Below are 113669 nucleotides of genomic sequence, written 5' to 3'. Positions count from 1 at the left end.
CTCGTCGCAAGACTGCCCTGATCCTTGCCACGAGTTCTCGCGGATTGAATGGCTTGCCAAGATAATCGTCCGCTCCGAATTCCAGGCCGATGATACGATCCACCTCCTCCTTCAATGCGGTCAGCAGAATAACAGGAATTCGAGACCCCCTAGCGCGCAGGTTCCTGCAGATATCAAGGCCTGAACCATCCGGAAGCTGGACGTCGAGCACGATCAGGTCAGGCCTGCTGGAATCGATCCACCTCTCACATTCCTGCCGACTCGCAACAACCGTTACACGAAAACCTTGCTCGACAAGGTAACGCGCCAGCTGCCGGCGAATCTCCGGATCGCCATCAACTATTAGTATGTGGTCCATTGGCCAACCTCGGTGATTAATTTCTTCTTCCATTCCGGCTTCCGATTCTCGTTTTCGTCTGTGGGAAATCTCCAGAAACATCCCGACATCGCCGAGAAATTTAAGCTGCTAGAGCCATTGCATTGAAAACTCCTCCCCAGCACTGCGAGAGTGCGAGATCGCCAACGATCGACGCAGGGTTTGGGGATGGGGTTGTTGCAGATGGCGAGCGAACACCGTCGGGAGGTTTGAGTTTGCGGCTGAGACTGGCGAGCGTGTTCGCGTTGTTCTTGTCGGGTTTGACTGCGACAGAAGCGGCCGAACCAAAAACACCCGATGAGCCCTCATGGAAATCGGAGCCTGGATACAACCACGCCGGATGGTTGGCCCCGAGCACTGCTGCGCCGATCGAACATCTCCTCGTCGGTGCCGATGGGATAAAGGAGAAATATGATGACTGGGGCGTTGCATGCACGAACGGCGATGTCGGAAAGCAATGTGCCGCAGGTCAGTTTTATGCAGATCCAAAGAGCGGCTTGATTGTGTTCGCAATACAGGTCTACCCTTCTGAACAACTGGGTACGAGAGTCCTCATCAGGATGCCACTCGGACTGAGGTTGTCGGAAGGCGTGCGCCTGGAACTCGATACGCAACCCTCAGAACAACATGCAGATGTTGCGACGTGCCTGCCCGAAGGTTGCGTCGTTCTTCTCATCATGTCCGAGGGAACCATAGACATCATGAAAGCTGCGCAGGTGCTAACCGTCAGCGCCATTTCGTTTGCTTCAGGTGGAAAGTTGACCTTTCGGATCTCTCTGAAGGGGTTTCCTCGTTCCCTCGAACGGCTGGAAGAACTGCAATGATCGCGACGCTCCCATCGCGGTTGTCGTTCATTTCTCCAAACGATCGACGGACTTCCGGCCGACACCGTTGAGCCGCAGCGCTCGGAGCGCTCAGAATCGAGCGTGGCTGGGTTGCGGGGCGAGCGGATCATTGGTTGCAGGAGATCGAGGGCTTATCTGCGCAATAGCATTTGTATCTCAAGAAAGGACAAGATCCGATCGCCAATGCGCCGTTCGAACAAGAGCATTCAATCCAATAGTCTTTGGAGCTATGCTCGGGTCCGCGAAACAACGAGTATCCGGTTCCTGTGTCAGCTATGCTGGACCCGACAGTAAACAGCGACGTGTGGGAGGTCGAGCTGTCGTCGGCAAAGGTGGACGACGACGAACTGGAGGCGACCAGGCCGGCGATCAGACAAAGCAACGGCGTCCTGAGTGGATGCTCCACGCTGCGACACGGTGGGAGGGACTTACGCGATATACCGTCGTTCAGTTCGATGTTCATGACGGGTTCCCCACTACATCGCCAAAGGTAGCGGGTCTAATGTTAAGCAGCGTAAAGGCTGGGTAAAATTGTGTAAAAACAGACGAGTGGGGCCGCTCCGGACAACGGTCGACAGGTCGTTCCTGCTGGTGCCGCCTCTGACGTGCGGTGCGGGAGCGAGATCAACGGCTTGGAAAAGCGGCGAGCGTCCCGCTTGTCCAGCATACCAACGGGGCTCCTCCCACCGGCATGCTAACGGACGGGCCGAAGCAAGCGGGTTGATGAATAACAGGTCGGGAGTTCCGGAAGGCAAAAATCAGCAAGGGTCACTTGCCTATGAAGCCCGCGGTCCGGTGATATTGCGTCGGCGGTTCCAAGGTCTTGCCGTTGCCGTAGAGCTTGTTGATCCGGTTAGGAGTCTCTGAGGCGCATCCTGTGCTGCGACAGGGCGAACTATTCCGAGATAACCAATATATTCGGCCGGGAAGCAGGAGAACCGTATGCATAATCCGCACGGACCGAGGACCTCTCTAAAGCCGTCGTGCGCGGTATCTAATGTTCAATGCCGAATCCTTCGCGCTGCATGCTATGGCGCGGATCGAGCAGCAGCTCCCAACCGAGCGTGGCGACTGCGAGTGCAATGTGCTGTGGGTCCCAGCCGGCGGAGCGTGCCTTTTCGAAAAGCCTGGTAAGTGAAGGCTCGAGTGCGAATTTGCATTCGATTTGATAGGCGCTGTCATTTGTTCGGATCGGAGAAGACGGTATATTGATGTCAGCCACGAGTTAGCGCCTTTGCTTCGTTTAATCGGCGGTGAATCTTCGAAGGACGTCCTGATAGTAATTCACCGGTTCATGGCACGATCATGCTCAGAAAGTTTCCGCGTTTTACGAATTGTTTCCAAACCAAGTGCATCGGCTACGCCGCTCGATTGTGCGAGATGCGCAGCATTTCTGCGGGAGTGGCTGGTCAAGCGGCTGAAGCCGCTGATCTGAGAGATGTGGCTCGAAGGCAGTCGGTCTAGCCGGACACATGAGCAAATGTGTCCAGAGCTAGGGATCAGGCTAGAAGGACCATAAGGGATCGCCGGAAGGTCCGGCGGGAGAGAATTGTTGGAATGTCAAACGATCACGTCTCTTGATGTTACAATGCCGGAGGCCTGATCGTCGGGGCTTCGCGAGGCCGCAAGGATCGCCGAGCGATTTCTGTGCCCGATCGCCGCCTTGTCCCGCGCACTTGTCCTACGTGGCTGGCATGTTCATTAGCTCCGACAACCGATTGGCATTCTTGATCGAATGTCCGTCGCGATCGTTGTTGAAGTAGACCCATACCGTCTTCGCCCGGCTTTGCCTAATGCGCTCGACCCACTCGAGCAATTCCGCGTCGCTGTAATCGTGGCGATACCATTGCTTGGTTCCGTGGAACCGAACATAGATGTCATCGGCGGTCCGCACCAGCTCATCCGGTAACCGGGGCCCGCTGCAAGAGCAGAAAATCGCCCCGGCGGCTTTGAAAGCCTCGAAAACCTCCTCATTCCACCAGCTCTTGTGGCGAAACTCGACAACGTTCCTGCGGCGGCAATCGAGCTGCGATAAAATAGATTGCAGCATTTGCGGAGTGTAGCGAACGCTCGGCGGCAGCTGGAAGAGAAAGCAGCCCATCTGCGGGCCGAGAAGGTCGGCGATATAGCCGAAATCCTGGATCAGACTTTCCGCGTGCTCGAACCGCTTGATATGGGTAATCAGCTCGCAGACCTTGATGGTGTAGACGAAACCCGGCGCGGCCTGGCGGATCCAGGCCTTCACGGCTCCGATTGTCGGCCACGAATAGAACGGGGCGTTCAGCTCGACCGTCTTGAAGCTGCTCTGATAGATCGAGAAATATTGACTCGACGGAACATCCGCAGGATAGAACTTTCCCTTCCAATGCCAATAGTACCACCCCGAACATCCGATGTGGATACGACCAGCCGTTCGATCCTCGGTCGATTTGTTGGCCTGCGGATCGGCTAGCCGTACCTGACGCATTTTGGCGGCCCGATTGACATTGGCGTCGCGCTGCGTCTGCCGGCGCTCAGCGCGGCGTGCTCGGCGGGCCGCGTTATCTTCAGCAGTGCGGTCCACCAATCGATCCTCCCCGTCCCGGTCTCGACTTAACCCGCAACGTAAGCACACGGTGCAGGGTTTACTGGTTGACGATCAGCATCTTGACATCGCCAGGATGAGTCCCGATGCGCGGACGCGATCCTGCAAAGCCGACCAAAGACTGATCTTCGCCGAGCCCGCGTAGGTCTGCGATACCCTCGGGCTTGATGCGCCCGCTCTTGAGACAAAGGGTCAGTGAACAGTCCTGAGTTCCGATGCCTCTCAGCAGCCGATACCTTCGGCGTTTCCTGCGTCGACCGCTTCGAAATCAGCCGGCCACAACGTCTTCCTCATCCGACTATACGAGCGCGCCGAGCGCCAGGAACGACTGCAACTGTTGTTCCGACTGCTCGCCCTTAGCAATCACCCGAAACGCTTTGCCATCAGCTTTGAATTGCCGCGCAGTCTTTAGCGCATCGGGGTAAAGGAGCATCGGCTCATTACAGGTGTCGCTACCCTCCGGGTCGAGCGAGCTGATGGCGATGACCTGGAATGTCGCGGCCATAAAATGTTTCCTTTTTCACGCCGGGATAACAGACCGCTAGCCTTCGTTCCCGTCTGATAGAAAACCCTTTGGAACCGCTTCGCGTGCGTCTTGAAGCGCCGTGATCCGATCAAGCCACTTGCTTTTGAGGACATCGTTGATCGCAAAAGCGACGTCCTCGGCGCTCCAATCCGCATCTTCCATTTCCCGAATGAGTGCGGTCAGTTTGTGATCGACAATGCCGCGAAGCTCATGATCATGGTTGGCACGCTCATTTGGCATTTCACACAGCCCTTCAAACTGATCTGTGCAACGGTCAGGCCGCGCATATGTTCCACGGCGAGTTCGACATCCCTGGAACCGGCCAAGACAAGCATGTGTGATTCCGGCCGTCCTCCTTTCGTGCCACCAATGGTCCTGATGAAAATGATATTGTAGGGGTCCCCAATTGTTCAAGGTCAGACAAATCGCCTTGGCGATCACCGGACCGTTTCCACCTTGCGCCGCCAAGGTGCCTTTAGACGGAGGTAGAAGCGCCAGATGGAACCTCAATGTCGATAAGCAGTCCTTCCTCCGACCAGGTTTTCTCGAGACGCCCTTTAAGCTGCTTTTCGACCATGGCGCCGACGATCACAGTGCCAAAACCTCGTTTGGCTGATTTAGGAGGAGCGTCGACGCCCACCTCTTGCCATCGGATGTTAAAGCCCGCCCCGGACGGTCCAGGTTTCCAACTGATTGACAGCTTGCCTTGCGCGGTGGCAAGCGCACCGTGATGAGCTGCATTGACAGCGAGCTCATGGAGCACGAGCGCAAGGGGCTGGACGACCGGTGCAGGCATTCTTATATCCGGCCCGCTAAAGAAGGTGCGAGTGGCCGCGAACGGCGCTACCTGTTGGCGAATGAGTTCCTCAAGAGAAATGCTTGTCCAGCTTCGTGCAGCCAGCAAGGTATGGGCACGGGCTAGCGCCTGCACGCGATGTTGAATAGCAGCGGCATAAAGGGCGGGATCATCGGCATTGCTCAGGCGGACGATGCTGTCGACGATCGCCATGACGTTCTTGGATCGGTGGTCGACTTCCATCAGCAGGCGGTGCTCGGACGCCTCCAGTGCCTCAATGCGCCGGTATTCCGTCATGTCGATTTGAGATCCAAAGAAATACAGGATCCTTCCGTCATCCCCATGGATAGGACTTAGATGCAAGCGGTTCCAGAACTGCTCACCGCTCTTCTTATAATTGAGAATCTCGACCCTACACTCGCGCTCGCCGGCGATAGCCGCACGGATTTCGGCGACGGCGATCGGAGACGTCGCGGGACCCTGCAGGAAACGACAGTTGCGGCCTAGCACTTCTTGGGGTTCGTAACCTGTCAGTTCAAGGAATGCCTTGTTTGCAAGAACGATCGGCACGTCGGGCTTACGGGCGTCAGTGACAACCATCGGCATCCGGGTGCGTTCAAATGCGATCGCTGCCAACTCCTTGCGATCGGCTAAAGCTGCTTTTGAAGATGCGGAAGGCAAATCCCCGTGGAGTTTTTCTCTTGGATGGCCTGTCATGCTTCCACGCTCACTGTAAGACGTCGGCTGATAACGTGGCTCGCGTATCTTTGTTTCCGAGAAGGTTATGATCGCTCCTCCAGGGCTCTCGGCTGCAGCCTTTGCCAACGCGACGGCGTCCGGTATATATCAGGATGGCCTTTCAGCCTTGTGGGCCGTGCAAGGATCAGACACACCCAATGATGATGAAATTCTTTTCCAGTTCCAGCCGCTCGCGAGAGCGCTTTCTCGAAGCGATCCTGCAGAGCGCGATCGAGTATGCGATCATCTCGACAGATCTGGATGGCTTGGTGACCACGTGGAATGAGGGCGCGCGACGGATCCTTGGATGGGACGAGGCTGAGATTATCGGCAAACCCGCCGCCGTAATTTTCACGCAGGAAGACCTGCAGGCGGGGATTGTCCAACGGGAGATGACCGCCGCTTTAGCGGAAGGCCATGGCAATGATGAGCGCTGGCACGTTCGCAAGGACGGATCGTTGTTCTGGGCCTCTGGCCAGATGATGGCGTTGACGTCGGACGACGGCGAAGTCGAGGGCTTTGTAAAGATTCTGAGAGATCGCACCGAGCAGCGAGAGAATGAGGAGCGACAGCGTGTTCTCATGCATGAACTCTCGCACCGCATGAAGAATACGCTCGCCGTCGTTCAGGCTATCACCAGCCAATCCTTCCGAAACGCTACTTCTATGGAAGATGCGGAGCAGTCGATCTCGGCCCGCATCAGTGCTTACTCGAAAGCGCACGACATTTTACTTCAGCAGAACTGGCTGGGCACGAGCATGGCGACCATCGTCGAGGCTACCGCGATCAATCTCGGACTTGAGACGTCAGGACGTTTCAAAGCGAGCGGTCCTGCAGTTGAATTGGGTCCACAGGCGGCCCTTTGCTTCTGCCTCGTGCTGCACGAGCTCGTCACCAACGCCAGCAAGTATGGTGCTCTTTCGGCAGATACAGGGACGGTCGAAATCGAATGGTCCGTGCGAAACGAGGTGGGCGCCCCGAGCCTGAACTTCACTTGGCAGGAGGTTGGAGGTCCGCCGGTGGAAGCTCCCAGCAAGAAGGGGTTCGGCACACGACTCGTCAGCTCCAGCCTGTCTGCTTTCGGAGAGGTTTCTCTTGATTACGCCCCGACCGGGCTCATCCTGAGGCTGGATGCCCCGCTTCAAAAGCTACAATATAAGAACTATTCCGACGCCGAGGAATAATTTGATGCAAAGCTAGGAAGGCTGGCGCTCGAGAAATCAAAGACATCGATGATGTCATCGCGAGACGGAAATCCGCAGCCGTTCCGGCGCGATGAACTTTCTCCTCGATTGGTGAGGCTTGCCGGACAGAATTGGCGACAGGGCACCTGGCGACCGGACGATCGGATGTCGCGGAACTCTGTGTATGGCACGCGCTAACTTCCTTTTGGATGGATAAATTGAACGCGCAGCCTTCTTCGCTTAGAGCAAGGCTGGCTGTGACCCCGGCTCCCCTGAGGTGGCCACGATGGTCGAACCGTAGGGCTCCCGTGACGTCACTACGATCTGGTGGTTCGGCAGCGGCCGGGCGAGCGTCTTCGCGGGTGTCCGTGTCGTCACCGCGGGTATTATCCTTGGGGAAGAATTGACCTTCATGCGCCCAATCGGCCTCGGCCTCTTCAAACTCTTCCGGTAAAAGGTGGTAGATGACGAGCTTGTCGAGCACATCGTCCACGTCCTGGGCCATTTTGAGCAGGTCCATCGACTTGCCCATATGGACGCGCTCGTCGAACCTATCAAAGCACATGCCAGAGACCATGGTGTGAAGACCGAGAACCTTCTTCGTCCTCTCCGGGTGGAAACAAGGTTCGTTGACTTGGCTCGACCGCAACCTTCATGACATCGTCGGGTGAAATATTATGATCGTTTTTGTACAAAATGGTGGGCATGCCAAATGCTCCAAGCCGGAATGATTGCTGCTGGCATGTTCCCATTTTTTTCTTCTTATCGAATGAGTCAATCTCAAATCGCGTCGGTCGTCGCGGACAGAACCTCAGCGCCGCTTACCGTTCTTAGGGGGCGGCTCCTCCCACTCAAGAGAGCTTGGAAAAGCAGTATCTCACTGACGGGCAGGCCTCGCGCAGCGTCTTAATGGAAGCTTCGGCTCTTCACCTTGAGCTGATCAATATGAAGATCCGGAACGAAGATGTCCCTCGGCTTTGCGGCCGCCACGCTGTCGCGCGAATCCGGAGCTCCCGGCGGGCCGTGCGCGAACTCGTCACCGCGTCCAGTTGGCAGCCGGAACTCTGCGTCGCGGTCGGCCAGCCCGGAGAGATCGCCAGACAGGTCGAAGGCTTGCTGGGCCACGAGATGAACGACGTCGCCTTCACGCTGAATTCTCCCATTGATCGCGATCATCGATGCGCCGAGGACGACGCGACGGCGTTGCTCGAAAAGCTTGGGCCAGACGACGACGTTGGCCGGCCCGGTCTCATCCTCGATCGTCATGAAGATGACGCCCTTGGCGCTACCGGGTCTCTGCCGGACGAGGATTAGGCCAGCGGTCATCAACCAGCGACCATCCCGCGCGTTCATGGCTTCCGCGCAGGTGACGATCCGGCGCTCCGTAAAGGCCGTCCGAAGGAAGGTGACAGGGTGTTCGCGCAGCGTCAGCCCGATATGACTGTAATCCTGGACAACGTTGTGCCCTTCCGTCATCTGACGGAGGGCGACCTCGGGTTCCTGCTGTTCGGCGACCGCCCTCGCCTCGCGTTCGGAAGCGGCTGCGAAGAGCGGAAGGGGTTCGTCACGCAGGGCCTTGATCGCCCACAAGGCGTCTCGGCGCTGAAGTCCCAGCGACGGCAGGAAGGCGTCGGCCTCGGCGAGCTCGACCAGAGAAGCCGCTGGGACTCCGGACCGTCGCCACATATCGTCAACGCTTTCGAACGGTTGGTCCATACGGGCAGCCACGATACGAGCGGTGTCGGCAGCGGCGAGGCCGCGCACCATACGCATCCCGAGGCGGACGGCGTGGTGATCGGTATCGCCGATACGCTCGAGCGTGCAGTCCCACCGGGAATTGTTGACGCAGACGGGCCGAATCTCGACGTCGTGGTTCCTGGCGCAGCCGACGATTTGGGCCGGCGCGTAAAATCCCATCGGCTGCGAATTCAGCAGCGCCGCGCAGAAGACGTCCGGGTGGTGGCATTTCACATAGTTGGAGGCATAGGCGATCAAGGCGAACGACGCCGCATGGGATTCCGGGAAGCCATAGCTGCCGAATCCTTCGAGCTGGCTGAAGGTCTTCTCGGCAAACTCGGCCGTGTACCCGTTCTTGATCATGCCGGACACGAGCTTGTCCTTGAAGCGCGAAACGCCGCCCGTGAACTTGAAGGTCGCCATCGATTTTCGAAGCTGGTCGGCCTCGCCGCCGGTGAAGCCCGCACAGACCATCGCGACCTTCATCGCTGACTCCTGGAAGAGTGGCACGCCGAGGGTCTTGCCGAGAACGGCCTCCAGTTCCGGCGTCGGATAGACGACCGCCTCCTTGCCCTCCCGGCGACGGAGATAGGGATGCACCATATCGCCCTGGATCGGACCAGGCCGCACGATCGCGACCTGTATGACCAAATCGTAAAATGTCCGTGGCTTGAGCCGGGGCAACATCGCCATTTGTGCTCGGGACTCGATCTGGAACGTCCCCAAAGTGTCGGCTTTCCGGATCATCGCATACGTCCTCGGGTCCTCCTGAGGGATCTTAGCCAGATCAAGATCTTCGCCCTTGTGTTCTCGAATGAGAACGAAGGCCTTCGCCATGCAGGTCAGCATTCCGAGCGCCAGCACGTCGACCTTCATGAATTTGAGCGCCTCGACGTCGTCCTTGTCCCATTCGATCACTTGCCGGTCGACCATTGCGGCGGGTTCGATCGGGACGAGATCGTCGAGGCGATCGTGCGTCAGGACGAAGCCGCCTGGATGCTGTCCTAGATGCCGAGGAGCGCCCATGAGCTGCTGTGCAAGCTTGAGGGTCAACGCCAGACGGCGGTCTTCCGGGTTCAAGCCCTGATCGCGAAGACTGCGGTCGCTGACCAGCTCTTCCGACCACGCCCACATGCCCGAGGACAAGGCTTTGATGAGGTCCTCGGGCAAGCCGAGCGCCTTGCCGACGTCTCGGATGGCGCCCTTCGCCCTATAGCGTGTGACGGTGGAGCAGAGTGCGGCCTTGTCCTTCCCGTAGGTCTTGTAGATCCATTGAATGACCTCTTCGCGCCTCTCATGTTCGAAATCGACGTCGATGTCCGGCGGCTCGTCGCGCTCCTGGGAGACGAAGCGCTCGAACAGGAGATCGTTGGTCGAGGGGTCGATGCTGGTGATGCCGAGGATGTAGCAGACGGACGAGTTCGCCGCCGAGCCCCGCCCCTGGCAGAGGATGCCTTGCGTTCGCGCGAAACGGACGATCGAGAACACGGTCAGGAAGTATGGGGCGTATTTCATCGTCCGGATGAGATCGAGCTCGTGACGGACGATCTTGAGAACCTCCGGCGGCAGGCCTTCCGGATAGCGGTTGGGCACGCATTCCCAGACATAGTGCTCGAGGGATTCCTGCGGGGTCTTGTCTGGGAGGATCGCCTCCTCGGGATACTGGTAGGTCAGCTCCTCCAGCGAGAACCTGCAGCGGTCGGCGATCTCGATCGTCCGAGCCAGCGCTTCCGGGTAGCGTGCAAACAGTCTCTCCATTTCTTCCGGAGGCTTTAGGTATCGATCGGCGTGGCGCTCACGCTCGAAGCCGACGTCGTCGATGGTGGTTTTGTTTCGAATGCAGGTGACGACGTCCTGGAGTTGCCGGCGGTCCGGCTCGTGGAAGAGGACGTCGTTCGTGACGACTGTTCGCAGACGGTGCCTCATCGCCATGTTCGACAATTCGTGCAGCCTCAACTGGTCGCTCGGACGACGCCGGAGGCAAAGCGAGACATACGCTCGGTCCCCGAATATCTCGGCCATCTTGCGAAGTTGGACGGCGCAGGTCTCGTCAGGAAGGTCGGGCACCAGGATACCAAGCAGCCCCTCGGAGTAGATAGCGACGTCGTCGAGGTTCAACATGCAGTTCGCCTTGCCGCCCCTTCCCTTGCCAAGCGTGAGGAGCCGGGTGAGCCGCGCATAGGCGCTGCGGTCGGTAGGATAGACCAGCACTGACATTCCCTCCTGCAGGTCCAGCCGACAACCAACAATGAGACGGACGCCGGTCGCGCGCGACGCCTCGAGCGCCCGGACAATCCCGGCCAGGCTGTTGCGATCGACAATGCCGAGAGCCTCGATGCCGTGTTCCCTGGCGGTAACGAAGAGCTCGTCGGCGGAGGACGCGCCACGAAGGAAGCTGAAATGCGTCGTGACCTGGAGCTCGGCGTAACTCATCCGAATATTCCGTGCATGAACCATTTATGCGACCCCGTTTCGGGATCGATGCCGTCGCCGGAGCGAAAGATCCAGTATCGTTCGCCGCTCTCGTTTTCGATGACGAAGTAGTCGCGCACCGCCTCGAATTCGCTGTCGCGCTTCCACCATTCGCCGAAGACGCGTTCCGGGCCGTCGGCACGTCTGACGCGATGACGCTTGCCACGCCAGGTGATGCTGGCCGGCGGATGATCCGGCAATAGGGCTATCGCTTCGATCCGATCGGGACGCGCGAACAGCCGCACCGGCCGCCGCCAATGGTGAACCCAATCTTTCGTCACGTCTTCGCCGATAGCGGCGATACGTTGGACGCTGCGCTCCGGAACGTCGGACGCGACCGGCGCCACCCGGTAGACGCGTTGGCCTCGATTACCGAGGACGTCGATCAGCGGTGTGATGTCGGCATCCTGTTCGTCGACAAGCGAGGACGCCTTCTGCTTCTCTTCGAGAGGTTCCGACATCACGGCGACGAGGGCCAGCTTTTCGATCCCGAACCCCGGCTCGATCGTCTGCGTTCGATCGCGGAACAGTTTCGTCAGCCAGGCAACGTCTCGCACGGGTTTGGCGGTTCCCGCTCTGATCGCCTGCCTGGTTCCGTCGACCTTCTCGACGATGAGATCGGTCCGGCGGACGCCGAGACCTTTCCGCTGGAGTTCGGCGACGAGCTGAACAATCAGCCGGCCGACGTATTTGTCGATCGTTTCCGCTGCACCGATCGGCTCGGCGAACGATCGAGTGACCTCGACGAGCTCTGGGCTACGGATCGGATCTATCGGTTCGGAGACGCGACCGAACAACTGGTCGAGACGCCGTCCGATTTCCGGGCCGAAGCGAAGCGCCAAGGGAGCGCGCGCTGTCGTCGACAGATCGCCGATCGTCCGGAAGCCGAGAATACGCAGATCGCCCACGGTCTTCTCGGGTAGCCGCAGCAGGGAGATCGGAAGACGTTCGACGGCACGAATGGTATCGCCACTGGGGACGATGACGGTTTCGCGGTTGACGGCACGGGCGCATGCATGAGCCGCGCCCCATGTATCCGCAATGGCGACCCGTGCCGCCAGGCCCTTGGCGCGGAACCGATTGGCGATGCTCGTCAACATGCGCTCCTCGCCGCCCTGCAGATGGTCGGCGCCCTCCGTGTCCATGACTATTCCGTCCAGCGCGTCGACGGCGACGATCGGCGAATACTGCGTCAGCGCCCACATGGAGACGCGTTCGAGCGCCGCCGCATCTGCGGCCGGATCGGCGTCGATCATACGCAGGCCCTGGAGGAGCGCCTGCGCCTTGGCGGCAGGCATGCCGACGTGGATTCCGGCCTTTCTGGCCGCGGCGTCGGCGGCGGAGACCCAGCGCTTGGAGCCGCTCTTCGAAATGACGGCGATCGCCTCCTCAACGGGAATGGCGGGATCGCCCCGTCTGATCCTGTCCGTCGGCAGATCGGGAAAATATATCGATACGACCCTTGGCATCGCAGGCTCCTACTTCGAACTCGGCGCACTCACCCGCTTTCACCCTCATCAGTTCCAGAAACCACCTCGCCCGCCCGACACCTGGAACCGGCAGCTCCTCGCTTGGGATGACGCTCACCCTCCAGCGCGTGGTCGATGCCGTCGGCTGCCCGAAGTCGTTGGCCTCGGTCTGCCGTCGCCAACGCCGCACCGCGAGCGCCATCGTGCCGGTCTTCTCGGCTGCGAGTTGCAGCCGCCGCGACGCCGCCATCGGCAGGCGGACGATCTCGCCCACCACCGCGCCGAGCCCGCCGTATGAGAGTCCCTCCTCCATGTTCGCAAGAACGTCCTCCTCCTTGTCGGACTCGACGAAGACGACCCGGTTGGGATGCAAACCCGCCTGCGCCAGGGCCGGGAAGAACAGATCGGGACGTGTCAGGCACCAGACGATCTTGCCTTTCGTCCGCGCGGCAATGCCGGCCGCGAACAGGGCGGCCGCCGCGCCATCGACGGTACCGGCCCCGCCGCCGGCGCATTCATGCAGCGCCCCATGGGCCAATCCGCCGCCCGGAAGCCGCTCGTCGATCTGGGCCACGCCGAAAGGCAAAACGCCTCGCTTGAGCTGGCTTGCGCTTTCCAGGTGAGCGATCTGCCCGCGCAGACAGTCGAGGATAGCGTTTGGGACGACAGCGGGGTTCATGATCTCCTTTAACGGCAACCCGTTTTCAGCTTGAGAAACAGTAATGTGTTCTGTATTTGTTCTTATAGTGTAAATGAGTCAATGCGCATGTGACCCGCTGAAGTTGAGCACGGGTGCAAGCGAGAAAAATCGCCAGCGGTTTCAATCGGATGGAGAGGGAGGAATATTTTCGGATGCGCCGAACGCGGGTTGTGGACGATGCGACCCCTAGACTGAAAGATCATAAGGTCCCGGTGGTCGAACTCATCTGCCGGGTCTGCGATCGCCATTGTGCACATGAACGCAAACTGTTGGTGAAAGCGTTTGGCGCAAGCGTCACCTTCGCGGAAATCCGCCGGCGCATTGCCATGGGCTGCGAGCGGATGCAGACGCCCCAAGGTGACAAGTGTGGGGCACACTTCCCATGTTTGAGTCATGGTCTCGCTGATGGAGGCTAGATTATGACAGGCGAAGACAACCGCGAAGGGCCGCGCAAGATCGTGCATGTCGACATGGACGCCTTCTACGCATCGGTCGAGCAGCGCGACAATCCGGAGCTGCGTGGCCTGCCGGTTGCCGTCGGCAGTCCTGCTGCCCGCGGTGTCGTAGCGGCCGCCAGCTATGAAGCCAGAAAGTTCGGTGTGCATTCCGCCATGCCTTCGGTCACTGCGCAGCGGAAATGTCCGGACCTTATCTTCGTCAAGCCACGCTTCGACGTCTACAAGGCCGTCTCGCTGCAGATAAGGGCGATCTTTGCTGAGTACACACCGATGATCGAGCCACTGTCGCTCGACGAGGCGTATCTCGATGTCACCACCAATCTCAAAGGCATGGAGATCGCTACTGAAATCGCCGAAGAGATCCGCGCCAGGATCAAGGCGACCACCGGGCTGACGGCATCCGCCGGTATTTCCTACAACAAGTTCCTCGCAAAGATGGCATCCGACCAGAACAAGCCGGATGGCCAGTTCGTCATCACGCCGAAGAATGGTCCGGCCTTCGTCGAGCAACTCCCCGTCAAGAAGTTCCACGGCGTCGGGCCGGCGACTGCCGAAAAGATGCATCGGCTCGGGATCGAGACGGGAGCGGACCTCAAGGCGAGAACATTCGACTTCCTCGTCGAACACTTCGGGAAGTCAGGACCGTATTTTTATGGCATCGCCCGCGGCATCGACAATCGTCTGGTCAAACCTGACCGCGTGCGGAAATCAGTCGGCGCAGAAGACACGTTTTCGGACATCCATACCTTTGAGCCCGCCCGCGAAGGGCTTCAACCACTCATCGAGAAAGTCTGGGACTACTGCGGGGCCAATGAAATTGGCGCCAAGACGGTGACTCTCAAGGTCAAATATGCCGACTTCAGCCAGATCACCCGCAGCAAAACCGTTCCGGCACCTCTGCTGGCGATCACCGATCTTGAGGAGTTGGTCGACCTGCTTCTTGCGCCACTCTTCCCGCCGCGACAAGGCATACGCCGGCTTGGCGTGTCGCTGTCTTCCCTGGGGCGGCGGTGCTTCGAAACGGCGCCGCAGTTGCGGCTGGCGCTTTAGACGCCAAGCATTGGCTTGACAGGAGAGGCTGAATGGCGCGCGACCCAGAATGTTCCTGCAGGAAGCGGGCGCAGGATTTCGTCCTCGGGTACAAGTCCGTTGAGCCAGGCCATGCGCTGATCGCGGGTCAGGACGGCCATTTGGCGATTGCGAAACGGTGCGATATCGGCATTCGCTTCGATCGTCAGGTGGCAAATGCCTCCGGCCAATGCACGGGCTCGTAAATCAGGTATTGGAGAAACCGCCGGTTTTCTGCCGACGCGCCGCCGAGGGCGGCCATGCGGATAGCGCGCTTGGCGTCCAAGCATCGAAACGACTGGTGCGACCGAAAATCCTACCGGTGCGGGAACATCCCGCCGGCAACGGCTTTGCCGTCCTCCACTTCGTTGCGGCCCCGCGGGTGCAGGCAGCGCTTGCAGCCCGGCTTTCGGACCGCCGTAGCAGGTCGCGATGGCCGCGACCTCGAAACGGAGGTTCCAACATGAGCAGCCAGCAATCCAATCAACGATCCGATATCTACAGCCGCATCACCAACACGATCATCGCCGATCTCAAACAGGGCGTGCGGCCATGGACCAGACCCTGGACGACGGGACATGCGACAGCCGAGGTCAGCCGCGCGCCGATTTTTCCATCGCCGGCATGTGGCGCGAGGCGCCTGAGGTCGGCGAGGCCTAAGAGGCCAGACAATGCGCCTTATCACGACCTGCGTGGAAACCGGCTGCGAAGAGGTACTTTCTTCTTTCACTCCCCGCTGGGGCCGACCATGCTCTTTCCGGCGGGCAGCTGGCGCCGCAACGCCCCCTAACGGAACCATATGCTCTCGCCGCGGGTTGGATAGGCATCTCCCAGCTCTTAGGCCCTTACGGAGCATCCATGGTTATATCGTCCCCAAGCGATCGAGACGCGGCCGCGTATCCAATACAGTCGCTCTTTGTCCCGTTTCCCTTCGTCTGTTTCACGCTCGCGCTAGCGACCGATATAGCGTTCTGGCAGACCGGCAATCTGATGTGGCAGAATTTCTCCGCGTGGTTGCTGTTCGCCGGGCTTATGATGGGCTCGCTTGCGATTCCGGCAGGATTGATGGATTTGATGCGTCCCCGCACCCGCCCTTTGCGGCCGCCGCTCCTGTCCGCGCTTCTCTATTTGGTCATACTGGGCCTCGCCTTTGCCAACAACCTTCTCCATGCCGGCGATGGATGGACGGCCGTGGTCCCGTACGGACTGATGCTTTCGGCCGTCACCTTTGTCCTGTGCCTGGTGGCCGGAGCCGTTTCCGCCCGGAAATATGCCAGACTTGCCTGGAGGATATGATGATGAAGTCTCAGCTTCTCGGTGCTTCAGTTCTGTCGATATCTGTCGGCGTCGGTCTTGCGGCTTACGCTCAGAGCGGAGGCTTTGACATTTCTCAGCAGATTGGGCCCAACCCGGTCCTGCCGGATCCAGCCCCCTCCCTGCTGCCTGATCTGAAGGTAGCGGAGGTCGTTGGCTGGAAGGACGGTGAGACGCCGGCCGCTCCGAACGGTTTGACGGTAACGGCTTATGCCAGGGGCCTCGCCAATCCGAGGACAGTCCATACCTTGCCGAACGGCGACGTACTGGTGATTCAGTCGCGCGGCCCCTCAGGCGAACAGACCTCACGGCCGAAGGATTTGATTCGGGACTGGATCATGTCCATCGCCCATGGTGGTGGCGGCGAGCAGAAGGAAAGCAACCTCATCACATTGCTGCGTGACGCTAACCGCGACGGCACGGTGGACGAGAAGCACGATCTTTTGAAGAAGCTCGATTCGCCCTTCGGTGTCGCCTGGATCGACAACACGCTCTATGTTGCCTCGACGTCCGCCATTCTCGCCTACCCCTATGAACTCGGGCAGAATGAAATCACGGCCCAACCGAAAATTTTGGCGCCCCTGCCCGGTGGTCCGATCAATCATCATTGGACCAAGGATCTGGCGCTCAGCCCCGATGGGCAGATGCTCTACGTCTCGGTCGGCTCGAATTCCAATATCGTCGAGAATGGGCTTGAAGCGGAAAAGGGCCGTGCAGCTATCTGGCAGGTCGACCGGCATACCGGCGCGGCGCGCGTCTTCGCCTCAGGTCTGCGCAATCCGAACGGCCTCACCTTCAACCCGGAGACAGGGACGCTTTGGACGGTCGTCAACGAGCGCGACGAACTCGGTCCAAACCTCGTTCCCGATTACATGACGTCGGTCAAGGAAGGTGGTTTCTATGGCTGGCCATGGAGCTATTATGGCAACCATGTCGATGAGCGCGTACATCCGCCGCGTCCCGACATGGTCGAAAGGGCAACCCCGCCGGATTATGCCCTGTCGAGCCATGTCGCGGCGCTCGGATTGGCGTTCTCGATGAATTCAGCGCTGCCGGCCGCTTACGCCAACGGCGCCTTCATCGGCGAGCACGGCAGCTGGAACCGGGACAGCTTCAACGGCTACCAAGTGGTGTACGTGCCTTTCGAGGCCGGCAAGCCATCCGGCAAGGCGCAGGACGTCGTCACGGGCTTTATCCAGGGCGACCGGGCGAAGGGACGACCAGTCGGCGTCGGGATCGACGGGACGGGAGCTCTGCTCGTCGCAGATGACGCCGGCAATACCGTCTGGCGCGTTGCTTCGTCCGACGGCAAGATCACGCCGCAGCCCATCGGCACGGACCAGATTTCGGCGAATCCGCAAGTCTCGACTGATGCGAAAGCGGGCGGGACTGCCGATATGAATCCCAACGTCGGAACCGAACGGACGGGTTCGACCCCTCAATCACAGACGCCGGCGGCCCCGGCAGATGAACGCCCGATCGACCAAAAACCCCTTCCCGGACAACCCGACAAATCCCAGCCTGCGCAAATGCAGATCGCTCCTGCAGGTGGCCTATGAAGAGATTTCGTCGGGTCTAAATCATTTCTCGTCATGTTTTCGTGGCGAGACTGGCCAGCATCAAGAGAAGCTAATTTCCCGAGGTCACCGTCGGGCGCCGGCCGTGTCGCGCGCTCTTCTGTCGCCGATCATTAGCCGCCGCATATTCAACCTGGCGCGAAGGCGCACAAGGCAGGGGTTCCCGGCAATGAGATGCAAACTTAGATCGGCTTCAAACGCGGGACTTCAATGCAAATGGTTGCGCTGCAAGCACCAAACACACCACGCCGAATAGTCGTCATCAGCGACTTCCAGGACGGCGATTGGCGTGACGCCCAATTCGAGACGATAGCCTGGTTTCGGCAGCAATGGTTGTCGGGCAATCGCGGACCTCTCCCAGAGAGGACCGTCAACCCGAAACAGAACGTCGAGGTCGCGGGGGGCTACATCGAGCGACTCCCTCTTGCAGTCCTCAAAGGGGGCCTTGCCGACCACGCCGAGATTTGGACCCACAGCCGTGGTGCGTTGCCACAGACGCATCGGCCTGACGGCAGCCCATTCTTGACGCGCCGGTCGTTCCAGATAAATGGGCCTGAAGTGCCATTCGCATCAAATGATATGCTGGGCCATATTGAGGCTTTCGGACCACCGTCGATCTTGTGCGTATGGGGCCTTGGCGTCAGCGAAGACATATTGCTGGCGTGCCCCGACAGTTTCAAAATTTATAATTCGATCGACGCACCGGCGTTGCGCGTGCCATCTGAGGTGAGCCGCCACTTCGACCTTATTCTCACCGGCGCCGCGTGGCAGTCGGAAGCAGTGCACGTTCGACATCCCGCTATGCGCACCGCGATTATGCCAATCGGACCGGAGTTTGCTTCCGAGGCGACATTCCGGCCTTTAGGTCTGGAAAAGATCTATGACGTGATCTACGTCGCTGCTGCCCAGGCGTACAAGCGGCATGACATTCTTTTCAACGCGCTAGGCCAACTGCCCCGTTCGCTGCGCGCATTGTGCGTCTGCGGCTATGGCGAGATGATGGAAGCGCTGCGCCGGCACGCAGGGGCACTCGGCATCGACGTCGATTTCGTCGATCCGCCTGGCGTACCATTTGCCGAGGTGAACAGGCTTATGAACCAGGCCCGGATCGGCGTCGTTTGCGGCGTCGATGACGGCGCGCCGGCTATTTTGACGGAGTATATGCTGGCGGGGATACCGGTGCTTGCAAACAGTGAGCTGAGCTGCGGACTGCAATACATCACGCCGAAGACGGGGTGCGCTGCCTCGGCCGGTGAGTTTCACGAGGGTATCCGCGACATGCTTGGACGGTTGCACAGCTTCGACCCACGTCAGATCGTCTTGGAAAACTGGACATGGCCGCATAGCCTCCGGACGCTCAAAAGCCTTATGGAGATAACTTAGCCAAACTGATTGGAACATTCGCCGCAATCGCAAGTTCGTGGGGGCCATGATTGCGAGGTGCCTGATGAATCTGCTGAATTCTGTGCCGTTGTCCGGCTGCGGTTTGCTGGAAGACGCTCCGCTCATTTGCTTCTCGCATCTTCGCTGGGACTTTGTGCTCCAAAGACCCCAGCACCTGATGCAGCGTTTCTCGCGGGAGCGCCCAGTTTTCTTCTTCGAAGAATTCATCCCGACCGACCATTCCCTTGCCTATCTGGAGATCCACCCGTTCGAGGGGACCAGCGTCAAGGCGGTTCGTCCGCGCATTCCAAATGGGTGGAGCGAGGCCGACCGTGAAGCCGCTCTTGGCAAGCTGCTTGACGAACTCATCACGCTTTACGGCGGAAAACGCCCGATTCTTTGGTTTTACACCCCGTTGATGTTTGCTTTCGCCCGGCATGTCGATGCGGTTGCGGTGGTCTACGACTGCATGGACGAGCTGGCAAACTTCAAGTTCGCGCCGGCCAACCTCAAGGCCTCCGAAGAGATGTTGATTGCCGCCGCCGATGTCGTCTTCACCGGTGGCATAAGCCTTTATGAAGCCAAACGGGACCAACACGACAACATCCACCCATTTCCATCCGGTGTCGATAGCCATCACTTCCGCAGGGCGCGCGAGCCTTTGCCGGAACCCCGGGACCAAGTCGATATTCCTCATCCTCGCCTTGGCTACTACGGTGTGATCGATGAGCGGCTCGATCTGGATTTGATCGAACGCTCTGCCGCAGCGCGGCCCGGCTATTCCTTCATCTTTCTTGGACCGATCGTGAAGATTTCACCCGATGATTTGCCGCGAGCAGCCAACATCCATTATCTCGGTCAGAAAGCCTATGGTGATCTGCCGGCCTACCTTTCGGGCTGGGAGGCGACGCTTATGCCGTTTGCGCTGAACGATGCCACCCGATTCATTAGTCCGACTAAAACTCCTGAATACCTCGCCGCGGGCCGGCCAATCGTCGGAACGAAAATAGTCGATGTGGTCCGCGGGTATGGCGATGTGCCAGGCGTCTTCCTGGCCAATGACCCACAAGCCTTTGCGGAGGCCTGCGATGCTGCCCTTCATATTTCCCGTAATGATCAGACATGGCTGCAAGCCGTCGATGAAATTTTGGCCCGGTCATCCTGGGAGACCACCTTCCGTAAGATGTCGGCGCTTGTCGAAAAGGCCGCAGCGCAAAAAGTCCTATCTCCTGGCCTGCCCCAAAGATTTTCCGTTCGCACCGAACGGTCCGCGCCGGGAAGCTATGACTATCTCATCGTCGGTGCAGGATTTGCCGGATCGGTGCTGGCGGAACGACTTGCCTCAGATGGGAGGAAGGTGCTTGTTTGCGACAAGCGGCCTCATATTGGCGGAAACGCCTACGATCACTACGATGACGCCGGGATCCTTGTCCATAAATATGGCCCGCACATTTTCCACACCAACAGCGAGGATGTGGTTGCCTACCTCTCGCGTTTCACAGCATGGCGTCCCTACGAGCATCGCGTGCTTGCACAGGTCGGCGCCCTGCGGCTTCCCATCCCTATCAACCGCACGACGCTGAACGCGCTCTATGGCCTCGACCTTGCGGACGAATTAGCGGCTGCACGCTTCCTGGCCAATCGGGCGGAACCCTGCGATCCCGTGATAACGTCGCGAGACGTCGTCATATCTCAAATCGGCTCCGGACTTTATCGCACTTTCTTCGAAGGCTACACGCGCAAGCAATGGGGCCTTGATGCCTCGAAGCTCGACAAATCAGTCACCGCACGAGTGCCTACCCGCACCGATACCGACGATCGATATTTCCTCGACCGCTTCCAGGCCATGCCACTTCACGGATACACGCGCATGTTCGAACGCATGCTCAACCATGACAACATAAAGGTCATGGTTGGCACGGATTTCGCCGATTTGAAGCAGGATGGGCTGGCGAGCCACACAATCTTTACCGGGCCAATAGACGAGTATTTCGGCCATTGTTTGGGCCAGCTGCCTTATCGCAGTCTGGAATTCCACCATGAAACGCACGACGCACGACGGCTACAGCCGGTAGCCGTCATCAACTATCCATCCGAGGACGTGCATTACACGCGCGTGACTGAATACAAGCATCTGACCGGCCAGGTTCACCCAAAGACGAGCATCAGCTATGAATATGCCCGCGCCGACGGCGATCCCTATTATCCGATCCCCCGCCCTGAGAACCACGCACTTTATAAACGATATGAGCTTCTCGCCCGCGCGCTGACCGACGTGACATTCGTCGGGCGGCTGGGAACCTACAAATATTACAATATGGATCAAGTGGTCGGCCAGGCACTGGCGACCTACCGGCGCCTGAAGCTCCGGCATGAGGCCGGCAAAGCGTTTGCCGGCGCGCGACATGAGTAGGAGTCCTCATATCCTGCTGGCGACCGACAGTTCTGAACCGTCCGGGATGGGCGAGCACATGCTTGCTCTTGGGCGGGCTTTGAGCGAACGGTGGGATGTCACAATAGCCCTGTTGAGCGAGGACAGGACCGGTTTGTTGCCGCGTGCTGCGCGCCACGGAATTGGCATCAAGCTAAGCCAAGATGCAGGCGCATTCCAGGAGTGGTTGGCGCGATCAAGTATTGATCTTCTGCACGTTCACGCGGGAATCGGATGGGAGGGACACGGCCTAGCCGCCGCCGCAGATGCCCTGGCAATCCCGATCATCCGCACCGACCATCTGCCTTATCTGCTCACAGATGCTGATCAGATCGAGCTTTACCGGCGTGAGACCGGGAGGCTGTCGCATCACATCGTGGTTTCCGAGGCCTCGCGTCAAAGCTTCTGCGAGGCAAACGTCGCGCCGAAGCGTTTGACAGTCGTGCGCAACGGCATCTTTCCGCTTTCGCCGGCGCGAGCAACGACTGAACTAAGGCAAGCGCTCGACCTGGTGGGTAAAACTGTGCTGCTGATGGTCGCCCGCTTCACCGAGCAGAAGGATCACGCGTCGCTTGTCCGCGCCTTCCCGACCATCCTTGAAGCTCACCCTCAAGCGGTTTTGCTTTTTGTTGGATCGGGTCCAGAAGAAGATCGTGTCAGCACCTTGGCAGGAGATTTGAAAGCCTTCGGTCACATTCGCTTTCTGGGGCACCGCGCAGATATTGCGGAGATCATGGCGATCGCCGATCTCTTCGTGCTTCCTTCGCGCTTTGAAGGCCTTCCACTCGCGGTTCTCGAGGCAATGTCGCTTGCCGTTCCCGTGGTTGCGACGAGGATCGGCGGAACCGTCGAGGCGCTGGGCGCTGATCATCCCTATTTCGCAGAGCCCGGTAACCCGGCGTCGATCACCGCTGTCGTCAATCAGGCATTGAACGACCCCCATCTAAAGGCCACCGGCAGAGCCGGCCACGCGCGTTTCGCGCGCAACTTTTCCGTCCATCGTATGGCGGATGAGACTGGCGCCGTCTACGAGCGGTTCCTCACCCAACTTGCAGATCAAAAACAAAAGGATACCGAAATGCGAAAAACGCGGCTGGGCTTCATCGGCGTGGGCGGCATCGCCCATCGGCATCTGGATATCCTAACCGGTTTCGACGATGTCGAACTTGTCGCCTTTGCCGATCCGGACCTTCCCCGTGCGGATGCAGCCGCAATGCGTCTTGGCGCCCGCTCTTTCAGCCATCACCGCGAAATGCTCGAGACGCAACAGCTCGACGCGGTCTATATCTGCATTCCGCCTTTTGCCCATGGCGAGCCGGAACGGGACCTCATCGACCGCAACATTCCGTTCTTTGTCGAAAAGCCGGTGACGCTGGATCTGGCGCTGGCGGAAGAGATCGCAGCCGGCGTGTCGAAAGCCAGCTTGGTCACTGGCGTTGGCTACCACTGGCGTTATCTCGATATCGTCGATGAGGCTCGAAGCCTGCTGGCGGATAATCCAGCGCAACTGCTGTCGGGATATTGGCTGGATTCCACACCGCCTCCGCAGTGGTGGTGGAAGAAGGATCAATCGGGGGGCCAGATGGTTGAGCAGGCGACGCATCTCCTTGATCTGGCGCGCTTCCTCGTCGGCGAGGTCACCGACGTCTATGGCCGGGCGGGATACGCGGAAAGGGTGGAGTTTCCCGGCCTCGATGTGCCGACGGTCACGACCGCTAGCCTGACCTTTGAAACGGGCGTAGTCGCCAATATCGCCGCGAGCTGCCTTCTCGGCTGGAACCATCGCGTCGGCCTGCACATTTTCGCCGACCGACTGGCGATCGAATTGACTGATCGCGACATCATGGTGGATGTTGGAAGAGGACGCCCAGTGCGTCGTGCCGATGGCGATCCGGTATGGCGCGAAGACCGCGATTTCATCGACGCCGTCCGTGGTGGTGAAAACCGCATCCGCTGCCCGTATGGTGATGCTCTAGCCACCCACCGGCTTGCCGTCGCCGTCGTATCTTCGGCTTGCAGCGGGGAGCCGATACACCTCGACGCCCCGGTTCTGAAGCGGCGCGAGCTATCGCCCTTGCTGGCACAACCACGTGCCGAGAAGTCTCAAGAACTGCGGCCTGGGCACCGCAAAATTCGCTCGCTTGGCATCGAGGCGCCGGGCCGAGCCTATTTCTTCGAATACGAGGAAGGCCCGCCTTCCGATGGGCATGTGCGGCTCGACACGCTCTATACCGGTCTTTCCGCCGGGACGGAGCTGACGTTCTTAAAGAACACCAACCCCTATTTCCGCGCGCGCTTTGATGGCGAACGCGGCGTCTTCATCGAAAACGAGCCGGATCTTAGCTATCCAGTGCCTTTCCTCGGTTACATGGAGGTTGCACGCGTTTCGCAATCCTGCGCGCCCGGCTTTGCCGATGGCGAGGTGCTCGCAGCAAGCTACGGGCACAAAACTGGGCACACTGCCGACCCCTTTCACGATCTTCTTGTCAGCATCTCGCCCGATCTCGATCCGCTGCTCGGCGTCTTTGTCGCGCAGATGGGACCGATCGCTGCCAACGGCATCCTCCATGCCGACGCAGAAGCATTTGGCGCAACCGTACCCGCACTCGGTTCCGGCGTTTGCGGGCGAACGGTCATCGTCCTCGGTGCAGGTACCGTTGGCTTGATGACGGCGCTTTTTGCCCGTTCGCTCGGCGCATCAGACATTTTGATCACAGATCCCTCCGAATTTCGCCGCGGCAAGGCGGAGGCGATGGGATTGATGGCGATGGACGAGGAACAAGCCTGGCAGCATGCCAAGGCGCGCTGGCACGACGGCGCCACGGGACGCGGCGCGGATCTAGCGTTTCAGACGCGAGCTCATGCAGCTAGCCTGCACACGGCGCTCAAAGCCTTGCGCCCACAGGGCACGGTGATCGATCTTGCCTTTTACCAGGACGGCGCCAGCTCGTTGCGGCTGGGGGAAGAATTCCATCACAACGGCCTGAACATTCGCTGTGCGCAAATCAACCGCGTTCCCCGCGGGCTGGCGCCACGGTGGGACCGTCGACGGCTGGCACGTGTGACGCTCGACCTCTTGAAAACGGAGGGTGCGACGATCCGCGAGCACATGATCACTCATATCGTGCCTATGGACGAAGCGCCTGCTTTCCTCGTCGATCTGATCGAGAACCGGCCGGAATTCCTCCAGGTTATATTCAAGGCCAGCGAATGAAGGTTGAACCAGCGCCATTGCGGATCCTTTTCGTCTTCGCCTGGCTGGTCGTCGGGGGCGAGGAGACGGAGGTCCGGCTGCTTGCCAAGAATCTCGACCGCCGTCGCTTTCGTCTCGACGTCGTCGCCTGCTTCCGAAAACCCGGCATGCCGGAGCAAACACACCGGCAGCTTCGAGGGCTGGGGATCGATGTCGATACGGCGCCCTACGAATTGTCGTTCGAGGATACGGTAAAATATCTCGCCGGGAAAATCTCAGGTTACGACATTGTCGTTTCCTGCCAGAACGTGGCGGACATCTATCCGGCATTGGAGCGACTGCATCTTCGCCCGCCCCTCATCGAACATGGCGGGCTGGTCTCAGAGGCTTTGGCCGGCCCCAAGCATCTGACGGCGCGTTATGTGGGCGTCTGCCGCTCGATCCGTGACGCAGCCGCATCCCGCATGCCCGGGCGCGACCATCATGCCCTGGAAATCCCCTCTATGACCGATCTTTCGGCCTTCGACCCGGCACATCGCGAGCGGGCGCGAGCGGACCTCGGGATCGCGGCAAATGAGGTTCTGATCGGTTGGGTTGGCAGGCTCGATCCCAAAAAGAATGTCGAGGACTTTATTGAGGCCGCCGCACTGGTTCATGCCACCAAGAAAAGTGCACGGTTCGTTATTGTCGGCGGGCCGGACGCCTTCCTGCCGGAATATGCTGTGCACCTCAAAGCCCTGGCCGCCCGGCACGGGCTCAATGGTATGCTTCAGTTCCTCGGCGACCGGAACGATATCCCGTCCCTGCTCGCCGCGCTCGATATATTCGTCTGGCTGTCATCAGGCGAAGGCATGCCGCACGTTATCGCAGAGGCCGGGGCAGCCTGCCTCCCGGTGATTGCGACGCCTGATAACGGTGCTATGCAGCAGATCGATGACGGACTATCTGGTATCTTCGTGCCCCATCGCAGTCCAGGCGTCGTTGCGAAAAATATCGTCGCGCTGATCGAGTCCCCTGCGCGCCGTCACGCACTCGGCACCGCCCTGCGACGGAAGGTCGAGAGGGACTACTCCGTCGAGGCAGTTCTGCCGCAGTGGGAGCGGCTTCTGGCAGATGTCCATGGAGAGCGAAAGGCAGCGCGGCCGACAGGTCTGTTCCAATCATTCCTGCAAGGCGGTTTCGAATGTTCGAGCCATCGGCTCCGGCCAAAAAACGGTGAGACGCAGGGCGATCGACTCGACTTGATCGCCGCGACTGGTCACGATCACCATGCCGAGACCGACTATCGCCAACTTCAGGGCTTTGGTATCAGCACCGTGCGCGATGGCTTCCGATGGCACCTGATTGAAAAAGCTGGCCGATACGACTGGTCGAGCATTCGTCCGATGCTCCAGGCGGCAAAGGCAACAAAGACCCAAGTTGTCTGGGATCTTCTGCATTATGGCTGGCCCGACGATCTCGACATCTGGTCGCCTCGCTTCGTCGATCGCTTCGCGCGGTTCGCACGTGCATGCGCCGAGTTGGTCCGCGAGGAGAGCGATGGCGTTCCGTTTTATTGCCCTGTCAACGAGATCTCGTTTTTCTCATGGGGCGGTGGTGACGCTGGCTATTTGAACCCATTTGCCAATGGGCGCGGATTCGAACTCAAGGTGCAGATGACACGCGCCGCCATCGCAGCGATGGATGCCATTATCTCTGTCGATGCCCGGGCCCGCTTCGTCCACTGCGAGCCGGTGATCAACGTCGTCGCGGATCCGTCGCGTCCCCACGATGCGCGTACCGCCGAAGGACATCGCCAATCGCAATTCCAGGCCTGGGACCTGATTGGCGGAAGGATGTGGCCGCAGATCGGAGGCTGCGAACGCTATCTTGATATCCTCGGTGTGAATTATTATTCCAACAACCAGTGGATTCACGGCGGTCCACCGATCGACCTTGGTCATCCGCGTTATAAGCCCCTCAGCCGAATTCTGGTGGAGACGTTCGCGCGCTACGGCAAGCCGATGCTTATCGCCGAGACCGGCATCGAGGATGACAGGCGGGCATCCTGGTTTGACTATGTTGCCGACGAGGCTCTGGATGCGATCCGCTCGGGGGTGCCCTTGGAAGGTTTGTGCCTGTATCCAATCGTCAATCATCCGGGTTGGGATGACAATCGGCCTTGCGCAAACGGCCTTCTCTCCGTCGATGTCCCTCCAGGAGGACGAGCCCCATTTGCTCCCCTGGTTGCTGCGATAGGCGAACGAGCAAAAGAGTTTGCAAGCTACGCGCCGCATCCTGTTGGGGGCGCGGAAGCTACGACACCTGAACGCCTCTAGCGGCTCCTTGTGAATTACGGGAATTACCGACGGGTCAAAGGCGGTTGCGAAGGCAAACGGGATATCGCTGCGCTCATTCTCGACAAGATCCAGAGCGGCGCCCACGCCAGCCAAAAACCGACAACTGATACGCCGGCTCTCGCAGGCTTCTGCCGAGTCTCATCTGCCAGAAAATGTGATTAGGCATGGAATAAGGACCCCGCATTTGGGGTGATCGGCGTCCAAACGGGACCCCCATCTGCGATGGGGTTACAACAGCCTCCGGTTTCATCGGAGGCTTTTTGTTTGGATGCTTATTGTGGAAACAATTCTGAAGATACGACGGCTGGCCCATGTGCAAGGCAAGTCGATCAAGGCGATCTGCCGGGAGTTGGGCATATCGCGGAAAGTGGTGCGGAAGGTTTTGCGCACCGATGAGACGGAGTTCAAATACGAGCGAGCCCGTCAACCTCAGCCGAAGCTCGGACCATGGCGCGAACAACTCGATCGGATATTGCTTGCCAATGAGGCCAAGGCTTCCCGCGAGCGCCTGACGCTGATCCGGATATACGAGGATTTACGCGACCTCGGCTATGAAGGCGGTTACGACACCGTTCGGCGTTATGCGAGGACATGGTCGAAAGAGCGCGGGGCCGTGACGGCGGAAGCCTATGTCCCGCTTTATTACGCGCCCGGCGAAGCCTACCAGTTCGACTGGAGCCACGAGATTGTCGTACTGAACGGCGTGACGACAACGGTGAAGGTGGCTCATGTCCGGCTTTGCCACAGCCGAATGATGTTTGTGAGGGCCTATCCGCGAGAGACGCAGGAGATGGTCTTCGACGCCCATGACAAGGCGTTCGCGTTCTTCGGCGGAGCCTGCACGCGCGGCATCTATGATAATATGAAGACGGCGGTGGAGACGGTCTTCGTTGGCAAGGAACGGCAATATAACCGTCGTTTCCTGCAGATGTGCAGCCATTTCCTTGTCGAGCCGGTGGCCTGCACGCCGGCGTCCGGCTGGGAGAAGGGCCAGGTCGAGAACCAGGTCAATCTGGTGAGAGAGCGCTTCTTCACCCCACGTCTGCGCTTCAAATCCTACGATGAGCTGAACGGCTGGCTGCTGGACAAGTGCATCAGCTATGCCCGCGCCCATAAGCATGTCGATCAGACGGAGCACACGATCTGGGAGGTGTTCGATGCGGAGCGGCCGCATATGATCAGTTATCCCGGCAAGTTCGATGGCTTCCACGCCGTCCAGGCCTCGATCGGCAAGACCTGCCTCGTGCGTTTCGACAACAACAAATACTCGGTGCTGTCCACCGCGGTCGGTCGCCCGGCAGAGGTACATGCCTATGCCGACCGCATCGTCATCCGGCAAGATGGCATCGAGATCGGTCAGCACGACCGCTGCTTCGGCCGCGGCGAGACGATCTATAATCCATGGCATTACGTTCCGGTCCTGACCCGCAAGCCGGGAGCCCTACGCAACGGCGCCCCGTTCCATGACTGGGTTTTGCCCGCCGCCATGGAGAAGGTGCGCCGCCGGTTGAAGGCCATGCATGACGGCGACCGGCAGATGGTGGCGATCCTGGAATGTGTCGGTGAGGCCGGGCTTCCCACCGTTGAAGCAGCCTGCCAGGAGGCGCTCGATCAGGGCGTGTTCTCATCCGCCGTCATCATCAACATTCTGGCCCGTAAGCGTGATCCGCAACCGGCCGCCATCCTTTCCATTCCCGATGCGCTTCGCCTGACCCATGAGCCTCTGGCCGATTGCGCACGTTACGACAGCCTCAGGAGGGCAAGCTGATATGGAACGATCCCAAATCCTCGACATGATGGGCACGCTGAAGCTGTTTGGCATGCGCAGCGCATACGACGAGACAATGGCTTCCGGCATCAAACGCCAGCATGAACCGCCCCGTATTGTCGGTGACTTGTTGCAGTCAGAGATTGCTGAGAAGCAGGCCCGGTCGATCAAATACCAGATCGCCATCGCCAAATTGCCGCTGGCCAAGGATATCAACGACTTTGACTTCACCGATACACCGGTCAATGAAGGGTTAGTGCGCCAGCTCGCGACCGGGGCGTTCCTCGCCGAGCAACACAATGTTGTTCTGGTCGGCGGGACCGGCACAGGGAAGTCCCATCTGTCCATCGCGCTTGCCCGTGCTCTTATCCGCAACGGAGCGCGGGGCCGGTTCTTCAATGTTGTCGATCTCGTCAATCGGCTTGAGACAGAAGCACGCAATGGCAAACAGGGGCGGCTTGCCGACTTCATCACCAGGCTCGACTTCGTCATCATGGACGAACTCGGCTATCTCCCGTTCGCTCAGGCCGGCGGCCAGCTTCTCTTCCATTTGATCAGCAGGCTTTACGAGCGGACGTCGGTCATCGTCACGACCAACCTAGCCTTCGGAGAATGGCCCGCTGTGTTCGGCGACGCCAAGATGACCGCCGCTCTTCTCGACAGGCTCACCCACCATTGCGAGATCCTGGAAACCGGAAATGAATCCTGGCGCTTCAAAAACCGCTCTCAAAGCTAAAGCCGAAAAGACAACCAACCCGCGCCCGCAGGCCCCTGCGCTAAATGAAAAGCTCCGGGCCTACGCGCGCTGACCCTATGCAACCAGAGGCAGGGGTCACTTTTGGGAGCCGATAAGGGGTCCCGTTACCAAGCCGATTGACACCAGAAAATACATCCTCGACGATCAGCACCCGCTTACCTTCAAAGAGCGTCGCCATGAAACAACGGCACCTCACGATCCGTATCGCTCAGCGCTCGGAAGCCGATAGTGCTGGACCGTCCGCGCCGCATCGCTCAGTAAACGGGCTCGATGCGCCGGAAGCGACCGCGCGTCGTGGCACCGACGCGGCTTACTTTGCGCACGACAAGTGCGCGATGTGCGGCGTTGTGCTATCCGCGTTAAGAGGACCTAAGCCGGAACTTGCGCACTCTGGCATTTGATCCACAGGTTTTGTCCGAGCACCACCGCCTGTGACCGCCGCGAGACTGGTCGAGGAAAAGCCAGCCGCAATTTCGACCTTGGCACGCGCGCACAGGACGGCGTTCGGCTCGCGACGTCAGCAACTGGGCAGCCAACACGGCGATACGGTTGCTGATCGCATCCAAGTCTTTGGCCTCCGAGCGACGCCACTCGATGGTGCCTCCAACCTGGCCCAATGTTTGTTGGGATAGGCCACGTCTAGCCATGTCGGCAACTAGCTCGAGATCATTCGGACCAATTTGGCTTTCACCAAACTCGGACAAGAACAGTCGGTATAGGGCCTCCCGCAGGTCCTTTGCTTGGCCGAGTTCTTTTTCGGCGTCCGGCCCCGAACTGTTAGCCGTGACCAGCAAGACGTCGCGTTCCTTGTCGTCGATCACGTCGAGACGACAGGCCCAGGCCACCAGGTCATCGTAGCTATTCAGGAAATCCGGCCCCCAACGTCCACCGCGACTATCGACTGTGTTGACGAAGTCGAGTGCCGGGTGACCGCCAAGAAGGCTGATATCATCGATCTTCTTTTGCATGTCCATCATGTGAATATCGTTCTGCGGAACGATTTGAACAAGAGCGGGTTGTAACGAGATAACTAAATATTACTCGTTACAATGATCGGAGCCCTCATGCTCGCCGACGTCAACAAAAATCAGCTGCGCTTTCTGATGCTGTGCATGATCTGGGGGAGCACCTGGATCGGAACGAAGGCGGGCATCGAGGCCGTTCCGCCTCTCCTATTTGCCGGCACCCGTTTCACCGCGGCCGGTATTTTGCTTCTTCTCTATACACTGGCCAAAGGCGAGACTACGAGCTTCAAGGTGCAAGACGGCTTTCGCTTCACCGTCGTCAGCATCCTGATGATCACGCTCTGCTACGGCCCGCTGTTCTGGGGCATGCAATATATCGATTCCGGGACTGCCGCCGTTCTGGAAATGTCGCTTACCCCTATCGCGCTCCTGGTGTTTGCGCTCCTCCTCAACGAAGAGACGTTGGATGGCCGTCGCATCCTTGCGATCGCTCTGGGGGTCTGCGGGCTGGTCGTCCTGTTCTGGCCGGCCGCCGCCAATGGAAATCTGCCCGCTGCTGAAGCCTTTCCAGGCGCGAGCCTATGGGGCGGATTGGCGGTTGCATCAGCGGCCTTCACCTATGGCTACGGCTCGGTTCTGGCCCGTCCACTTCTGCGAACCTATCCGGCCTTGTTCGTTTCAGGTGTGACGACCTTGGTCGGAGGCATCTTGCTGCTGATTGCAGCCCTGGCTTTCGAACCGGGGGCAGTCGCCGCCCTCTCCGGCGATTGGGGCACAGTCGCCTGGCTCGGCTGGTTCTTCCTGGTGATCTTCGGCTCGCTGATCGGCTACACGACCTTCATGCGCCTGCTGCGGGACATCGGCGCATCTCGCGCAGGCAGCTATGCCTTCGTGTCACCAGTGATCGCTGTCGCGCTTGGCGCCGCAGTCTTCGCCGAACAGATCACTGCAATGGATGTGATTGGCATCGTCGTGATGCTGAGTGGCGCCTATCTTGCCATGTCAGGAGTGCCGGCGACGAACGCAACCGTTCTCGAACGTGAACCCGAGCCGAAACGGCCCCACGAGGATCTCGACCACGACCTCAAATGCCAAATCCGCGCGATCACGAAACAAAACCAGCAATGCCGCGGGCGGCTAAGGTGAGGCGGAAAATCGCCCCGGAGAGGCGAAGGTGGGAACAAAGCCGGCCACGCGAGGTTCGTGGGTGCGGCAGATGCCGTTTGTTCAGTCATGGGAGGCTTCAGTGTCAAATGAGTTCACAGAGATCGATGGCAGGCCAAGGCCGTCATCCGCAACATCACTGCAATCTGAGGATGCGACGTCGTCAACGCAACCTTCCACGTCACTCGCGGGATTGAAGGAGAAGTTGGCTGACGACGTGACCGCCGCCACGGACACCATAAAAGAAGGCGCCGATACCGCTGTCGAGAAGGTCAAAGAGGTGGTTTCCGATCAAGCGAACTTCGCTGCCCGCCAGGTTGGCGGCGTGGCAACGGCGCTTGAGAAGGTTGGCGCTGAACTGGAAGCATCCGACCAACCGGAGGTCGGACGCTATGCCAAGCAGATCGGGCGAAGCGTCCAAAGCTTCGCCACGCAGATGAAAGATAAAGACATCGGCGAAATCGCGGTGATGGCTGAAGAATTCGGCCGCAAGCAGCCCCTAGCATTCCTTGGGATTGCAGCACTTGCGGGATTGACCGCGAGCAGGTTTTTGACAGCTTCCGCCAAGCGATCGCCAACGCAAGCAACGACCCGGGCATCCCCGGCGACCCCCACGAAGTCATCTGCAACGGGAGGCTACAATGGCTAAATCTCCCGACAGCGTTCCTCTCTCTGAGTTGATTGGCGGTCTCGTGGCTGATGTCACCGGACTGTTGCGCAAGGAAATCGATCTTGCGAAGACCGAGGTGTCTGAAAAGTTCTCGCAAGCGCTCAACGGCGTAGAAGTGGTTATGTTCGGGCTTGTGCTTGCGGTGGGCGCTATGGGCGTCCTGCTGAGCGCCCTGGTTGCCGGGGTTGCTGCCTTCCTCGTCACTCAAGGTTTCACCGAAACAAGCGCTGATGCGCTCGCCTCCCTTGCCGTCGGCGTGGTCATCGCTCTCATCGCGTGGGCGATGGTCTCTCGTGGCCTCACTGCCCTTCGTAGAAGCAACATAAAACTGGATCGAACCGCGACCTCGCTTCGCCGCGACGTCGACGTTGTGAAGGAAAAGATCTGATGGAAACTTCAAACGAAAAAACATCCGCCGATCTTCAACGGGAGATCGATCAGGATCGCCAGCGCATCGGAGATCGCATCGACGCCATTCAGGAAAGGATGTCGCCAGGCCAGTTGGTCGATGAGGTCCTTGCCTACGCAAAGGGCAGCGGCGGGGGAGAGTATGTCAGCAACCTCGGCCAGGCACTGAAGGCAAATCCACTGCCTGTCGCATTGATGGGCGTGAGCCTTGCGTGGCTCATGGCCAAAGGAAACCCCGCAAGCCCGCCTGCCGACCATTTGGCCGAACCCGAATATCCGCTTTATCCGGCGAACGGCCCGGTCCGCCGTATTGGCCCCCCGGAGACCGAAAACGGAACCCGCTACAGTCACTTCGCAGACAGTTCTGGCAACAGGCTTAAGGCGCTGACGGATGAAAGCGGACACCGTGCCGGTCACTTCATCGATGAAGCAGGCAAGACTTATCGGGGGTTTGCAGATGCCGCCGGCAGACAGGTCGATCAGATCACCGACGAAACGGGTACAATGTTCGACGCGGCAACTGGCTGGGCGGCGGAGACATGGGAGCAGGCAAAGAGCGCCGCAAGCGGGATGAGTGCCCGTGCGTCAGCGGCCGCGAGCTCGCTGTCTACCCAATCGTCGTCAGCGGCGACAAGTCTTCAAGAGCAAACCAGCAAGCTCAACGGGATGATCCTCACGCAGTTCCGCGATCAGCCGCTGGTTGGGGGCGCTCTGGCTTTCGCCGTCGGAGCCGCTATCGGCGCAGCGTTGCCGCACACCGAGACTGAGGACGAGTTGCTCGGCGAGATTTCCGATGCCACTACAGACAAGCTCGGTGCGCAAGTGCTGGACGCTGTCGACCAAGGCAAGGAGGTGGCAACGGAGGTCTACGAAGAGGCCGCTTCGATCGCCTCAGATGCCCACGATGCCGTTAAGGAGCGTGTCGTAACCAAGGTCGATGCACTGAAGGCGGGTCCGCAGGGCGGTGATCGCCAATCGAATTAACAGCGGATCAGCCAGGGCACGAATTCGCTACAGCCACAACGTCGGCGCATGCGCGCCGACGCCATGCCATCTCGTGGCAAAGTGGGCACGTGACATGCCGAGGACGACAATCATCCTCACCGACCTCATGATCTGGCACTTGACGGCCTAGGCCGCCACGCAATGGAACCGCGTGGTGCTGTCAACCGTCAAGGGATGAGACCTGTCGTTCGGTAGGCTCTGATCGACCGGTCATAGACGCCGATGTCCCGGCAGCCGCGCGCCACCAGCTGGGCCCCCTCGATGGCTGCGAAGATCGCCATCGCGTGCTCCTGCAGATCCTGATCGCTCGCCGAAGGTCTTGCCCGTAAGAGGACCTTGGTCAGCCGGCCGACGTTCATCGCAGCGAACTTAGCAACCTCGGTTCGAACCTCCATGGGAAGGTCGTCGAATTCGGCGCTCATAATGCCACACAGGCACATGCGATTGTCGTTGGCCAGGGCCGCGCGAAAGATTTCGGTGTATCTGTCCATGCACCAGGTCGCCTCCTCGGAGCTCCCCAGTAGCTCTGCCAGAAACGCCGACCTTCCTCGGTAAGCGACGCGCCAATGCGGCGGCAAGATCGCCCTTGGTCGGAAAATGGTAGTGCACGCTGGCCATCTTGATCCCCACTTCTTTTGCCAGCTCGCGAAAGCTAAGTGCATTGTAACCGTGCGCCTGTCCCGTCGCTTTTGCGGCGGCCACGACCGTCTCGCGCATATCCGTGCAGGTCTGCGCTCTGACCCAGTTCCAGCTTGACCGCTTTCGCGCCGGCGCGATGAGACGACCGCGGTTGGATCATCTCAAGCGCGGCGGATCAAATTTGGACGGTAGGTGCCCCACCTCGGCAAGCCAGCCCGCCATCCTGACCGTTGACACGAAGATTGAAAATGCCCGTGCCACTCGCCGAACCTCAGATCGCGGTTCGCATGAGGTAGGGAGATCGCTCAACGGGGACCTGCGCGACGATTTTCAATACGAGCGTGGGAGCGATATCGGGAACGGACCGAACTCGCCCGTCTTTGTAGACCACCCGTAAGTGGCGGGTCTTGCCGTCGTATTCTAGTTCGGCGATCGTCTTTGAATGGACCAGAAATTGCATGTTACGCTCTCCCTGCACTGCGAGATGCCAAGATCAACATTCCGACCGCCGCTATCCCGGGGGCAGATTGTTTGATCGTCACGTGAACTCCTTGCCACCTCGACGTCTGGCGCCGTCAGAAAAGCGATCAAAACACAAAGCGCCAATCGCCCTGGCGAAATCGAAAAGATATTTAGTCAATGCTTGGAAAGCACGTGAAATCGGCGTGACACACGTCTCACGGCTATTTGGACACCGCCTACCAGAAAAAGATGTGAGCCGCGAGATGAGCGGTCAGCGTGCTTTGCCGCCCGTGCAGGACGATGCTGCACACAATCGACGTCGACCAGCATGCCCTTGGGGGAACCGCGGGACGAAGGAACGGAAGGCCAACTTCTCCAATCGGCTTGAATCTCATCGAGTGTTGAGTGCTTTCATTTGCAGTCGGCTCAAGGGCAAGCCGGAGATCGACCTTCTGTAACCGTCGCTACCAGTCTTGTTTCAAAGGTCAACGGAGGAGTTCGGCTGCGACGGGCTGCTTCGCTAATCCTGCCGATGGTTCTGGGCGATCCCGACTTCAAAAAGTCGAATCTCGAGGCCGCGCGGCTTAACGAGCCTTGAAATCAGTATCCGACTATTTAGGGTTAAGCGTTGCTGGTGAGTGTTCCACGAGAGCGTTCGCGACTGCCGAAGTCGCTTTTTCACTTTTGACCACGGATGTACTGGCACTGGTGTTGAGAGCGATGTCGGAAAGGTCGGTGCGGTTTCGCCCCGGCCCTTTTTGTTGCCATGAAGGTGGGTGTCCGGGAATGGCTTGATGGATCCCGGCCTTGGCTCCCGATCGACCTCAGCAGGATCGAGATGGCGATCATTGGCGGTTTGACGTTCCACTTTCCTCGACGATCGCGTCGTAGACGTCTAAATGTTCATCCTTGACGACCATCTTGTCTGCGAAGTCTTGGAGCTAAATAAGACGCAAGCCAGCTTTCGGATTGACACTTATCTTACCCCCGGCTGTCCTCTTCGTGGAACATCCAGGAATCGACGTTCGAACACCAAGCCCCAGTTACTGCAAATGATCCACTTCACCGGCGATACGCATTTCGGAGACTCGCGCGTCCTGCGCCTCGACAAACGCCCGTTCGCCAACATAGTCGAACACGACGACGCCTTGATCTGGAACTGGAACCAGACCGTCGGCAATGACGACGAGGTCTGGCATCTGGGAGACTTCATGTCGGCAAGCGGTGGCGAGTGCACCGAGCTGCTTGCGAGGCTTAACGGTCGGAAGCATCTGATTGTGGGCAACAACGACCCGCCGACGACCACGGATTCACCGGGATGGGATAGCGTGCAGCATTACGCCGAACTCCGGCACGACGGACATCATCTCGTTCTGTGCCATTACGCTTTTCGGACTTGGAACCAGATGAGCAAGAAGTCGATCAACCTACACGGCCACTCCCATGGTAGATTGAAGCCTCTCCCTCGCCAATACGACGTCGGGGTCGATGGGCAAGAACTTCGCCCGGTCACACTCGAGGTCCTCATGAAAAAGAATCGTGTCGTCGCCGGTGGGGAAGATATGGACGAATAGGGAGGGGGTGATTGTGCTGGTTGAAGGCTTCCGCTCGACGTGAACTTCAGCCGTATCTGAGAGGTCAGGAGTATTGTCCGGGGTCGATCTCGCACATGCCGATGCTGAACGGTTCCCTCGCGCCCAAAGTGTTGTTGTATCAGGGCCAATAAGACCTGAGGACACTTTGTCTTCGCCCGGCACTAAACTCTTCTCGAACCTGGAGCCATCATGGTGGTTCAGTGGCCAGTTGGCAGGTTCGAAGGATCAGGCAGGTAAAGCTCGGCAGGCCATCGCGTTTCTGGCATTCTCCATTCTTCCTCTGGTCTCGAACCTGATCGTTTTCATAAACCGCCGCTGCCTCGAGCCGCGCGCAGCCCCTCCCAGGCTGGGTATTTGCTCTCGCGATCAACGTCGGCTGCAGCCAGACGACATTCCCTCGGGCGCCGATGGCTGGATGATATTCAGTATCATCCGAATGGACATCACCGCCACTGGCTGCCGATCCGGACCCTCGATCGCGACTGACTTTTCTTCCTCGGGCGAGTTTGGGATACCGTCCACCGCCATCTCCGAAAGGACATGGTGGGCATAGCCAAGCGCCGCGGCCAGATCGACGAACTCCAGACCGTTGTCGACGTGGAATTGCCATCGTCATCTTTTATCGAAAAAAGAATGTTGTCATAGGTTACTCCGTCGACCTTCTCCTTGTCCGACAACGTCAAAATTGACAAAAGGTTTGCTAGGCAGGAGCATCATTAGACGGCGACTGTTGGTGCACAGCGGGGCGCGTACAGGGGGCAGTAATGCCGCGGACCTTCGCAAGCGATGAGCTTTGGCTTTACGAATATTGAGGCCGTCGAGCTTGTCACGAAGCTCATGAGCGGTCCGCTCGCTGAAGCCGGTCTCAACTCCGCCCACATACACCACCTTCGTTCGCTTGCGCGCGGTGAGCAGAAGCCGACCAATCCCGGCACGCGCAGCGGTCGATCGCTCGTAGCCGACGATCACAAAGCTTTCACTCTGGACCCATTTGATCTTCACCCAATCGCCGAGCCGGCCGGATCGATAGGGCGCACTCCTACGCTTGGCGATGACGCCTTCAAGGCCATGGTCGCAGGGGCTTGCCAGCAGCTGACCGCCACCGGCTTCGATCTCCTCAGAGATCACCCTGCTCGCCGGCCGGAACAAGATCCTCGAGTAGATGATGCCGGCGCACGTCGAGGTCTGCCCTCCTGAGATAGCGGCCGTCGAAATAGAGCAGATCGAAGGCCATGAAAATTGCGTCGCTTGAGCTCTTCCTGCCGCCCGGCCGCCGAGCGACTGTTGCAGCAGGCCGAAATCCGACCGGCCCTTCTCGTCGAGAACAACCGCCTCCATCAAGGATTGCCGTGCCGACGGGAAGCCACAAGGCGTCCAGTCATGGCCGCCGCGCGCAATCCCTCAACACGCCAGTTCCACCAAGCAGTTCGGCTGACCCGCATTTCATCAGATGCCGTATCGCCGGTCGAGTTCTTTGAGGGCAGACTGCACCTCATCGATCGAAACTGGCTCCAGCGTACCTGGCACCTGACGGAGGGCGGGTTTTGACTCGACCGCGTAATAGTCCGATGCCCAGGCCGCCAAGATCGTGCGCTTATCATCGACGGAAAGGGATGGCTCTCTCACCACGTCGATCGGGCGCTTGAGCTGCATGCCCTGAACAAGCACCGCGGGCCCCAGCGCCATCGCATTGCCGGCGGCCTGCTGCAGAATGTTGCGCATCATCAGACTACCTCAACGAACGTGTGGATCCCTGTCGCCTCGCAGACGAGACGCTGCGATCACATTGCTTTCCGGTGCGAGAAGATCGTGTTTCTCGGCAAAGGCGGCAAACAGGCCCCGCGCGGTCTCTGCTTCGATCTCACCGCGCAATGCGGCTCTGCATGCCTGCAGTGCGACCGAGTGCGCCGCGTCTTTAAGTGAAGTCGGCCATTCGACGAGATGCCGGTAGGCGTCCATCGCGCTTCGAACCTCTGCTGGAAAGCCTAGGCCGACAAAAATGGAAACAGGGTGTCTGAACATATCGGGTTTCATCGCTCTCTCCTTCCTAACCCGGAATGTTGATGGGCGCCGTTGCGACGGCGCCCCTATTCTGCCAACGACGCGGTCAAGCCGCCTTCTGCGCTTCGATCTGCACGGGAGCAGCGGAATTTAGTGCGGGAGCGCTCTGGATAGAGATTTTCCGCGGCTTCAGTTCCTCTGGGATCTCGCGAACGAGGTCGATCGAAAGAAGACCATTGCTGAGGTCCGCCCCACTCACCCTGACGTGGTCGGCAAGTTCGAACCGATGTTCGAACGGCCGGCCGGCGATGCCGCGATGCAGGTAGCCTTCATTTGCTGATTCCTGCTTCTTGCCTGTGACGGTCAGAAGATTGGATTGGAAGGTGACGTCGAGATCGTTTTGGGTAAAACCCGCCACCGCAATCGAAATCCGATAGCTGTCATCGCCCGTCTTGATGATGTCATAGGGCGGCCAGTCGCTGATCGAGCGGGCGCGCTGGGCGTTTTCGAGAAGATTGAAGACCCGGTCGAACCCGACGCTCGAACGGTAGAGAGGTGCATAGTCGTAAGATGTTGCCATAGCCATATCCTCCTTGAAGCAACATGGTACGGAAGCGCCGAAAGACAGCGCCTCCAGCAAGGCCAGCCCTTGTCTAGCGGCTGGCGGGAATCGATTTGGTTTTTGAGAATTTCGGATTCAAGAGCCGCAACAGAAAAAATTTCGCGCGGCCTCGTCAAGGTATTCTCTCAAACCGCCGTTCGTCGCTGCAGCCATTCTTTTATAGGGTGCAAGCAACTGGCCGGGAAAGCGATCCTCGATCGCGGTTTCGACAAGCACGATCTTTGCGAACGCGTCGCTCGTCTCGCGTGCCTCGATCGCGACGTCATCGCTTTCCTTTTCGAGATCCTGCATGAGTTCTGAATAACTCATCATCCGTCATCGCAGTAAGGTGGTCGGCGAATTCGCTTGCGTCGAAATCCCGCCTTTCGGCCATCGCGTTCCGTCTCCTCATGTGCAAACAATCCTCCAGCGATAACGGGCTGGGCGTCATCCAGTTCATTCCAGTCGACGAAGGGCATCGGCAGCCTGATGCTTGCGGCCCGTCGCGGCGACGATTGATCTTCGTCGGCACGGGCTTCAAGGAGAAGGGCCCGGCTTATCTGAAGTCGATGCTCGTCTGAAAACGAGGATGCCATGTGCAATGTTCAGAACCAGCCTTCCGGCTTTATCAAGCTCTAAACGGCTGCGGTGCTTAGCTTACCTAGCATCTCCGTGTTGTCGGTTTTCTGCAAATATCGCCCTTAAGGACGCCATTACGGACGACTGCAGCTTCCAAACAATAGCCCTGTTTCAGATTTTATTAAACATGTAAGCGGATCCTAAAACGAGGGCAACACTCCCGCGTCGAGCCGCGTTAGGCGATCACAGTTAGTAGGGATCGAACTTATGGCCGTTATTCTGGTCGTCGAAGACGAGCCGTTAATCCGCTTTCTCTTGTCGGATGAACTCGTGGATGCGGGTCATACCGTCATCGAGGCCGCCAGCGCATTGGAAGCCATCGCTGTGCTGGGGAAATGCGATCATCTGGACGCTATGATTACCGATGTCGACATGCCGGGCGGATTGAGTGGACTTGACCTGATGAGGCTGGTGAGATCCACTCGACCCGAGACGAGCGTATGGGTCGCATCGGGCCGCGATGTCCGCTCGCAGATGGACCCTGGCGTATTCTTCTTGCCCAAGCCATACGACTACCGCGAGCTGGTCTATCTTGTTTCCGAACGCGCTCACGCGAGGCAGGTGCTCGCGCCGGACCAGCAGCGAACCGGCTGAAAGCCTTCGAGAGAGCTCCTCCGGCCCCGCTAGGTAGCGACTACTTCTTTCGAAACCGTGCCAGAGACGTCGCCAGGCCGCCTTCGTGGTAAGGTTTGCCGAGAAGTACAGCGTCAGAGATCACTGGTGACCATCAACCTGCGGAATGCCGATAATCCCCGAAGAGAACACAATCCCCAGCTCTCGGTTGTCGGCGCTGATTCGCTACACGCTACAGCGAGGCCGGCGCCGGAAATACCGGGGAGTCCATGGTCCGTCATCAGCACATCGACGTCTTCCTGTTCAAGGACTGAAAGAGCCTCTTCCGCACTCGTAGCCTCGAAGACCAGATGGCCCAAAGTTTCCAGCATAGCTGTCGTGCTCACCGCCCAGGCGATTGCCACAAGGTATCGATATCTGTAGCGACTGCCGAAGGCCGGAGCCAATCGGCCCCAGAACTTGAAGCAGAACCGGTTTCCACTTTGTGCGTTCAACACGCACATCGCGGCCGCTCGCAAGCTTCCATGATGCCCTTTACCATTGGTCCGTAGCTGCTTGCTCAGTTGTTTTCGGTGGGCAAGTTTAACCCCATCTGGCCGCCTCTGGCCATTCTGCGCTGACGCTATCTTCAAGCCGCAGCGTGCATTTTTCCTGCTGGGTCCGGTCTGACACCTTGAAGCCCGCAATCACCTCCCTTGGCAGGAAAGCATCTAACTTGACGTTCATCGTCTTTAAAAATTCTTGTGAGGCGAATCCGGTATGCGTTAATCTGAAAGTGGTAAAGCGAGAGTCCATTGATGACCAAGTACGAAATTGAGGAGCATGACGGCGGCTGGAGGCTCGTAGACCACATGACCAGACTGCCCGCCTCGGGCGCGGCGACGCGCCGTACCAGGCTGGAGGCGCAGGCACTTGCGGATTTCCGAAACGGTATAGCAAAGCCCACAGCTGAGCGCACACGGCCCCGCCTAGAGAAAATTCGCCTCCTATGGAAGGTGGTCTTGAGCGCCAGCCGTTGATATCCGGGGACGCATCAAACTCGTCTGCGAAGGCACGTCGCGCCTCTACATCGGGACGAAAGCAATGGTCTCAACCCCCAGGCCGAACTCGGGCCGCAAGCCCGCACCATCCTCCGGCGATCCGTTGCGCCGAAAAGCTATTCACGTCATGAGGTTCAGCCCCTCTTGGTAGAATACGCCCATAAAGATCACGTAATCGAACGTTTCGCCCAGCTTCGGCACGTCGTAGACCGACATCCGCTCGAATTCGACGTCGAGGCCGAAATATGCGGCGGCAAAACGTGCCTGCGCGAGATAACGTGGATCGGAATCAATGCCGAGCACCCGCCCCGCATTGCGCCATTTCATCTCGAGAGCATAGAAGCCGGCATTGCAGCCGACATCGAGAACACTGCGTCCGCCCAGATCTTCCGGCACGACGTGTTTGAAACCATTGCATTTGAATGCGGGATAGTCGCCGAGAAAATGATCCGGCGCGGTTTGGATTTCTCCAAGCCGCATGTTCTGGAACCAAGGACCTAGTTCGGCCACGCGACGTTTCAAAGCGAGGCTTACTATCGCGCTTTCCGATTAGCTGCCTGCGGGGGCCGGTTGCGAAGCAGCCGTGCTGTGAAGGCGATTGGGTGCTACTGTCCGCGGTCGCGGAAGCTCGCCGAGACTGTTGGCAAACCACTCGATCGTATATCCGAGCCCTTCTGCAAGCGGCACTGCCGGCTGCCAGTTTAGAAGCCCTATCGCCCGGGAAATATCAGGTCTACGGCGCTGGGGATCATCCTTCGGCAGCGGCTTGTAGACTAGCGCCGCGGGGGCAGGCACCATCGTACGAATCATCTCGGCGAGCGCGTTGATGGAGAACTCACCCGGGTTTCCGAGATTGACGGGCATTGCTGGATTGGGCCTGACGTCCATTAGGGCCATGAGGCCCCTCACCAGGTCGCTGACGTAGCAAAATGACCGGGTCTGCGTGCCGCTTCCGTATATCGTAAGGGATTTTCCTGAAAGAGCCTGCACGACCAGGTTGGAGACGATCCGTCCATCATCGGCCTGCATACGTGGCCCGCAGGTGTTGAAAATGCGAGCGACCCGCGCATCCACTCGACCGGCGCGCAGCATTTCGAAGCAAAGAGCCTCGGCAGCACGCTTTCCTTCGTCATAGCAGGCGCGCGGTCCTATGCAGCTGACATTGCCGCGATAATCCTCCCGCTGCGGATGTTCGGCGGATCGCCATAGGAAGGAGGCTCCATGCCGCTCAGCGAGCGCAAGCAGGTTGCCCGTGCCCGCAACGCAGGTCATCATCGTATGGATTGGGTCCGCCTGATATTGCGGTGGAGATGCCGCACAGGCCAGATTGTAAATCTGGTCTACGGGCTCATCGATTTCCACAAACTCGCAAACGTCCTTCTCTACCAGCCGGAAACGCGGATGGTTCGTCAATGGCCAGACATCATCCCTACAGCCGGTAATATAACTGTCGACGCAAATGATCCAATCGCCCCGTGCGAGAAGGGCATCACAGAGATGAGATCTGACGAAGCCGGCACCTCCTGCACCAGAACAGTCCTGCCTTTTCTGCGACGATTTCCTTGCTGCATTGATACTCTCCTTCACGCTGAGCTACGCTCAAAAGCTGGATTTTCCGGAAGTTCCAGGAGGGTACCGGCAAGCTCGCGGGCGCGTGCGGCGCCGGTATGACCGTTCAACACGCGTCTTCTGGCGGCGGGCGCTATCGTCATACGCGGGTTCATCTCGTCGATCTGGCTTTATGGTGCCTCGATTCCCCGTCAGTCACGACCGTCACCAGCGAACTGAGAGCGGGCGGAGATCGGCTTGGGGACAGCGACCAGGTCGAAGATTTTGCGGCTGCAACACTCACGCTCTCCGGTGGTGAAATCATCCGCCTGATATGTTCGTGGCGGCTTCATGCGGGCTGCGACGCCGAGATCGGTGCCGACTTCTTCGGGACTAAGGGCGGCGCCTCGTTCAAAAATGTAGGTGGCTCGTTCTTTGACTTCACAACGGCGAGGTTGTCCGGCACATCGCGCCAAACCCTGGTCGTGCCACCGGATGATTGAGGCGGACGGGCGGCGGCGGATTGGGCAAGAAAGCTCTGCCAGGGTCAGCGCCACGATGCCGCGAGCAAGGAGTTTTGAGCGGTCGCAGAAGCGATTGATCACATCTATCGCGCTAACGGGTGATACATATTCTGGAATCATAACGGCGGCAAAGTGGATGCACTGACATCAGATCAATCTGCACTTCAAGGGAAGAGGAGATCCTTGGTCTCTTCGATCGCCACCAGCGCGGCCCTTCTATGCTGCTCAGGCGGTCGTGGAAGACCCGCATCGACGGGAACATTTCTTTAAAGCCAAAGTTCGAGCGCCATCATCGAATGGCAAGGAGAAACATTGTGAGACCTCTTACATGGCACGGCAAGCATGATATCCGTTGTGACAGTGTTCCTGATCCGCAAATCGAGGACGGACGGGACGCCATCATCAAGGTAACCTCCTGCGCGATCTGCGGGTCGGATCTGCATTTATACGATGGCGTCATGCCGGAAATGCGCAGCGGTGACGTCATGGGCCATGAAACCATGGGCGAGGTTGTTGAAGTCGGCAAGGACAATACAAAACTTAAGGTCGGCGACCGCGTGGTCGTTCCCTTCACCATCTCCTGTGGCCAATGTTTCTTCTGCAAGAGGGGTTTCTATTCCGGCTGCGAGCGCTCAAACCCTGATCGTTCGAAGGTCACAAACCTCTGGGGCAATTCGCCGGCGGGCCTGTTCGGATATTCGCATCTCCTCGGCGGCTATGCCGGCGGCCAGGCAGAATTTCTGCGTGTCCCCTACGCCGATGTCGGACCGGTCAAGGTGCCGGAGGGGCTCTCCGACGAGCAGGTGCTCTTCCTTTCGGATATTTTCCCCACCGGCTATATGGCCGCAGACTTCTGCAATATCCAGCCCGGCGACACGATCGCGATCTGGGGTTGCGGGCCGGTCGGCCAGATGGCGATACGCTCAGCATTCTTGCTCGGTGCCGAGCGGGTGATCGCCATCGACGCGGTGCCCGAGCGGTTGACCCTTGCGCAAGCGGCCGGAGCCATCCCCCTCGATTTCATGGAAAAGGACATCTACGACAAGATCATGGAACTGACCAATGGTCGCGGTGCAGATGCTTGCATCGACGCCGTTGGCACCGAAGCCGAGCCAGCCGCCAGCTGGGATTCCCGTCTCGACCGCATCAAGGTCGCGTTGTTCATGGGCACCGACCGCCCGCATGTGCTGCGTCAGGCCATCCACTGCTGCCGCAACTTCGGCACCATTTCGATCGTCGGCGTCTATGGTGGTTTCCTGGACAAAGTTCCAATGGGTTCGGCCATCAATCGCGGCCTGACCTTCAAGATGGCCCAAACACCGGTCCAGCATTATCTGCCGATATTAATGGAGCGTATTCAGAACGGAGAAATCGACCCGTCATTCGTCATCACTCATCGCGGCACTCTGGAAGATGGTCCAGCTCTCTATAAGACCTTCCGCGACAAGCAGGACGGCTGCATCAAGGTCGTCCTCAAACCCTGAAAGAAGGAGTAGTATCATGGCTCAGCACGCATCGAGCAAGGGCCTTGCCGTCATCACCGGCGCATCCACCGGCATCGGCTACGAACTGGCGAAGTGTGTGGCACAGGATGGTTATGATCTCATATTGCCGCCGATGAGAGCGCATCAACCAAGCCGCCGCAAAGCTAAAGGAGTTCGGCACCAGCGTGGATGCTGTGGAAGCCGATCTTGCGACGGCCGAGGGTGTGGATCAACTTGTTGGACGCGTCACCGCCAGCGGCCGCTCGGTAGATTTGCTGATGGCCAACGCCGGACGCGGCATCGGCAAGGGCTTCCTCATCAGGATCTCGGCGAGGCACGCAAGGTAGTCGAAACCAACATCACCGGAACGATCGCGGGTTTCATGCCGGGCTCGTACCAAGCCGTATATAACGGTACAAAGGCCTTCATCAACAGCTTCTCCTTTGCGCTGCGCGAGGAATTGAAGGACACCGGCGTGACCGTCAGCTGCCTGATGCCGGGCGCGACTGAGACAGAGTTCTTCAAGCGGGCCGGTCTGCTGAACACTTCGATTGGCCAGGCGACGAAGGACGATGCCGGCGAAGTCGCGCGCATCGGCTATGACGCGATGTTGGATGGTGAAGGCGATGTCGTCAGCGGCTGGAAGAACAAGCTGCAGGCGGTGCCAATGTCACACCGGCAAGCATACTTGCCCACCAGCATTCGAAGATGGCAAAGCCGGGATCGGGCACCCAATAACAGGCAGCCTGAAATCCGACGTGGCGGTCAGTGGATCGCCGCGACTGTCCCGCTCCCGCGCCCGCATGGGGCTTTCAAGCCGCAATAGCGGCCCATGCAATCACAGGGAGCGGGGATGAGGTGTCGAGGCGGAGGGCCCGATACCGCGTACGTACGGATTTGAAGCGCCCGGGCTCTAGCTGGTGGTTCGATTCACGTGGCGATACAGGTCCACAACGAACGCGCACTCAAAGGCGCGTCCGGTTGCAGAAGGAAGATGTCATGGAAGCGGCTCGAATCCAGGAAGGCCTCGAGAGCGTGGCAGAGATAAAATTTGCCGTCCTCGAAGTGAGCGGCAACATTAGCAGCATCAAGAAGCAGAAATCCGGCTGAGAGCAGGGAACTCTCTGCTTGTACAAAAGTTGGACGGGATTACCAACCTGGGAGATTACGATGAAACGCCTTGTTATGGCCTCGCTCGCCTTCTTGTTCGCCGCGCCCGCCTTCGCACAATCCGCCGCCGAAAAGACGGGTGTAAATTCCCTCATTGGCGTGCCGCCGAAAACCGAGGATTTCGTCAAGGAAGCCGCCGCTAGCGACATGTTCGAAATCGCCTCCAGCAAGCTTGCTATTGAGCGCGGGGACGATCCGACCAAAGCTTTCGCGCAGCAGATGGTTGCGGGCCATCAGAAGACCAGCAGCGAACTCAAGGCACTGGTCTCAGGCGGCAAGGTCAAAGCAACTCTTCCGAGCGCCATGACATCGGATCAACAAAGCATGCTCGACAAGCTGGAAGGTCTACAAGGGGACGATTTCAACAAGCGATATCACGCGGACCAGGAATCTGCCCACGAAGACGCAGTCGATCTCTTCAAGCGCTACGGCGACGAAGGGGACGATCCGCAGCTAAAGGCGTGGGCTGCTAGCACGCGGCCTGCTCTGGAACACCATCTCCAGATGGCAAAAGAACTTAACAAATAGGCGGCTTCTGCATAGGTGGCTCGCATTGCACTTATAACGGAACCGGACGGTTGGGCGCCGTCCGGCTCCGTGCTCTGGCCGCCCGGGCTGGCTCATTGCTCGCCAGTCGATAGTCAGCGCCAGTCCGCTCCAAAACCGCCCTCACTACCATTGAGGCTCATAAGCCAAAGCACCGTAGGGAAAGAAGCCCATCGATCGACGGTTGCCTCCCAAAAAGTAGTAGCGCCAAACCGGCGCTGTCGCGGCGATGAGCCCGAGAGCGAAAGCTCCCCAGGTCGCAGCATTCAGCACCTCGCTTAAATTCTCCCTGCGCTGTGATTTCAAGAGCGCCTCGCAGCGACCCAACCGAGCGCAACCATCGCCGCTCCCCAGATCAAAAAGCCGATATCCCAGGATATCCACGACGATCGCTCGACCGTTTCATTGACATGGTGAAGGCCGAGAACCTGGTGGTAGACGACCCCCTCTACCAGGTTGAACAGCCCAAACCCCATCAACATCGTTCCGGCGAGTTCGCGGGTGCTCCATTTGAAGTGGCTGTGCCGGGCCGACCGCCACAAGATGAACAAAGCGCTCAAAACGAAGATGTAGGTTGCGGAATCAAAGACGCCGTCCCAAAACCTATTCAGTTCAAGGTTCTCCATCGAGTTGATCGGATACCAGGAGCTCAGCATGTGATGCCATTGAAGAATCTGGTGGAGAACGATCCCGTCGAAGAAGCCGCCCAGACCAACGCCGAACAGCAGGCCGGCCAAGCGTGGGAACCACCGCGGTGAGGGTTGGTGGAGGCCAGTCACGCGGAAAATACCGTCCCAGCGATGTTGATCGCGCCAACGGCGCCAGCCCGGGCGGGATTTGGGTGGAGAATTCGCTTCGACCGCGCAGCGCCACCGCAAACGTCGACGTTGGTACGGAGTTCGGCCTTGTGGCCAGCCGGCATTCAGCATGTTGGCTTCAACGCACCGAAAGGCATTGCCTTCATGTCTATCGCGCTCCTCTCGAACACCGAACGCAAAATGCCGCGCAAAGTTTCCAGGTTGAGCCGATTGTACGTTTGGTGACGCTTCTGCCAGAGTTCCTCCTGCCGGGGACAGCGAGTATCAACGGTGGATTGGAAGCACTATGCCTGCCTGTCCGCGGCTCTATCCGTCAATTAGGAGAGTGCTACCGTGGAGCCGTGACAGAAGACCGATCGGCTGTCTACAAGGGCAAGCGCTAGAGCGCACAGTGGCTTTGAAAATAGCTCGTTGCTTGGGGCCCAAACCTCAAGACCCTCGTTGCTGTAGTCCGACGGCTCAGCGTTTCATATTGGCGACGCCAACCTAGCGAACGTGAACAGGCATTTCAGACGGGTTTAAGACCGAATCAGGGCAAAGCAGAGACCGTTGGCCGCAGCGAACGTAGGTTGTCCTAAGAGAGTCAAGTTCTTTGTTCCGGTCGAGACGCCGCCCCGATTATTATGGACGACGGCGAGTAGACCGGTCGCCCGAAGTTCCCGCTCACCGATTGGGGGGCTTTCGCCTAGTTCACTCGGGGGGAACGAACTGCAGCGACGGGGGTTTTCATTTCACGGGTCTGAGAGCGCAATCCGGCAGGCGAGGAAACCCGAGGAACAGTCGTCATTACCGCGGTGGTTGCGCTGGACTCGGCCCCTGAATTGGAAGTGGTCGACGACATGCGCGAAAGCAGAAAAATTCAGCAGCTTGGCAGGTGGCTGCGGCATTATCTGGACGCCCGGCCGGAAGAGATCTCCAAAATTGCTCAGAAGCTTTCTATAACCCGACTGCACGCATTGCACTCAAGCCACAGGCAAAGCCAAGGCTGAACGGATCATCATGAAGATCGCTTTGTGGATAATCGCGATACTGTGCACTGCATCGTTGGGGTCTGCGGCGGCATGGGTCATGACTGCGCCCGCGCCGGAATTCTCGGAAAATGACCCCCGACTCGCAGGAGTTGGAGATGCTCGCAGAGGCAAGAATATTTTTGCCGCCGGAGACTGTGCTTCATGCCATGCGACGCCTGGACAAGCCGATCGCCTTCGTCTCGGGGTGGTCTAGCACTCGCCTCGCCGTTCGGGACGTTTCGGCCTCCGAATATCTCCTCCGATCCCGCCGACGGGATCGGAAATTGGGATGTCTCAGATCTGGCGAACGCGCTCGTTGCAGGAGTGTCTCCGGAGGGTAGGCACTACTATCCGGCGTTCCCTTATACAAGTTACACCGCAATGACCGCCCCTGACATCAAGGATCTTTACGCCTATCTCAAAACGTTGCCGCCGGTGGCGGGGCGAGCGCCAGAACATCACCCCAAAATCCTCTTCACGATCCGCCGTTCGATAGGCTTCTGGAAATTCATGTTCTTCAACAAGGGGGCCTCGAATGCAAGGCTAACGGGCGATGCCGTCCATGATCGAGGAGCCTATCTAGTAGAGACAGTTTCACACTGCGCCGAGTGCCATTCCACGCGAAACATCCTCGGTGCGATAAAATCCGATAGACGCTTTGCGGGTGGGCCCGACCCACAAGGGACGGGTTTCGTGCCAAATGTCACTATCGCTGGGATTGGTACTTGGTCTGAGGCGGATATTGAGGAGATGCTCTCGACCGGCAACACGCCTACTCACGGGCGCGTGGGATCATCTATGGCGGACGTCGTCACAAACACGGCGGTCCTTCCTGAAAGCGACCGAAGGGCGGTCGCTCGATATATCAAGTCACTCGTCCCAAAGCCTACACCACATCCCTAGTGTATCTCACTTCGTGTACAGATATGCGGCTAGATCTTTGGCTTCCGCAGGGCTAATCCCGGTCACCGGCATGGCGCTATGCGGCGAAAACTGTTGCGGCGAAACGATCCAGCGTTCAAGATTGTCAGACGTGTTCGGTACCACGCCAGCAATATAGACCCGCCGTGAGAGATCGGATAGCACCGGCCCGACCAGTCCGTCGGCGCCCGGCACGCCGGGGATAGTATGGCAGCCTGCACAACCGTAGCGGCGAAAAATCAAGGGGGATCGATTGGGATCCCCGCCAGACAGCAGGATCGCCATGTCATAGCGGCTGCTGCGAACCTTGGAATATTGCGCGGTCAAAAACGCAGCTCCCATCACGACAATAGCAGCGATAACGCCAAACGCAGAAAGATGTAGGGTTTTAGACAAGCTTGATGTCTCCCCTTGCTGAATTCCTGATCCACGTAGAAAGCAAGAAGATCGCCGCACCCGCATAGACCGTACCAGCCGGAATCCACATCAACATTCCGGCAATCTGCTGATCCTCCAACGGCGTCAGCCCCCATTCCGATGCGCCGGCTGTCTGCGCGACATAAAGCACGCGGGGCGATAGCGCCATCAAAGCGCCAAGGGCACTTGTGTGCATCATGGTGACAAACAGATGCCATGCAGCCGCGCCTCGTGCACTTCGCCATATGATCGCCCACCAAAATAGGAGCGCGGTGATCAGAAACGAGAGATGCTGGATCCGGTGCATCGCCAGATCTGTCACCGATGCGTCCAGCAGCATCGGCACATGCCAAGCCCATATCGCGACTGCATGCAGAGCCGTCGCGGTGACCCCACCGGCAAGCCAGTTCCAAAAGCCAAGAACTAGAGAGGCGTTAAATAGACGCGCTATCCAGCGGCGGGCAAATCTTGGAAAGGACCACACATACATTGCGGCAGGTCGGGAAAGGACGAGAAGAGGGGCTGATATAGCCATGACGATCTCGTGCTCGATCATATGGAAGGTAAAGAGGTGCTCGCCCAGCCAGTGGATCGGTGACACCAGAGCGACGGTGAGAGTGAGTAAACCAGCAAAAAATGAAATGATACGGAGAAGCGGCTTCGGCCTTCCCTTAGAAACGCGGCTCAGCAATCTGCCGGTCCCTACCACAAACAACACGGCTGCCACCGAAAGAGGGATGACGACCCAGGGATCGAACGTCCAGGCTGAGGAAGCAGTCGGCTTTTCCGGGCCATGCGCCACGGCCGCGCCGGCGTTGGCGAAGATGATGCCAAGGGTGATCAGCGCGCGCATGGGCTGAGCAGCATGGAAGCGGCCCCCTGCAAACAAATTGCAAACACGAAGACTACCGCAATGGACAGAAAGGCCTGGCCGAATTTTCGCTGGGAGGTGCTCCATCCTCGCCAACCGTCCACGGCGATAATGACGCCCCAGACACTGAGAGCGGCACCTCCCCCGCAAACGGGGAGCGTCCAGTTCGTGCGGGCAGCGCAATCGGCGTAGGGAAGGATTTGTCCGAGCTGGGTCGTCAAGGCCCAAGCCAGGGGAGCGATGGAAAAACCCGCGAACCGATTTGGAAGCGTTGTCATAGACGTGGAACCCAATAAATGCAGGCGTAGATTGGCAACCACGCCGCAACGACGAAGTTCCAGTACATCGCATTATCCGCAATATCCCCGTATCGGCGTCCGTTGTCGGCATGGCGTGTGAACATGAGACAGGTGAGCACAAGCGTTTCGATCAGGTCCGTCAGAATGTGGGTCGTGTGCAACCCCAACATCAGCCAGAGGATGGAGCCATAGGCGTTTCGATCCCAACTTATATGCATTGCCGGAAATTCGAAAACGCGAATGATCAGCGCAGTCACCCCAAGCAGCGCCATCACCACCAGGCCGAAGCGAACCTTTGGCAAGTCTTGCTTTTTTGCCCAGCGCGACACCAGCACGTTTGGAGCAAGGCTGGCGACAAGCAATATGGTCATAATAGTGCCTGCCGTCAGCGCCGGCACGTCACTGTTTATCGGCCATTCGGGCGCCAAGCTCATCAGATAAAGATAGATGACAATTGCCAGCGCAAAACCCGTGCCTTCGATCAACATAAAGGCAAGAGTTCCCCACCAAGTAGGGCTCGCAGTGCCGCTTCCATGCGATGTGACTTCAGAAAGATCGAGAATGACGCGTTCTTTCATGTCTCTTCCTCCGGGGCTCCGTTTGGCCAGAACCACGCGGTCAAGGCAATGGCGACCGGGATCGACCCCCAGACGACCGCCCAAGGTGTGAAGATCGACCAGATCAAAACAAGAGACGTCGCCACTGCCGCCCATAGCGGCCAAATTGATCGAGGCGGCGATGATTCCCGCGCTTCGGGTATCGCTGCGATGACCGAGGTCACGAGCAGCTCGCGACGATCGACGCGAAGGCCTGCAGCCACCGTGAGTTCGTCGTCGATCCACAGCGGTTCCCCCGAGCGAACAAGCGGGATGCGACGAAAATTATAGCAGGGCGGCGGCGACGCCGTCGCCCATTCAAGCGTTGCCGCCCCCCACGGATTGGGGCCGGCAAAGGCACCGTTTCTCGCGCTTCGAAACACATCGATGACAAACAATAGAAAGCCAGACGCCAGAACGAGCGCACTTAAACTGACCATCATATTCAGACCAGCCCAGGGCAGTTCGGGCTGGTAGGTGTAGACCCGGCGCGGCATTCCGGCCAGGCCGAGAATGTGCATTGGAAAGAAGCTGAGATGGAAACCCGCAAAGATCAGCGCGAATACCCAACGCCCGAGCGTCTCGCTCATCATCCGACCGGTAAATTTGGGGAACCAATAGTAAATTGCGCCCAGCAACGGGAAAACGGCGCCGCCGACCAACACATAGTGAAAATGCGCGACGACAAAGTAGGTGTCGTGAACCTGCGTATCGAAGGGCACGGAGGCGACCATCACCCCGGTCAGTCCACCGACGACGAATGTTACGACGAATCCGATAACGAACAAGAGGGGCGTCTTGAATACGGGCCGTCCCATCCAAAGTGTCGCCAGCCAGCAGAATATCTGCAGACCGGCGGGGACGGCAATGACCATGCTGGAAGCTGTGAAGAAGCTCTCCCCCAGCCGGGGCAAGCCAGCAACGAACATGTGATGCACCCATAGACCGAAAGCCAGAACGCCCGTCGAAATCAAGGCCATCACCATGGCAAGATAACCGAACACGGGCCGTCCGGTGAATGTCGCCACGATAGTCGACACCATCCCTACCGCAGGAAGGAAGATGATGTAGACCTCCGGATGGCCGAAAAACCAGAAGAGGTGCTGCCACAACAAGACATCACCGCCCTCGGCCGGATTGAAGAAGTGGGTTCCAACGAGGCGGTCGAGGATGAGCGAGGTGCTGGCTATCATGATGGCCGGCATGGCCAAAATGACGAGGAACGACGTCACCAGCATCGACCATACAAACAGCGGAATGCGGTCCAGCGACATGCCCGGCGCGCGCTGCTTGAAGATCGTCACCACCAGTTCCACAGCGACGCAAAGCGCCGATATCTCGGTGAAGGTGATCATCTGCGCCCAGATATCGGCCCGCTTGCCGGTGCCATATTGCGGCCCGGCAAGCGGCACATATGCGAACCAGCCAACATCGGGACCGGTGTCGATCGCAAAGGCCACCCACAGCAAGATTCCGCCGGCAAGAAACATCCAGTAGGAAAATGCATTGAGGCGGGGGAACGCGATATTACGGGTGCCGACCATCAACGGCACGAGATAGACGGCCATTGCTTCCATGACGGGAACGGCAAACAGGAACATCATGTTCGTGCCGTGCATGGTGAAGATCTGATTGTAGCGGTCTGGTCCGATGAAGCGGGCCTCGGGCTGCGACAATTGAAGCCGCATGAGCAGGGAGAGGATACCGCCCAGGAACAGGAAGACGAAAGCGGTGATAATGTAGCGGCGGCCGACGATCTTATGGTCGACCGTCGATAATGCAGCCCACAGTCCGCCGTCTGTCCGCCATGTCGACGCCAGATGCAGGTCGAGGTCGACGCTGTCGAGCGCGCTATCGCGAAGATCTCTGCTGGGACCATCATCGTCCACCATCATTTCAAGCTTTCCATGTATGCGGAGACAGAGCGCAGCTCGTCGCTGGTGAGCGGTACCATCGGCATGTTGTTGCCTGGTTTGAGCGTCTGGGGGTCAGCGATCCAGGCTGCGAGGGAGCCCCTGGTCCGCTCCAGCACACCGGCCGCGATTGTGACCCGGCTCCCCACATGAGTGAGGTCCGGCCCGGTGGTTCCAGCGGAGGGTGTTCCACGCACTCTATGACAGGCGGCACAGGGTTTTTCGAGAAACACGGCTTGTCCCACCGCCGCCTCCGGCTCGGCAGGTTCGAGACTTTTAGCCCGTTGGTCGGCAAGCCATCGCTCAAAGGAACCCGGATCATCGGCAACCACCTGAACCGCCATGTGGCTGTGCTGGAGGCCGCAGAACTCGGCGCACTGCCCGCGGTAGACGCCCGCCGTCTCGGCGCGAATGGCAAGCATGTTCGTCCTTCCCGGCACGAGATCCTGCTTTCCGGCGAGACTTGGTATCCAGAACGAGTGGATGACATCGGCGCTTTCGAGCTGCAGCAGAACCGTTCTTCCAACCGGAATATGGATCTCGTTTGCCGTCTCGAAGTCGGGGGCGCCATCCTGCATATAAGTGACGCGCCACCACCACTGTTCACCCTTGACGGCGATCGTCATTGCGACCTCACCGTCGGCGTCGATCAAACGGGTGGTGAAAAAGCTTGCGACAGTGAGCCCCGTAATGATCAGAGCCGTTGCCCCAACGGCGGCGGAAACGATGAGTGTCGCTCTATTTTCGCCACCTGCTTCGACACCGGCCGGATCGCGGCGTTTGCGAAATAGCGCATATGCAAGCACCAACATCACGGCGATCCATACGAGTGCGCAAACAAATATCACGGACAGCATCAAGTGTTTCAGGTGGATTGCGGATGCGCCGTGCACATCGAGTGCGGATTGCGACCCGGCGCACGCGGTGAGGCCGGCGACAACAAACATCAACAAAACAAGTCTAGCTATCAAGGTTCCGGTCCCTGCTCAGCATGAACACCAACCGGTCCCTCTTCGAAAATGATCGCCGCCGGCGCGCGGTTTTCAGAAGGGCGCGTGTGTTTCGTATCGTTGCGGCCGGGCGCTGCCACTTTGGCACTGTAGGCGCCGATCGTTTGGACGTAGCCCGCGAGCTGCCAGATCTGCTCTATCGTCATGCGGTTTCGAAATGGCGGCATGCCGTGCGGTCTTCCATCCCGAATGGAAGCAACGATTGAAACCATCTCGGGTCCATAGAGCCACCATCCATCGAGAAAGGACGGTCCTGCCGCCCCTCGCCCGTCGCCATGACAGGATGGGCAGCCAAACCAGGTGTAGAGTCGTTTGCCTTGGCTCAGATTGTAAGAGTCATTTTCATAAGGTTGACCAAGTGCGAAGTCGATCTCCGGCGGCGCCCCGCTGATCCCGTTCGGCATCAGTCTGAACTGCTCCAATTCGGCCGTGATTGCGGGATCAAGTCTGAATTCTCGCGGGTGGTCTATCCAGCCAAGCAGTGCCGACACCGTGAGCCCTCCCACCATCAGAAATGCCCAGAGCACCAGCCTTGTTTTTTTGGCTGCGTTACTTGCGTCATTTGGAGCAAGCGACGTAAAACCCGAGGCCGGGGCCGACCGGCTGGCGAATAATGAACTTGCCCTCCATACGAACAGAGCGATCAACGCCAGGCAAGCTGACCACCCAGCCAGTTTCTTAAAGCGATCCGACGTTCCTGCGGAACCACCGAACAACATTTGTCAATCCCATCTGCAAGTCAGTCGCAAGGTATTTCGGCCGATCGCGTCACCACAACCGGCAAAAGTTTATATGAGGGCGTCTTCGACTTGACATCATGGTGGTCGAGCGGAAATAGCGGGTTCGTTTCCGGATAGTACGCCGCACAGGAGCCCTTGGGAATGTCATATTCCACGACCCGCAGCGCCGTAACTTTTCGGACTGTCTGTTCATCGAGAGCGGTGGTAAGATCGACCGAGATGCCGTTTTCAAGACCAAGAGCGTCGATATCGCCGGCGTTCATGAATACCACCTTTCTCGTGCCCTCGACGCCGCGAAAGCGATCTCCATATCCGTAGATCGTCGTATTGAACTGGTCGTTCGAACGCAGAGTGGCGAGATGAAGGACATCGGATCTGGCCGCAGTGGGCATGTCCGGGAAGAGCCTTTCGGGGGTGATGAAATTGGCCTTGCCGTTCGAGGTGACCCATTTCCGCTCGCGTGCTGGCAACGGCCGGGGAAAACCTCCAGGCTGAAACAGCCGTTTGTTGAAGTCCTTGAAGGTCTCGGGATAGGTTTGCTCGATCGCGTCGCGGACCTTGGAATAATCGCCCACCCATTCGTCCCAAGGCACCTTGGAGACACCTATTGTCGCCTTGGCAATTCCTGCCACGATCGCAGCTTCCGAGAGCAGCTCGCCACTGGCCGGCTTGGTCTTTCCGATGGACCCGTGGAAATGGGCGATCGAACTTTCCATCGAAACAGCCTGAGGGCCGGTCGCCTGTCGATCGATTTCGATCCGGCCGAGGCACGGCAGGAGATATGCGATCTCGCCATGGATAACGTGGCTGCGATTAAGCTTGGTGGCGATTTGGACGGTCACGCGCATCTTTCGCCATGCAGCCTCCATCGCGGCGGTTTCTGGAACGGCTTTGAGAAAATTCCCGCCCAGGCTAACAAACGCACGGGTCTCTCCGTTCATGATCGCCTTGCACGTATCAACCGTCGAATGCCCCGTCCAGCGCGGCGGCTCGAAGGCGTATAGCTCGGATAACTTGTCCAGCGGGACCAGGCCCGGCTTTTCCGTAATACCAACTGTTCGCTGCCCCTGAACGTTCGAATGTCCTCTCACGGCGCAAATGTTTGCGCCGGGCTTCCCGATATTGCCTCGAAGCAAAGCAAGGTTTGCGACCATATGCACGCTCTGAACGCCCATCAAATGTTGTGTCAGGCCCATCCCGTAAACCATGAGAACGGCATTCGAACTGGCATAGATCTCCGCCGCCTGAACCATCTCTCCGCGCGTCAAGCCCGAAATCCGTTCGAGCTCGGACCATTCATGCTGGCGCGCCGCTGCGGCAAAGGTTTCAAAGCCGAACGTATGTTCTTTGATGAAGTCGTGATCCAGGACATGCTTCTTATCCGCCGACGCCATGGATGCCGCAAACGCAACCATTGCCGCGTTCGAAGGATCCGCCGGACGGCCGTCGTTTCCGGCAACCTTTGAATGGCCAGCCGACTTTAAAGCGTCATCCGACTCGATCAGTGCCTTGCAAATTCCGAACAGAGCGGCGATGTCTCCACCGTTGCGCACCTGATAATACTCCGATGAGATCAGGGTTTCCGATGCGGTGAGCATTTGAGACGGCGATTGAGGATTGACGAAGCGTTCAAGCCCCCGCTCCCGAAGCAGGTTGAAAGTGACGATCTTAACGCCCCGATCAACCGCATCTTGCAGGTCGTGTAGGAGGCGCGGAGAAGAGGTCGCAACGTTCTGGCCGATATAGAAAATGCAGTCGGTGTTCTCGAAATCCGAGAGTATCGCCGTTCCGACAGACGCTCCGATGCTTTCCGGCAGCGCCACTGAGGAGCTCTCATGACACATATTTGAACTATCCGGCAGATTATTGCTGCCATAGATGCGGGCGAACAGCTGATACATATAGCTGGTCTCTAACGAAGCTCGCCCGGAGGTGTAGAAATCGACTTCCCGCGGCTTTAGCGACCGAAGCTCTCTGCCTATCTCATCAAACGCAGCCTGCCATGAAACCGGGACATACCTGTCTGTGGCCGGATCCCATCGCATCGGATGCGTCAAACGGCCCTGCTCTTCCAGGTCATGATCGCGCCACTGCTCCAGTTCCTTCAAGGTATGTTTGGCAAAGAAGGCTCTGTCGGCTCTCCTTTTTGTAACTTCCCACGCTGTTGCCTTCGCGCCGTTCTCACAGAATTCGAGCGGATGCGTCTTGGCGGGCTTGGCCCATGCGCAGCTCACGCACATGTAGCCTTGGGGCTTGTTTTGCTTTGAGAGAAGTCCCGCGCCAGAAAGGGTTTTGTGTTCGCGCAACAGGATTGCGGCAACCGATTTGGCCGAGCCCCAGCCCCCTGCCGGTCCCCGATAGCGTTTTATTTTCGGCGGAGATTTTGGATTTGCAGACATTTCTTTGCCCTTTGCGTCCTCAAACCTAAGACGTCGGCTTTTGTTCCAAGCAATTCCGAAAAGTCGGCCGTCTCTTTAAATGCGGGACTACTCGACTGCTGGGAAAGAATTTTACTTCAGGAACCGTTTACCGGTTCGGGATGTTTGCCATTGACGACCATCAAGGAGACATGACGATGACCGACGACACGCGCCGCCCCACGCCGCCCTATCCTGCGCAACAACAGGAGCCGCCGGGCCAGACAGCTGCCATGCAGCCTGTGCCCGACCATGGTGAGAAATCCTACAGGGGAAACGGAAAGCTTGAAGGCAAAACTGCTCTTATCACGGGTGCGGATTCGGGCATTGGCAAAGCTGTGGCGATCGCCTTTGCTCGAGAGGGCGCCGATATAGTCATCTCGTATTTAAGCGAGGACGAGGACGCCAACGACACCGCAAAGTGGGTAAAGCAGGCAGGCCGCAAAGCTATCGTCATCCCCGGCGACATCAAGTCGGAGGATCACTGCAAGCTGCTCGTGCAGCGGACCGTCGATGATTTGGGCGGCATCGACATTTTGGTGAACAATGCCGCCTTTCAGCGCACATATGCCGACATCGCCGATATCGATGCCGAAGAGTGGGACGAGACCTTTCGCACGAACATCTATGCACCGTTCTTTCTGGCGAAGGCGGCGATCCCACACATGGCGCGCGGCAGCGCCATCATCAACACCACGTCCATCCAGTCGCGCCAGCCGTCCCCCCAGCTGCTAGCATATGCGTCGACAAAAGGCGCTATTTCCAACTTCACGGCCGGCCTTGCCGAGATGCTCGGAGAGCGAGGCATTCGCGTCAATGCGGTCGCGCCCGGCCCCATCTGGACGCCGCTCATCCCTTCGACGATGCCGGCCGAAAAAGCTGCGAAGTTTGGAGGAAATACCCTGATCGGGCGGGCCGGACAGCCTGCGGAGCTTGCCGGCGCCTACGTGCTTCTCGCTTCGGATCTCGGCAGTTACATGACCGGAGCCATAATCCCGGTGACCGGCGGGGAAATCATGATCTGATCACGTCGGCAGACTATAGGAAAAGGCCGCCAACGATGACGGCCTTTTCTGCATGATCGTATAGACGGTTAGGCCGCCCTCTTTCCCTTGGCGTTTGCGGACGCCTGTGCAAGCTGGGTCAACTTCTTGTCGGTCGCTACTTCTTCGGCGAGGTTTGCCTGAAGCAGCGGAACGGCATCCTTGAGGCCGAGCTGATTTGCCCAAGCGATGAGAGTGCCGTACCGGGCGATCTCGTAGTGTTCGACGGCCTGAGCCGAAGAGATGAGACCGGCATCAAGTGCCAACGACCCCTTGAACTCTTCCATGATCTCTTCACCCTCGGCGATGATGCCCTGGATTGCTTCACAGGTCTTGCCGCGTGCCGGCTTGCCTAAAAGCTCAAATACCTGGTCGAGCCGTTCGATCTGCGCCTGAGTTTCGTCGCGGTGCTGCAGGAATCCTGCCTTGCCTTCCTCAGCCTGGGCGGCGCGGGCCATTTTCGGCAGCGCCTTCAGGATCTGCTTTTCCGCGAAATAGATGTCCTTGAGCGTATCCAGGAAAAGGTCTTCAAGTGTCTTGGTGGTGGTGGTGGTCGCCATGGTTAATCCTCCTGTGGCATGGGCTTGCGCGGGGGTAAACGCCGCGAGGTTTTGATGGTTCCTGTCCGTAAATGCACCGGCGCCCCGTTGCCGGAGCGCCGTCTCGTTCCGGCCAAGATGAGAGGGTGATCAGCGATAATACCGATGCCAGGCGCCGGGACCGATCCGCTGGTAGGGGTAACAACGCGGGACCATCGTTGTTCCCTTAGACCTTGGCTTTCTCGCCAGCTTCGCTCAGAGAAAGAAACTTGGTCGTCACGGAGACGATGTTTTCATCCAGCCACCGTGCCATCGCCGTCTCTTCGGCGAGGTTTGCTTGCAGGGCAGTGCTGGCTGCGCCGTAGCCACCTACTTCGGCGACGGTCAGCAGCGACTTGTAAGCTGCCATTTCGAAATTCTCAAAGGCGAAGTTGGCGAACGAGTTTTTCAGGATTTCGTCGCCGGCCATGGTATGGCTCATCGCGGCCATCGACCCCATCAGCGACAGAGCCATGTCTTTAAGCGAAGAGTGGCCTTCGTTCAGACCATCGAGCACCTCTTCGAGGCGGACGATCTGCCCCTCGGTTTCGCGAATATGCTGGTCGAGCTTGGCCCCAATCTTCGGATAGTTCTCGATCCGCGAGAGCTGTGGCTTCATGATCGAGAGCGCCTGGTTTTCCATGGCGTGGGCATTCTTAAGGCCAGTGACAAAAATTTCGCGGGTTTCGTCCCGGACATCGAAAATCTCCTTGTTGAGCGGATCGCTTCGCGGGCTCCGGAATGTTCCAGACTATCTGCAGAGTGAGCGGCGGCGCTTCTTGCTGATGGAGTAGTCCAGGCTCTCAACCCCCTTTGCAGAACTGGGGTTTCACCCTAGTTTCTTTTGTCGAACGCGCAACAACGAGTACAAGACGTGCAACGTTCTGCCGAGAGAACAGGGCGCAGATGATCCTGGAAGACTTTTACCGCTTGCTAAAAAGCGGACACGTGCAGGCTCAGGCTATCGTCGATACCATGACCCAGCCGATTGTCGTTCTGGATCATAATTTCTGCATCATGAGCGCCAATAATGCTTTTGTCCGGACCTTCGAGATCGAGCGTGACGACATCTTGGGACAAAGCTTCTTCGATCTCGGCAACGGCCAATGGGAAATAGCCGAACTTCGGCAACTAATCGCGTCGGTGATCCCAAAAGCCGCCGCCGTCATCGGTTTTGAAGTGACACATGACTTTCCCGCAATCGGGCAGCGAACGTTTCTCGTCGATGCCCGTCGTCTCATCCATCCCGATAATAACAGCACGAACATCCTCATCCTCTTCGATGATGTCACCGAGCGCCGGCGTCAGGACGCAGAGAGAGATTTCGTTATTGCCGAGACACGGCATCGCCTGAAGAATCTGTCTGCGGTGATGCGCTCGATCGCCATGCATACGCAAACCGAGGATCGCACTGCCGCCGAATATCGCGACATCTTCCTCGGACGGTTTGAGGTCACGCTTCGGGCGCAGGAAATCGCATTTGCCGATCAGACCATAGATTTTGAAGTACTGCTGCGCCAATCGGTCGGCGAGCCCGGCGTTGACCGCCTTCTTTGCGACGGCCCGGCGGTGACACTTGCCAGTTCCAGGGTTCTTGCGGTCGGCATGATATTCCATGAGCTCGGCACCAACGCCGTGAAATACGGCGCCTTGTCCGTTCCCGATGGGCAGATCCACGTTGTATGGGCACTCGAATCTAGTCCAAGAGGCCGGACATATCTTGTCTGCGCATGGCAGGAAAGAAACGGGTTACCTGTCGCGCCGCCTCGCCACCGCGGTTATGGCACCGAGTTGATCGAGGGCACATCTGCTCATCTCGGCGGAAAGGTGGAACTTAAATACGATCCGGGTGGTTTGGCGGCCACGATTAAGATCCCGCTGTGAGGACAAATGGACGACCCTTCGGAAATCGATGGTGAAGGCAGATGCGTTTTGGTGGTAGAAGACGAGGTGCTGATTGCAATGGAACTCGTGGCGGCCTTGATCGACGGAGGGTTCCGGGGTGTTGGGGCCGGCTGCATCGGTCGATCATGCTCTTGGTCAGCGAGGAGCGCCCCCTTGCAGCGGTCCTGGACTTTAATCTCGTCGGCGAAAAGGTCACTCCCGTCGCTCTCCAGTTGAAAGCGTTGAGCGTGCCGTTCGTCCTCGCAGGCGCAGCCCATGCGACCGAGCTTGCAGCCCGTGCTTGCCGGTGTCGCCAACATTGGAAAGCCGACGGACCTGAAACGGCTTGTCGAGGCGTTGAAGGCTTTTCAGACCTGACCGCTTTTACGGGACGAACCGGCGGCCGATTATTTAAACATCGCGCCGCAATGCAACTGACCCCGCTCACGCAAAGACTCCTGCTGCGATGGCGGCCTCGATAAAGCGGGTTCGTGCAGTCTCTGCACTTCCATGCCGGACGAGCGCCTCAAGACAGCGAAGCTTTGCCTCACCATAGGCTTCGCTTCGGCACTCGGGCCAGCGATGGGCAAACGCCTGGAGCGCGGCATCCGGCCCATCCACCCGTTCCCGGAAGCCGTTGCCGATCCTCACAAAAACCGGTGTGTGCTATGTCACCTTGAAATCCACCTCGATCGCCTTGTCCATGTCATTCCTCCTTGCAGCAAATCCCGCCGCTCGCCTCGGCAGCTATCGATGCCTTGGGTGTCGATCGATGTCGATGCTTTCTCCCCAGATCTCGGCCGCGCCCCAGGCCATCATCGCCAGCACGAGCGCACTGAGGAGCACCGCAAGGACAGGTTTGCCATATCGGCCCTGTCTCGCGTCTGTCGCGCTCTCGGTCACCCGCTCAGGCTGCTGGCGCTGCGACCGGTGGTTCGAAATTGTCATCGTAAAAACTCCTTAGGGTGGACCGCACCAAACCGCGGCCCGATGCGGAAGTTCAAAAACTTTTCGCCGTGGGTAGCTCCGATGCGGCTTGGCAAAAACCTCCGGAACATTTGCCGCGCGCTGAGGTTGGAGACGGCAATTCCTCTGATGGAGACCTCGATGAAAACCGCTCTCGCCTCCCTTCTCATCTGCTTGACCGCATTTTCCACCACGGCGGCAGACGACGCGTCTAAGCAGCAAGCCACCGACTTCGTGTCGAAGGCCGCCATGTCGAACTTGTTCGAGATGGAGGCCGCGAAGATCGAGATTGCGAGCGGAAAGGCTGACGACGCCAAACAATTCGCGCAAGACATGATCAAGGATCACGGCAAGGCCGGACCTGCTCTCAGCGATGCCGCGCAACAGGACGGCATCGAACTGCCCGCCGCTCTCGACGCAGAGTATACTGCGAAGCTGACCGCCCTTCGGCAAAGCGACGCCGCCAATCTTGATCAGGCCTATCTTTCCACTCAGGTAACAGCGCATGAAGAAGCCGTGACCCTGTTCGAGAGCTATTCAAAGCAGGGACCGGACGGGCAACTCAAGCGGACGGCTGCAAAGATCCTGCCGGACTTGCGAATGCATTTGACGCGGATCCGCGGGCTGACGTCGAAATATCAGCGGGGGTAGGATCCACCAGCCGGGTTTTTCATCACCGTTCTGACGTTGTCATAAACACCATTGCCAAGCTGAATGCAGACTATCGGTGGCAGCAGACCCGGCTTGGGGAACCAATCTCTTTGTCTGGGATCCGTCATTGATGCAGAGGATCAACGCAGCAACACCCACTCCAAATTAGACGTGGTGACAGCGTGCCGAGTGCCATCGCCATTCTGGTTCATTTATCATCTTTACGCTGTTTTTTCGAAGCCAACCTGTCGGCTCTTTCCACGTCGAGCACTCTTTAAGGCGCCGGGAACATTTGCCGCTTCGGCATGTTGGTTGGTTCCAATCGGATCAAGAGCCGCACGATGTTCCCTTTGCTGCGGACATATTCTACATGCCGGCCGTCAAGGGGAGCGAGGTTTTGCAAAATTCAGCCATCGAGTTCTTCGCAGGAAAGCGCATACTGATCGTCGAAGACGAATATTTCCTGGCAGACGAGGCGCGGCGGAAGCTTGAGAAAGCCGGTGCAACTGTTATCGGGCCGGCTGCCGGTGTGACCGCAGCCCTGGATCTTGTCGACAATGAGGAAATCGACGTGGCAATTCTCGATGTCCACCTCGACGGCGAGTTCGTATTTCCGGTCGCCGAGGAGCTTGAGCGCCGGGATATCCCATTTGTATTCGCCACAGCCTTCGACCGCTCCGTCATCCCCGCAAAGTTCGCAGGCTTCATATTGTGCGAGAAGCCAACCGAACTGGAAAAGATAGCGGAAGCTTTGTTCAGTCAGAGGATCACCGGGTCCCACTAGCTCACTCGCCGTCGAGGACCTTCGTCAGATGATGACGGGCTCGGTTGACCCGGCTCTTGATTGTTCCGATTGGAACGCCGCATCGGTCCGCAGCGGCTTCGTAACTCACACCTTGAATGAACACCAAGTCGACGACGGTTCGGTAATTGTCCGGCAAGGCAGACAATGCGACCTCCAGCTCGTGCCCGCGCACCTCCCAGACTTGCGACGGCGGCCGCGAAGCCCAACCGGCGGAATCTTCGATCGCACCGACCTGTTCTCGTTTCGATATTTTAAATTTGCTGCAGAAGGTATTACGCATGATGGTGAACAGCCACGAGCGCAGCCGGGTGCCACGCCTGAAATCGCCGGAATGGGCGATAGCTTTGGCGAGCGTTTCCTGAACAAGATCATCAATATCGCTCGCCGAATTGTGGAAGCGTCTGGCGAAAGTTCTCAGAGCGGGCAGATTATCAAGTAGTTCCACGTCCGTAAAACCTGGACCATCATTGGTGAGCATTGGGGTTCTCCTCTGCTGACTGAACTTCGCCTGGGCTGTTACGTTCCACTCGGTAGTATTATTCTGTGGATCTGCAGTCGCGCCGCTACACTCTCTGGTTTGACGATGAAATGAATCCACCGTTCAGCCCGGTCCGAAGTAACCCAAAATGCGATACCGTCGGCGCGCGACATCGTCAGAATGTTAATCACCGCTTTAGGAGGTTGGACGCTGGGAACCTTGCCGGTCATTCAAAGTTCGGTGCTACACTGGGAGCACCACAATGAATTATCTTTGGTTTTTTGTAGTGGGGGAGGAGCAGCACTTCTTGGGGTTGCGCTCGCTTTTGGAATGATCAAGCAGGATGGTCGACGGTCGGTCGTGGCGCTCGCTGGTGCCGTCGTTGTGGCCCTCGGCGCACTGGGACTTGGCCTCTATGTCGCCAGCGCGCCAACGGCCCCTCTTCGCGGTTCCGATAGGGAGGGATCGCAGAACAGACTTCCGGCGGCTGCCACAACGGAAAAGGATCTGCCGGGAAAGTGAGGCCTGGCAGAGCGTATCCAGCGGGCACTGATGCTGAGCGTTGACGCGCCATCGGTGTGATTTGCAGGCTTTCCGGATGCCGGATCGCTCTCTCGACAGGTTGATGTCTGGGAAGTTCGGGCGGCGCCGTCGAACCGATCCTGACGCTTCTATCCTTCCCCGCGCGCCAACTGGCTGATCTTGAGAGCCGCCCCGAATTGGCGGAAGGCGCCTCCGTCGAGATCTTCAGGTTTTCCATATCCAGATGTGCATGCCGCCTAAGACCGGCGAGGCTTTGCTTGTCGCGGATGCCGCATCGAACCACGAGACCAGCTCCCTGGCAACGTGCTCTGCCACCGGGCTGGCGATCTCGCACGATTTTTCAACGCACCATCTCTCCAAGACAGCGGTCAACGTCGCCAGGTCATCCGGCAGGAGCGCCGGTTCGGTGTTTTCGGTATGCTGGATCGTGCATTCCTCCCTTATATTAGCCGATCCTAATCCGCGTTTTTCCGGTATCAACCACTGGTCGGAAAGCGTACGGACGAGAGAAAGACGGCGATCAGTGGAAGGGCGAACTAACCTGATCGGTGTCGACGGGAAAATGCACTCGCGTAGGGTGCTTGAACATGGTACCCACTGCGTAGGCCGACCGCCCGCCTGAATCGCTAAAGCATCGGCACCATCAAACCGGATAAATTAGACGTCCGTCATGAATTTGCTCAGCCAGATCGCCGGCAAGACGATCCTAATCATCGGCGAGGCTGACTTCCTCTCCAACGACGCGAGAGAAGCGCTTGCTGCGCTTAACGCAGCAGTGGTCGGGCCAATCATGGTTTCTAACGCGATGGAGCGCTTGAAGGAGGAGCAGATATTCGATGCCGTTGTCATCGACATTGCAATCCCCGACGAGGCCATGCTTTGGATGAACGCCTGGCTGGAGACACGGGAAATTCCTTTCATCTTTGCCCGCGATCAGCGGTCGCAAGCGCTGCCTGGCGGCTTTGTCCTTAGCGGAGCTGCTTCCGACCTGACCGACATTGTCGCATCGTTGTTCGGGCCGGTCTCCCCCTCTTATCACTGATTTGTCCGCTTTCGTGGGGCTGGCTCGTCTGCTCGCAGTTTTTCCAAGATGAAGCGGTCCATGGAAGCGCTGATCCATCACTTCAAACTCTATACCGAAGGCTTTCACGTCCCAGCCGGAGAGACCTATGCGGCGGTGGAAGCCCCGAAACGCGAATTCGGCGTCTATCTCGTTGCAGACGGCACGAATTCGCCTATCGCTGTAAGATTCGCGCACCGGGTTTTACGCGCCAGCAGGCGATGGACTTCATGTGTCGGCGGTGGTCGGAGGCGACATGCTGTGCTGCGGGCAACCAACCTGAGCGAGGGAGAGTACAAGCCGCACCATCTGGCGAGCGCCATATCACGGTAACCCAAAGGCGGTCGCTGCAGTTCGGCAAGTATGGCACAGCGGCCTGACGCGGGAACCAAGAGGGGGAGGTACGAGTTGCGCATGGCGAGCCGCGCTAGGTGGCCAGCGGTGGAGGGTGCAGATTGCCAGAAATCGGGATGCAACCTAAGGAAAACCGTCTGCTGGCCCTTTTGCCGCCTGAGGAGTATGCCGCTGTCGCCTCTCATCTTGAACCCTGCGAAACTCCTCGTGGTTTTATTATCGTCCAGGCTGATGCGCCAATCGAACATGCCTACTTTCCGTGCTCAGGAGTGGGTTCGGTCATCAATATTTCGCCCGAGGCGAATCGTGTGGAGTGCGGATTGTTCGGCCGCGACGGATTTGGCCCCACCGCGGCGGCGGTCGGTGCGGGCCTCAGCATCAATGACGTCGCGGTTCAGGTGCCGGGCTTTGCATATCGGCTGTCACAAGGAAAGTTGCTGAACCTGATGAAAACGCAGCCGGTCTTCGCCAGCCTGCTCAACAAGAGTGCGCACGTACTTGCAACGCAAGCAGGATTTACCGCGCTTTCCAACGCGGTCCATGAGGTCGACGAAAGACTGGCGCGTTGGATTTTGATGTGCCACGACCGAATTGACGGCGACAAGCTCGCCCTGACACACGAGTTCATTGCCGTGATGCTGGCGGTAAGGCGGCCGAGTGTCACGACGGCCTTGCATGTGCTTGAGGGCAACCATTTCATTCGCTCCGTCCGGGGCCTGGTCATTGTCAGGGATCGCGCCGGCCTTGAAGAGTTCGCAGCCGATGCGTACGGCAAGGCCGAGGAGGAATATGAGCGGCTGCTCGGACCCTTGAGGAAATCGACAACTTTGGCAGATCCCACAACCGCAACGTTCTGCTTGTTGCCCGGCTCGTGAGGTTGAGAGGAGATCTGCCGGGACCGCTCCATCGGGTACAGTAGCGGCGGACAATGGGGGTCCATGCGTGGGCAAGGCGACCACCAATTCGTCTTGGTTATTCTGAACGGCGTTTAGAACCAACGCGCGGCAGTCCGCGCATTGAGGCGCAGCAGGTGCGGCCTGAACGGGATAGGGAGACGAAATGCATGGCCCAGGTTTCCTCGGGGGTATTTTCACCGAATCCGCGTCCGCCGCTCCATCCGCCTACCATGTCGGAATGGTGAGCCCTTGGCGACCATCGGCGCGGGAAGGCGGCTTCATCGAACATCCGGGTCGTCGCCCATGAGACCACATTGGCAGGCGGGGTCAGACAAAAGCATGTTCATTCGTTGAACTGGTTTCCTAGCAATAGGGCCAGCGACTGACGAGCACGGCTGACGCGGCTTTTCACCGTGCCTAACTGGCATCCACACATCCGGGCAACATCTTCGTAACTCGTTCCCGCAGCGACCAAGATCAGGGCTCGGCGCAAGTCGTCGGATAGAAGCGTCAACGCCTGTTGCAGCTCGCGTTCCCGGATCGCCCACTCCTGGGACGGCGCTACCGAAAGCTGTTCGATAGCCGCGTTCATTCCGACCGGCTCACGTTTCCGCCTGCGATAATTGGTGCAGAACGTGTTTCGGAGGATGGTGAACAGCCAGGATTTTAAGGAGGTGCCAGGCTCATAGCGGTGAAGCGAAGCCAACGCTTTCAGCAAGGTTTCCTGCACCAGATCATCGATGTCGTCGTCACTGCGCAGGAACCTTCGGGCGAAGGTGCGCAGCTTGGGTGTGAGTTGAACGATCTCCAATTCGACTGTTTGGTCGGCAGAGGTTCCATTTTTGGGCGCGGCGCGCTGTATAGACAAGGTTGTCATCTTTTCTTTCCTGAATTGAAAAAGAAAGCTCCCGACATCCTTTTCGTTGCCGTACGATATCGCACGGAAAGCGTCTAGCCGATCCAGCCGCCTCTCGGGCCCGGTAGCAGACACAATGAGCGAGATTGTCGTCGATCAGAAGTCCGCTCAGCAGTATGGCGCATTATGTTTCGGCGAAACGCCCGAGGCGCCAAAACTTCTGATCACGAAGAGAGAGACGAGACGGTTGATGATCCTAGGGATGGCCAATATTTTGTCTGTCGCCGAGGAGACCGGCGGACGCGACGCCTGGGAGGAGGCTGGCACACCTGGAAGTCGTTGGCGTTCCTCCTGGAAGTCCGGTACTGTCGGAAGCACTTTCGCGAGATGGCGCAGCGAGATTCCTTGTGGCTGGCACTAATTGAGGCTGCACGTCGTGGAGGAACTGGACCTTGGTCGGCGACGGCTGAAGTTTACGCGAATGGTCAAGCGAAGGGGACCTTTCTCGATTGGTCCCGGTATATCGCCGCCTCGGGGTCAGGTTCGGTCAAACGTCGGCCTCGCTAGCTTTGGCAAGGTCGAGGTGCCCCCGCCTAAAGGCTGGCCCGTCGGCATTGCTCATTGGCACCACACTTCGCCCTCCAGGATCGCCGTCGCGACCCGGGCGCTCGCTCTGCCGCGCCCTCGCGCGCGAGCACTTCAAGCCCACCTTGATCCATGGCTATACGATCGCCATCCGACTTCACCCGCATATACGCTACACCGGACCGCGCTAGATCTCTCATCCGACCGGCAACCTAGCAGTAACCAGCTCCGGCTTTTCAGATCGTATCGAAAGTGATTTGGCGTATGATCTCGGTGGAGTTGATTTAAGACTAGACGGCACAACTATGACCGACAAGCTTTCAATGTATGCAACAGCGCCCAGCACGGTGCATAGCTGGTTAGCGCGGACGCCAAATAAGACGTTTTGTTCTCTCCAAAAAGCTATTGAGTACGCAGGGGAGCACGCGGACGAACTTCGGGCGATCGAGATTTTGATCCGGGCCGAAGACCATCGGTATATCATCATCTGCGGTGATGAATTGAAAGCCCTAATAAGGCAGTAGGCTTTGGTCGTGGAGCCCGAAGCAGTGAAACGATTGGCGCATCTCGTCGTCGATCGTCAGGAGGAAGGGTACCAACCACAAGCCGCACGCTGCTCATCGCAATCCGCATGGCATCCGGCTCGAAAGCGTCCAAATCATAAGTATTTTTGATCGATGCGGGTATCCACACGCCCATGGTCAGCATTTTTCACGAAAGCACCATTCCGGCGGTCATGATGATCGCCAGGATGACGCCAACACAGGCCAGCGCGAGCGACATCAATTCGCTTCCGCGACTCGCGCCGCCCCTCCTAATCTCCTGGCGGGTTCCAATCACGGCAAACAGGCCGGCCGCCATCCACGATGCGAGCGCCAGCGTGCCGAGGAGCATCGCCCAATACGATCCGTCCATGATAACCTCCATGTCTCTGTGCCAAACCCTGGTCACCATTGGGGGGTTCCCTGCTGCAGGTGACGGTACGGTCGGAGACAATCCACCAGCGGTCGGAACCCGACGTGCGGCGGTTAGCCGGGATCAGGTGGATAGGAAAGATGAGTTTTGCGATTTCGGCGGTAGCACTGTTGTCGGGTGGGGCGTGTTTATATTCAATTGAGAACCCCTGGCTTCGCCCGACGAGAGCCTTTCCGGTCGCTGGCGACGCCGGTTTCTGCAGTAAGGAGTGACAGACCACGACAAGGTTTTGTTCAGGGTTGCCAAGCGCGACTGGTGCGCAGAACCTAGCGAGACCCGAATTTCCGGCATCGTGGTCTACTGGGCCGGTTGGAGGTTTTACCGATCGCGTGGCAAAAGATGCCATCGGAACCATCATCCGTGACAGACGCATAAGAGATGGTGCACACGGTCCATCGGAGTGGTGCGAGGAGCAAGACTATTTCTCTAACCACGATTTCGCTCAGGAGGCGGCCTAGGGATCTTGCAAACGGGCCTTCTCTCCGGCGGGAACTCTTCGGGTGTAGCCGGTTGGAGGCGTTTACACATCTGAATGGATTGCGTGATGACCGATGCGGAAGACGCGCGGGAGGGCGATGTCGACCAACTTCTCTTCGAGCCCAATGCCTCGATTAACGGGCCTATTGACGAGAAGGCAGTCACGAGTTTTCTGGATCAGATTGCCGCCGTACGCGCAGGTGATCAGGACCTCGTCTTGGAACTGAATACCGTCGGGGGCGACGCCGATGCTGCGCGCAGGATCGCGCTGGAGATCCGGCTGTTTTCCGGGCGTGCCGGACGAGCTGCACACTGCGTCGGAAAATCATACGTCTATTCGGCGGGGGTCACGATCCTCGGCGTTCGATACACCGAACCGGTACCTGACGGCGGATGCGTTCCTCCTGTTGCGACGGTAGGGCGCGGCGATCCACATGAGTTGCGGCTGGCCGGGGCGCATCCTTCCGATGTCGCCGTGCCCGCCACGGCAAGCCCCTCCTCCAAACAATGAGCATACCAGGCAAAGGCGCGTCTGCGCCGGCGCCAGTTCGCGCACGGCTTGACCGGTTAAAAGGGCAGCCGCAGGAGGGTTAGCGGAGCGCCGCTCGCACCGAGCGGAACGCGGGACCGACTGCCCCCGGCAAGCCGTTCCGCTTGAGTGGTACCGGTGGCCCCTCGCCTCACCTGCCCGGCCGTACCGGCCGTGAAATGGAGGCGGTCGGGTCTTCCCCACATGAGAAGTCTGGCGTCAATGGCTCAAGGTGGCATGTTGGCGTTCCTATTTCGGATCCAAGTCTGAGCCCGATACTTTACCGGTCCAACCTGCGAGCTGTACAACCTCACATACGGTCGCCGCTCCGGCGGCTGCACCACGACCCGCTTGTTGCAGGAGAACAGGACCAATGTTGTTTCCGGCTGATAAAGCCGTGACTACCCACGGTCTGTTCACCTCGATCCGTCAGGCTGATCCGGCCCTGGGAATTGAAAGAGCTTGCAGGTAAGCTGGCATCGGTTAGTCGGATTTCATGGCCGCCCCTCGATGACAACGCCGGCGCTGACATACTTCCATAAGGCCACCAGCAGCTTGCGGGCCAGCCACGATCAGCGACTTTTAGATCTTGTACGTCGCTGTCAGCACTCAAGGCGCAAACAAGTCGCGTTTTTGTCCCGACAACGTCGGATGATAATTTTAGGCTGATGTAGATTCAGGTTGGAATTCTAAAGACACTTGGACGCCAGCGCTACCCGCCGAACTCTGGCCCCCTCGCGCCAATGCCACGATCGCGATCGACGCCGAAGAGCTAATGTTCGCAGGCGGTGTTTCCTCGGACACGGGGGGCGTTCGGCTTTCAAAGCCATGCGCCCGGTGGGCCGCCCGGGGAGCGCTCGCGGCGCATGAGAGCGTCAGACCGATGCTTGGCCGCGCTCTGCCTTTTCGTCCGCGACGTCCTCGACGCACTCCGCTTTTTCGGCGAGTGTCCTGCTCATCTCGCGCAAGGATTCCTCATCGAGCTTTTCGATCCCAACGAACTTGTTCTGAGCCTGCGACGTCAGAATGAGCTCGTCGAGCTTGGCCTGCAAAGCCTTGCCATCTCGATTCTGCGAGTTCTGCAGGACGAAGACCATCAGAAACGTGATGATGGTCGTTGACGTGTTGATTACGAGCTGCCAGGTTTCGGAGTAGCCGAAGAACGGCCCGGAGATCGCCCAGACGAGAACAAGGGTCACGGCGAGCACAAAAGCGCCGGGCTTGCCCGACAGGCCCGCAATGGACGTCGCGAATTTTGAAAAAACGTCAGACATGGTGAACTCCTGTTAGCTCATGAGAGGCACTAAGCCGCTTAACGAACGCTAGTTAGAAACGCGACGGTCTCCATGATCTCCAACTGAACCGAAAAGGGTCTCCGAGCAGCTTCAGCGATGCGTCGTGTGTCTCGTCGGCGCCGCTGCAAACGGCGTCCTTGAGGAGGATAACCCGATAGCCGTGATCGATGGCGCCGAAGATCGCGGCTGTGACGCAGACATCGGTTTCGCCCCCGGTCACGATGAGCGTTTGGATGCTATCAATCCGCAGATGAGCGTCCAGTCTTCCGTCTACCCACGGCGAATAGGTGGGTTTGTCGAAGACCCGAGCGGGCGGAACGAGCCGGCGCAGTTCTGGCAGGATGTCGACGAGCTCGGCGTGAAGATGCTCGCCTGTCATCATCCACCATTTCTCGTAGTAGGCACGCCACATGCCACGTGCCGCCGTCCGATGCGGCGGCGGTACGAACCGCGTGATCGTCCTCTCCGGGTAGCATGTGGCGAGTTCGACAACCGCGGGAGAAACCCTCTCCATCCAGCCGACCTGCCACGGCGTATCCTCCGCGAACATTCGCTGCATGTCGACGCACAAGTGGATCCAGCCGCCTTCCATGAAAGCCTCCTTTGGCAGAAACCTGTGGGGCCCCTCCGGGTTCCAGCCACGGACGAAGACGAAGTGGGACCTTTCACGATCACGACCGGCGATAAGCGTGTTTAAAGCGAATTGCACTCGTCGCGCATCGACGATCCGAGGCGTCGATTGCGCTTCCAGTTCTTGACCAATTTGCCGAACGACCTAAACGCCGGCTCTCGGAGGAGATCGATGGCGACGGCGATCAACTGCTGGCAAGCGCCTATGAGCACGGGTTAGAAGGCATCATCGCAAAAAGGCGGGATGCGCCCTATAGCTCCGGGCGGAGCTAACGACCGCGATTCCCAATGGTTCCGAAATTCAGAGGCGCTCGATCGAGGTTGCGCGGATAACGATCTTCTCTTGGCGGAAGCGAGCCTCCAGTTTCCCGCGGTAAGAGGACCACCAGGAGTAGTCGATATCGTCAATCATCACTTCGGCCATGACAATACGGTCGCGCTCGACGTCCCCACCGTCCTCCCACAGACCCTCTGCGGGAGAGTTGATCTGCAGGGTTACCCCTCCGAACTCCGCCGTGAGTTCGTCGCGGACAAGGTCAAGGTTCGTCCGGCTCCGCCGGCCATGCGCAACAGGAAGCAGGATTTCGACCAAATAGGGCATGCCCCCAAAACTGGCAGAGCACAGGAAGGTTCCGGGTTGTGCGATCGTGCCACCAAGATCGGCGGATCGAGATAATTCGACCTCCACGTGCGATTCATCCGCCAGCAGATATTACATGGCCTGCCCAAAAGGCTGAGAAAAAATCTTTCGCCATGGGGAACCATTGGCTCTGCCGATCGTAAGTAGTCGGGCCGTGCAGAGATTTGTTACGGCAGCCAATCCTACACTTTAATGTGCGGCCCACCGCAGCCCGTAACTAGCCCCGTCGAAGGCGGGGCTTTTTTTACAGGTGCCTGAAGGAACGAGCTGGCGCTGCTCGCCAAGGACCGCTACGAGAGCTACTGGCTGAAAAGGATTGCGTTTGTAATGACCGGCGCGGTGGACAAGACACAAACGCTCCCGCCGTTGGTCAACATCTGTCGAACGAATAGCGAAGAGATCGGAAAGAAGCTGCTTCGGGAGGGCTTCGCGCACCTGGAGCCCGAGGCATCGGAATAACTGGTGCGACGGATAGTTCCAAGGGCCATCACCAATTGACAACACCACCGGGCATCAACCGCCGGCACTGCTTTTCGCACCTGGTTCGTCAGCATCTGTAAGGCCAGCTGTCCTAAACAGCGCCGAAAATCATAAAATCAGTCCAGCCAGTGCAGGAACGTCCATGACGCCCATCCCAATCACCGTTGGCGGCCATGAAATCGGCATTGTGATATTGCGGCTGTTCCTGCGTCCGTAACCCCGTAAAGAGCAGCAGTGCTATCGGTCAGCGGGTCCGACATGAATGGAAGAAGGGCAGCGTGGCTGGCTGCACCCCACGCGCTCGCCACGATGGTTCTGGATGTGGTAGATAGGGGTTTTGTCGTTATCATTCCATCAGGAGGGTTACAAAACGGCCGAAGAAGTCTCCACCTTGCTCATCGGCACTTATGTCGGCCTCTGGTCGACTAGGGTCAACAGCCCTTCGTCAGCTACAGTACATTAACGTTTTCCGCCGGAACCGGAGGTGATCCGGGATCACGCATCCGTCGCCGCGCGGCACATAGCCAAAGCGCGATGTTCGGGAAAGCCGCCGACGTTGGTTGATTCATCGCCGGATGTCCCCGCGCCGCAGGTTTTTATCGCAACAAAAATACCCCCGCCGAAACGGGACAATTGTGCGAACGAGGGAAAGGACGAGACCGCGCGGGGGCGGGCGATGTAGAGAGGCTTGCGGGCGCAGGACTCTCGCGCGCGGTCCCGATGCCATAACGATAGACGGTCCGTTAGGTTCCTTTACGCTTTCGGATGATTACTTCCCCCTGCGGAAAGATGCTTGAGATCCTAGGGGCGCAGATCGGCAGCTTACGGACGATAAAAGTGCTTCAGGGCCAATACGAGGCGTCCTCGTCGGCACACTCTTCAGGGCTCAAGCCTTCTGCATGGAGCGATAGCCAGTAAGCCCGCGCAACGGCTTGTGCATATTCGGAGGGTTTCTTGCCAAACGGCAAGCTTTTCTCAGCCGACAGTTCCCAAATCCGTTTTGTGAAAAGGACGGTGAATTCGTCTTCGTCCAGCACCTGCAAAGACAGAACCTCCGCAGCCGCCTTGTTGAGGATGATGCAGGGGGTGGCAGGGGCTTTGCCCTCTACGATTGGCATTAGATACGGTGAGTGACGTGGTTCCGGTACTCTTTCGCCATAGGCTTCCGCCGTCACCGAGCCGTGCTCCTTCGCCTAGGTTCGGGCATAGCACCGGACGGTGTCGTAACCGCCGCGGTAGCCGAGGTCGCGCAAATCCTTCATGCCCATAAAACATCGATGAAGTATAGAAGTTCCGGGCCGCTCGGCATGCTAAGCCGTTAGCAGTTTAACGACTTCCTCAATCGTCTCTCTCACTGGATAGTAGCTCGGCGAGGCGTCTTTCCCCAGCACGCTGACATAGATGTGTGTGCTGCTGGTGAAAGCCCTAACGGCGACTACGTGCTCCGGATTGATGAAGACGATTGGATTGTTGTGGCCCGCGTAGTGGAATGGCACCAGCCTCATCTCATTCCCCCAAGGTTAGCTGTCCCGCCGTGATCTAGAAAAGTTCCCGTCGGTTGCAAGATACCTGGAGTTGACTGCGCGTCTCTCACAAGGAAAACCCTAATAGGCCCTTCAATTGCTCCGGCCTCCCGGGCTGCGCCGGTTACGCCGAGCGACACCGCCACTGTCGGTGCGCGCGCCCTCTACATCGGCTCGGCGATGTTATCAGCGAACGCATCTCTGATGGCGAAATCCTACGATCGATCTGCGGAGATGACACCATGCCCGCCAACCGTGCTCGCATGGCTGGCTTTCGAGGGCGGCTGTACAGAGCGTTTGCGATGCCCGCTTGTAGGATCGACTCAGTAGAAGCGATACCAAGCTTGGACCGCCTCCGAAAGCATGCGGAAATCCTTGTCGCGCTGACTGGTTGGCATGTCTTGTCTCCTGGGAGTTCGAGGAGATTTAGAGATGCTTCTGCCTTCTTCAAGGCCCGGCGGAGGGTCGCTCCGCCGTACCGCTTCGAGTCTCAGCCGTTCGGTCGAATGACCACCTTGACGCAGCCGTCCTGCTTCTCATGGAAGGTCTTGAATGTCTCGAGGCCTCCTTCAAGTCCTGTCCGATGTGTGATCAGGAGGGAAAGCCGCGGAGCATAGGAGACGACGCGTGGCTACCACGAAGTCGGTCATGCTCGGAGAGGCCTCTCCGTCGGTTGTACAGGGCGAGCTCCGCCGCGCCCGCTCGTCCGTAATGCTTGTGGATACCGCCTTTGGCGCTGGAACCGTGGGGTCTTACCGGAGTTCTGCTTTCCGACGGAGACGGAAGATGGATCAGGAACGGCATAACTGGATAAGTCGCCGGGCCCACGAGATTTGGCAGAGCGAAGGTTGCCCGAACGGACGGGACCGCGAGCACTGGTCGCAGGCGGTCAACGACTGGGACTCAAGGGGCCAAGCTGATCCGCACATCGGCCTGAACGCCGTGGTTGATCACGTCCGAAGCGTCCTCGTTGTCGATGACGAACCTCTGATAAGATTTGCAGTGGTGGACGCGCTCGAGGACGCCGTGTTCGAAGTTCTTGAGGCAGGCAACGCGGACGAAGCCCCGAGATGCCGGCCGAAGCGGCGGATCCCGGCCAGGATCCAAGGAGGGCGGTAGATATCGCCGCGCTCTGGAACCTTCTGGACATGACGCCCAGCGGCCGCGGCACGGATTGGTATCCCAAGCTCAAATACTGAACTCGATCGCGGTTCGGAGCGCGGTCAAGGCGATCTGACGCCTTTCTGCTGTGGAATGCTCCTATCGTAGGTGCTCCCAGTCGGGATCGGAAGTGCGCCTTTGGGCGCCGCGGGATCAGGGGCCAGCCGAACGAACAGGAACCCAGACCCGAGCCGATGCTGGATGGCCTGATGACAGGACCAGGCTGCCGACGATAGCGACCATGGCAATCAGGATGACGATAATGGGAAACGCGAGGCCGGACGGCTTATCTTCGTGATAGATCATTGATTGCTCCTGCGGCCCGGCGGCGCATAAGACGCCGCCTGGAAACGTGTGTTAGGCCTCGATGATGTAGACGATCGTGAGAGCATCGGGATCGACGATCACGATCCTGCAATCCGCGAGGATGAAGAAGCGGTAGCCTTCATACTGCGGAACGATCTTCACAATGCGCGTCGGCAGCCGTTCCAGCCGGACCTTCTTCGGGATTTTCGTTCAGACGGAAACCGTGAAGTCGACTTCCTTCACAGGAGCAACGTGAACCTCCTTCACCACCGTTCGAATTCGGTCTGCTGCTCGACCGAGATGCTGACGTTGATCTTGGTGTTCGTCTGGTTGTCCGTATTGGTGTTGTTGGTGGTTTCGGACGAACTTTTGTGTGTGGTCGTCGTATTTTGATCGGTGGACTGCTTGGATGCATCGCCGCTTTCCGTAGTGCTCTTCGTGACTGTGGTGGATGAGCCGCTGTTATCCGTGGTGCCGGACTTGGCGTCGGGCTTCTGTTCTGTCTTGGTGCCACCGCTGGCGTCCTTCGATGCAGGCGTGGTTTCTGTCGAAGTCTTGCCGGACGCACTTCCGCTCGTCGCGCCATCGGGTGAAGGCTGCTCGGCACTCTTTTTCATGTCCGAGCCCTGACCGGATTTCTGCTGCGATGACTGGCCCTTGCCTGGGCAGGCTCCCGAAACGTCGGGGGCGCAGTCGGTGCTGGTCTTTGCTGAGCCCGCCTGCGAGCCGGCCTCCGTGCCGGACTGGGCCTGGCCACCGCTCTTGGTGTCCTGCTGGGCTTCGGCCGGGAGTGTGGCAAGCGGCGACACGCTCAGGGACAGAGCTGCCACGAGCACAGCGAAATGGTTGCTTTTCATATCTCCGTGGTTGGGCCCACGACGCCCGCACATTCTGTGCATTGCAGACGTACCCTCATGCTTGGAAGGGGCGGCTGGAGCCGCCCGTCGGTCACTGGATGACCTGGATGACCTTCCGCGAGGAAGGTTCGACGATCACACGCTGATCGTTGACGATCGCATATGCATATTTCGGATCATCGGGAATTGGCGTCACGACGACGGTCTCCGGCAGGGGCTGGCCGACGACGACCTTCTCCTTCACCACGACGCGTTCGGTCGGGGCAGGAGCCTGCTGAACATAGGTCACAACCTGCTGGGGCGGCGGATCAATGACGCTCCCTGCCACGCCGCCAACAATGCCGCCGACAGCCGCACCGACCGGGCCGCCGACGATCGCGCCCGTTGCAGCGCCACCAACGGCGCCTGTCACGGTCGACTGCTGGGCAAAAGCGGTTGTCGACGCCAACAGGACGCCCGCGGCAATACCTACAACTTTGATAATCATATGTTTTCCTCCTTGGATGCGGTTGGTTCCGCTGCAGAGCGAAACCGTCGAGTGGAGGAAGTGTTCCAGTACCGGGACTTCGTACCGGGGTTGCGCCGGACCTAGGTCCTAGCCTCTTGAATTGCCTCTCGCTACTGCATGGGGAACCGGCTCAGCATCCGATCCTGGACGTTCTCGTGGCCGACGATCATCCCCGCAAGCGAGATGGCTTTCTCGCGGTCTGCGGCGTTTGTTATGTAGCCTTCGAGCAGGACCACCGGACCGAGCATCCTGATCTCGATGGCACTGCTGTCGATATTCGGATCGGCGGAAAGCGCCGCTTTGATCGTCGCGATGGTCGAGGCCGAACTATGGCCTTGGGAGCAGCGCCCTTCATGGTTGGTGTTGTCGGAACCGAACTTCATATCGTCCTCCTGTTCCGTCCCTCCACGGACCGTCATGTTACCTCAGACCTAATATGAGAAGCAGGGGGCGGCGTTGCCAGTGCGACCTAAGTCCCTCTTCCCCCGACGGTAAGTGGCATAGGTTTCCCTCTTCCTTGTTGAAAGGACACCAGGGAGGTTTCAGCGATGTTGCTGTCTCCAGTCAGAACCTCCCTGGTGAAGCGTTGTAGATCATGTCGGGCGTCGCTTCCCGGGAGTAAAGGGCCGCCATCAATGCAAACGGTCGGTATAGTGAGCTGGCATAGAAGCGAAGATTTCGCCCCTCTGATGCTCGTGATGAGTGGTCAAGAAAAGCATAAGCTGATCCGATCACTTGGCGAGGTTGCCGAGGCCCTCGTCGCCGCTTGGCCGACAGACGACGGCAAGGAATAAATTGCGGCCGTAAAAACCTGCCTGGATGCCATTCAAGGCAATATCCCCGCAAAGACAGCGCGTGCCGCGCTCATTCGCGCGGCGGAGGAAGCCGGAATTCCCGTGATTGCCGTCGTCCACTGACAGATTGCCCTTCCCGCTTCAAGCGGTGAATGTTCGCTTCCCAGTTCCGTTGAACAAATCGATGATGGCTGCGCGGGCAAGAGGCCGGGAGATTAGGAAACCTTGGAGGCTGTCGCACCCAAGGGCCACTAGAGCGTCGCTCTGTTCGTTCGTTTCCACTCCTTCAGCCGTGGTCTTAAGACCTTTCGCTCGGGCCATATTGATCATCGCCTCGATGAGCGGCTTGCTGTCTCCTTGCACCGCATCGATGAACGACTTGTCGATCTTGATCCTGTCGATCATGACATTCTGCACTCTCGAGAAGGACGAGTAACCCGTTCCGAAGTCGTCGATGGCGATTCGCACACCCGCATTTCGGAGCATAGCAATGTTTCGATCGCTGTGTGCTTCTCCACCAAAAGCCAAGGAACTCGGTGATTTCTATCTCCAGCCTCTTTGGATCGATGTTCCATTTCGCCAATCTGGACAAGACACGAAGGGGATAACCGTCGGAACAGAGTTCCAGCGTCGACGCGTTGATTGCCATCGAGATAGAAGGAAGGTCGGCCATGACACTGCAAGCATCTTCGAGCACGATAGCGCCGACTTCCTGGATAAGGCCGATTTCCTCGGCAATGGGGATGAAGACGTCGGGAGCGATGAAACCTTCTTCAGGATGCCTCCACCGGGCAAGCGCTTCCATGGATGACAGGCTCTTGTGCTCTGCCGAATATACTGGCTGATAAAAGGTCTCGATCTGGGACTTCGTCTCGAGCGCCAGTCGAAGGTCGTGTTCAAGCTTCCGACGCCTGCGCAGCAGTTCGTCCATATGGCCTCCGAATATTGCAAAGGTATTCCGACCCGCAGCCTTTGCGTGATAGAGAGCTATGTCGGCCTGACGGGTGAGTTCCGACGGATCCGCGGGGCCGGCGGCAAGCGCAGCGCCGACACTGGCACCAACGACGATGTGGGCGCCATCGATCTCGAAAGGATCTCGCAGACGCTGTACGATCCGTGCGCAAGCCGCGTCGACCACTTGACCGTCGGCTTCTTCGAGCAGGACGGTGAATTCATCACCCCCGATGCGGCCGATGAGCGCCGCCGGCATGATCTCATTCATGCGATGGGCCACGAGTGAGATGAGCTTGTCCCCCGTCGGGTGCCCGAAAGTATCGTTGACCGCTTTGAACCGGTCGAGGTCGATGAACAGCACGCAGTGACACTGGTTCTGGGAGGCCGCCCCAAGCCGGGCGGCGAGTTCGGTGCTGAAATGAGCGCGGTTGGAAAGGCCAGTCAGCGGATCGCGCGAAGCCAGTCGCTGGAGTTCCTCACGAACTCGAGGCAAGACGTGCTGAACGTCTCCATATCGCACGCCCGAACATGTTTGCCGCGACGAAGATGGCAACGGCGGCCAGACCGACCGCCGGCAGGGTCGCTTCCATCACGTTCGCACCAGGACGAAATGAGCGCCAGGTGAAGTAGCCGATAGCGCCGCCCGCACGAGACTTCAACGGAACGAATGAGTGCTCAGCGTCCGTAGGAGCGTCATCCGAAAACTGCATTTCGGCAAACTGGTAGTCCGCTCCGATCTCGGATACGAAACTTCGATCGATGAACCTTACAGCGACATGGAGATTTTGCTGCCCCGGCGGTTGCTCGATATCGCCCGTGTCCGAGACGATTGGCTTGACGCTCACAATCGCCGGTCGCCGCCCTACATATGTAAGGTCGCTTTCGCCGATCGAGAGAACCCGGTCCGTGACCCCTTCAGCGTCGCCAGCAGCAAGTCGTTTCTGCAAAGCATTCACCAACGGCTCATAAGCGAGGCGGAGATCACCCAGCGTCAAAGCGTTGTCCGAGGGCGCAATGAACTCGTAGATCCGGCCATGGTCGGCCGAAAGTACGATGGCCGCGTCATGCCCGAAGTAGGTATGCATCCATTCGCCGAGGTTCGAGCGAAGCCATTCCAGATCCCGCGCGTCGGTTTTTCGAACAGCGTCGTCCCAGACTGTCGCGCTTTCCTGATCATGAGCAACGCTAGCCTGCATCTTCGAGACGATCAGTTTGACGAGATCCCGCTGGCGAGCCTCCGCAACCATATCGGTCTGCCCTGCGGCCCATTGGAGGGTACCAAAAAGAACGCACCCGATGATCAATGACGTGGCTGCCGGGAGAACCCATTTTAAAACCCACTGCGACCGCGCCTGCCAGTTCATCTGCATTACGTCCTTCTATGTTCACAGACCGTAAAACAGCGATCGTTAAAGCACGCGGAAGGGGATTGGTTAGCACTTCCTTTCTGTCTTTCGGCGGCGGCTGACATACCTACCCATCCTACGAAAGGAGAGGGTCTATCTCAGACCAAAGTCCGTTTGCGCCCGCACAACGAAGTTAGAATGTAGGCATCTTAAAGGAGATCTTCCGACATTGTCGGCGGCTGGGCTTTGCCCGCTCCGAACTAAATGTAGGAGAACGGCAGAAAGCACTAACGCAGTCCCTTCATCTGGTTGACGTGGCGAGAGATCTGCAATGATTTCAGTTACAGATGACGATCGACGAAGAGCCCTTATTTCTGACCAGCCTTTGGTCTCAGTGGTCATCCCGGCCTTCAACGCTTCCACTATATTGAGCGCACGCTTCGGTCCGCTATGCGCCAGACCTACACCGCCTTGGAGATTATCGTCGTCAATGACGGTTCCACGGACGACACGGCAAAACTCGTCGAGCAGACAGGGATGTCGGAACTCTCGCATCAACCTCCTGTCCACGCCGAACCGTGAGATCATCCGTTCGGGTCAAGGCGGGACCAGTCTTTCCCGCCGCTATCCGTGGGCGATCAGCTTTCTGTTTGGCCTGCTGCATGGTTTCGGATTTGGCGGTGCGCTGCGCGAGATCGGTTTGCCGCAGAAGGAGGTCCCGATCGCGTTGTTGGCCTTTAATCTTGGCGTTGAGGGAGGGCAGCTTGTGTTCGTCGCCATCGCGCTCCTGGCAATGGCCAGCATGAGGCTGCTGCTGGTCTTCGACTTCTCACGCCTGCGGTTGTGGCTCGCATATCTGATCGGAACGCTTTCAGCGCTCTGGTTCGTCCAGCGCGTGGCTTGGTTTGGATGACTGCGCAGCGCGCGCCAAGTCGCCAATGGCCGGGGCTGGTTTTTGACGGCAGTTTCGCTCTATTCAGTTTGATGCAGTTGTAACGAGGCTCCCCGGTTCACAAAGAAATCAGCACGATGAACACTAGGTATCGGCTCTCTGATTTGGTACCGGCAGGCTTCATCGCCGAACGCAACACCCACACTGACGACAAGATTCGCATCTTGCTTTCACGTGCCGGCGCTACGGCGTGTCCGGCATCTAGGAGAATGTCAACAACGGGTCAAAGTCGCGCCGCCAAGTCGCGGATTTTCCTCTCTCTGGGAAACGCGTCAAGTTCCTCGTGGAGACACGAAGTCGCTTATGATGCCGTGGTCTGCGGCAGGTAAATATTCGCTAAAGGTTTGCGATCTGTTGTCGCCCTATGCCAGACGAACCTGGCGCCTCGAGCATGTAGTAGGCGGCCGGCGGCGCGGTTGCACAGCGGCTGATGCTTCCCATCAGCAACGACACCTGGCTCTGCGTCATCCGCGCGCAAGGGCTACCGCCATCACTCCGCCCCCCGTGACTCCCATCGACGATTTTGTGACGGCGGAATCAGAAGCGAGGATGGTCCTAAAGGCCCCGCCAGACGAGTGCTACAGGGCAAACGAAGGTAGGAGACTCCGACGCCCCAATTGCGTCACAACCGAGACGAGATCCTAGAATGATAGGCTTCATTCCGATTTATTGGTCAATATGAAATATTATCGGCGAAAATTAAATTAATCCAGCCGCATGATAAAGGCGTCGTGGCCTTTTTATTGCGTTACTTTCCTGAAATACATGATACCGCAAGGTCAAAAGATCGGATTTTGCAGAAATATACACAACCTTCGCAAGCCTATTCGGCAAGCAGGAGGCCGGCCGCGATAGCGCATCCCCTGCGAACGGCAGCTCATGACTTCATGAAAAAAGAGGCATTCAAATGTCGAGACATAACAACGCCAAGCCCCTTACTGCCAGTGACCGCCACGACTTCGGCGCTAACGGCACGCGTCCGGACGGCAATCCCTCCGCGAAGGAATTGATCGCCCATGCCGTCACGGCACGCATGGACCTCGCCATGCCGCCCGAGGAAGCGCGTGCGGTTCGGGACCCGCGTGAAGCAAAGAACCCGCTGCATCGGTTCACAAAGCGCCGAACAACTGAGGCCGATGATAAGAGTTCTGGCTGTCCGGGATCTTCCTACAATGGGAGAACTCGAGCAGGCGCGGACCGATCACCGCAGGAAGATCACCACCCGCGAAGCCGAGGAGCAAAGCCGGCGAGTGAACAAGGATTAGACCGGCAGACCGTCACCGCGTGCGCGGCGGTGGATCAGCGCTCTGATCGGATCGAAGCCTGGATCAGATCCTGATGGAAGCAGTGGTTGCGCAAGTCCTCGGTCAACTTGAGCAGCCTTTCCCTGGCCAGCCCGGCAGGCTCGCCACGCGCCAGCATTCCGTCGATCTGGCCCTGCTGAGCGCAAATCATCTGTCGGTCGACAATCACTTGCCGGCGGGCGAGTTCCAAATCCTTCGGGGAATAGGTCATGAGAGACTATATCACCCAGTCGGCGACAATGGGATTCATTTCGCGGCCCCCCGTATCATCGCGGCCGCCGACCTGGTTTGTCGTAGCCGAACGAGCCGAGACAGACCTCGCGCCTCTCGCCCGTGACCGGTGGCCCAGAAGGGTGCCTGGCACAGTTTGCCTTGGATAAAGCACAATATGGGAGCACGAGGGGTGCCCGCGGGTAAGGAAAAGAAAATCGGGACCTGGCCCGTGAAAATTTGACGCAAAGCGCTTGGCGAAACGCGCCATGCCGCTTCTCACTTGCCCCGCCTACGCGATCATGATGACGACCTGCCAAGACGGACTACTCCTATCTGAGGGGATTTAATTGAGTCTGACTTTGCATGAAATCGTGCACCGATAGCGGCTCTTCGTTGAATAATTTATTTCGTTCCGAGTGGCAGCGGAAATTGTGCTATTCTTGGTGGTTGTTAGGACTTTACCTGCGGCCACATGTCCCGCAAGAGCGCAGACACGTTCATCGGCCAAGCGCGATGACGACAACGATTGGCGAGAACGATGCAATCACCGCGATACAAGAAAAAGGACCTGAGGTTTGCAAGGCACCGCGCCATGAAGGCAGAGCAGCGGGTCAACAGGCAGGAAATAACCTTGAGCAGGCTCCGCGTCCTCGGCGGACCGTTAGCTGTGGAGTGTGCGTTGCTGGGCAGGCTCTATGATCGCAAGAGGCGGGCCATGTACCGGCTGAAGCAGGTGGAAGACTTCTTTGATGTGAATGCGCAATGATATCGAGATGTTAAATTTGATGGGCGACTTCGTGGGGTCGCTAAGGCGGCCGGTGTATCCGGCGGGAGACTATCATGTCGACCGGAAATGATACTGAAGTAGCTGGTGCTGAGATTGGCGACGCATCCATTGAATCCGGCGCGAACAGGTATCTCGGCAAACCCTTCGAGCTCTTAACCGAGCGGGAACGGGCAGTCTTCCGGCGCCTGATCTCCCGGCACGCGATTGCCCACGATTCCAATCAGTCATTCGATTCAAAGCTGACATCGTCGCAGCGGCTGGCCGACAAGGTGGCGGAATTCGGCGGTTCTTGGACCTTCATCATCCTTTTCGGGATCGTCCTTGCGGTTTGGGTTGCCGGCAATCTGTTGGCCGCAACGCGCGCCTTTGATCCCTATCCCTTCATATTCCTCAATCTCATCCTTTCTATGCTGGCAGCTGTGCAGGCGCCGGTCATCATGATGAGCCAAAATAGGCATGCCGCCAAAGACCGGGTGGATGCCGCGCACGACTACGAGGTCAATTTGAAGGCTGAGATCGAAATTATGGCGCTGCATGACAAGCTCGACGAGCTTAGAAATACTGAACTGAAATCGCTCGTCGCCCAGCAGCAGGAGCAGATCGCACTTCTGACGAAATTGATGCTCGGCCGGCCGGATCAGCAAGGAGTGAGCGTATCAGGCATCGGAGGCTAGCAAGCAACTGCGGGAGATGAGCGATGATGACTGCCTCGAATTCATTGCCAACACACTTTTCGCCGTGGCATGCAGCGAACAATATCCCTATATCGTTCCGATTCACCACGCATATGAAGAACGCAGGCTGTTTATGTTTCCATGCCTGGCCTGAAGATAGATCGGCTTCGGGCAAACCCCCTGGCCAGTTTCCACACCGAGGAGCTCGGTTGAGCCTCTGGACGGGCCGATCTTCTTCCGCCTGTCGATCGAGCTGCTTTCTGGGCGGCAAACGATCTGACCGCCGTGCGCGGCACGCTATCTGTGTCCAACGGATCGAGCCAACGAAGATCATGGGCGCTACCGTGCGGTGTCTGTGTTCTGACGTGCAAATTTGGCTCTGAGGCAGCTATTTGCTGTCGAGAAGCCTTCCTCGACTTCACCAGAGAAGGCGGGGCTTTTGATGTCATTCTTGCCAACGGCTTAGACCAGTTTGGCAGGGGTTTCTTCGCTCCCGGATGCTCTTCGCTCTGCAAGCAACGAGTCCAAAGCCCGATGCTCCGGGCCAAACGGGCGCTGATTCAAAAATGAATTCACCGGAATCGTAGTTTCATTGCCACCTGACGAGGGATTGCCGCGGTGAACGACTACCTCTCTGTTGGTGGCAGCGTCGACGCCAAGAAACCACTGATCACCATTCGTGCTTGAAGCAAACTCTCTCAGATTTTTCACGTTCAATGCTCCTTCTGAAGGTAGAGGTAGAGCCTGAAACGGGAATTGCGACGAAATACTTCCAGTTCGGCTGCATGCATCACCGTTTGGCAGTCGCGAAGTTAACAAGCGGCAGAAATTCACCACGCAAGTCGTGCCTTTACAACCTACCCAACAAGCCAGCGAGCACCATCCGGATCACCGCGTTCCGGTATGTCGCCCGGACCGTGCTCCACCCCTTTATTTCTACGTGCCTGTTGGACTACCAAATCTAGGTGGCGTCGGCCTCGAGGAGGTCTGACCGATATCGTCGCGAGCCAGTTCGACGCCGGGACTACCTTTGACAGCATCGTTATCGCGGCCTTCGACATGCTGTAATCGTGCGGGATCTCGACGGCGCGGCCAGCTGCAGATCGGCGTTTCGACGCCACCGAGCAGCGGCTGGGCAGAAAGGCTTGCGGGTTCAGGGGAGCGGCGCGGTGGACAAGAGACAAACGCACCGGCCGCTCGTCAACATCTACCGATCAAATGGTGAAGAAGTCGGTAAGACGCTGTTTCAGGAGGGCCTAGCCATGAGATGGAGTCCGAAGCGTCGAAACGACTGGTGCGCCGGATCGCCGTGGATCGTTATGGCCGCGATCCTCTAATGTGTCTGATGGTCCAGTTGGGCGGAAGAAGGCGCATTCCGAGATTGCGGAGCTTGCTGGCCGTCCATCTCCTTCACGGCCAGATCCCAGATCTCGGCGTCCTTCCCCTCGGGGCAACCTTGACGTTCCCAAATTGCGTATGCGTGACGGCGTAGCTGCTCTTCATCGTTGAATTGCATAGTCGTGTCTCCTTGGATATGGCGAAGCGCGTCTTAGGCGCCGATAAGCATGTGGATGACTATGGCTATTGAGACTGCCATTCCTGCCAATGCCGCTGTCTTCATCGCAAAGGACTTGAGGGGGTAGTCGCAGACGGCGCGAATAATTTTTTCCGACTGGAAGCGACTTGCGGAGGTAATCAGCATCTAATCATCCTCTTTCCTGGGCATTAGGCTTGTATTAAGACGTATCTTTGGCCCGTAATACGAGAGACACAGCGCGCCTTAAGTGGACAGAAGTCAAACCATCAGACGGCAAATTAAGAGGAATACTTATTATATATTTTTGGAACCTTATCACGGCGAGCAAGTTGGGGTGCGGACGTGGAGAACGCTGAACACAGCGACCCCCTTCTCACGTTCATCCTGAAATTTGCCCCGCGGTGCGGGTTCTTTGTTTTGCGGCGCATACGGACTTTGGTCAGGCGTAGACCCTCTTCTTTCGTGGAAGGGGATATGTCAGTCCGGCACTTTGGCGAAGAACTGGAAGGCCCAGCATCAAGATCTGGTCCTCGGGCACCGTTCATGCGGATCGCGGGCAAGCGCGGGCGCGCGATCTCGGTGAGGCATAATTGATCTCGGACCTTAGTCGGGGATGCTTGAGAACTCAGGTCCTGCACGTGGAACCGCTTGTGGCGGGGAGTGTTTTTCGATTGGCGACGCCAGAGAGCGCCGCACCGATTTTGTAGCCGCCCTGGAGACGAAACATGCGCCTGCTAATCGTCGAAGACGAACCGGGGATCGCTCTGGTGATTAAGGACGTAGCGATCGACGCGGGATTCGAAGTCACCGGCATCGCGGGGAATATGTCGGAGGCTCTGGAACTCGGCTTCGAAGCAGACATCGCCATCATCGACGTCAGGCTGGGGGATGGTATCACCGGGCCGTCGATTGCCCGCGCCCTCTTTTCCGGGTTCGGACTTGGGGCGGTGTATTTCGCCGTGAAACCCGGTCTCATCGAGAACCTGGAGGGCCGAGCTGTCGTCACCAAACCGGCGAGCCCCGAAAGAATAGTGGACGCGTTGTGGATGGCAGCCAAGAACGCTCGTCCAGGAGCGTATCGCGTCGCGAGCCGGCCCACCTTCCACTGAAAGCTTGAGGTGCCGTGCCGAATTGAAGAGCTCCTGCGGCCAACACTGGCGCCGGCAGCCGGCTAGGCGTTCCGTTAGTGAACGACTGCAATCACGGGAATTCCGGCTTCCCTGCGCAGCGCGAAGGAGTGCGGTCCTGTGCCGGGATGTTACCCTGAATGGCATTGAGACATGTTCTTACCGCTGCGATGTATTCCTTGCCATCGTCGGTCAGCCATGCGGCGACAAGAGCCTCGGCAACCTCACGGAGTGATCGGATCAGCCTATGCTTTTCCCGACCGCTCATTACAAGCATAAGAGGCGCGAAATCTTCGCTTCTATGCCAATCCATTATACCGACCGTTCGCAAGAATAGCCGCTCCTCATTCGTAAGAAGCGACGCCGGACATGGATCAGCGACGCTTCACCAGGGAGGTTCTGACTGGATACAGCAACATCGCTAAACCTCCCTGGTGTCCTTTCTAGAAGTATGAGCAAGAATTTAAGCCAGATAGCGCCGAGGGGAAGACGGGCCTAGGTCCGACTTGCGCCCCCAAGACCTGCTTCTCATATCAGGCTTGAGGGAACATGAAGCTCCGTGGAGGGTCGGAACGGGTGGACGACATGAAATTCGGCTTGGACAACGCCAGCCATGAGGAGCGCTGCTCCCAAGGCCATAGTTCGTCCTCGACCATCGCGACGATCGAGGCGGCGGTTTCCGCTGATCGCGATAGCGACAGCAGCGCCATCGAGATCAGGATGCTCGGCCCCGTGGTCCTGCTTGAAGGCTACATAACAAACGCCGCCGACCGCGAGAAAGTCATCTCGCTTGCGGTGATGATCGTCGGCCAGGAGAACATCCAGGACCGGATGCTGAGCCGTTTCCCCATGCAGTAGTCCAGCGGCATTCACGGCTAAGACTAAGGTCCGATGTAGTCCTCGGCACGAGGTCCGAGCTCTGGAACAGTTCTTCTTTTTGACTGTTTCGCCGTCCAGCGGAACCAACCGCGATTTCTCATGATCGTGTCCTGGATTGGTTTCTGAAGATGCATGTGCTGTCCTCGTCCCGTCCCATCGCGGGGGGCGCTCGAGGGGCAGACTCGACTGCGCAGGATCTCGCGCTTTGCGAGGCCGGGAACGTACCGGCTTGTCTGTATCCTGCTGGAGCGGTTTTGGTTTCGGTGTGTTTCGGCGGCTTTGTCATGCCACCATCGCATCAGTAACGTCTTAAAAAGCAATTGCCTAATACGTGTTATTGACTCCGGCTAAGACGATAAGGGGTCTGAGTAGCAACGGAGCAGATTAGCTACATAGGGATTTCACGCGTCATGCCCACCGGGGATTGATGGATCGCGCAGCGGTCGGAGTTCCGCGCGGCTGGAACCGACCATTTTGTCATTCGGAGCTAGTTCGTGGATTCCCGAAAGCTGCCGCTTTTCACAACAGACCGATGCCAGCTTCGCGCTACCGGCGCTCTTCCGAGCCCGACAGCCCCCGCGGCGATGCAGGTTTTCCACTTATGGGACTTATCGACTTGGCAGCTTGCACCGCGCGTTGGAAGAAACGGATTTCTGTGGCGATACTTTCGCGGAAGGGGTCGGTTTGGTTGAAGTAGTCGCGGTCCAGACCGAGCTTTGCACCGTCTGCATCGCCCTCGTAATAGGTGCCGAACAAATGATCCCAGATCGGGAAATAATTGGCGAAATTCTTGTCGTGGTGTTCCCGCACTCGGGAGTGATGGATGAAGTGGTCGCGTGGTGACTGGATCACGTATTTGCCAAACCAGCCATGCCAGGGAATGGCACTGTGCTTAACCAGACCAATGGCGCCAAAGGTGATGGTTACGAAGGCGAATTCAGCCGTTGGCATGCCGATAAGCAGCGCCGGAACGACCATGGTGGCCATGTTTATGGCCTTCTCCAGCGGATGCTCCCGCGACGAAGTCAGCGCGTTGAACTCTTCGGCTGCGTGGTGAAATTCGTGCAGCCGCCATAGTACGGGCAGCCGGTGCATCAGCCGATGCTGCCAGTAGCTTAAGAAGTCTGACAGCACTAGGAACAAGAGAACATGTGCCCAGCCTGGCAGCCTCCGGCCAAGGTCCAGGTGGGGGGCATCCTGAGCCGCGCGGGTGATGGCGTAAGACAGACCAAATGATGCGAGCGCCGCGAATAGCGTAATCATTCCCGTCGTCTGAAGGACGAAATAGACAATGTCGGTGATTGTGGATTTGCTGCGTTCGAAGAAAACCCGACGGAACCCGGAATTGCCGAACCCCACATAGGTGAGTTCCACCGCGAAAACCGTCAGAACTAGGCCAATGGAAATGGCGAAACTGAGGGCCATTGCCCGTCCATTCAGATAGTACGTGCCGTAAAAAAAGCTTCCAAGCTTGTGCAGGCAGTATTCGACCAGCTCCATGAGACTGCTCCAAACCCGAACCCGTACAGCTTATTTCTGACGATAGGCTTTTGCCAGATTGCTCAAAGGACGATCGAGTCCTCCTTTTGACGTATTACCGGCGGTGGAAGTGCAGAGCCATCGACCGCCGATCAATCGCCCTATGAACAAGGTGCACACTGCTGAGTGCACCCGGCAGGGGCAGTATGGATCGGCGATCACGTCCAGTGGTCCGTGGCAATGCGCGGCATTTGGCTCCCATCCGGCGCGGCATGCCTCACGGAGGCAATGTTCCGAAGAGTTGAGGGTACTACCTACGATGGATTGCAGAAGCCAGTTCGGATAGTGACGGCACAGATTGCCCGCTATGCCGTGACCTGAGGTCCGTCCGACGCGCGCGCTGATTTCCTGGATCGCCGTCATGAGCTGATACGTCAGCAACATTGCGGCCGCAAGTCGCAACCACAATAGGTGACTCGACCACACTCAACCTTTCTCGTAAAATAATCGTGCGTTGCTCGGGGGCAGTCGAGGACGTTTCGAGGGGCGGGCGATGAGCGCGAATTCGGTGACCGTATTTCAGCGCGATGTGGATCGTCGCTATTGCCGAAGGCATCGCCGGCATGTCGGCGAGCATGATCATGATGCCGTAAGGCTGATCGGCCTCAGCCGCCACAACACCATGGGCGAGCGACCGGGCTATGCCGGACGAAAATCGGCGTTGTACACCACCTTTACCGGCAGGTCGCAGATTGCGTCCTCAATATCAAGATGGCGATATCCGGTGACCACGATGCCGAATGGCTCTGGCAATTGCTCGCGGTTATAGCCGACCTGCGAACAAGGGCACACCTTTGCCTTGACAATGTCTGCCACTCCGTAGAACTCGGCTTCTTGCGACCGTCATACCATCGCGTCATATCAAGCGTAAATATTTCAGTCGGCAATCTTTATAGGGCGAAGCCGATTGGAAGATCAGACGTCCTCTTGCCTTAGGCGGGGTCGACAACAATGTCTCTAAACCTCTTAAATCTTCCGGAACTCTCCGAAAGGCACATAGAGATGCTCGCGAAGGTAATAGCCGATTGGTGTGGCGCGAACTCCATCGACGCAGGCGGGGATTGCGCGCAAGCCGCATACGCTGCCGCCGTTGATCTTTTAAGTGCAGACACAGACCTGTCTGCGGGCCGGTTGCGACAGGCACTGGACCTCAGGATGGCTGGAAGCAAGCGTGAGGAACCTTCGTCGTAGACGCAAGTTGGGGGCGAAGCGGACGCTCTGCGTGGCGTTGGCCGCTGGCGAAGGAGCGTGTGTCTTGTGGCAGAGTGTCGTTATTCTACGTCCGCGAAAGTCGATCACCGTGAGATCGGCAAAACAGGCGTTCGATCTCCTATCGGCTCGTTGGCCCGTCTCTGACGGAAAGGCTTACATCGCGGCTCTTGAAGCCTGTGAAGCCGTCGATGACGGACGTGTTTCAGACGAAAGCGCCCGGGTGTTGTTCTTGTTGGCTTTGAAGGAAGCCGGCGTCATCTACTCGACCGATATAGAACGGTAGGAGGACAATCACTGGATCGTCGGACGTGCCGACTACGGAATGGATATTGGGACCGGGGCGGCGAAAAATCCCAGGCGCAGTGGCACCGAAAGCCACACCGCTTTCTGGCGAATGCTCCATGTGTTTTTCGCGAGCGTGTACAGACGGACCCGAGCGATTGACCCTCTTTCCGAGTTTATACCGCAGCAATGGCGCCTTGGTGATTCTGATTGATCCTGGTGGCCATTATTTGTCACGGCGACCATCGAGTGATCGCTCCATTTATGCCTCCCACCTGCCGCAGCGACAACATTAAGCGCCTCGACATCGTTTGCAGCGATCTTGGAAGCCGGAACTTCTGGTGCAGGGCCAGCACCTGATTTCTGTAAGCTCGATCAAACGACATCAGTGCCGCCAGAATGCCTCGTACTCGTGCCGCGGCGCTGCAGCACTGCCGTTTGTTGACACATCCTCGCCGTCGCCTTCTCCAACCGCGACGTGCAGTCGGCCAACGGTCCGAGTCGCCTCGGCAAGCCGTCCAAGCACTGTGCCGGAATCATCCCGCGACATGAATCAGGCAGGCACAGGTCCAGATCCCGCCTTACGCGTGCCAAGACACTGCGGATCTGCCAAGTCCTCGGTCAGCGGGTCCAATAGGTCTCGGCAGTGGGTGGGATGCTGTGCCCCGGGCTCGGAAAACAGCTATTATATATCAGCAAAGCATTAAGTTGTCTTTGCTAGACCTAGATAGCCGATCCATCAGAGTGTCGGGTTCAAGGGGTCCTTCAATGCGCCGTCGGAGCATAAAATCGAGCCTGCTGTTGATCTTCAGCGGAATAGCACTTTTCTTCGGTCTTGTGGCATATCTCGCCATCGATGGCCTCAGCAAAACAAACGGCTCGACCGAGGAAATTGCCACCCGCTGGCTGCCGAGCGTTCAGGCTTCGCGGTTTATCAACCTCAGCATGGCGAATTTGCGTGTCGCCTACCGCGATCACATTATCGCGCAGTCCGACGCTGAAAAGAAAATGCGCGAAGAGGCTATTGCGAAGGCGGAGGACACGCTTCGCAATGCGATAGATGTCTATTCCTCGCTGGCATCATCGGAACGCGAACGTGAACTGGTCCACGGGATCAAGGCAACCGTCGAGGGCTACATCGGCAGCAGCTCCGAACTGCTTGCTCTTTCCCGGGCGAACAAAACGCAGGAGGCTGGGAAACACCTCGGTGGAAAGATGCGCTCTTTCTCGGACGAGCTGAAAGAGCTCACAACAGCCCTCGTTGAATTGAACGTGGAGGGCAGCAAGAAGGCGGCGGAGCTCAGCAAGGCGACCTATAATTCGGTAATGTTCTACCTTTTAACGGCGGCCGTTCTCGCCGGATTGCTTGTCTTCGGCGCTGTGGCATTCGCGCTGACGGGCATTGCAAGACCCATCACCCTAATCACCGGTTCGATGCGGCGGCTGGCCGAAGGAGACACTGGTTCTGAGATTCCATTTGCCGGCCGAGCCGACGAGATCGGTTCGATGGCGGGGGCCGTAGAGGTTTTCCGCCAAGCCGCGATGGCAAACAAACGAATGGAAATCGAAGCCGAGGAAAACCGGCGACAGGCAGAGGCCGATCGCGTCGCTGCCCAGCGGAAGGCAGAAGCCGATGCGACCGAGCGCTTACGCGTTGCCACGTCGGGCCTAGCCGCCGGTTTGAAACGGCTGGCCGCAGGCGATCTGGCCTTTCAGCTCAATGACGCCTTCGCGCCCGACTTTGAGGTATTGCGGCACGACTTCAACCAATCGGTCACTCAACTTGGCGCAGCACTCGGGGCGATTTCCGAAAGCATCACCACAATGGACAATGGCACGCGGGAAATCTCCTCCGGCGCCAGCGATCTCTCGAAGCGCACAGAGCAGCAGGCAGCGTCGCTCGAAGAGACGGCCGCAGCCTTGGAAGAGATCACAGCAAATGTGTCGAACTCCAGCACCAGGACCGAAGAAGCCCGAATAGTGGCCACGGAGGCCAATCGCAGTGCCGTGAAATCGGCAGACGTCGTTTCTCATGCCGAAGAGGCGATGGAGCGCATCGAAGCCTCGTCGCAGCAGATCTCCAATATCATCGGTGTGATCGATGAAATTGCGTTTCAGACCAATCTGCTCGCATTGAACGCAGGCGTCGAAGCAGCCCGAGCGGGCGACGCCGGCAAGGGATTTGCAGTCGTCGCTCAGGAGGTTCGCGAGCTCGCACAACGCTCAGCCACGGCGGCCAAGGAGATCAAAGGTCTCATCCATAATTCCTCGAAAGAAGTGGAAAGCGGCGTCAAACTCGTGCGCGAAACCGGTGCATCGCTGAAGACGATCGGCGGCTTCATCACCCAAATCAACCAGCATATGGATTCGATCGCGACGTCAGCCAGAGAGCAGTCAGTCGGCTTGAGCGAGGTCAATATCGCCGTCAACCAGATGGACCAGACGACGCAGCAGAATGCAGCCATGGTGGAACAGTCGACCGCAGCATCCTGTTCATTGGCCAAGGAGGCCCAGAAGCTTCGCGAGCTGGTAGCTCGGTTCAGACTCAACGAAGTTGCCCCCAACCCAACCGCAGCACCCCGTAGCGTCGCGAGAGCGATGGCTCGCAGGTAACAAACGCCTGATGGTACTCGACGCTTCAACAAGGCTACGTTCCGGCCGTCGCCATCGCGCGCGATTTGGAACGGGACCGACCGTTTTTCATTTAAAGGTGGAGGCAATTTGGAAGGGAGGAAATATGAATGGAAATCCAAGGAATTTACGCCGCACTCGCGGCGGCAAGCATGGATAGAGCCGAGACGTTCTACACCCAAATTTTCGCTCGGGAGCCCGATGATCGTCCAATGGATGGGCTGATCCAGTGGCGCAACGTCGCTGGTGCGAACATTCAAATCTTCCACGACAAGGAGAATGCGGGTTCCGGCAGACTGAATGGATGAAGCCCAGAAATCCCTCGAAGACATTGGCGTGGAACTCACGGATGACTTAGAGGGGGCTACGGAAGAATTGCCCAGTTCACGGACCCTGACGGAAATCGCATCACTCTGAGCCGCACCGGCTTAGCCGGAGACCGTTTGGTTTAAGTTATGCGGCCATGGCTGGTGCGTCCAGCATGGCGTAGTATCGGTCTTCAGCCTCGGCGGGCGGCATGTTTCCGATGGGCTCCAGAAGGCGGCGGTGGTTGAACCAGTCGACCCATTCGAGCGTGGCGAACTCCACGGCTTCGAAGTTGCGCCATGGTCCTCGCCGATGGATGACCTCAGCCTTGTAGAGGCCGTTGATCGTTTCGGCGAGGGCGTTGTCAAAGGAATCGCCAACGCTGCCGACCGATGGCTCGATGCCTGCCTCGGCCAGTCGCTCGGAATAGCGAATGGATACGTATTGGGAGCCGCGATCGGAATGATGAACCAGCCCGCCGCGTTTGACGGGCCGCCGATCATGAAGCGCTTGGTCGAGGGCATCGAGCACAAAGCCTGCATGGGCAGTCCGGCTTGCCCGCCAGCCAACAATGCGACGGGCGAAGGCGTCGATCACGAAGGCAACGTAAACGAAGCCCTGCCAGGTCGCGACATAGGTGAAATCGGATAACCACAGCATGTTCGGCGCGGGAGCCTTGAAGTGGCGATTGACGCGGTCGAGCGGACACGGGGCAGACTTGTCCGATACAGTGGTTTTGATCGGCTTGCCACGAATGATGCCTTGAAGACCCATCATTCTCACGAGCCTTGCGACGGTGCAGCGTGCGACGTCGAAGCCTTCTGGCTGCAACTGTCGCCACACTTTCCGCACGCCATAGACCTGAAAGTTCTCGTTGAACACCCGGCGTATCTCGACTTTCATGGCAATATCATTCCGTTCGCGGCCGATAGGCGACCCACGTCCGTGCGCTTGGCGACGACTTCATAATAGGTGGACGGGGCAATCGGCAGCAGCCTGCAGATCGGCTCGACCCCGAGCACCGAGCGGTGTTCGTCGATGAACGAAATCATCGCTTCAGTGGGCGGTCGAGTTCCGCCTGGGTAAAATACGCCGAGGCTTTGCGTAGAATCTCATTCGCCTGACGAAGTTCCCGGTTCTCCCGTTCCAGAGCCTTCATCTTCTCAGCCACGTCACTCGGCAAACCTGCACGCTTGCCGCTGCAGCCAAAAAGGATCGAAAGCTATGACCCATGCACTTGTGCTTTTCTCGGGCATGACGGCGCTCGTCGTTTCCATTTCGGCGATCGGCACCGCGCCGGTGCCAAACAGCAAGTGGCCGGAATCCATTCGGTAAAGACCTCCAGGCTGGTGCAGGCGCGCCTGCCCTGAGCCGCATATTAGCGGATGAATGGCGGTTGCGCCGCTCGCGTTGGATAAGTCATCAGGAATTCGAATGTACCTGGCCGGCCAAACGTGCGCCTGCCCTTAATTTGTTGAAAAGCGCTTCCCTCAATTTTCGACCGCTTAGTCAAAGCGGCCAGGAAACGGGGCAGGCGGTCTTTTGACGGATAAGGGATCTCGGCCCAAATGGGACAAGATCATAGTGAACATTTATTTGCCTTGTCCCATCGCCAAGACAAACAGTCTTGCCTGCCGCTCCGCAAATGCCCGTGGGTTTACCGGCTTGTCGCCATCAAGAATGCGGGCCTCATCGAGGAGGAGCCACGCGGCATCCTCGCGAAAGGTGTGATCGTCGATCGATGCGATGTTCATAACGAGCTGACTCTGCGCGTTGATTTCTAATATGGGCTTCGAAGCCGTCTGCAGCCGCCCTGCCCCCTGGAGGATTTTCTCAAGTTGTCGATCAGGGCCGTGCTCGGAAGCAACCAGGCAGACCGCACTTTCCGTCAATCGACCGGAGACACGCACATCGGCGACCTCCTGACCGAGAGCACCGCGTGCGAAATCGATGAAAGCGACAACCTCGGAAGAGGCTTCCTGTTTTTCCTCGTCGCTGCCCGCCTCGCCGGCGAGTTCATTCAAATCGGCAAGGCCCTGGGTGACCGATTTGAATGACTTGCCCTCGAAATCAGGGACATTGGTAGGCCAGAAGCTGTCTACGGAATCGGTCAAAAGCATCACTTCGATACCCTTGGCCCGGAAGCCCTCGAGCTGTGGTGAAGCATTCAACTGCTCCAGGTTCGAGCCACTGATGTAATAGATCGACGACTGCCCCTCCTTCATGGCGGCCACGTAATCCGCAAGGCTCCGTGTCGCGCCTTCGACAGCAGTTGTGTGGAAACGCGCCAGCTTGAGCAATTGTGGGCGGCGCTCGAAGTCTTCGTAGATCCCTTCCTTGACGATTGCCCCGAAGAGGTCCCAGAATTTCCCGAACGTCTCGGGTTCACTGTCGGCCATTTTCTCCAGTGCGGTTAGGATCCGACTGGTTATGCCCTTGCGGATCGCGGTGAGGACCGGGCTCTCCTGGATCATCTCACGGGAAATGTTAAGCGGCAGATCGGACGTATCGACGATACCGCGCACGAACCGCAGGTAACGCGGCAGCAACTCAGCGTCATCGGTAATGAAGACGCGCTTCACGTAGAGCTTCATCCGACCCTTGCGATCCGGATCAAACAGGTCGAAGGGCTGGGAACCAGGTATGAAGGCCACCGTGGTATATTCGTGCCGGCCTTCGGCGCGAAAATGCACGTTGGTCAGCGGCTCATCATATTGACCCGAAATACCACGATAGAAGTCGTCGTAATCCTGTTTGGAAATTTCGCTCTTCTGTTTGGTCCAGAGCGCGGCTCCATCGGAGATCTGCGCCGGCTCGGCCGCTTCCTTGTCGACGAGACGAATGGGAACAGGTACGTGCCCGGACTGATCGCGAATGATCTTTTCGACGGTCCATTTGTCGGTGTATCTTTTCGCATCTTTCATGAGATGCAGAACGACGCGGGTACCCCTCGTCGGCGCCTCGACGGAATCGATCGCGACGATGTCGTAGCTTCCCTTGCCGTCCGACGACCACTTCCAGGCTTCCTCCTGACCCGCACGTCGCGAGATCACATCGACCTTGTCTGCCACCATGAACGAGGAATAGAATCCGACGCCGAATTGGCCGATCAGTTCAGCCTTCTCGCCGGCCTTAGCAGCATCAAGCCGCTCCATGAATGCCTTCGTCCCCGAGCGCGCGATCGTGCCCAGCGCGTCGATCATCTCGTTCCGGGTCATGCCAATGCCGTTGTCCTCGACAACAAGCGTCTGCGCCTCTTCGTTGAGGGTCACCAGAATTCCCGGCTGTATACCGTCGGTCGAGAGTCCCGGCTGGGAAATTGAGTCGTAACGTAGCTTTTCGCAGGCATCCGCTGCATTCGAGATTAATTCCCGGAGGAAGACATCTTTGTCGGAGTAAACCGAGTGCACCATCATGTGGAGCAGCCGACTGACATCCGCTTCGAACGCATGTTGCTCAGGCTGCCGCTCTTCTATTGTCGTCATCGATAATCCCCATTTTGCAGAAGTCGCGCGTCAGATGGTTTTTCCGCTGACGGATTTCAAGCGCTCCACCTTAGCGGTTGACCCGGTCGAAGCCAACGCTCGAGCGCTAGAGAGGTGCGTAGTCGAAGATGTTGCCATAGCCATATCCTCCTAGAAGCAACATGGGTACGGGAATGGCAAAAGCGGCGTTCCGGCGAAGCCAGCCTTGATTTCAGCGGCCGGTGGAATTCGATTTTTTGCCGATTTCGGATTAAAGATCTGCTGAGACAAAAATGTACCGCCCTCGAGCCGAGCACAGGAGCGCCTTTGTCTTTGTCCCTCCGATATTCATGCACGCCGCGAGGTCTGGGTGCGCTTCCCATGTATAGTCAAGAAAGAACCTCTCGGTGCGCCGTCCAATATCGTGCGCAGTGGTGACGAGTTGGGACGTAAGGTCAATGGAATGACCGACTGAGAACGCGATGCGGGTATGCCGCCTTGAACTGAGAGATCATTGCGCAGGCCTGCTGCAATATCCGCTCAGTCGTTTCGGGATTGTCGCGTGCGAGTTCATCGGCATTAATGCGGATCGCTTCCGCCATATTGGCAGACATCAAAGCGAAACGCCCTTCGCCATATACCAGAGCCTCCTGCGAAGCGGTCTGAAGCCACCGGGCAAAATCGACGATGATCTCTTCCCTCTCCGGGATGCTGGCGCTTCTGATGATATTGATGGTCTCTTCCATGTGGTCTCACTCCATGCAGACGTGGGAAAGCGACCGGGCCAAGCCCCGATCGTCACGTGAGCTAGGAAGTGGAAAATGCGGATTCAAGATTCAGTTCAGCTTGAACTCGCCTTCGACACGACGCCATTCGTTCGGCCCGATTAGGCACTGATGGCTGTAGCGGACGGAATGCAACGGGCCATCGAGCCTCTCCTGCCAAAAGTCCAGAAACTTGTGCATCTCGGGAAAATCGGGCGCCAGATCGTAGTCCTGCCAGACATAGGTTTGCAGGACGGATTCGAAATCGGGAATACGGTAGAGAATGTGCGCGGTAGTGAGACCATAACCGTTGAGCTGACGTTCGATATCTGATGAAAATCGCATGCTTCACTCCGTTTCATGATACTGCGAAGGTGCCGCAAAATTTCTCGGCCATCAACGGATTTTTGAACGTCGCGAGAGGGTTTCTTGTTCCTTCCCAGCACGTTAGCAGCGATCGAGGGTGAGTGCTAATTTTTCCTTTCAACCTCTTGAAATCCAAAAATCGTAAAAATAAATTTTGCCTGCGAACGCTCGATCGAGGTTCGCTCCCGCCCGGACTGGTCATATGGTCCGGCCAGGGGATCAACGTCATCTTTTTTGCTCAACGGAGGAAAACATGTCGTTCCGACCGCTTCATGATCGGATTCTCGTCCGCCGGATCGAATCCGAAGAAAAGACCAAGGGCGGAATAATCATCCCTGACACCGCCAAGGAAAAGCCGCAGGAAGGCGAAATCATCGCCGTCGGCCCTGGCGCACGCAACGACGCCGGTCAGATCCAGGCGCTCGATGTCAAGCCCGGCGACCGCATCTTGTTCGGCAAGTGGTCCGGCACCGAGATCAAGATCAACGGCGAAGACCTGCTGATCATGAAGGAAAGCGATGTCATGGGCATCATCGAAGCCCAGGCCGAGCAGAAGAAGGCCGCCTGAGGCGCCCTATTTATCAGTCAACTAGCTGCCTAATGAAGGAGTGAAAAAATGGCTGCGAAAGAAGTTAAATTTAACACCGATGCCCGTGAACGCATGCTACGTGGGGTCGACGTACTCGCCGATGCCGTGAAGGTGACGCTCGGCCCGAAAGGCCGCAACGTGGTGATCGACAAGTCCTTCGGCGCGCCGCGCATCACCAAGGACGGCGTTTCGGTCGCGAAGGAAATCGAACTGGAAGACAAGTTCGAAAACATGGGCGCCCAGATGCTACGTGAAGTGGCATCGAAAACCAACGATCTCGCCGGCGACGGCACCACCACCGCAACTGTTCTCGCTCAGGCGATCGTTCGCGAAGGCGCCAAGGCGGTGGCCTCCGGCATGAACCCGATGGACCTGAAGCGTGGTATCGATCTTGCCGTCGACGCTGTCGTCAAGGAGCTGAAGACCAACGCCCGCAAGATCTCCAACAATTCCGAGATCGCCCAGGTCGGCACCATCTCGGCCAATGGCGATGAGGAGATCGGCCGTTATCTCGCAGAAGCGATGGAGAAGGTCGGCAACGAAGGTGTGATCACCGTCGAGGAGGCCAAGACCGCCGAAACCGAACTCGAAGTCGTCGAAGGCATGCAGTTCGACCGCGGCTATCTCTCGCCCTATTTCGTCACCAACCAAGACAGGATGCGGGTCGAGTTCGAGGATCCTTATATCCTTATCCACGAAAAGAAGCTCTCAAACCTGCAGTCCATGCTCCCGGTGCTCGAAGCCGTCGTCCAGTCGGGTAAGCCGCTGCTGATCATTGCGGAAGACGTCGAAGGAGAAGCTCTTGCAACGCTCGTCGTCAACAAGCTGCGCGGCGGCCTCAAGATCGCTGCCGTCAAGGCTCCTGGCTTCGGCGACCGCCGCAAGGCCATGCTCGAAGACATCGCCATTCTGACGGGCGGTACAGTCATTTCCGAAGACCTCGGCATCAAGCTGGAGAACGTCACGCTGAACATGCTCGGCCGTGCCAAGAAGGTAGCGATCGAGAAGGAGAATACCACTATCATCGATGGCGTCGGTTCCAAGCCCGAGATCGACGGTCGTGTTGCACAGATCCGCGCCCAGATCGAGGAAACCACCTCCGACTACGACCGCGAGAAACTGCAGGAACGTCTTGCCAAGCTTGCCGGCGGTGTTGCCGTCATCCGCGTTGGCGGCTCGACGGAAGTCGAAGTCAAGGAAAAGAAGGACCGCGTCGACGACGCCCTGCATGCGACGCGCGCGGCTGTCGAGGAAGGCATCCTGCCGGGCGGTGGGGTGGCGCTACTGCGGTCCGTCAAGGCACTCGACAATCTCGACGCCGCCAATCAGGACCAGAAGGTTGGTATCGAGATCGTCCGCCGCGCGATCGAGTCCCCTGTCCGTCAGATCGCCGAAAACGCCGGCGCGGAAGGGTCTGTGATCGTCGGAAAGCTGCGGGAGAAGGCTGACTTCTCTTACGGCTGGAACGCTCAGACCGGCCAATACGGTGATCTTTACGCCCAGGGCGTCATCGACCCGGCCAAGGTGGTGCGCACCGCTCTGCAGGATGCCGCCTCGGTTGCCGGCCTCCTGGTGACAACGGAAGCGATGATCGCCGAAAAGCCGAAGAGGGACGCCGCTCCGGCGATCCCCACTGGTGCCGGCATGGACTTCTAAGCTATCGAGGAGGCCCCCGCCCTGTCCACCAGGGCGGGCCACTTTCGGAGTAAGACATGAGCCTACCGTCGAGAGAAGAGGCGCGCCTGTGCGCGAGCGTCGTCAACGAGATTGCCCAGGCTAGAGGGATAGCGGCCGACCCGCTCTCTGTCGGAGCGCTGACGACAACGGTCGCCAGATTGTTCAACAAGGGTGTTCGCGATCGCGACACGCTCCTAGCAGAGGCGATGAGAATAGAGATACCGTCGATTCAGGGCGATCGCAGTACGGATCTTACCGAACCGCGGAAAATGTATCCAGGTGCCATCCATCTATCCACGGAGCCGGAAGATGAGAAGAGAAATCAACAACCCTAAAACCCAGCACGACGTTGTAGCAGCGATCAACGCCGTCCATCTGCTTCACCCAGCCAAACATTTCGATCACCCGCGTGACGTGCTTGCTGCCGATATCGGCAAGGACGAGAAGCGGGCTAGTCTTGCTTCCTGGGCATCCGACATCTTTGCCATCGAGTCGATTCCGGCCCTTCGCCTTTATCCCGAGAAGGCCACTATAATGAGGAATTCGACGACGAGGTAACCGGAACTCTCTCCGCTCTTTTCCCGCTTTGAGGCGCGCCACTCTTATGTCCCTCGCCTCACCTGCCCGGCCGTGCCAGTGACCTCGCGATATCGACGATGTCGTCGCGCGAGGCGGTTGGATCCTCCTTGTTCCAGGCAACGCCAAGCCCGATCCTGAAGTCGATGCCCCTCACCGCCTTCAGCTCGAAGGCCCGGTTCGGCAGACCCTCGGTCCATTCCGGCGCAAAGCCGATGCCAAGGCCGGCCGAGACCAGCGACACCAGCGAATAGGTGTCGTCGCAGCTATAGGCGATGTTGCCGGTCAGATCATATTCCTGGAACTTCTCATTGAAGTACCGCTCGGTGTAGGAGAGGTTCTTGCGATTGAAGGCGATGATCCTTTCCGAGCGCAGATCGTCGATGGCGATCTCTCCCTGCTCCGCCAGTGGGTTTGTCCTGGCGACCGCCAGCAGATAACGCTCATGGGCGATCGAGGAGAAGCGCAACGAGCCGATGTTTTCCACCGGCCGGATGAAGCCGAGATTGATCTGGCCGTTTTCCAGGCCGCGGATGATGTCGCCGGTATTGCCGCTTGATATATGGATGCGGACATCGGGGTACTTGCGGGCGATCTTCGCCAGAAACGCCGGCAGCACGCCGGTGGTGGCCGGATAGACGGTGCCGATCCTGATCTGCCGGATGGTCTTGCCGGCCACCGCCCTGGTGATCTCGGCACTCAGATCGACCTCGCTCAGAATCCCGACGCAGCGCTCGTGGAAGATCTCCCCTGCCCTGGTCAGTTCCACCCGCCGGGTCGAGCGGATGAACAACGCACAGCCGAGTTCGCGCTCCAGCGCCTGCACATGATTGGAGAGCGCGGGCTGGGCGATGCGCACCTTCGCGGCCGCCCGGCCGAAATGGAGTTCCTCGGCCACCGCGACGAAGTAGGAAAGCTGGCGTAGTTCCATTGAAGCGTCCCTCTTAGCAGCTTTAATTAGGGACTATCAGTCCGTCGATTGTCAAGCCGTGAATATGCGTTTGTTGTAGGATGGACGTTCGACAAACCATCGGCTGGAATCTGAGACGACTTCGTGTGGCCAAAGGTCTCTCTCAGGAAAGACTGGCTCTCGAGGCCGAAATCGATCGCTCGTATGTCGGACGGGTCGAAAGGGGCATGGAAAATGTCACCGTCGCTACGCTCGAGGCGTTTGCGAGGGTTCTTTCGGTGAACGTTTCAGCTCTATTCGCAGAAATTGATCCACTCGCTCCCAAGCCCAGACCTCTTCGCTCAGGCAGAAAACATAAGGAAACCGGCAGGTGAACGGGAGCGTTTTCGCCATCATCCTCAAATATCGCGCCCTGCCGACGACATGTTCGAGTGAACGCCCACCGCGAAACGTGATGCGGCTGGCGAGGAACGTCGGCGCCTTCGGGTTGTGAAGATGCGGATTTGGCGGCCCGTCTTGCTTCCCTGAGCTCTGAGCTCGTCTAGCGTCGGGTTCCACCAGCATCGGAGCCGCTCGTATTCTCCCGGCTCTGACCTCGCGGGCCAGGTATGGACGAGTTCATCAAGGGTAGAGCGTCTCCACCTGGCCCACACATGCTCTTCAGTCGCGGCCGGGTGATGTTCCGCGATCTGCTCCGGATCCACGATCTCGCCCGACACATCGGTGATGACGACACAATCCCATACGCTGCTGTGGCCACCGGCCGGCCAAGTGCCGGGAGATCGTCGCTTGACACCGGCAATCCGCGCTTCTTTCGTTCGGTCGTGCGACGTTTGGCCTTGGCTTCCTCCTCTCTGCCTGCGGGCCTCGGCACGCTTCCGGCGTTCTTTCGGCTCTGACCGCTTCGCGGCTTCCTCGATCGTCTCCCATTGGTGCTGGAGTCATATGACGCAAACGGGATTTCCCAGACTTTGTCGTCACCGTTCCATGGCGCAAATGGTACCTGCCTAAGCTCATCCCCGACCGTCCTGGAGTACGGTGTCCTTATGCGAAAACCGCTGTCGAGCACTTGCAGGTACGGGCTGAGGATCGGCTCGAACTCAAAAGTGTCGCGGCCGCGCTCCTCATCATAACGTGCCCGGCGGTCGGCCTCCAACGCAAGCCATCGATGCGCTTGCGAGCCGTCTTGCCGGCACCGTCCAGGCCTGGAGGCGTTCGCTCCACCTGGCATTTGGGAAGGTCTCCCTGGAACGCGCCACGGTCATCCGGTCAAATGTAAAGGAAACCGTCTCCTGCGGTGGGCGGTCTGCCTCGTCCTGTTCCTGGTGGTCATCGGTGTGGAAGAAGAACGACCCGCCCGCAGTCGAGTTTCGACAGCGGGCAGGGTCTTCTTCAGAAAAGACAGCGCTTTCTGAGAGCCGGCGCTTGAAACGGTGTGTCCCGTGCCTCGTTCGACGTCCAGCTCGACCTTGAAGGCCGCTATTCTGAGCTGCGCGGCCGCGAGCCGGGAAGCCATGGGAGGGATGGTGGTGTCGTTCTCTCCATGCACCAGAAGCACCGGCGTGCTGTTGCTCGCGGGCGAAATCGGCTTCGGGGCAAGCAGGCCGGAGAACGCGACCAGTGCGCCGACCTTTCACCTCCCGGAAGCAACGGCGTCGAGCGCGACGATGGCTCCCTGCGAGACGCCGACGAAGGCGACCCGATCATGGGCGTCCGCGCACCCTTCGCGCCGAACGACGCCATTGATAAGTTCGTCGAATGCTTCTCTGGAGCTTTAATACGCTCCGGATCGAGGGGATTGCCCTCCGTGCTGAACCACCGACGTCCGTACCTGTGATGCATCGGCGCGTCTGGAGCGACGAAGCGCGTCCCAGGAAGGCGGGCACGCCAGGAAGATGCCAGCGGTGTGAGCTGCGCGCCGGAGGCACCGATCCCATGCAGGAAGATTATCAAGGTTTTATCGGACAAGGGCTTTCGCTTTCGGACTTATGACAGCCGAGGGCGCACCCAATGGGGAGCGCCCTCGTTCACCCGGACGGCCGCGACCACGCGAAGTCATTTCGCGGCGCGGACTGTCGTTGGTTTCGGGTGGGAGCCCCAGATGATGATTGAAAAGACGATCTTCAAGATCGGGTCCAAGTGAGCCCTCGTCACCGCCAGAGGCTTTTTAACCGGGCGTCGCGCGTGGCGACATGGACGAGAACAGCCGCCGATAGAAGTATGCTGAAGACGAGAGCGGCGATCGAAAGCAGGCCGCCGCTCGAGCCATCGACGCTTGCGCGCAAACCCGTTCTTCGTGCAGCTGATCTCAACTTCCGCCCGTCGACGTTCGCCGTGTGTCGGTCAATCGCTGAGCTCACGGCGCTTTTATCGAGCCTCTGATCCATCAACCTTTTAGATCAGCTTCGATCTTCTTTCGGCTGTTGCCGACCTTTTTGACGGCGTATTGCACTTCACCTTTCGAGACGCCTTCCTTCTTCGCTTCGTATCGGACCTCATGATCCTGTCCGCCTGCGACCTTCGCTCTGTCCTGCGCACGGCCGCGTCTTGTGGTCGTCATATCGGTATCTCCTGTTGGCTACGGGACCTGCTCGTAAACGTTTGATGATTCACGTTGTTCCGCGGCTTAGGCGTCGGCGATCCCATCCTCCATAGGTGCCGCCGGCGTACCCGGAATCAAATCGGCAACAAACGGCGCTAAGCCATTGAAAAATGATTCGTTTCGAATCGGAACGAATCACCTCGCCAGATCTTGATTCGCCAGTAGAGATTCGGAGTAACGGGTATGGCGAGTGGACACAGAGCCCAGTGGAAGGGCTTTATCAAATTCGGTGAAGTCTCATGCGGGGCGGCTCTCTACACAGCAGCGAGCACCTCCGACCGGATCACCTTCAACACGATAAACAAGGCAACCGGCAATCGAGTCAACCGCGTCTTCGTCGACGGTGAGACCGAAGAGCCTGTGCCGAAGGAACAGCAGACCAAAGGCTTCGAGATTGAGAACGGTCAGTATATCGTCATCGACCCTGACGAGGTCGCAGCCACCATTCCCGAGTCAAACAAGACATTGGAGATCGAAGCCTTCATCCCCTGTTCTGATGTCGACGACGTCTACTTCGACAAACCCTACTACCTGACGCCCGACAAGATGGGCGGCGACGCCTTTGTCGCGCTGCGGGACGGAATGCGGAAGTCGAAGGTGGCGGCCATCGCGCGCACCGTCCTGTTCCGCCGGATGAGGACCGTACTCATCCGGCCGCATGGCAAAGGTCTCATCGCCACGACCTTGAACTATGACTACGAGGTGCGCTCGTCGAAAAAGGCCTTCGAGGAAATGCCCAAGCTGAAGATTGAAGGCGAGATGCTAGATCTTGCCAAGCATATCATCGGCACCAAGAAGGGCGACTTCGATCCGGCCACGTTCGACGATCGATATGAAGCAGCCTTGGCCGAGCTGGTGAAGGCGAAGATGGAAGGCAGATCCTTGCCTAAGCCGAAAAAGGTCGAGGTTTCGAAGCCGAACGATCTGCTTGCCGCCCTGCGCGAAAGCGCTGGCATGCTGAAGGCCACCGGGGACAAACCGAAACCCACCCCCGCCAATGCCAACTCTGGCGTCGGTCGGCCGCGTGCCGCGCGTGGAGCGGCTGCGAAGGCCGCCTCCTCCAAGGCTGCTCCGCAGCGTAAGGCGAGCTAGGAGATCGGTCATGGCGCGTCCCTACTGGAAAGGCTACCTGAAGCTTTCGCTTGTGACATGCCCGGTCAACATGACCCCGGCGACATCGGAGTCGGCGAAGGTGCGGTTTCACACGCTCAACAAGGAGACGGGCAACCGGGTCGTCTCCCGATATATCGACTCCGTCACGGGCAAGCCCGTCAAGGACGAGAACGAGGCGAAGGGCTACGCCCGCGGCGAGAACGACTATGTCATCCTGACCGACGACGACCTGGATCGGGTCGCGCTCGACACCGTCAAAACGATCGACATCGAGAAGTTCGCTCCGGCGGAATCGATCGAATGGGTCTACCTGGAGAAGCCGCACTATCTAATGCCGGACGACGCCGTCGGCAACGAGGCTTTCGCGGTCATCCGGGATGCGATGAAGGCCGACAAGGTCGTTGGCATATCGAAGCTCGTCGTTGGCCGGCGCGAAAAGGCGGTCGTCCTCGAGCCGCGAGACGAAGGCATCGTCCTCTGGTCCCTGCGTTTCGGCGACGAGGTGCGTCCAGAGGAGGCCTATTTCCAGGACATCGAAGACGAGGCCGATCCTGATCTCGTGCCGCTGGTGCAGAAGCTGATCAAGCAGAAAACGAAGCGATGGTCGCCGGACATGGTGAGCGACCCCATTCAGGAGAGTCTGCTCGCTCTCATTGAGGAGAAGAAAAAAGCTCTGAAGCCGCAGAAGAAGAGCTCCAAGACCAAACAAGCCGCCGCTCCCGCTTCGAACGTCATCAACATCATGGACGCGCTGCGCAAGAGTGTCGCCAACGAACTCAAGAGCAAGAAGACCGGATGATGGACAAGGTCATGGAGCTCGAACTCTGCCAGCCGACACCCTTCGCAGCGAAATCGGAAAAGGCGCCGTGAGGCGCCTTTTTTGCGTTTGAGGATACACGATGGCTAACCTGCCGGCGTCATTTCCCGGAGGGCCCTGCCGGACACGAGAAGCTATCGGTCTGACGCGCTGACCAATGCCAGCGCGCTGTTGAGCTCCTCCTGACTAAACGGTTTCGAAAGCCGCGCCAGCCCCGCCCCCTCTCCGCCCGGCAATTCGGCGTAGCCGGTAGCAAGGATCACGCGCAGCTTTGGGTGCCGTTCGACAACCCGGCGGGCAAGTTCGGCGCCGGTCAATGAGGCATTGCGTGATCGGTGATCAGGACGTCGGGTAGCGGCCCGTATTCAAGGAGCTGAAGCGCTTCATCAGCCGAGCTTGCCTCGATAACCGTGTGCCCGAGATCCTCCAGTATCAAAACCGTATTCATGTACAAGGCTATCGTCGTCCACCGGCATGACAGTCAGGGCAGGGATCGGGGGAGACGACGGAGTCTCAGCGACAGGGGCGGGGTTTGCGGTGAACTCTGCGGATCAAAGCTGACAAATCGCACAGATCATTCCGGATCGTCGTTGCCGCGACCCCGGCCTGCCCCATCACATGGCTGATCTGATCCAGGCCAATCACCACGTCTCCTGCGGCATAAAGGCCCGGCACGCTCGTGCGTTGGTGACTGTCGACGCAAATGCAACCTTCCTCCGACACCCTAGCTCCCACCCCTGAGGCGAATTCCGATCTGACGTCCGATCCCAGCGCGGGGTAGATGGAGTCGAACTGCAGCGTACCCCAGCCTGTGCGGATTACGATCGCGTCTTGTTCGACATCGATTTCAAACGGGCCACACTTCACCAGGATACCAAGTTCCCGCAGGCGCGCTTCCTCGCCTCTCTCGAGGTGATGCTCGGCGGAGGGCGACAGCAGGGTAAATGTTTCGGCTATAACTTCTGAGAAACAGTGCTTCCATATATGCTTTCGAGCCATGTCCGATAATCGCCACGCGCTTGTCGGTCACTTCGAAACCGCCGCAAACGGGGCAGTAGCGGATAAGCCCTCGTTTCAGTGCCTCATCGTGCTCGTCCATTGGCATCGAAGGCATGCGGTTAAGAACGCCCGTGGCCATGAGCACAGTTCGCGCCCGCACGGCACCATCGGAAGAGGAGACGACGAAGTTCTTTTCTGCCCTGCGCAAGGCCGTCGCGCGTTTATCGAGGATCTCGGCGCCGTACATGATGGCTTGAGCACGCATCCGGCCGAGCAACTCGGCGCCGCTGATGCCGCCGGGAAAGCCCGCGTGGTTATGAGAAATGGGGATGCTGGCCGCCCGGCTGGTTCGTGACGGACAGGTGATAGCGCGCGAGATAAATCGCGGCTGTCAATCCTGCCGGTCCACCTCCAACGATGACGCAATCTTTTATTGTTAGATCCATTCCATCGTCCGTCATCGGCGATCGCCCTGAGGCCTCGCGGGATCACTGGAACAACGGGCAAGAGGGATAGTTCCCTATCGCTATGGATCACGCAGTTAGGAGACCGTCATTTTGGATACAGCGCTGATCGTCGGATATCTTGCCTCCGTGTGTTCCGTCTGCAGCTTCGTTCCGCAGGTCTGGAAGGTCGTTCGCACCGGACGCACCGAAGCGATTTCGGCGAGGATGTATTGTCTTACCGTAACAGGCTTTGTTCTCTGGACCGCCTTCGGCGTCATGCGGGCCGAGTGGCCAATCATCCTCACGAACGCTGCCTGCTTTCTACTGTCGGCGTTTATCCTTCTAAAGAAGCTCAGAAATTAGCGCGAGCGACAAATTCTTTGGTAACCCAAACTGGAATTACGGCGCCTGATGCGTGTTCTCCGGCGAGCAACGCAAAACCGGTTGCTTTGAGCTAGGGAGAGCAATGAATACGTCAAAATCACCCGGACGATAACTATGAAGAGCGGGCCTGCGTCTGGCGGAGAGATCGTCATGCGAATACCCGGCGTCACGAGCCAGATGCGCTTTCGGCTGCATAGCCTGGTGAAAACGCGGCACTACCCGCGACAAGAGGACATACAGTCCTCCGATAACGTGACAGCGCGGGTGCTGGAGCAGCTAACAAACCAACTCCGGCAATCACAAGACGAGTTGGTCGAAACGGTCGTCAGATCGAGCGGTCAGTTACGGTCGAGCACATCCCGGACGCGTACGGCCAGATCTTCAAAAGAGAATGGCTTGGGCAGCAAGTGCACGCCCTTGTCGAGCCGGCCGTGATGAACGATGGCGTTGCGCGAATACCCTGTCGTGAACAACGCTTTCTGCGTCGGATTTGTCTCACGCGCCTTGGCAACAACGTCGGCGCCGCTCATGCCGCTCGGCAACACCACATCCGAAAAGATCAGATCGACATTGCCGTAGCTCGACAGCGCTTGCAGAGCCGCCGGACCGTCCTTGGCTTCGAGTACATGGTAGCCGAGCTCGCGCAGCGATTCGACCGAATAGGCGCGAACGTCCGGATCGTCCTCGACGACAAGAATAACTTCGCCGGCCGCAGCCTCGGGGATGGCAGGTGCCTCTGCCACCTCTTCACCGGCCCCGTCTGAAAAGAGCCGTGGCAGGTAGATCTTGACTGTCGTTCCCTCCCCAACTTCCGAGTAGATCTTCACATGGCCCTTGGATTGCTTGACGAACCCATACACCTGGCTGAGGCCAAGCCCGGTGCCCTTCCCCTGATCCTTAGTCGTGAAGAACGGCTCGAACACATGCGATAGCGTTTCCGTGTCCATCCCCGTCCCAGTGTCGGAAACACTAATGGCGGTATACTGGCCGGGGATCACTTCGGCATGCGATGACGCATAGGCCTCGTCCAGATGGGCATTGAATGTCTCGATCGTCAGTTTTCCGCCATCAGGCATCGCGTCCCGGGCGTTGATCGCGAGATTGAGCAGCGCGCTTTCCAGTTCGTTGGGATCGGCTTCCGCTTTCCAGAGACCGGCGGCGAGCACAACTTCAATGTTGTATATCTCTCCAAGCGTCCGGTGCAGGAGCTCCGACATGCCGCGGATCAGGCTGTTCGTGTCAATCGGCTTGGGGTCGAGTGGCTGGCGGCGGGCAAAAGCCAACAGTCGTTGCGTCAGAGCCGCTGCCCGCCTCGCGCCGTTCATCGCCTGCGAGGCTGCCCTTCGCAACCGACCCGCTTCCGGCGGCAGGTTCCGCGTGAGCGTGTCGAGATTGCCGACAATGATCTGCAGCAGATTGTTGAAGTCGTGGGCGACTTCCCCCGTTAACTGCCCAATCGCCTCCAATTTCTGGGCCTGCCGCAGCGCCTCTGCGTTCTGGGTCAGTTCCTCCGTCTTCTGCTTGACGAGATGCTCGAGGTTGGCGTTCAGTTCCTTGAGTGCTTCTTCAGCGCGGCGTCTTTCCTGCAGCTCACGTTGCACGGCATCGAACAGCCGGGCGTTGTCGATGGCGACCGCAGCTTCGCCGGCGAGGCCGGCGAGACCGCTTTCTGACGCCGCGTCGAACACGCCGATGTCAGCGTGACCGAAGAAAAGTCCACCGATCACCTCGCCGGTTCGTGAAATGACCGGCACGGCCAGATAGCTACGTACGGGAAGATGACCTTCCGGCATTCCCCGTCGCGGCTCATTCTTGCCATACCGGCTGTCTTGGGTGATATCGGCGGAACGCACAATTCCCTCTCCGAGAAAGGTCGGTGCAAAGACAGCCGTATTGCGTGGCATGGGAAACTTCGAGAATGCCTCGCGAGGAACGCCGGACAGCGTGTAGAGCATATAGCTCTCGCCCGATGGATTGATGACGTTGTAGAAGAATGCGCCGAACTGAGCTCCGGTAAGCTCCACGCCTGCGTCCGTTACCAGTTGGACAACCTTCTCCAGGTCATTCTCGCGCGCGAGGTCAGCTCCGGCTCGATTGAGAATCTCGAGCGCGCGGGTGCGCTCTCGCAGCGCCATCTCCGTCTCGCGCTGCTCGGTGCGATCACGCAGGACCTTCACGAAACCAACAAGCTTTCTCTCATCATCCATTATCGGCGTCGTCTCACCGACGGCCCAGATGCGGCCCCCGCCCTTCTGCAGCCGCCATCCTTCGCCGCTTCCCTTTCCCTTGGACCTGGCGTCGGTCAGTTCCGCCTCGAGCAGCGCGGCGGCTCCTCCTTCCGGCGGGAAGATCGCCACCAGGGTCTTACTGAGCATTTCATCCTGCGACCAACCGAGTAGGGTTTCCGCACCCTTGCTCCAGCCGGTGATCGTGCCATCGACGTCGAGCATGATGATCCCGGTATCAACTGCACTGTCGAGGACTTGCTGGAGACGTTCGGCGGGGAAGCGGGAGGCAGTGTTCATTCTATAGCCTGCTCGTTGAGGTGCAGATGGCGCGGCGCGATTCAACATGGTTGGTTTGCATTGCAGGGATATGGCGAGAAATCATGCAATCAACAAGCGACGATGGCGCGCGATCGACGCGCTCCCGCACAGATTACTGACGAAAGGGCACACGGTTGATATTGGATACACAATTCCCCGCCTAGCAGGCTGGTTGCAGACCCAATTTCGGGCTCCACCGGCTATTGTTCGTCGAAGGGCATAAGGCTTACGCAGGATCTTGTGCGGAGCATTTTCGGTTTGCGGGTCGAGCGCGCTGGTCGCTTCGTCGAGCAAAAGAATGCGCGGATTGCGCAGAATGGTCCGGTGTCGAAGCCGAAACTCTTAAGATCGATGCCGTCCAGCGTCACCCGGCCCCTATCAGGATCATCGAGCCGCGCCAAGAGGTAGCCCAGCGTACTCTTCCCCAATCCCGTGCTGCCGACGATGGCAGTGTGTTCGCCCGCTTGGATGCAGAAGGTGATGTGGTCGAGCGTTTGCCACTCGATTAGGAGAAAGAGACATCTTCGAAAGCGCTCTCGCCACGGATTGCGTTCACGTCGAGGCTAACGGGATTTGTGGGCTCGACCAGAGTTGGCTTGGTATCGAGATCGCCGAACACGCGTGTCAATAGGGCTCACGCATTTGCGCAACTCGGCCCTGGCTTCGAAAGCTCGAGCATTGGCCAAAGCAATGCTCTTGTAGTGCGATGAGGGCAACTACCCTCTGCGATCACCGCACCCAGCGGGCAATTCCGCTTGGCACGAAGTGGTGATGCGCGAAGAGAAGCGTGGGGGGTGGGGTTGGCTCCTCCAGTATCCGCTCCAGCCTAGCGAGATGCTAGACCACATCGCCCGCAAGACGGCGTCCATAGATATAGGGAGGCATTCGAAAATCTTGCGCTTTGTGACCCCAAGGCCATCACATCAGGAACAATCGCAAGGGGCCACGAGTTAACGGTTCAGTCGGGCGTAAGCGTAATCGGAGCGTGGCGCTCTCCTTATCCCTCGGGTATCCGAGGTTGCTTCCAGCCTTCGAGCTGTGACGCGGGGTTCGAATCCCTGCCCCGACAACAAGCTTCGATTCAAGCGAACAAGCCCGGCGATTTCTCGTCGGGGCTTTGTCCCCGAAATTCGAAACGATCTTCAGTTAATCGTGTGCACCGCGGTATCGTGGCGCTCGCAAGCCGTTGTACGATGCTTTTTCGCAACTTCCATCGTGTATCCATGCGCCTGTATGTGGATCCCGACGTAAAGCCGGCCGCGAAAACTGAGGAGGAGGGCGGCACGACGAAGCGCGCCAGTTGCAGCTTCGTCATGAAGCCAGGTTTCGTCGGTGTTTGGCGTACGATCGAGACTGTGCGCAGAGCGAACAACTTCATGTCCTGCGACTCTGCGGCGTATGCCTGGAATTCATGCGTCAGGTCGACGATGAAAATCTCGACGCCGAAATCGTCATCGCGAATTGTTGTGCGAGTGGCGGGAGGCTCTTGCCTGAAGAGCTACAATTTCGCCGCAACGGATGCACCGAGTGGAGGGAGCAACTTGCGCCCCTCGCCGGCACGCGCGTAAAGTGCTCTTTTTGACTCGGCTCGCGGTCTCGTCTTGACATCATTCGGGCAGGAAAAATGGCCGGAGTGCATCGATCAATGAGGTATGGCCATAGCGAACCACGCCAGCGTTCGGCGCGATCTCGACCAGACCCCCCTTATTCTTGGCGTCGTTGGCTTTGATTAGCAGGCTGGCAAGGCTTGACGGCATAGTGCGTTCGAAGGTCGCCTGCCACTGCGACCGGGGCACCCCCGAGCGCGAACCACTCGGCTCGAGAGTTGACTCACGACCGCCGCAACGTCGTTCGCGCTATACCTGCGAGGTCCCTCAGCATGGATGACCTGAACCCCCGCCCCGCTCTCGGGTCCCAGCAGGAGGTCGGCGGTGTGATTAGGCATGGAATAAGGACCCCGCATTTGGGGTGATCGGCGTCCAAACGGGACCCCCATCTGCGATGGGGTTACAACAGCCTCCGGTTTCATCGGAGGCTT

98 protein-coding genes, 25 pseudogenes and 1 other annotated feature (1 of these 124 running past the window's edge) are annotated in these 113669 nt (G+C 58.4%); of the genes and pseudogenes, 57 read left to right on the top strand and 66 right to left on the bottom strand.

Going from position 1 to position 113669, the window contains the following annotated elements; genetic code table 11:
• On the bottom strand, positions 1-358 hold the 5' portion of the coding sequence (locus tag MF410_RS27455; RefSeq protein WP_131711701.1) for a response regulator. The gene continues 407 nt to the left of window position 1, outside the view; the window shows 358 of its 765 coding nt (coding positions 1-358); its start codon is at positions 356-358; its stop codon lies beyond the left edge, outside the window.
• A 233-nt stretch (positions 359-591) separates the two neighbouring features.
• Between MF410_RS27455 and MF410_RS27450 the strand changes: the two genes are divergently transcribed.
• On the top strand, positions 592-1200 hold the full coding sequence (locus MF410_RS27450; protein WP_239620708.1) for an invasion associated locus B family protein: 609 nt from the start codon (positions 592-594) through the stop codon (positions 1198-1200).
• A gap of 1015 nt (positions 1201-2215) precedes the next feature.
• On the opposite strand, the gene MF410_RS27445 is transcribed toward MF410_RS27450, so the two are convergent.
• The 5 genes from MF410_RS27445 to MF410_RS27425 form a co-directional block, all read right to left on the bottom strand.
• Positions 2216-2443 carry a hypothetical protein gene (locus MF410_RS27445; RefSeq protein WP_097629557.1) on the bottom strand — a complete coding sequence of 76 codons (228 nt, stop codon included), beginning with the start codon at positions 2441-2443 and terminating at the stop codon, positions 2216-2218.
• 459 nt (positions 2444-2902) lie between these two features.
• The gene (locus MF410_RS27440) at positions 2903-3787 is read right to left on the bottom strand and encodes a DUF72 domain-containing protein (RefSeq protein WP_222135029.1); all 885 of its coding nucleotides are present in this window, start codon (positions 3785-3787) and stop codon (positions 2903-2905) included.
• Positions 3788-4103: 316 nt separating this feature from the next.
• Complete coding sequence (locus tag MF410_RS27435; RefSeq protein WP_097629559.1) at positions 4104-4310, bottom strand: hypothetical protein; 207 nt, start codon at positions 4308-4310, stop codon at positions 4104-4106.
• A gap of 36 nt (positions 4311-4346) precedes the next feature.
• Entirely contained in the window at positions 4347-4772 is a 426-nt protein-coding gene (locus tag MF410_RS27430) for a hypothetical protein (RefSeq protein WP_239620706.1), read from the bottom strand.
• Between the two features lie 34 nt (positions 4773-4806).
• Entirely contained in the window at positions 4807-5844 is a 1038-nt protein-coding gene (locus tag MF410_RS27425) for a PAS domain-containing protein (RefSeq protein ID WP_222135028.1), read from the bottom strand.
• A gap of 179 nt (positions 5845-6023) precedes the next feature.
• Between MF410_RS27425 and MF410_RS27420 the strand changes: the two genes are divergently transcribed.
• Positions 6024-7049, top strand: a complete 1026-nt coding sequence (locus MF410_RS27420) for an HWE histidine kinase domain-containing protein (protein ID WP_097629561.1) — start codon at positions 6024-6026, stop codon at positions 7047-7049.
• Positions 7050-7289: 240 nt separating this feature from the next.
• Here the strand turns inward: MF410_RS27420 and MF410_RS27415 are convergent.
• From MF410_RS27415 to MF410_RS27400, 4 genes and pseudogenes are all read right to left on the bottom strand, one after another.
• Positions 7290-7409 (bottom strand): annotated as a pseudogene (locus MF410_RS27415) (SOS response-associated peptidase); the annotation flags it as partial.
• 546 nt (positions 7410-7955) lie between these two features.
• Positions 7956-11219: an error-prone DNA polymerase gene (locus tag MF410_RS27410; RefSeq protein WP_222135027.1), complete on the bottom strand. Its 3264-nt coding sequence runs from the start codon at positions 11217-11219 to the stop codon at positions 7956-7958.
• Positions 11216-12727: a DNA polymerase Y family protein gene (locus MF410_RS27405; protein ID WP_097629563.1), complete on the bottom strand. Its 1512-nt coding sequence runs from the start codon at positions 12725-12727 to the stop codon at positions 11216-11218. Before MF410_RS27405 ends, MF410_RS27410 begins: the two co-directional genes overlap by 4 nt.
• A complete protein-coding gene (locus MF410_RS27400; RefSeq protein WP_131711682.1) occupies positions 12648-13406 on the bottom strand; it encodes an ImuA family protein in 759 nt (252 codons plus the stop codon). Before MF410_RS27400 ends, MF410_RS27405 begins: the two co-directional genes overlap by 80 nt.
• Positions 13407-13579: 173 nt before the next feature.
• On the opposite strand from MF410_RS27400, the gene MF410_RS27395 reads away from it, so the two are divergent.
• Together MF410_RS27395 and dinB are read left to right on the top strand one after the other, a co-directional pair.
• Positions 13580-13843, top strand: a complete 264-nt coding sequence (locus MF410_RS27395) for a hypothetical protein (protein WP_097629602.1) — start codon at positions 13580-13582, stop codon at positions 13841-13843.
• Between the two features lie 3 nt (positions 13844-13846).
• Positions 13847-14935, top strand: coding sequence for a DNA polymerase IV (gene dinB, locus MF410_RS27390; RefSeq protein WP_239620703.1), 1089 nt, complete (start codon positions 13847-13849; stop codon positions 14933-14935).
• Here the strand turns inward: dinB and MF410_RS27385 are convergent.
• Positions 14932-15123 (bottom strand): annotated as a pseudogene (locus MF410_RS27385) (SOS response-associated peptidase); the annotation flags it as partial. The gene dinB and the pseudogene MF410_RS27385 sit on opposite strands and share 4 nt — an antisense overlap.
• 293 nt (positions 15124-15416) lie before the next feature.
• Between MF410_RS27385 and MF410_RS27380 the strand changes: the two are divergent.
• From MF410_RS27380 to istB, 9 genes and pseudogenes are all read left to right on the top strand, one after another.
• Positions 15417-15548, top strand: a pseudogene (locus tag MF410_RS27380) (ArdC-like ssDNA-binding domain-containing protein); the annotation flags it as partial.
• Positions 15549-15811: 263 nt separating this feature from the next.
• Positions 15812-16249, top strand: coding sequence for a DUF2231 domain-containing protein (locus MF410_RS27375; RefSeq protein ID WP_097629566.1), 438 nt, complete (start codon positions 15812-15814; stop codon positions 16247-16249).
• Positions 16249-17826, top strand: coding sequence for a sorbosone dehydrogenase family protein (locus MF410_RS27370; protein WP_222135062.1), 1578 nt, complete (start codon positions 16249-16251; stop codon positions 17824-17826). Before MF410_RS27375 ends, MF410_RS27370 begins: the two co-directional genes overlap by 1 nt.
• A gap of 234 nt (positions 17827-18060) precedes the next feature.
• Entirely contained in the window at positions 18061-19227 is a 1167-nt protein-coding gene (locus MF410_RS27365; protein WP_222135024.1) for a glycosyltransferase, read from the top strand.
• 64 nt (positions 19228-19291) lie between these two features.
• A complete protein-coding gene (glf, locus tag MF410_RS27360; protein WP_097629568.1) occupies positions 19292-21640 on the top strand; it encodes a UDP-galactopyranose mutase in 2349 nt (782 codons plus the stop codon).
• Positions 21633-24872, top strand: coding sequence for a glycosyltransferase (locus MF410_RS27355; protein WP_131711699.1), 3240 nt, complete (start codon positions 21633-21635; stop codon positions 24870-24872). The genes glf and MF410_RS27355 overlap by 8 nt, the downstream gene beginning before the upstream one ends.
• Positions 24869-27169 (top strand): glycosyltransferase family 4 protein, encoded by a 2301-nt coding sequence (locus MF410_RS27350; protein WP_131711679.1) that lies wholly within the window; start codon positions 24869-24871, stop codon positions 27167-27169. The genes MF410_RS27355 and MF410_RS27350 overlap by 4 nt, the downstream gene beginning before the upstream one ends.
• Positions 27170-27458: 289 nt before the next feature.
• Positions 27459-28958 carry an IS21 family transposase gene (istA, locus tag MF410_RS27345; protein ID WP_222135254.1) on the top strand — a complete coding sequence of 500 codons (1500 nt, stop codon included), beginning with the start codon at positions 27459-27461 and terminating at the stop codon, positions 28956-28958.
• 1 nt (position 28959) lies between these two features.
• A complete protein-coding gene (gene istB, locus MF410_RS27340) occupies positions 28960-29694 on the top strand; it encodes an IS21-like element helper ATPase IstB (protein ID WP_222135253.1) in 735 nt (244 codons plus the stop codon).
• A gap of 380 nt (positions 29695-30074) precedes the next feature.
• Here istB and MF410_RS27335 read toward each other — a convergent pair whose 3' ends face one another.
• Positions 30075-30692, bottom strand: a complete 618-nt coding sequence (locus tag MF410_RS27335; protein WP_239620701.1) for an ABATE domain-containing protein — start codon at positions 30690-30692, stop codon at positions 30075-30077.
• Between the two features lie 87 nt (positions 30693-30779).
• Between MF410_RS27335 and MF410_RS27330 the strand changes: the two genes are divergently transcribed.
• From MF410_RS27330 to MF410_RS27315, 4 genes are all read left to right on the top strand, one after another.
• Complete coding sequence (locus MF410_RS27330) at positions 30780-31826, top strand: EamA family transporter (RefSeq protein ID WP_222149077.1); 1047 nt, start codon at positions 30780-30782, stop codon at positions 31824-31826.
• Between the two features lie 100 nt (positions 31827-31926).
• Positions 31927-32493: a nutrient deprivation-induced protein gene (locus tag MF410_RS27325; RefSeq protein WP_131711677.1), complete on the top strand. Its 567-nt coding sequence runs from the start codon at positions 31927-31929 to the stop codon at positions 32491-32493.
• Positions 32486-32902 carry a phage holin family protein gene (locus MF410_RS27320; protein WP_131711676.1) on the top strand — a complete coding sequence of 139 codons (417 nt, stop codon included), beginning with the start codon at positions 32486-32488 and terminating at the stop codon, positions 32900-32902. Before MF410_RS27325 ends, MF410_RS27320 begins: the two co-directional genes overlap by 8 nt.
• The gene (locus MF410_RS27315; RefSeq protein WP_131711675.1) at positions 32902-33906 is read left to right on the top strand and encodes a DUF3618 domain-containing protein; all 1005 of its coding nucleotides are present in this window, start codon (positions 32902-32904) and stop codon (positions 33904-33906) included. The genes MF410_RS27320 and MF410_RS27315 overlap by 1 nt, the downstream gene beginning before the upstream one ends.
• Positions 33907-34094: 188 nt before the next feature.
• Here MF410_RS27315 and MF410_RS27310 read toward each other — a convergent pair.
• Together MF410_RS27310 and MF410_RS27305 are read right to left on the bottom strand one after the other, a co-directional pair.
• Positions 34095-34644 (bottom strand): annotated as a pseudogene (locus tag MF410_RS27310) (helix-turn-helix domain-containing protein).
• Positions 34645-34837: 193 nt separating this feature from the next.
• Complete coding sequence (locus tag MF410_RS27305; protein ID WP_131711674.1) at positions 34838-35026, bottom strand: hypothetical protein; 189 nt, start codon at positions 35024-35026, stop codon at positions 34838-34840.
• A 1054-nt stretch (positions 35027-36080) separates the two neighbouring features.
• Here MF410_RS27305 and MF410_RS27300 point away from each other — a divergent pair.
• Positions 36081-36602, top strand: a complete 522-nt coding sequence (locus MF410_RS27300) for a hydrolase (RefSeq protein ID WP_131711672.1) — start codon at positions 36081-36083, stop codon at positions 36600-36602.
• An 819-nt stretch (positions 36603-37421) separates the two neighbouring features.
• On the opposite strand, the pseudogene MF410_RS27295 reads toward MF410_RS27300, so the two are convergent.
• The 4 genes and pseudogenes from MF410_RS27295 to MF410_RS27280 form a co-directional block, all read right to left on the bottom strand.
• Positions 37422-37992: pseudogene (locus MF410_RS27295) on the bottom strand (ATP-dependent DNA ligase); the annotation flags it as partial.
• A 77-nt stretch (positions 37993-38069) separates the two neighbouring features.
• Complete coding sequence (locus MF410_RS27290) at positions 38070-38348, bottom strand: hypothetical protein (protein WP_097629575.1); 279 nt, start codon at positions 38346-38348, stop codon at positions 38070-38072.
• A 9-nt stretch (positions 38349-38357) separates the two neighbouring features.
• The gene (locus MF410_RS27285; RefSeq protein WP_239620698.1) at positions 38358-38657 is read right to left on the bottom strand and encodes a DUF982 domain-containing protein; all 300 of its coding nucleotides are present in this window, start codon (positions 38655-38657) and stop codon (positions 38358-38360) included.
• Positions 38658-38730: 73 nt separating this feature from the next.
• Positions 38731-39204, bottom strand: coding sequence for an Hsp20 family protein (locus tag MF410_RS27280; RefSeq protein ID WP_097629577.1), 474 nt, complete (start codon positions 39202-39204; stop codon positions 38731-38733).
• A 69-nt stretch (positions 39205-39273) separates the two neighbouring features.
• Here MF410_RS27280 and MF410_RS27275 point away from each other — a divergent pair, with 69 nt between their 5' ends.
• The gene (locus MF410_RS27275) at positions 39274-39546 is read left to right on the top strand and encodes a hypothetical protein (protein ID WP_239620696.1); all 273 of its coding nucleotides are present in this window, start codon (positions 39274-39276) and stop codon (positions 39544-39546) included.
• A 525-nt stretch (positions 39547-40071) separates the two neighbouring features.
• Positions 40072-40458, top strand: coding sequence for a response regulator (locus MF410_RS27270; protein WP_131711671.1), 387 nt, complete (start codon positions 40072-40074; stop codon positions 40456-40458).
• 1166 nt (positions 40459-41624) lie between these two features.
• Here the strand turns inward: MF410_RS27270 and MF410_RS27265 are convergent.
• Both MF410_RS27265 and MF410_RS27260 read right to left on the bottom strand, forming a co-directional pair.
• Positions 41625-42014 (bottom strand): annotated as a pseudogene (locus MF410_RS27265) (methyltransferase domain-containing protein); the annotation flags it as partial.
• Between the two features lie 12 nt (positions 42015-42026).
• Positions 42027-43052: an NAD-dependent epimerase/dehydratase family protein gene (locus MF410_RS27260; RefSeq protein WP_239620727.1), complete on the bottom strand. Its 1026-nt coding sequence runs from the start codon at positions 43050-43052 to the stop codon at positions 42027-42029.
• Between the two features lie 143 nt (positions 43053-43195).
• Between MF410_RS27260 and MF410_RS27255 the strand changes: the two are divergent.
• The 5 genes and pseudogenes from MF410_RS27255 to MF410_RS27240 all read left to right on the top strand — a co-directional run.
• Positions 43196-43606, top strand: a pseudogene (locus MF410_RS27255) (gfo/Idh/MocA family oxidoreductase); the annotation flags it as partial.
• Between the two features lie 257 nt (positions 43607-43863).
• Positions 43864-45033 (top strand): zinc-dependent alcohol dehydrogenase, encoded by a 1170-nt coding sequence (locus MF410_RS27250; protein ID WP_222135176.1) that lies wholly within the window; start codon positions 43864-43866, stop codon positions 45031-45033.
• Between the two features lie 16 nt (positions 45034-45049).
• Positions 45050-45771 (top strand): annotated as a pseudogene (locus tag MF410_RS27245) (SDR family NAD(P)-dependent oxidoreductase).
• A 208-nt stretch (positions 45772-45979) separates the two neighbouring features.
• Positions 45980-46143: pseudogene (locus MF410_RS36805) on the top strand (YetF domain-containing protein); the annotation flags it as partial.
• 60 nt (positions 46144-46203) lie between these two features.
• Complete coding sequence (locus tag MF410_RS27240; RefSeq protein ID WP_131711668.1) at positions 46204-46731, top strand: DUF4142 domain-containing protein; 528 nt, start codon at positions 46204-46206, stop codon at positions 46729-46731.
• A 320-nt stretch (positions 46732-47051) separates the two neighbouring features.
• On the opposite strand, the gene MF410_RS27235 is transcribed toward MF410_RS27240, so the two are convergent.
• The gene (locus tag MF410_RS27235; RefSeq protein WP_246828266.1) at positions 47052-47486 is read right to left on the bottom strand and encodes a DUF2243 domain-containing protein; all 435 of its coding nucleotides are present in this window, start codon (positions 47484-47486) and stop codon (positions 47052-47054) included.
• 1149 nt (positions 47487-48635) lie between these two features.
• Here MF410_RS27235 and MF410_RS27230 point away from each other — a divergent pair.
• Positions 48636-49480: pseudogene (locus tag MF410_RS27230) on the top strand (cytochrome c).
• Positions 49481-49486: 6 nt separating this feature from the next.
• Here the strand turns inward: MF410_RS27230 and MF410_RS27225 are convergent.
• From MF410_RS27225 to MF410_RS27195, 7 genes are all read right to left on the bottom strand, one after another.
• Positions 49487-49840 carry a c-type cytochrome gene (locus tag MF410_RS27225; protein WP_239620724.1) on the bottom strand — a complete coding sequence of 118 codons (354 nt, stop codon included), beginning with the start codon at positions 49838-49840 and terminating at the stop codon, positions 49487-49489.
• Between the two features lie 46 nt (positions 49841-49886).
• Entirely contained in the window at positions 49887-50768 is an 882-nt protein-coding gene (locus tag MF410_RS27220) for a cytochrome c oxidase assembly protein (RefSeq protein ID WP_239620695.1), read from the bottom strand.
• A 292-nt stretch (positions 50769-51060) separates the two neighbouring features.
• The gene (locus MF410_RS27215) at positions 51061-51663 is read right to left on the bottom strand and encodes a cytochrome c oxidase subunit 3 (protein ID WP_131711664.1); all 603 of its coding nucleotides are present in this window, start codon (positions 51661-51663) and stop codon (positions 51061-51063) included.
• Positions 51660-53573 carry a cytochrome c oxidase subunit I gene (gene ctaD / locus MF410_RS27210; protein ID WP_131711695.1) on the bottom strand — a complete coding sequence of 638 codons (1914 nt, stop codon included), beginning with the start codon at positions 53571-53573 and terminating at the stop codon, positions 51660-51662. The genes MF410_RS27215 and ctaD overlap by 4 nt, the downstream gene beginning before the upstream one ends.
• On the bottom strand, positions 53573-54541 hold the full coding sequence (gene coxB / locus MF410_RS27205; protein WP_131711663.1) for a cytochrome c oxidase subunit II: 969 nt from the start codon (positions 54539-54541) through the stop codon (positions 53573-53575). Before coxB ends, ctaD begins: the two co-directional genes overlap by 1 nt.
• A gap of 20 nt (positions 54542-54561) precedes the next feature.
• Entirely contained in the window at positions 54562-55113 is a 552-nt protein-coding gene (locus MF410_RS27200; protein WP_131711694.1) for a cytochrome c, read from the bottom strand.
• 230 nt (positions 55114-55343) lie between these two features.
• Positions 55344-57743: an FdhF/YdeP family oxidoreductase gene (locus MF410_RS27195; RefSeq protein WP_222135178.1), complete on the bottom strand. Its 2400-nt coding sequence runs from the start codon at positions 57741-57743 to the stop codon at positions 55344-55346.
• 176 nt (positions 57744-57919) lie between these two features.
• Here MF410_RS27195 and MF410_RS27190 point away from each other — a divergent pair, with 176 nt between their 5' ends.
• Entirely contained in the window at positions 57920-58786 is an 867-nt protein-coding gene (locus tag MF410_RS27190) for an SDR family oxidoreductase (RefSeq protein WP_275593040.1), read from the top strand.
• Between the two features lie 68 nt (positions 58787-58854).
• Here MF410_RS27190 and MF410_RS27185 read toward each other — a convergent pair whose 3' ends face one another.
• Together MF410_RS27185 and MF410_RS27180 are read right to left on the bottom strand one after the other, a co-directional pair.
• A complete protein-coding gene (locus MF410_RS27185; RefSeq protein ID WP_131711661.1) occupies positions 58855-59364 on the bottom strand; it encodes a ferritin-like domain-containing protein in 510 nt (169 codons plus the stop codon).
• A gap of 205 nt (positions 59365-59569) precedes the next feature.
• Entirely contained in the window at positions 59570-60088 is a 519-nt protein-coding gene (locus MF410_RS27180) for a ferritin-like domain-containing protein (RefSeq protein WP_222135189.1), read from the bottom strand.
• A gap of 200 nt (positions 60089-60288) precedes the next feature.
• Between MF410_RS27180 and MF410_RS27175 the strand changes: the two genes are divergently transcribed.
• Entirely contained in the window at positions 60289-61266 is a 978-nt protein-coding gene (locus MF410_RS27175) for a PAS domain-containing protein (RefSeq protein ID WP_222135179.1), read from the top strand.
• Between the two features lie 444 nt (positions 61267-61710).
• On the opposite strand, the gene MF410_RS27170 is transcribed toward MF410_RS27175, so the two are convergent.
• Both MF410_RS27170 and MF410_RS27165 read right to left on the bottom strand, forming a co-directional pair.
• Positions 61711-61917: a DUF982 domain-containing protein gene (locus tag MF410_RS27170; protein ID WP_239620693.1), complete on the bottom strand. Its 207-nt coding sequence runs from the start codon at positions 61915-61917 to the stop codon at positions 61711-61713.
• 114 nt (positions 61918-62031) lie between these two features.
• Positions 62032-62214 (bottom strand): annotated as a pseudogene (locus MF410_RS27165) (hypothetical protein); the annotation flags it as partial.
• Positions 62215-62373: 159 nt separating this feature from the next.
• Here MF410_RS27165 and MF410_RS27160 point away from each other — a divergent pair.
• On the top strand, positions 62374-62883 hold the full coding sequence (locus MF410_RS27160) for a DUF4142 domain-containing protein (RefSeq protein WP_131711658.1): 510 nt from the start codon (positions 62374-62376) through the stop codon (positions 62881-62883).
• 370 nt (positions 62884-63253) lie between these two features.
• A complete protein-coding gene (locus MF410_RS27155) occupies positions 63254-63667 on the top strand; it encodes a response regulator (RefSeq protein WP_131711657.1) in 414 nt (137 codons plus the stop codon).
• A gap of 1 nt (position 63668) precedes the next feature.
• Here MF410_RS27155 and MF410_RS27150 read toward each other — a convergent pair whose 3' ends face one another.
• Positions 63669-64166 carry a sigma-70 family RNA polymerase sigma factor gene (locus tag MF410_RS27150; RefSeq protein ID WP_222149072.1) on the bottom strand — a complete coding sequence of 166 codons (498 nt, stop codon included), beginning with the start codon at positions 64164-64166 and terminating at the stop codon, positions 63669-63671.
• A 1213-nt stretch (positions 64167-65379) separates the two neighbouring features.
• On the opposite strand from MF410_RS27150, the gene MF410_RS27140 reads away from it, so the two are divergent.
• From MF410_RS27140 to MF410_RS27130, 3 genes and pseudogenes are all read left to right on the top strand, one after another.
• Positions 65380-65751: a hypothetical protein gene (locus MF410_RS27140; RefSeq protein WP_131711654.1), complete on the top strand. Its 372-nt coding sequence runs from the start codon at positions 65380-65382 to the stop codon at positions 65749-65751.
• A 45-nt stretch (positions 65752-65796) separates the two neighbouring features.
• Positions 65797-66008, top strand: a pseudogene (locus MF410_RS27135) (NADH-quinone oxidoreductase subunit D); the annotation flags it as partial.
• Between the two features lie 216 nt (positions 66009-66224).
• On the top strand, positions 66225-66998 hold the full coding sequence (locus MF410_RS27130) for a Crp/Fnr family transcriptional regulator (RefSeq protein ID WP_239620692.1): 774 nt from the start codon (positions 66225-66227) through the stop codon (positions 66996-66998).
• 364 nt (positions 66999-67362) lie between these two features.
• On the opposite strand, the gene MF410_RS27125 is transcribed toward MF410_RS27130, so the two are convergent.
• A complete protein-coding gene (locus MF410_RS27125; RefSeq protein WP_222135180.1) occupies positions 67363-67896 on the bottom strand; it encodes a sigma-70 family RNA polymerase sigma factor in 534 nt (177 codons plus the stop codon).
• A gap of 115 nt (positions 67897-68011) precedes the next feature.
• Between MF410_RS27125 and MF410_RS27120 the strand changes: the two genes are divergently transcribed.
• On the top strand, positions 68012-68296 hold the full coding sequence (locus MF410_RS27120) for a hypothetical protein (protein ID WP_239620691.1): 285 nt from the start codon (positions 68012-68014) through the stop codon (positions 68294-68296).
• Positions 68297-69171: 875 nt separating this feature from the next.
• Here MF410_RS27120 and MF410_RS27115 read toward each other — a convergent pair.
• Positions 69172-69375 (bottom strand): hypothetical protein, encoded by a 204-nt coding sequence (locus tag MF410_RS27115; protein ID WP_222135181.1) that lies wholly within the window; start codon positions 69373-69375, stop codon positions 69172-69174.
• A gap of 604 nt (positions 69376-69979) precedes the next feature.
• On the opposite strand from MF410_RS27115, the gene MF410_RS27110 reads away from it, so the two are divergent.
• Positions 69980-70423, top strand: coding sequence for a hypothetical protein (locus tag MF410_RS27110; protein WP_131711651.1), 444 nt, complete (start codon positions 69980-69982; stop codon positions 70421-70423).
• Positions 70424-71316: 893 nt separating this feature from the next.
• Here MF410_RS27110 and MF410_RS27105 read toward each other — a convergent pair.
• Positions 71317-71715, bottom strand: a complete 399-nt coding sequence (locus MF410_RS27105; RefSeq protein ID WP_131711650.1) for a low affinity iron permease family protein — start codon at positions 71713-71715, stop codon at positions 71317-71319.
• Between the two features lie 38 nt (positions 71716-71753).
• Positions 71754-72328 (bottom strand): annotated as a pseudogene (locus tag MF410_RS27100) (cysteine hydrolase).
• Positions 72329-72519: 191 nt separating this feature from the next.
• On the opposite strand from MF410_RS27100, the pseudogene MF410_RS27095 reads away from it, so the two are divergent.
• Positions 72520-72633 (top strand): annotated as a pseudogene (locus MF410_RS27095) (ATP-dependent DNA ligase); the annotation flags it as partial.
• A 34-nt stretch (positions 72634-72667) separates the two neighbouring features.
• On the opposite strand, the gene MF410_RS27090 reads toward MF410_RS27095, so the two are convergent.
• Positions 72668-72967, bottom strand: a complete 300-nt coding sequence (locus MF410_RS27090; RefSeq protein ID WP_131711691.1) for a hypothetical protein — start codon at positions 72965-72967, stop codon at positions 72668-72670.
• A gap of 1361 nt (positions 72968-74328) precedes the next feature.
• Complete coding sequence (locus tag MF410_RS27085) at positions 74329-74661, bottom strand: hypothetical protein (protein WP_239620688.1); 333 nt, start codon at positions 74659-74661, stop codon at positions 74329-74331.
• Between the two features lie 996 nt (positions 74662-75657).
• Here MF410_RS27085 and MF410_RS36670 point away from each other — a divergent pair.
• Entirely contained in the window at positions 75658-76128 is a 471-nt protein-coding gene (locus tag MF410_RS36670; protein ID WP_343228891.1) for a DUF2934 domain-containing protein, read from the top strand.
• Positions 76071-76208, top strand: a pseudogene (locus MF410_RS27080) (DUF899 domain-containing protein); the annotation flags it as partial. The gene MF410_RS36670 and the pseudogene MF410_RS27080, both read left to right, overlap by 58 nt.
• A 115-nt stretch (positions 76209-76323) precedes the next feature.
• On the opposite strand, the gene MF410_RS27075 reads toward MF410_RS27080, so the two are convergent.
• From MF410_RS27075 to MF410_RS27060, 4 genes and pseudogenes are all read right to left on the bottom strand, one after another.
• Positions 76324-76476, bottom strand: coding sequence for a hypothetical protein (locus tag MF410_RS27075; RefSeq protein ID WP_165503963.1), 153 nt, complete (start codon positions 76474-76476; stop codon positions 76324-76326).
• A gap of 51 nt (positions 76477-76527) precedes the next feature.
• Positions 76528-77333, bottom strand: a pseudogene (locus MF410_RS27070) (DUF1236 domain-containing protein).
• 91 nt (positions 77334-77424) lie between these two features.
• Positions 77425-77820 (bottom strand): DUF1236 domain-containing protein, encoded by a 396-nt coding sequence (locus MF410_RS27065; protein ID WP_131711647.1) that lies wholly within the window; start codon positions 77818-77820, stop codon positions 77425-77427.
• A gap of 131 nt (positions 77821-77951) precedes the next feature.
• A complete protein-coding gene (locus MF410_RS27060) occupies positions 77952-78224 on the bottom strand; it encodes a BON domain-containing protein (RefSeq protein WP_131711646.1) in 273 nt (90 codons plus the stop codon).
• A gap of 252 nt (positions 78225-78476) precedes the next feature.
• Between MF410_RS27060 and MF410_RS27055 the strand changes: the two are divergent.
• A pseudogene (locus MF410_RS27055) lies at positions 78477-78758 on the top strand (DUF982 domain-containing protein).
• An 18-nt stretch (positions 78759-78776) separates the two neighbouring features.
• Here the strand turns inward: MF410_RS27055 and MF410_RS36665 are convergent.
• The 3 genes and pseudogenes from MF410_RS36665 to MF410_RS27045 all read right to left on the bottom strand — a co-directional run bounded on the left by MF410_RS36665 (position 78777) and on the right by MF410_RS27045 (position 80959).
• Positions 78777-79121 carry an EAL domain-containing protein gene (locus MF410_RS36665; RefSeq protein ID WP_275593039.1) on the bottom strand — a complete coding sequence of 115 codons (345 nt, stop codon included), beginning with the start codon at positions 79119-79121 and terminating at the stop codon, positions 78777-78779.
• A gap of 106 nt (positions 79122-79227) precedes the next feature.
• Positions 79228-80109: pseudogene (locus tag MF410_RS27050) on the bottom strand (diguanylate cyclase); the annotation flags it as partial.
• A complete protein-coding gene (locus MF410_RS27045) occupies positions 80066-80959 on the bottom strand; it encodes a CHASE4 domain-containing protein (protein ID WP_239620685.1) in 894 nt (297 codons plus the stop codon). The pseudogene MF410_RS27050 and the gene MF410_RS27045, both read right to left, overlap by 44 nt.
• Positions 80960-81266: 307 nt before the next feature.
• Between MF410_RS27045 and MF410_RS27040 the strand changes: the two are divergent.
• Positions 81267-81521, top strand: a pseudogene (locus MF410_RS27040) (glycosyltransferase family A protein); the annotation flags it as partial.
• The gene (locus MF410_RS27035; protein WP_239620721.1) at positions 81498-81848 is read left to right on the top strand and encodes a HupE/UreJ family protein; all 351 of its coding nucleotides are present in this window, start codon (positions 81498-81500) and stop codon (positions 81846-81848) included. The pseudogene MF410_RS27040 and the gene MF410_RS27035, both read left to right, overlap by 24 nt.
• 1338 nt (positions 81849-83186) lie before the next feature.
• On the opposite strand, the gene MF410_RS27030 is transcribed toward MF410_RS27035, so the two are convergent.
• Positions 83187-83402, bottom strand: a complete 216-nt coding sequence (locus MF410_RS27030; RefSeq protein ID WP_222135184.1) for a hypothetical protein — start codon at positions 83400-83402, stop codon at positions 83187-83189.
• Positions 83403-83996: 594 nt separating this feature from the next.
• On the opposite strand from MF410_RS27030, the gene MF410_RS27025 reads away from it, so the two are divergent.
• Together MF410_RS27025 and MF410_RS27020 are read left to right on the top strand one after the other, a co-directional pair.
• Entirely contained in the window at positions 83997-84170 is a 174-nt protein-coding gene (locus tag MF410_RS27025) for a hypothetical protein (RefSeq protein ID WP_222135185.1), read from the top strand.
• 74 nt (positions 84171-84244) lie between these two features.
• Positions 84245-84865 (top strand): DUF1003 domain-containing protein, encoded by a 621-nt coding sequence (locus MF410_RS27020; protein ID WP_239620683.1) that lies wholly within the window; start codon positions 84245-84247, stop codon positions 84863-84865.
• Between the two features lie 462 nt (positions 84866-85327).
• On the opposite strand, the gene MF410_RS27015 is transcribed toward MF410_RS27020, so the two are convergent.
• The 3 genes from MF410_RS27015 to MF410_RS27000 form a co-directional block, all read right to left on the bottom strand.
• Complete coding sequence (locus MF410_RS27015; protein WP_131711644.1) at positions 85328-85576, bottom strand: hypothetical protein; 249 nt, start codon at positions 85574-85576, stop codon at positions 85328-85330.
• A gap of 622 nt (positions 85577-86198) precedes the next feature.
• Positions 86199-86381, bottom strand: a complete 183-nt coding sequence (locus tag MF410_RS27005; RefSeq protein ID WP_131711643.1) for a DUF2934 domain-containing protein — start codon at positions 86379-86381, stop codon at positions 86199-86201.
• A gap of 33 nt (positions 86382-86414) precedes the next feature.
• Positions 86415-86567 carry a hypothetical protein gene (locus MF410_RS27000; RefSeq protein ID WP_165503962.1) on the bottom strand — a complete coding sequence of 51 codons (153 nt, stop codon included), beginning with the start codon at positions 86565-86567 and terminating at the stop codon, positions 86415-86417.
• 560 nt (positions 86568-87127) lie between these two features.
• Here MF410_RS27000 and MF410_RS26995 point away from each other — a divergent pair.
• Positions 87128-87511, top strand: coding sequence for a response regulator (locus MF410_RS26995; RefSeq protein WP_131711642.1), 384 nt, complete (start codon positions 87128-87130; stop codon positions 87509-87511).
• 74 nt (positions 87512-87585) lie between these two features.
• Here the strand turns inward: MF410_RS26995 and MF410_RS26990 are convergent.
• Positions 87586-87860: pseudogene (locus MF410_RS26990) on the bottom strand (DUF982 domain-containing protein).
• Positions 87861-88114: 254 nt separating this feature from the next.
• Between MF410_RS26990 and MF410_RS26985 the strand changes: the two are divergent.
• Entirely contained in the window at positions 88115-88387 is a 273-nt protein-coding gene (locus tag MF410_RS26985; protein ID WP_131711641.1) for a transport-associated protein, read from the top strand.
• 567 nt (positions 88388-88954) lie between these two features.
• Here MF410_RS26985 and MF410_RS26980 read toward each other — a convergent pair.
• The 3 genes and pseudogenes from MF410_RS26980 to MF410_RS26970 form a co-directional block, all read right to left on the bottom strand.
• Complete coding sequence (locus MF410_RS26980) at positions 88955-89908, bottom strand: sterol desaturase family protein (protein ID WP_131711640.1); 954 nt, start codon at positions 89906-89908, stop codon at positions 88955-88957.
• 294 nt (positions 89909-90202) lie between these two features.
• A pseudogene (locus MF410_RS26975) lies at positions 90203-90331 on the bottom strand (divalent metal cation transporter); the annotation flags it as partial.
• A 255-nt stretch (positions 90332-90586) separates the two neighbouring features.
• A complete protein-coding gene (locus MF410_RS26970; protein ID WP_165503961.1) occupies positions 90587-90763 on the bottom strand; it encodes a hypothetical protein in 177 nt (58 codons plus the stop codon).
• Between the two features lie 1446 nt (positions 90764-92209).
• On the opposite strand from MF410_RS26970, the gene MF410_RS26965 reads away from it, so the two are divergent.
• Together MF410_RS26965 and MF410_RS26960 are read left to right on the top strand one after the other, a co-directional pair.
• Positions 92210-94054, top strand: coding sequence for a HAMP domain-containing methyl-accepting chemotaxis protein (locus MF410_RS26965; protein WP_131711688.1), 1845 nt, complete (start codon positions 92210-92212; stop codon positions 94052-94054).
• A gap of 128 nt (positions 94055-94182) precedes the next feature.
• Positions 94183-94380, top strand: a complete 198-nt coding sequence (locus tag MF410_RS26960) for a hypothetical protein (protein WP_239620681.1) — start codon at positions 94183-94185, stop codon at positions 94378-94380.
• Positions 94381-94525: 145 nt separating this feature from the next.
• Here the strand turns inward: MF410_RS26960 and MF410_RS26955 are convergent.
• The 4 genes and pseudogenes from MF410_RS26955 to MF410_RS26940 all read right to left on the bottom strand — a co-directional run.
• A pseudogene (locus MF410_RS26955) lies at positions 94526-95579 on the bottom strand (IS3 family transposase); the annotation flags it as partial.
• Positions 95356-95472 (bottom strand) — a sequence feature (AL1L pseudoknot). It overlaps the preceding pseudogene by 117 nt.
• 391 nt (positions 95580-95970) lie before the next feature.
• Positions 95971-97863, bottom strand: coding sequence for a molecular chaperone HtpG (gene htpG, locus MF410_RS26950; RefSeq protein WP_131711638.1), 1893 nt, complete (start codon positions 97861-97863; stop codon positions 95971-95973).
• Between the two features lie 434 nt (positions 97864-98297).
• The gene (locus MF410_RS26945) at positions 98298-98588 is read right to left on the bottom strand and encodes a hypothetical protein (RefSeq protein ID WP_131711637.1); all 291 of its coding nucleotides are present in this window, start codon (positions 98586-98588) and stop codon (positions 98298-98300) included.
• Positions 98589-98678: 90 nt separating this feature from the next.
• Complete coding sequence (locus MF410_RS26940; protein ID WP_131711636.1) at positions 98679-98951, bottom strand: usg protein; 273 nt, start codon at positions 98949-98951, stop codon at positions 98679-98681.
• A gap of 274 nt (positions 98952-99225) precedes the next feature.
• Between MF410_RS26940 and MF410_RS26935 the strand changes: the two genes are divergently transcribed.
• The 4 genes and pseudogenes from MF410_RS26935 to MF410_RS26920 all read left to right on the top strand — a co-directional run.
• Complete coding sequence (locus MF410_RS26935; RefSeq protein WP_131711635.1) at positions 99226-99540, top strand: co-chaperone GroES; 315 nt, start codon at positions 99226-99228, stop codon at positions 99538-99540.
• Positions 99541-99588: 48 nt separating this feature from the next.
• Complete coding sequence (gene groL / locus MF410_RS26930) at positions 99589-101217, top strand: chaperonin GroEL (RefSeq protein WP_131711634.1); 1629 nt, start codon at positions 99589-99591, stop codon at positions 101215-101217.
• Between the two features lie 56 nt (positions 101218-101273).
• The gene (locus tag MF410_RS26925) at positions 101274-101573 is read left to right on the top strand and encodes a hypothetical protein (protein WP_131711633.1); all 300 of its coding nucleotides are present in this window, start codon (positions 101274-101276) and stop codon (positions 101571-101573) included.
• Positions 101548-101757, top strand: a pseudogene (locus MF410_RS26920) (hypothetical protein); the annotation flags it as partial. The gene MF410_RS26925 and the pseudogene MF410_RS26920, both read left to right, overlap by 26 nt.
• Positions 101758-101854: 97 nt before the next feature.
• On the opposite strand, the gene MF410_RS26915 reads toward MF410_RS26920, so the two are convergent.
• Positions 101855-102745 (bottom strand): LysR family transcriptional regulator, encoded by an 891-nt coding sequence (locus MF410_RS26915; protein WP_222135187.1) that lies wholly within the window; start codon positions 102743-102745, stop codon positions 101855-101857.
• A gap of 80 nt (positions 102746-102825) precedes the next feature.
• Between MF410_RS26915 and MF410_RS26910 the strand changes: the two genes are divergently transcribed.
• On the top strand, positions 102826-103098 hold the full coding sequence (locus tag MF410_RS26910) for a helix-turn-helix transcriptional regulator (RefSeq protein ID WP_131711632.1): 273 nt from the start codon (positions 102826-102828) through the stop codon (positions 103096-103098).
• Positions 103095-103217: a hypothetical protein gene (locus MF410_RS36660; RefSeq protein ID WP_275593038.1), complete on the top strand. Its 123-nt coding sequence runs from the start codon at positions 103095-103097 to the stop codon at positions 103215-103217. Before MF410_RS26910 ends, MF410_RS36660 begins: the two co-directional genes overlap by 4 nt.
• Positions 103218-103985: 768 nt before the next feature.
• Here the strand turns inward: MF410_RS36660 and MF410_RS26905 are convergent.
• The 3 genes from MF410_RS26905 to MF410_RS26895 all read right to left on the bottom strand — a co-directional run bounded on the left by MF410_RS26905 (position 103986) and on the right by MF410_RS26895 (position 105284).
• Positions 103986-104309, bottom strand: a complete 324-nt coding sequence (locus tag MF410_RS26905; RefSeq protein ID WP_239620718.1) for a prolyl oligopeptidase family serine peptidase — start codon at positions 104307-104309, stop codon at positions 103986-103988.
• Positions 104204-104677, bottom strand: coding sequence for a hypothetical protein (locus tag MF410_RS26900; RefSeq protein WP_239620716.1), 474 nt, complete (start codon positions 104675-104677; stop codon positions 104204-104206). The genes MF410_RS26905 and MF410_RS26900 overlap by 106 nt, the downstream gene beginning before the upstream one ends.
• 433 nt (positions 104678-105110) lie before the next feature.
• Entirely contained in the window at positions 105111-105284 is a 174-nt protein-coding gene (locus MF410_RS26895) for a DUF3606 domain-containing protein (protein ID WP_131711631.1), read from the bottom strand.
• 225 nt (positions 105285-105509) lie between these two features.
• On the opposite strand from MF410_RS26895, the gene MF410_RS26890 reads away from it, so the two are divergent.
• Positions 105510-106418 (top strand): Ku protein, encoded by a 909-nt coding sequence (locus MF410_RS26890; RefSeq protein ID WP_131711630.1) that lies wholly within the window; start codon positions 105510-105512, stop codon positions 106416-106418.
• Positions 106419-106428: 10 nt separating this feature from the next.
• Positions 106429-107238, top strand: a complete 810-nt coding sequence (locus MF410_RS26885; protein ID WP_239620679.1) for a Ku protein — start codon at positions 106429-106431, stop codon at positions 107236-107238.
• Positions 107239-107390: 152 nt separating this feature from the next.
• Here the strand turns inward: MF410_RS26885 and MF410_RS26880 are convergent, their stop codons facing one another.
• Both MF410_RS26880 and MF410_RS26875 read right to left on the bottom strand, forming a co-directional pair.
• Positions 107391-107573: a hypothetical protein gene (locus MF410_RS26880; RefSeq protein ID WP_239620678.1), complete on the bottom strand. Its 183-nt coding sequence runs from the start codon at positions 107571-107573 to the stop codon at positions 107391-107393.
• A gap of 196 nt (positions 107574-107769) precedes the next feature.
• Positions 107770-108701: pseudogene (locus MF410_RS26875) on the bottom strand (NAD(P)/FAD-dependent oxidoreductase).
• Positions 108702-108812: 111 nt separating this feature from the next.
• Here MF410_RS26875 and MF410_RS26870 point away from each other — a divergent pair.
• Positions 108813-109064, top strand: a complete 252-nt coding sequence (locus MF410_RS26870) for a SemiSWEET transporter (RefSeq protein ID WP_131711477.1) — start codon at positions 108813-108815, stop codon at positions 109062-109064.
• Positions 109065-109423: 359 nt separating this feature from the next.
• On the opposite strand, the gene MF410_RS26865 is transcribed toward MF410_RS26870, so the two are convergent.
• Both MF410_RS26865 and MF410_RS26860 read right to left on the bottom strand, forming a co-directional pair.
• On the bottom strand, positions 109424-111610 hold the full coding sequence (locus tag MF410_RS26865; RefSeq protein WP_239620677.1) for an ATP-binding protein: 2187 nt from the start codon (positions 111608-111610) through the stop codon (positions 109424-109426).
• Positions 111611-111831: 221 nt separating this feature from the next.
• On the bottom strand, positions 111832-112113 hold the full coding sequence (locus MF410_RS26860; RefSeq protein ID WP_275593041.1) for an ATP-binding cassette domain-containing protein: 282 nt from the start codon (positions 112111-112113) through the stop codon (positions 111832-111834).
• A gap of 780 nt (positions 112114-112893) precedes the next feature.
• On the opposite strand from MF410_RS26860, the pseudogene MF410_RS26855 reads away from it, so the two are divergent.
• Positions 112894-112995, top strand: a pseudogene (locus MF410_RS26855) (cupin); the annotation flags it as partial.
• Positions 112996-113669: the final 674 nt, after the last annotated feature.

It is taken from the genome of Rhizobium sp. C104, assembly GCF_022354505.1.
In the GTDB taxonomy this organism is placed as follows: domain Bacteria; phylum Pseudomonadota; class Alphaproteobacteria; order Rhizobiales; family Rhizobiaceae; genus Rhizobium; species Rhizobium redzepovicii.
This window is presented reverse-complemented; position numbering and strand designations above follow the sequence as displayed.

What these genes read in the sequence shown, in the direction of transcription:
- MF410_RS27435 (WP_097629559.1), bottom strand. Translation starts at nt 4,310, where the DNA reads ATGGCCGCGACATTCCAGGTCATCGCCATCAGCTCGCTCGACCCGGAG.
- MF410_RS27425 (WP_222135028.1), bottom strand. Translation starts at nt 5,844, where the DNA reads ATGACAGGCCATCCAAGAGAAAAACTCCACGGGGATTTGCCTTCCGCA.
- MF410_RS27420 (WP_097629561.1), top strand. Translation starts at nt 6,024, where the DNA reads ATGATGATGAAATTCTTTTCCAGTTCCAGCCGCTCGCGAGAGCGCTTT.
- MF410_RS27410 (WP_222135027.1), bottom strand. Translation starts at nt 11,219, where the DNA reads ATGAGTTACGCCGAGCTCCAGGTCACGACGCATTTCAGCTTCCTTCGT.
- MF410_RS27405 (WP_097629563.1), bottom strand. Translation starts at nt 12,727, where the DNA reads ATGCCAAGGGTCGTATCGATATATTTTCCCGATCTGCCGACGGACAGG.
- MF410_RS27400 (WP_131711682.1), bottom strand. Translation starts at nt 13,406, where the DNA reads ATGAACCCCGCTGTCGTCCCAAACGCTATCCTCGACTGTCTGCGCGGG.
- MF410_RS27395 (WP_097629602.1), top strand. Translation starts at nt 13,580, where the DNA reads ATGCGCCGAACGCGGGTTGTGGACGATGCGACCCCTAGACTGAAAGAT.
- dinB (WP_239620703.1), top strand. Translation starts at nt 13,847, where the DNA reads ATGACAGGCGAAGACAACCGCGAAGGGCCGCGCAAGATCGTGCATGTC.
- MF410_RS27375 (WP_097629566.1), top strand. Translation starts at nt 15,812, where the DNA reads ATGGTTATATCGTCCCCAAGCGATCGAGACGCGGCCGCGTATCCAATA.
- MF410_RS27370 (WP_222135062.1), top strand. Translation starts at nt 16,249, where the DNA reads ATGATGAAGTCTCAGCTTCTCGGTGCTTCAGTTCTGTCGATATCTGTC.
- MF410_RS27365 (WP_222135024.1), top strand. Translation starts at nt 18,061, where the DNA reads ATGGTTGCGCTGCAAGCACCAAACACACCACGCCGAATAGTCGTCATC.
- glf (WP_097629568.1), top strand. Translation starts at nt 19,292, where the DNA reads ATGAATCTGCTGAATTCTGTGCCGTTGTCCGGCTGCGGTTTGCTGGAA.
- MF410_RS27355 (WP_131711699.1), top strand. Translation starts at nt 21,633, where the DNA reads ATGAGTAGGAGTCCTCATATCCTGCTGGCGACCGACAGTTCTGAACCG.
- MF410_RS27350 (WP_131711679.1), top strand. Translation starts at nt 24,869, where the DNA reads ATGAAGGTTGAACCAGCGCCATTGCGGATCCTTTTCGTCTTCGCCTGG.
- istA (WP_222135254.1), top strand. Translation starts at nt 27,459, where the DNA reads ATGCTTATTGTGGAAACAATTCTGAAGATACGACGGCTGGCCCATGTG.
- istB (WP_222135253.1), top strand. Translation starts at nt 28,960, where the DNA reads ATGGAACGATCCCAAATCCTCGACATGATGGGCACGCTGAAGCTGTTT.
- MF410_RS27335 (WP_239620701.1), bottom strand. Translation starts at nt 30,692, where the DNA reads ATGATGGACATGCAAAAGAAGATCGATGATATCAGCCTTCTTGGCGGT.
- MF410_RS27330 (WP_222149077.1), top strand. Translation starts at nt 30,780, where the DNA reads ATGCTCGCCGACGTCAACAAAAATCAGCTGCGCTTTCTGATGCTGTGC.
- MF410_RS27320 (WP_131711676.1), top strand. Translation starts at nt 32,486, where the DNA reads ATGGCTAAATCTCCCGACAGCGTTCCTCTCTCTGAGTTGATTGGCGGT.
- MF410_RS27315 (WP_131711675.1), top strand. Translation starts at nt 32,902, where the DNA reads ATGGAAACTTCAAACGAAAAAACATCCGCCGATCTTCAACGGGAGATC.
- MF410_RS27305 (WP_131711674.1), bottom strand. Translation starts at nt 35,026, where the DNA reads ATGCAATTTCTGGTCCATTCAAAGACGATCGCCGAACTAGAATACGAC.
- MF410_RS27300 (WP_131711672.1), top strand. Translation starts at nt 36,081, where the DNA reads ATGATCCACTTCACCGGCGATACGCATTTCGGAGACTCGCGCGTCCTG.
- MF410_RS27290 (WP_097629575.1), bottom strand. Translation starts at nt 38,348, where the DNA reads ATGATGCGCAACATTCTGCAGCAGGCCGCCGGCAATGCGATGGCGCTG.
- MF410_RS27285 (WP_239620698.1), bottom strand. Translation starts at nt 38,657, where the DNA reads ATGAAACCCGATATGTTCAGACACCCTGTTTCCATTTTTGTCGGCCTA.
- MF410_RS27280 (WP_097629577.1), bottom strand. Translation starts at nt 39,204, where the DNA reads ATGGCAACATCTTACGACTATGCACCTCTCTACCGTTCGAGCGTCGGG.
- MF410_RS27270 (WP_131711671.1), top strand. Translation starts at nt 40,072, where the DNA reads ATGGCCGTTATTCTGGTCGTCGAAGACGAGCCGTTAATCCGCTTTCTC.
- MF410_RS27240 (WP_131711668.1), top strand. Translation starts at nt 46,204, where the DNA reads ATGAAACGCCTTGTTATGGCCTCGCTCGCCTTCTTGTTCGCCGCGCCC.
- MF410_RS27225 (WP_239620724.1), bottom strand. Translation starts at nt 49,840, where the DNA reads ATGGGAGCTGCGTTTTTGACCGCGCAATATTCCAAGGTTCGCAGCAGC.
- MF410_RS27220 (WP_239620695.1), bottom strand. Translation starts at nt 50,768, where the DNA reads ATGCGCGCGCTGATCACCCTTGGCATCATCTTCGCCAACGCCGGCGCG.
- MF410_RS27215 (WP_131711664.1), bottom strand. Translation starts at nt 51,663, where the DNA reads ATGAAAGAACGCGTCATTCTCGATCTTTCTGAAGTCACATCGCATGGA.
- ctaD (WP_131711695.1), bottom strand. Translation starts at nt 53,573, where the DNA reads ATGGTGGACGATGATGGTCCCAGCAGAGATCTTCGCGATAGCGCGCTC.
- coxB (WP_131711663.1), bottom strand. Translation starts at nt 54,541, where the DNA reads ATGTTTGTTGTCGCCGGCCTCACCGCGTGCGCCGGGTCGCAATCCGCA.
- MF410_RS27200 (WP_131711694.1), bottom strand. Translation starts at nt 55,113, where the DNA reads ATGGTGGGAGGGCTCACGGTGTCGGCACTGCTTGGCTGGATAGACCAC.
- MF410_RS27195 (WP_222135178.1), bottom strand. Translation starts at nt 57,743, where the DNA reads ATGTCTGCAAATCCAAAATCTCCGCCGAAAATAAAACGCTATCGGGGA.
- MF410_RS27190 (WP_275593040.1), top strand. Translation starts at nt 57,920, where the DNA reads ATGACCGACGACACGCGCCGCCCCACGCCGCCCTATCCTGCGCAACAA.
- MF410_RS27185 (WP_131711661.1), bottom strand. Translation starts at nt 59,364, where the DNA reads ATGGCGACCACCACCACCACCAAGACACTTGAAGACCTTTTCCTGGAT.
- MF410_RS27175 (WP_222135179.1), top strand. Translation starts at nt 60,289, where the DNA reads ATGATCCTGGAAGACTTTTACCGCTTGCTAAAAAGCGGACACGTGCAG.
- MF410_RS27160 (WP_131711658.1), top strand. Translation starts at nt 62,374, where the DNA reads ATGAAAACCGCTCTCGCCTCCCTTCTCATCTGCTTGACCGCATTTTCC.
- MF410_RS27155 (WP_131711657.1), top strand. Translation starts at nt 63,254, where the DNA reads ATGCCGGCCGTCAAGGGGAGCGAGGTTTTGCAAAATTCAGCCATCGAG.
- MF410_RS27150 (WP_222149072.1), bottom strand. Translation starts at nt 64,166, where the DNA reads ATGCTCACCAATGATGGTCCAGGTTTTACGGACGTGGAACTACTTGAT.
- MF410_RS27140 (WP_131711654.1), top strand. Translation starts at nt 65,380, where the DNA reads ATGAATTTGCTCAGCCAGATCGCCGGCAAGACGATCCTAATCATCGGC.
- MF410_RS27125 (WP_222135180.1), bottom strand. Translation starts at nt 67,896, where the DNA reads ATGACAACCTTGTCTATACAGCGCGCCGCGCCCAAAAATGGAACCTCT.
- MF410_RS27120 (WP_239620691.1), top strand. Translation starts at nt 68,012, where the DNA reads ATGAGCGAGATTGTCGTCGATCAGAAGTCCGCTCAGCAGTATGGCGCA.
- MF410_RS27115 (WP_222135181.1), bottom strand. Translation starts at nt 69,375, where the DNA reads ATGGACGGATCGTATTGGGCGATGCTCCTCGGCACGCTGGCGCTCGCA.
- MF410_RS27110 (WP_131711651.1), top strand. Translation starts at nt 69,980, where the DNA reads ATGACCGATGCGGAAGACGCGCGGGAGGGCGATGTCGACCAACTTCTC.
- MF410_RS27105 (WP_131711650.1), bottom strand. Translation starts at nt 71,715, where the DNA reads ATGTCTGACGTTTTTTCAAAATTCGCGACGTCCATTGCGGGCCTGTCG.
- MF410_RS27090 (WP_131711691.1), bottom strand. Translation starts at nt 72,967, where the DNA reads ATGCCCTATTTGGTCGAAATCCTGCTTCCTGTTGCGCATGGCCGGCGG.
- MF410_RS36670 (WP_343228891.1), top strand. Translation starts at nt 75,658, where the DNA reads ATGCTCGGAGAGGCCTCTCCGTCGGTTGTACAGGGCGAGCTCCGCCGC.
- MF410_RS27075 (WP_165503963.1), bottom strand. Translation starts at nt 76,476, where the DNA reads ATGATCTATCACGAAGATAAGCCGTCCGGCCTCGCGTTTCCCATTATC.
- MF410_RS27065 (WP_131711647.1), bottom strand. Translation starts at nt 77,820, where the DNA reads ATGATTATCAAAGTTGTAGGTATTGCCGCGGGCGTCCTGTTGGCGTCG.
- MF410_RS27060 (WP_131711646.1), bottom strand. Translation starts at nt 78,224, where the DNA reads ATGAAGTTCGGTTCCGACAACACCAACCATGAAGGGCGCTGCTCCCAA.
- MF410_RS36665 (WP_275593039.1), bottom strand. Translation starts at nt 79,121, where the DNA reads ATGCTCCGAAATGCGGGTGTGCGAATCGCCATCGACGACTTCGGAACG.
- MF410_RS27045 (WP_239620685.1), bottom strand. Translation starts at nt 80,959, where the DNA reads ATGCAGATGAACTGGCAGGCGCGGTCGCAGTGGGTTTTAAAATGGGTT.
- MF410_RS27030 (WP_222135184.1), bottom strand. Translation starts at nt 83,402, where the DNA reads ATGACCTATTCCCCGAAGGATTTGGAACTCGCCCGCCGGCAAGTGATT.
- MF410_RS27025 (WP_222135185.1), top strand. Translation starts at nt 83,997, where the DNA reads ATGAAGGCAGAGCAGCGGGTCAACAGGCAGGAAATAACCTTGAGCAGG.
- MF410_RS27020 (WP_239620683.1), top strand. Translation starts at nt 84,245, where the DNA reads ATGTCGACCGGAAATGATACTGAAGTAGCTGGTGCTGAGATTGGCGAC.
- MF410_RS27005 (WP_131711643.1), bottom strand. Translation starts at nt 86,381, where the DNA reads ATGCAATTCAACGATGAAGAGCAGCTACGCCGTCACGCATACGCAATT.
- MF410_RS27000 (WP_165503962.1), bottom strand. Translation starts at nt 86,567, where the DNA reads ATGCTGATTACCTCCGCAAGTCGCTTCCAGTCGGAAAAAATTATTCGC.
- MF410_RS26995 (WP_131711642.1), top strand. Translation starts at nt 87,128, where the DNA reads ATGCGCCTGCTAATCGTCGAAGACGAACCGGGGATCGCTCTGGTGATT.
- MF410_RS26985 (WP_131711641.1), top strand. Translation starts at nt 88,115, where the DNA reads ATGAAATTCGGCTTGGACAACGCCAGCCATGAGGAGCGCTGCTCCCAA.
- MF410_RS26980 (WP_131711640.1), bottom strand. Translation starts at nt 89,908, where the DNA reads ATGGAGCTGGTCGAATACTGCCTGCACAAGCTTGGAAGCTTTTTTTAC.
- MF410_RS26965 (WP_131711688.1), top strand. Translation starts at nt 92,210, where the DNA reads ATGCGCCGTCGGAGCATAAAATCGAGCCTGCTGTTGATCTTCAGCGGA.
- MF410_RS26960 (WP_239620681.1), top strand. Translation starts at nt 94,183, where the DNA reads ATGGAAATCCAAGGAATTTACGCCGCACTCGCGGCGGCAAGCATGGAT.
- htpG (WP_131711638.1), bottom strand. Translation starts at nt 97,863, where the DNA reads ATGACGACAATAGAAGAGCGGCAGCCTGAGCAACATGCGTTCGAAGCG.
- MF410_RS26945 (WP_131711637.1), bottom strand. Translation starts at nt 98,588, where the DNA reads ATGGAAGAGACCATCAATATCATCAGAAGCGCCAGCATCCCGGAGAGG.
- MF410_RS26940 (WP_131711636.1), bottom strand. Translation starts at nt 98,951, where the DNA reads ATGCGATTTTCATCAGATATCGAACGTCAGCTCAACGGTTATGGTCTC.
- MF410_RS26935 (WP_131711635.1), top strand. Translation starts at nt 99,226, where the DNA reads ATGTCGTTCCGACCGCTTCATGATCGGATTCTCGTCCGCCGGATCGAA.
- groL (WP_131711634.1), top strand. Translation starts at nt 99,589, where the DNA reads ATGGCTGCGAAAGAAGTTAAATTTAACACCGATGCCCGTGAACGCATG.
- MF410_RS26925 (WP_131711633.1), top strand. Translation starts at nt 101,274, where the DNA reads ATGAGCCTACCGTCGAGAGAAGAGGCGCGCCTGTGCGCGAGCGTCGTC.
- MF410_RS26915 (WP_222135187.1), bottom strand. Translation starts at nt 102,745, where the DNA reads ATGGAACTACGCCAGCTTTCCTACTTCGTCGCGGTGGCCGAGGAACTC.
- MF410_RS26910 (WP_131711632.1), top strand. Translation starts at nt 102,826, where the DNA reads ATGGACGTTCGACAAACCATCGGCTGGAATCTGAGACGACTTCGTGTG.
- MF410_RS26895 (WP_131711631.1), bottom strand. Translation starts at nt 105,284, where the DNA reads ATGACGACCACAAGACGCGGCCGTGCGCAGGACAGAGCGAAGGTCGCA.
- MF410_RS26890 (WP_131711630.1), top strand. Translation starts at nt 105,510, where the DNA reads ATGGCGAGTGGACACAGAGCCCAGTGGAAGGGCTTTATCAAATTCGGT.
- MF410_RS26885 (WP_239620679.1), top strand. Translation starts at nt 106,429, where the DNA reads ATGGCGCGTCCCTACTGGAAAGGCTACCTGAAGCTTTCGCTTGTGACA.
- MF410_RS26865 (WP_239620677.1), bottom strand. Translation starts at nt 111,610, where the DNA reads ATGAACACTGCCTCCCGCTTCCCCGCCGAACGTCTCCAGCAAGTCCTC.